Origin of the sequence: Neobacillus rhizosphaerae (genome assembly GCF_937468385.1) — a bacterium.
Taxonomy (GTDB): domain Bacteria; phylum Bacillota; class Bacilli; order Bacillales; family Cytobacillaceae; genus Neobacillus; species Neobacillus rhizosphaerae.
In genome coordinates this window covers 56,856-149,090 of record NZ_CALBWS010000007.1, presented here as the reverse complement: position 1 = coordinate 149,090, position 92,235 = coordinate 56,856, and the positions used below count along the sequence as shown (strand labels likewise).

At 38.9% G+C, this 92,235-nt stretch carries 87 protein-coding genes, 1 pseudogene and 3 riboswitches (1 of these 91 cut by a window edge); of the genes and pseudogenes, 63 read left to right on the top strand and 25 right to left on the bottom strand.

Features of this window, described 5'->3' with window-relative positions; all coding sequences use genetic code 11:
* Positions 1 to 475, top strand: a 475-nt coding sequence (locus M5A78_RS08300) for a DUF3231 family protein (RefSeq protein ID WP_248734815.1), incomplete at its 5' end; no start/stop codon positions are given.
* A 1,082-nt stretch (positions 476 to 1,557) separates the two neighbouring features.
* Complete coding sequence (locus M5A78_RS08295; protein ID WP_248734814.1) at positions 1,558 to 3,006, top strand: NAD(P)/FAD-dependent oxidoreductase; 1,449 nt, start codon at positions 1,558 to 1,560, stop codon at positions 3,004 to 3,006.
* Between the two features lie 62 nt (positions 3,007 to 3,068).
* Here the strand turns inward: M5A78_RS08295 and M5A78_RS08290 are convergent, their stop codons facing one another.
* On the bottom strand, positions 3,069 to 3,662 hold the full coding sequence (locus M5A78_RS08290) for a TetR/AcrR family transcriptional regulator (protein ID WP_248734813.1): 594 nt from the start codon (positions 3,660 to 3,662) through the stop codon (positions 3,069 to 3,071).
* 480 nt (positions 3,663 to 4,142) lie between these two features.
* Positions 4,143 to 4,339, top strand: a riboswitch (cobalamin riboswitch).
* A 159-nt stretch (positions 4,340 to 4,498) separates the two neighbouring features.
* Between M5A78_RS08290 and M5A78_RS08285 the strand changes: the two genes are divergently transcribed.
* The 8 genes from M5A78_RS08285 to M5A78_RS08250 all read left to right on the top strand — a co-directional run bounded on the left by M5A78_RS08285 (position 4,499) and on the right by M5A78_RS08250 (position 14,659).
* Positions 4,499 to 6,787: a ribonucleoside-diphosphate reductase subunit alpha gene (locus tag M5A78_RS08285; protein WP_248734812.1), complete on the top strand. Its 2,289-nt coding sequence runs from the start codon at positions 4,499 to 4,501 to the stop codon at positions 6,785 to 6,787.
* A gap of 164 nt (positions 6,788 to 6,951) precedes the next feature.
* Positions 6,952 to 7,992 carry a ribonucleotide-diphosphate reductase subunit beta gene (locus M5A78_RS08280; RefSeq protein ID WP_248734811.1) on the top strand — a complete coding sequence of 347 codons (1,041 nt, stop codon included), beginning with the start codon at positions 6,952 to 6,954 and terminating at the stop codon, positions 7,990 to 7,992.
* Entirely contained in the window at positions 7,992 to 8,441 is a 450-nt protein-coding gene (locus tag M5A78_RS08275) for a flavodoxin domain-containing protein (RefSeq protein WP_248734810.1), read from the top strand. The genes M5A78_RS08280 and M5A78_RS08275 overlap by 1 nt, the downstream gene beginning before the upstream one ends.
* Before the next feature lie 108 nt (positions 8,442 to 8,549).
* A complete protein-coding gene (locus M5A78_RS08270) occupies positions 8,550 to 10,445 on the top strand; it encodes an anaerobic ribonucleoside triphosphate reductase (protein WP_248734809.1) in 1,896 nt (631 codons plus the stop codon).
* Positions 10,442 to 10,924, top strand: a complete 483-nt coding sequence (gene nrdG, locus M5A78_RS08265) for an anaerobic ribonucleoside-triphosphate reductase activating protein (RefSeq protein WP_248734808.1) — start codon at positions 10,442 to 10,444, stop codon at positions 10,922 to 10,924. The genes M5A78_RS08270 and nrdG overlap by 4 nt, the downstream gene beginning before the upstream one ends.
* Before the next feature lie 681 nt (positions 10,925 to 11,605).
* Complete coding sequence (locus M5A78_RS08260) at positions 11,606 to 12,919, top strand: alkaline phosphatase (RefSeq protein WP_248734807.1); 1,314 nt, start codon at positions 11,606 to 11,608, stop codon at positions 12,917 to 12,919.
* Positions 12,920 to 13,323: 404 nt separating this feature from the next.
* Positions 13,324 to 13,785, top strand: coding sequence for a MarR family winged helix-turn-helix transcriptional regulator (locus M5A78_RS08255; RefSeq protein ID WP_248734806.1), 462 nt, complete (start codon positions 13,324 to 13,326; stop codon positions 13,783 to 13,785).
* The gene (locus M5A78_RS08250; RefSeq protein WP_248734805.1) at positions 13,778 to 14,659 is read left to right on the top strand and encodes a hypothetical protein; all 882 of its coding nucleotides are present in this window, start codon (positions 13,778 to 13,780) and stop codon (positions 14,657 to 14,659) included. The genes M5A78_RS08255 and M5A78_RS08250 overlap by 8 nt, the downstream gene beginning before the upstream one ends.
* Before the next feature lie 602 nt (positions 14,660 to 15,261).
* On the opposite strand, the gene M5A78_RS08245 is transcribed toward M5A78_RS08250, so the two are convergent.
* Complete coding sequence (locus tag M5A78_RS08245; protein WP_248734804.1) at positions 15,262 to 18,387, bottom strand: efflux RND transporter permease subunit; 3,126 nt, start codon at positions 18,385 to 18,387, stop codon at positions 15,262 to 15,264.
* Between the two features lie 442 nt (positions 18,388 to 18,829).
* Between M5A78_RS08245 and pssA the strand changes: the two genes are divergently transcribed.
* The 8 genes and pseudogenes from pssA (at position 18,830) to M5A78_RS08205 (ending at position 28,676) form a co-directional block, all read left to right on the top strand.
* Positions 18,830 to 19,321, top strand: a complete 492-nt coding sequence (pssA, locus tag M5A78_RS08240) for a CDP-diacylglycerol--serine O-phosphatidyltransferase (RefSeq protein WP_248734803.1) — start codon at positions 18,830 to 18,832, stop codon at positions 19,319 to 19,321.
* Positions 19,322 to 19,493: 172 nt separating this feature from the next.
* The gene (locus M5A78_RS08235) at positions 19,494 to 20,819 is read left to right on the top strand and encodes a DedA family protein (RefSeq protein WP_248734802.1); all 1,326 of its coding nucleotides are present in this window, start codon (positions 19,494 to 19,496) and stop codon (positions 20,817 to 20,819) included.
* A gap of 30 nt (positions 20,820 to 20,849) precedes the next feature.
* On the top strand, positions 20,850 to 21,566 hold the full coding sequence (locus tag M5A78_RS08230) for a response regulator transcription factor (protein ID WP_248734801.1): 717 nt from the start codon (positions 20,850 to 20,852) through the stop codon (positions 21,564 to 21,566).
* The gene (locus tag M5A78_RS08225) at positions 21,544 to 22,923 is read left to right on the top strand and encodes a sensor histidine kinase (protein WP_248734800.1); all 1,380 of its coding nucleotides are present in this window, start codon (positions 21,544 to 21,546) and stop codon (positions 22,921 to 22,923) included. Before M5A78_RS08230 ends, M5A78_RS08225 begins: the two co-directional genes overlap by 23 nt.
* A 521-nt stretch (positions 22,924 to 23,444) precedes the next feature.
* Positions 23,445 to 24,989: an ArnT family glycosyltransferase gene (locus M5A78_RS08220; protein WP_248734799.1), complete on the top strand. Its 1,545-nt coding sequence runs from the start codon at positions 23,445 to 23,447 to the stop codon at positions 24,987 to 24,989.
* Positions 24,990 to 25,373: 384 nt separating this feature from the next.
* Positions 25,374 to 26,170: pseudogene (locus M5A78_RS08215) on the top strand (COG4705 family protein).
* Between the two features lie 413 nt (positions 26,171 to 26,583).
* The gene (locus M5A78_RS08210) at positions 26,584 to 27,831 is read left to right on the top strand and encodes an MFS transporter (RefSeq protein WP_264760446.1); all 1,248 of its coding nucleotides are present in this window, start codon (positions 26,584 to 26,586) and stop codon (positions 27,829 to 27,831) included.
* A gap of 239 nt (positions 27,832 to 28,070) precedes the next feature.
* The gene (locus tag M5A78_RS08205) at positions 28,071 to 28,676 is read left to right on the top strand and encodes an undecaprenyl-diphosphatase (protein WP_248734798.1); all 606 of its coding nucleotides are present in this window, start codon (positions 28,071 to 28,073) and stop codon (positions 28,674 to 28,676) included.
* 47 nt (positions 28,677 to 28,723) lie between these two features.
* Here M5A78_RS08205 and arcC read toward each other — a convergent pair whose 3' ends face one another.
* The 9 genes from arcC to M5A78_RS08165 form a co-directional block, all read right to left on the bottom strand.
* Positions 28,724 to 29,686 carry a carbamate kinase gene (gene arcC, locus M5A78_RS08200; RefSeq protein ID WP_248734797.1) on the bottom strand — a complete coding sequence of 321 codons (963 nt, stop codon included), beginning with the start codon at positions 29,684 to 29,686 and terminating at the stop codon, positions 28,724 to 28,726.
* Between the two features lie 32 nt (positions 29,687 to 29,718).
* Positions 29,719 to 31,209, bottom strand: a complete 1,491-nt coding sequence (locus M5A78_RS08195; RefSeq protein WP_248734796.1) for a YfcC family protein — start codon at positions 31,207 to 31,209, stop codon at positions 29,719 to 29,721.
* Positions 31,210 to 31,238: 29 nt separating this feature from the next.
* Positions 31,239 to 32,594, bottom strand: coding sequence for a M20 family metallopeptidase (locus M5A78_RS08190; protein ID WP_248734795.1), 1,356 nt, complete (start codon positions 32,592 to 32,594; stop codon positions 31,239 to 31,241).
* A 230-nt stretch (positions 32,595 to 32,824) separates the two neighbouring features.
* Positions 32,825 to 33,835 (bottom strand): ornithine carbamoyltransferase, encoded by a 1,011-nt coding sequence (gene argF, locus M5A78_RS08185; protein ID WP_248734825.1) that lies wholly within the window; start codon positions 33,833 to 33,835, stop codon positions 32,825 to 32,827.
* A 25-nt stretch (positions 33,836 to 33,860) separates the two neighbouring features.
* The gene (gene arcA, locus M5A78_RS08180) at positions 33,861 to 35,147 is read right to left on the bottom strand and encodes an arginine deiminase (RefSeq protein WP_248734794.1); all 1,287 of its coding nucleotides are present in this window, start codon (positions 35,145 to 35,147) and stop codon (positions 33,861 to 33,863) included.
* Positions 35,148 to 35,446: 299 nt separating this feature from the next.
* A complete protein-coding gene (locus tag M5A78_RS08175) occupies positions 35,447 to 36,145 on the bottom strand; it encodes a Crp/Fnr family transcriptional regulator (RefSeq protein WP_248734793.1) in 699 nt (232 codons plus the stop codon).
* A gap of 34 nt (positions 36,146 to 36,179) precedes the next feature.
* Positions 36,180 to 36,632 (bottom strand): arginine repressor, encoded by a 453-nt coding sequence (gene argR / locus M5A78_RS08170; RefSeq protein ID WP_248734792.1) that lies wholly within the window; start codon positions 36,630 to 36,632, stop codon positions 36,180 to 36,182.
* Between the two features lie 185 nt (positions 36,633 to 36,817).
* Positions 36,818 to 36,949, bottom strand: a complete 132-nt coding sequence (locus M5A78_RS24705) for a hypothetical protein (RefSeq protein ID WP_264760445.1) — start codon at positions 36,947 to 36,949, stop codon at positions 36,818 to 36,820.
* Positions 36,927 to 37,253, bottom strand: coding sequence for a DUF192 domain-containing protein (locus tag M5A78_RS08165; RefSeq protein ID WP_248734791.1), 327 nt, complete (start codon positions 37,251 to 37,253; stop codon positions 36,927 to 36,929). The genes M5A78_RS24705 and M5A78_RS08165 overlap by 23 nt, the downstream gene beginning before the upstream one ends.
* Positions 37,254 to 37,493: 240 nt before the next feature.
* Between M5A78_RS08165 and M5A78_RS08160 the strand changes: the two genes are divergently transcribed.
* The 10 genes from M5A78_RS08160 to M5A78_RS08115 all read left to right on the top strand — a co-directional run bounded on the left by M5A78_RS08160 (position 37,494) and on the right by M5A78_RS08115 (position 45,095).
* Positions 37,494 to 37,667, top strand: a complete 174-nt coding sequence (locus M5A78_RS08160; protein WP_248734790.1) for a Flp family type IVb pilin — start codon at positions 37,494 to 37,496, stop codon at positions 37,665 to 37,667.
* A gap of 78 nt (positions 37,668 to 37,745) precedes the next feature.
* Positions 37,746 to 38,258, top strand: a complete 513-nt coding sequence (locus M5A78_RS08155; RefSeq protein ID WP_248734789.1) for an A24 family peptidase — start codon at positions 37,746 to 37,748, stop codon at positions 38,256 to 38,258.
* Complete coding sequence (locus M5A78_RS08150) at positions 38,255 to 38,620, top strand: TadE/TadG family type IV pilus assembly protein (protein WP_248734788.1); 366 nt, start codon at positions 38,255 to 38,257, stop codon at positions 38,618 to 38,620. The genes M5A78_RS08155 and M5A78_RS08150 overlap by 4 nt, the downstream gene beginning before the upstream one ends.
* Position 38,621: 1 nt before the next feature.
* Positions 38,622 to 39,530: a Tad domain-containing protein gene (locus M5A78_RS08145; RefSeq protein ID WP_248734787.1), complete on the top strand. Its 909-nt coding sequence runs from the start codon at positions 38,622 to 38,624 to the stop codon at positions 39,528 to 39,530.
* Between the two features lie 33 nt (positions 39,531 to 39,563).
* Positions 39,564 to 40,187, top strand: coding sequence for a Flp pilus assembly protein CpaB (gene cpaB, locus M5A78_RS08140; RefSeq protein WP_248734786.1), 624 nt, complete (start codon positions 39,564 to 39,566; stop codon positions 40,185 to 40,187).
* The gene (locus tag M5A78_RS08135; RefSeq protein ID WP_248734785.1) at positions 40,184 to 41,368 is read left to right on the top strand and encodes an AAA family ATPase; all 1,185 of its coding nucleotides are present in this window, start codon (positions 40,184 to 40,186) and stop codon (positions 41,366 to 41,368) included. Before cpaB ends, M5A78_RS08135 begins: the two co-directional genes overlap by 4 nt.
* A gap of 13 nt (positions 41,369 to 41,381) precedes the next feature.
* A complete protein-coding gene (locus M5A78_RS08130; protein WP_248734784.1) occupies positions 41,382 to 42,728 on the top strand; it encodes a CpaF family protein in 1,347 nt (448 codons plus the stop codon).
* Complete coding sequence (locus tag M5A78_RS08125; protein WP_248734783.1) at positions 42,725 to 43,687, top strand: type II secretion system F family protein; 963 nt, start codon at positions 42,725 to 42,727, stop codon at positions 43,685 to 43,687. The genes M5A78_RS08130 and M5A78_RS08125 overlap by 4 nt, the downstream gene beginning before the upstream one ends.
* A gap of 3 nt (positions 43,688 to 43,690) precedes the next feature.
* Complete coding sequence (locus M5A78_RS08120; protein WP_248734782.1) at positions 43,691 to 44,623, top strand: type II secretion system F family protein; 933 nt, start codon at positions 43,691 to 43,693, stop codon at positions 44,621 to 44,623.
* A 133-nt stretch (positions 44,624 to 44,756) separates the two neighbouring features.
* Complete coding sequence (locus M5A78_RS08115; protein WP_248734781.1) at positions 44,757 to 45,095, top strand: helix-turn-helix domain-containing protein; 339 nt, start codon at positions 44,757 to 44,759, stop codon at positions 45,093 to 45,095.
* 72 nt (positions 45,096 to 45,167) lie between these two features.
* Here M5A78_RS08115 and M5A78_RS08110 read toward each other — a convergent pair whose 3' ends face one another.
* Together M5A78_RS08110 and M5A78_RS08105 are read right to left on the bottom strand one after the other, a co-directional pair.
* A complete protein-coding gene (locus tag M5A78_RS08110) occupies positions 45,168 to 45,800 on the bottom strand; it encodes a DUF2085 domain-containing protein (RefSeq protein WP_248734780.1) in 633 nt (210 codons plus the stop codon).
* A gap of 67 nt (positions 45,801 to 45,867) precedes the next feature.
* On the bottom strand, positions 45,868 to 46,089 hold the full coding sequence (locus M5A78_RS08105) for a hypothetical protein (protein WP_248734779.1): 222 nt from the start codon (positions 46,087 to 46,089) through the stop codon (positions 45,868 to 45,870).
* A gap of 338 nt (positions 46,090 to 46,427) precedes the next feature.
* On the opposite strand from M5A78_RS08105, the gene M5A78_RS08100 reads away from it, so the two are divergent.
* The 5 genes from M5A78_RS08100 to M5A78_RS08080 all read left to right on the top strand — a co-directional run bounded on the left by M5A78_RS08100 (position 46,428) and on the right by M5A78_RS08080 (position 51,194).
* Positions 46,428 to 47,438 carry a polysaccharide deacetylase family protein gene (locus M5A78_RS08100; protein ID WP_248734778.1) on the top strand — a complete coding sequence of 337 codons (1,011 nt, stop codon included), beginning with the start codon at positions 46,428 to 46,430 and terminating at the stop codon, positions 47,436 to 47,438.
* Between the two features lie 94 nt (positions 47,439 to 47,532).
* Positions 47,533 to 48,534, top strand: coding sequence for an AI-2E family transporter (locus tag M5A78_RS08095; protein WP_248734824.1), 1,002 nt, complete (start codon positions 47,533 to 47,535; stop codon positions 48,532 to 48,534).
* Between the two features lie 263 nt (positions 48,535 to 48,797).
* Entirely contained in the window at positions 48,798 to 49,031 is a 234-nt protein-coding gene (locus M5A78_RS08090; protein ID WP_248734777.1) for a group-specific protein, read from the top strand.
* Between the two features lie 111 nt (positions 49,032 to 49,142).
* Entirely contained in the window at positions 49,143 to 50,117 is a 975-nt protein-coding gene (locus M5A78_RS08085) for a cation diffusion facilitator family transporter (protein ID WP_248734776.1), read from the top strand.
* 81 nt (positions 50,118 to 50,198) lie between these two features.
* Positions 50,199 to 51,194: a DUF3231 family protein gene (locus M5A78_RS08080; RefSeq protein WP_248734775.1), complete on the top strand. Its 996-nt coding sequence runs from the start codon at positions 50,199 to 50,201 to the stop codon at positions 51,192 to 51,194.
* Between the two features lie 34 nt (positions 51,195 to 51,228).
* On the opposite strand, the gene M5A78_RS08075 is transcribed toward M5A78_RS08080, so the two are convergent.
* Positions 51,229 to 51,741: an acyl-CoA thioesterase gene (locus M5A78_RS08075; RefSeq protein WP_248734774.1), complete on the bottom strand. Its 513-nt coding sequence runs from the start codon at positions 51,739 to 51,741 to the stop codon at positions 51,229 to 51,231.
* 223 nt (positions 51,742 to 51,964) lie between these two features.
* Here M5A78_RS08075 and M5A78_RS08070 point away from each other — a divergent pair, with 223 nt between their 5' ends.
* From M5A78_RS08070 to M5A78_RS08040, 7 genes are all read left to right on the top strand, one after another.
* Complete coding sequence (locus M5A78_RS08070) at positions 51,965 to 53,026, top strand: serine hydrolase domain-containing protein (protein ID WP_248734773.1); 1,062 nt, start codon at positions 51,965 to 51,967, stop codon at positions 53,024 to 53,026.
* 110 nt (positions 53,027 to 53,136) lie between these two features.
* Positions 53,137 to 53,958, top strand: coding sequence for an ammonia-dependent NAD(+) synthetase (gene nadE, locus M5A78_RS08065; RefSeq protein ID WP_248734772.1), 822 nt, complete (start codon positions 53,137 to 53,139; stop codon positions 53,956 to 53,958).
* A 213-nt stretch (positions 53,959 to 54,171) separates the two neighbouring features.
* Entirely contained in the window at positions 54,172 to 54,996 is an 825-nt protein-coding gene (locus M5A78_RS08060) for an amino acid ABC transporter substrate-binding protein (RefSeq protein WP_319942265.1), read from the top strand.
* Positions 54,983 to 55,681 (top strand): amino acid ABC transporter permease, encoded by a 699-nt coding sequence (locus M5A78_RS08055; RefSeq protein ID WP_248734771.1) that lies wholly within the window; start codon positions 54,983 to 54,985, stop codon positions 55,679 to 55,681. Before M5A78_RS08060 ends, M5A78_RS08055 begins: the two co-directional genes overlap by 14 nt.
* A gap of 53 nt (positions 55,682 to 55,734) precedes the next feature.
* Positions 55,735 to 56,469 carry an amino acid ABC transporter ATP-binding protein gene (locus M5A78_RS08050; RefSeq protein WP_248734770.1) on the top strand — a complete coding sequence of 245 codons (735 nt, stop codon included), beginning with the start codon at positions 55,735 to 55,737 and terminating at the stop codon, positions 56,467 to 56,469.
* 441 nt (positions 56,470 to 56,910) lie between these two features.
* Positions 56,911 to 57,456, top strand: a complete 546-nt coding sequence (locus tag M5A78_RS08045; protein ID WP_248734769.1) for an NfeD family protein — start codon at positions 56,911 to 56,913, stop codon at positions 57,454 to 57,456.
* Between the two features lie 15 nt (positions 57,457 to 57,471).
* Entirely contained in the window at positions 57,472 to 58,992 is a 1,521-nt protein-coding gene (locus M5A78_RS08040; protein ID WP_248734768.1) for a flotillin family protein, read from the top strand.
* A 44-nt stretch (positions 58,993 to 59,036) separates the two neighbouring features.
* Here the strand turns inward: M5A78_RS08040 and M5A78_RS08035 are convergent, their stop codons facing one another.
* Positions 59,037 to 60,398 (bottom strand): sensor histidine kinase, encoded by a 1,362-nt coding sequence (locus tag M5A78_RS08035; RefSeq protein ID WP_248734767.1) that lies wholly within the window; start codon positions 60,396 to 60,398, stop codon positions 59,037 to 59,039.
* A gap of 433 nt (positions 60,399 to 60,831) precedes the next feature.
* Here M5A78_RS08035 and M5A78_RS08030 point away from each other — a divergent pair, with 433 nt between their 5' ends.
* Both M5A78_RS08030 and M5A78_RS08025 read left to right on the top strand, forming a co-directional pair.
* Positions 60,832 to 61,542, top strand: coding sequence for a response regulator transcription factor (locus tag M5A78_RS08030; RefSeq protein ID WP_248734766.1), 711 nt, complete (start codon positions 60,832 to 60,834; stop codon positions 61,540 to 61,542).
* Entirely contained in the window at positions 61,520 to 62,893 is a 1,374-nt protein-coding gene (locus M5A78_RS08025) for an ATP-binding protein (RefSeq protein ID WP_248734765.1), read from the top strand. Before M5A78_RS08030 ends, M5A78_RS08025 begins: the two co-directional genes overlap by 23 nt.
* A 107-nt stretch (positions 62,894 to 63,000) precedes the next feature.
* Here the strand turns inward: M5A78_RS08025 and M5A78_RS08020 are convergent, their stop codons facing one another.
* The 5 genes from M5A78_RS08020 to M5A78_RS08000 all read right to left on the bottom strand — a co-directional run bounded on the left by M5A78_RS08020 (position 63,001) and on the right by M5A78_RS08000 (position 67,389).
* Positions 63,001 to 63,762 (bottom strand): (S)-benzoin forming benzil reductase, encoded by a 762-nt coding sequence (locus M5A78_RS08020; RefSeq protein ID WP_248734764.1) that lies wholly within the window; start codon positions 63,760 to 63,762, stop codon positions 63,001 to 63,003.
* 302 nt (positions 63,763 to 64,064) lie between these two features.
* Positions 64,065 to 64,808 (bottom strand): ABC transporter ATP-binding protein, encoded by a 744-nt coding sequence (locus M5A78_RS08015; protein ID WP_248734763.1) that lies wholly within the window; start codon positions 64,806 to 64,808, stop codon positions 64,065 to 64,067.
* Positions 64,805 to 65,503, bottom strand: a complete 699-nt coding sequence (locus M5A78_RS08010; protein ID WP_248734762.1) for an ABC transporter permease — start codon at positions 65,501 to 65,503, stop codon at positions 64,805 to 64,807. The genes M5A78_RS08015 and M5A78_RS08010 overlap by 4 nt, the downstream gene beginning before the upstream one ends.
* An 87-nt stretch (positions 65,504 to 65,590) precedes the next feature.
* The gene (locus tag M5A78_RS08005; protein ID WP_248734761.1) at positions 65,591 to 66,457 is read right to left on the bottom strand and encodes a substrate-binding domain-containing protein; all 867 of its coding nucleotides are present in this window, start codon (positions 66,455 to 66,457) and stop codon (positions 65,591 to 65,593) included.
* Entirely contained in the window at positions 66,451 to 67,389 is a 939-nt protein-coding gene (locus M5A78_RS08000) for a substrate-binding domain-containing protein (protein ID WP_248734760.1), read from the bottom strand. Before M5A78_RS08000 ends, M5A78_RS08005 begins: the two co-directional genes overlap by 7 nt.
* A gap of 293 nt (positions 67,390 to 67,682) precedes the next feature.
* Between M5A78_RS08000 and M5A78_RS07995 the strand changes: the two genes are divergently transcribed.
* Positions 67,683 to 68,345: an FMN-dependent NADH-azoreductase gene (locus M5A78_RS07995; RefSeq protein ID WP_248734759.1), complete on the top strand. Its 663-nt coding sequence runs from the start codon at positions 67,683 to 67,685 to the stop codon at positions 68,343 to 68,345.
* A gap of 146 nt (positions 68,346 to 68,491) precedes the next feature.
* On the opposite strand, the gene M5A78_RS07990 is transcribed toward M5A78_RS07995, so the two are convergent.
* Positions 68,492 to 69,274, bottom strand: coding sequence for an undecaprenyl-diphosphate phosphatase (locus M5A78_RS07990; RefSeq protein WP_248734758.1), 783 nt, complete (start codon positions 69,272 to 69,274; stop codon positions 68,492 to 68,494).
* Between the two features lie 367 nt (positions 69,275 to 69,641).
* Between M5A78_RS07990 and M5A78_RS07985 the strand changes: the two genes are divergently transcribed.
* Positions 69,642 to 70,403 (top strand): DUF4931 domain-containing protein, encoded by a 762-nt coding sequence (locus tag M5A78_RS07985; protein ID WP_248734757.1) that lies wholly within the window; start codon positions 69,642 to 69,644, stop codon positions 70,401 to 70,403.
* A gap of 119 nt (positions 70,404 to 70,522) precedes the next feature.
* Positions 70,523 to 71,692 carry an FtsW/RodA/SpoVE family cell cycle protein gene (locus M5A78_RS07980; RefSeq protein WP_248734756.1) on the top strand — a complete coding sequence of 390 codons (1,170 nt, stop codon included), beginning with the start codon at positions 70,523 to 70,525 and terminating at the stop codon, positions 71,690 to 71,692.
* A 255-nt stretch (positions 71,693 to 71,947) separates the two neighbouring features.
* On the opposite strand, the gene M5A78_RS07975 is transcribed toward M5A78_RS07980, so the two are convergent.
* A complete protein-coding gene (locus tag M5A78_RS07975; RefSeq protein WP_248734755.1) occupies positions 71,948 to 72,916 on the bottom strand; it encodes an ABC transporter substrate-binding protein in 969 nt (322 codons plus the stop codon).
* A gap of 241 nt (positions 72,917 to 73,157) precedes the next feature.
* Here M5A78_RS07975 and M5A78_RS07970 point away from each other — a divergent pair, with 241 nt between their 5' ends.
* The 4 genes from M5A78_RS07970 (at position 73,158) to fhuF (ending at position 76,905) form a co-directional block, all read left to right on the top strand.
* Complete coding sequence (locus M5A78_RS07970; RefSeq protein WP_248734754.1) at positions 73,158 to 74,162, top strand: FecCD family ABC transporter permease; 1,005 nt, start codon at positions 73,158 to 73,160, stop codon at positions 74,160 to 74,162.
* Positions 74,159 to 75,214 (top strand): FecCD family ABC transporter permease, encoded by a 1,056-nt coding sequence (locus M5A78_RS07965; RefSeq protein ID WP_248734753.1) that lies wholly within the window; start codon positions 74,159 to 74,161, stop codon positions 75,212 to 75,214. The genes M5A78_RS07970 and M5A78_RS07965 overlap by 4 nt, the downstream gene beginning before the upstream one ends.
* A gap of 79 nt (positions 75,215 to 75,293) precedes the next feature.
* The gene (locus M5A78_RS07960) at positions 75,294 to 76,112 is read left to right on the top strand and encodes an ABC transporter ATP-binding protein (protein WP_248734822.1); all 819 of its coding nucleotides are present in this window, start codon (positions 75,294 to 75,296) and stop codon (positions 76,110 to 76,112) included.
* Positions 76,105 to 76,905 (top strand): siderophore-iron reductase FhuF, encoded by an 801-nt coding sequence (gene fhuF, locus M5A78_RS07955; RefSeq protein WP_248734752.1) that lies wholly within the window; start codon positions 76,105 to 76,107, stop codon positions 76,903 to 76,905. The genes M5A78_RS07960 and fhuF overlap by 8 nt, the downstream gene beginning before the upstream one ends.
* 69 nt (positions 76,906 to 76,974) lie before the next feature.
* On the opposite strand, the gene M5A78_RS07950 is transcribed toward fhuF, so the two are convergent.
* The 3 genes from M5A78_RS07950 to M5A78_RS07940 all read right to left on the bottom strand — a co-directional run bounded on the left by M5A78_RS07950 (position 76,975) and on the right by M5A78_RS07940 (position 77,890).
* On the bottom strand, positions 76,975 to 77,313 hold the full coding sequence (locus M5A78_RS07950) for a spore coat protein (RefSeq protein ID WP_248734751.1): 339 nt from the start codon (positions 77,311 to 77,313) through the stop codon (positions 76,975 to 76,977).
* A 59-nt stretch (positions 77,314 to 77,372) separates the two neighbouring features.
* A complete protein-coding gene (locus M5A78_RS07945; RefSeq protein WP_248734750.1) occupies positions 77,373 to 77,651 on the bottom strand; it encodes a hypothetical protein in 279 nt (92 codons plus the stop codon).
* 104 nt (positions 77,652 to 77,755) lie between these two features.
* Complete coding sequence (locus M5A78_RS07940; protein ID WP_248734749.1) at positions 77,756 to 77,890, bottom strand: YuzL family protein; 135 nt, start codon at positions 77,888 to 77,890, stop codon at positions 77,756 to 77,758.
* A gap of 209 nt (positions 77,891 to 78,099) precedes the next feature.
* Between M5A78_RS07940 and M5A78_RS07935 the strand changes: the two genes are divergently transcribed.
* From M5A78_RS07935 to sufD, 14 genes are all read left to right on the top strand, one after another.
* Entirely contained in the window at positions 78,100 to 80,487 is a 2,388-nt protein-coding gene (locus tag M5A78_RS07935; protein ID WP_248734748.1) for a 3-hydroxyacyl-CoA dehydrogenase/enoyl-CoA hydratase family protein, read from the top strand.
* Between the two features lie 114 nt (positions 80,488 to 80,601).
* Entirely contained in the window at positions 80,602 to 81,777 is a 1,176-nt protein-coding gene (locus tag M5A78_RS07930; protein ID WP_248734747.1) for an acetyl-CoA C-acetyltransferase, read from the top strand.
* Positions 81,778 to 81,843: 66 nt separating this feature from the next.
* Positions 81,844 to 83,628, top strand: a complete 1,785-nt coding sequence (locus M5A78_RS07925) for an acyl-CoA dehydrogenase family protein (RefSeq protein WP_248734746.1) — start codon at positions 81,844 to 81,846, stop codon at positions 83,626 to 83,628.
* A gap of 198 nt (positions 83,629 to 83,826) precedes the next feature.
* Positions 83,827 to 84,183, top strand: coding sequence for an arsenate reductase family protein (locus M5A78_RS07920; protein ID WP_248734745.1), 357 nt, complete (start codon positions 83,827 to 83,829; stop codon positions 84,181 to 84,183).
* Between the two features lie 85 nt (positions 84,184 to 84,268).
* Complete coding sequence (gcvH, locus tag M5A78_RS07915) at positions 84,269 to 84,652, top strand: glycine cleavage system protein GcvH (RefSeq protein ID WP_248734744.1); 384 nt, start codon at positions 84,269 to 84,271, stop codon at positions 84,650 to 84,652.
* 238 nt (positions 84,653 to 84,890) lie between these two features.
* Positions 84,891 to 85,247, top strand: a complete 357-nt coding sequence (locus M5A78_RS07910) for a toprim domain-containing protein (protein WP_248734743.1) — start codon at positions 84,891 to 84,893, stop codon at positions 85,245 to 85,247.
* Between the two features lie 7 nt (positions 85,248 to 85,254).
* Complete coding sequence (locus tag M5A78_RS07905) at positions 85,255 to 85,563, top strand: thioredoxin family protein (protein WP_248734742.1); 309 nt, start codon at positions 85,255 to 85,257, stop codon at positions 85,561 to 85,563.
* A gap of 224 nt (positions 85,564 to 85,787) precedes the next feature.
* Complete coding sequence (locus M5A78_RS07900) at positions 85,788 to 86,144, top strand: SCP2 sterol-binding domain-containing protein (protein ID WP_248734741.1); 357 nt, start codon at positions 85,788 to 85,790, stop codon at positions 86,142 to 86,144.
* An 81-nt stretch (positions 86,145 to 86,225) separates the two neighbouring features.
* Positions 86,226 to 86,328, top strand: a riboswitch (SAM riboswitch).
* A 65-nt stretch (positions 86,329 to 86,393) separates the two neighbouring features.
* Positions 86,394 to 87,710 carry an O-acetylhomoserine aminocarboxypropyltransferase/cysteine synthase family protein gene (locus tag M5A78_RS07895; RefSeq protein WP_248734740.1) on the top strand — a complete coding sequence of 439 codons (1,317 nt, stop codon included), beginning with the start codon at positions 86,394 to 86,396 and terminating at the stop codon, positions 87,708 to 87,710.
* Positions 87,711 to 87,840: 130 nt separating this feature from the next.
* A riboswitch (SAM riboswitch) is annotated at positions 87,841 to 87,949 on the top strand.
* 162 nt (positions 87,950 to 88,111) lie between these two features.
* Positions 88,112 to 89,137 carry a methionine ABC transporter ATP-binding protein gene (locus tag M5A78_RS07890; protein WP_248734739.1) on the top strand — a complete coding sequence of 342 codons (1,026 nt, stop codon included), beginning with the start codon at positions 88,112 to 88,114 and terminating at the stop codon, positions 89,135 to 89,137.
* Positions 89,130 to 89,795 carry a methionine ABC transporter permease gene (locus M5A78_RS07885; RefSeq protein ID WP_248734738.1) on the top strand — a complete coding sequence of 222 codons (666 nt, stop codon included), beginning with the start codon at positions 89,130 to 89,132 and terminating at the stop codon, positions 89,793 to 89,795. The genes M5A78_RS07890 and M5A78_RS07885 overlap by 8 nt, the downstream gene beginning before the upstream one ends.
* Positions 89,796 to 89,811: 16 nt before the next feature.
* A complete protein-coding gene (locus M5A78_RS07880; protein WP_248734737.1) occupies positions 89,812 to 90,642 on the top strand; it encodes a MetQ/NlpA family ABC transporter substrate-binding protein in 831 nt (276 codons plus the stop codon).
* A gap of 391 nt (positions 90,643 to 91,033) precedes the next feature.
* Entirely contained in the window at positions 91,034 to 91,819 is a 786-nt protein-coding gene (sufC, locus tag M5A78_RS07875; protein WP_248734736.1) for a Fe-S cluster assembly ATPase SufC, read from the top strand.
* Between the two features lie 21 nt (positions 91,820 to 91,840).
* A protein-coding gene (gene sufD, locus M5A78_RS07870) for a Fe-S cluster assembly protein SufD (RefSeq protein ID WP_248734735.1) crosses the window boundary here: on the top strand, positions 91,841 to 92,235 show its 5' end (the start). It continues 916 nt past the right edge of the window; only the first 395 of its 1,311 coding nucleotides appear in the window; it begins with the start codon at positions 91,841 to 91,843; its stop codon lies beyond the right edge, outside the window.

Below are 92,235 nucleotides of genomic sequence, written 5' to 3'. Positions count from 1 at the left end.
GCATTATGGAGAAGTATTTGGTTTATGGAGCGCTTTATCAGTCGCGAAAGCTGCACTAGATGGATATCAAGTCTATACAAACCATACAGGTGATCAAGAATTAAAAGCGTTTTTAAAACAAGTAATTGAATCATCCATCAAACCTTCTATCAAAAATATAGAAGTAGTATTACTACAAAACGATATTGCAGTTCCACCTACACCAGCAGAACGACCTGAAGCTGATCTCGAACAGATTCCTGTTGGAGCAAGATTTCAAGATGCTCAAATAGCTTATATGGTAGCTGCCGATATTGCAGCTGGGATTATAGCATGCGGACAAGGTGCCAGTCAATCAATTCGTGAAGATGTTGGATTATTATTTGGTCAAATGGGTGCGAAAAAAGCAATAGATGGAGCAGCATTATTGCAAATCATGAAAGATAAAGGTTGGCTAGTTCCACCACCACTACATCATGAAACAAAACAACAATAAATAAAAACAAATGCTATAAAAACTAGAATCAAACAATTTTATTAATAGCCAAGTAAACTCTAATTAGTTTGAAAAATAAAAGGGTAGAAAAACAGATACAATATCTGCTTCTACCCCTTTTTGTTCATTTTCTTATGGAACTAACGGGGGCTTTAGTTCAATAAGAATATAAGTGATTTTAGGATTGAGACCATATTTAGTTATTCCATTAAAGGGCGCTATTGTTGAATAGCGAAAGGCTAATTTCTCAGTAAAACACTGGAAAATTAGCCCTTTTTATCTTCCAGAGTCCTTAACGTTGTAAATCCGCACTTCCTTGACGTTATCCCATTGGTAAATGCGTGGCAACAAGTGGTAAATATTGTGGCAATCGCCGGTAAAAAACATGACAGAAGTGGTACATTTTTATGGCCGTAATCAATATTAGATCACAGTTACTCATATTTTTGCCTAGAGTTTAAAACAGAACTAAATCTTTGCCAATAGTTCTGAAAAGTCCTTTATTTTTTAAAAAATAAAGGATTTTCTTTTTATTCTAGTTTAGATTTAATAAAAAATCCCCTTTGAAACTAGGTGTCTCAAGGGTTGGCAATGTTATGAGTAAATCGCTGGCAAAAATATGGTTCAAGTCACAGAAATTTTATGCTTTATTTTTTTTAGGAAATTTTATGCTTGATTACCGTAACTATATTAGACATTATATATATTTTACTGTGACTTAAACCATAAAAATGTCACATTTACATCCTTATCCTTTAAAATTAACATGACAATCTTATGCTTTAAATTGTCATTTGAGTTTTTGGAAGGCGTCGAAAGGATCAAAGAAAATTTTGCTGCAAGTAATGGTCTTTCTCGCATCTGACTAAATCACAATTCTTGTCTGTCAGACATAAGACAACCTGTGGTTCTGTTATTTTATGCAGGATCGCCTATAAACTTCCCCATATTTTGGTTATAAATATGTCAAAGAAGCGTATATTCGATTTAAAACAATATCTTTTATGGGTTGACATATAGTGGTAAATGTTTTATTCTTGTGTTGACTGATTTAATCAATCATAAAATAGGAGAGTTAGCTTATGGAAAACAATCTTCGAATGGGAAAAGCAATCGTTATCGGAGGCAGTATGGCAGGTTTGATGACTGCTCGTGTATTGGCGGATGTTTATGGAGAAGTGCTTGTTATTGATAAAGATAAATATCCGGAACATCCGGCTGACCGGGCTGGCGTACCTCACGGTTTCCATCCGCATCGATTCACAAATCGCGGCAAAATGATTACGGAAAATCTGTTTCCGGGTTACGAAGAGGAGTTGGCCGCGCTTGGCTCGCCTTCCTCGCTCAATAAGACAGCGCATATTGTGAATTCGTATGGGATCGTCAGCGGACCTTATATGCGCAATGATTATAAATTCAGCCGCGCCGTGCTTGAATGGGTCATCCGCGGACGCGTGAGCGCGAGTCCGAATGTGAGGTTTCTTCAAGGGCATGACGTACTTGAACTCATTGCAGCTCCAGACTGTTCAGCCATTACCGGAGTACGGGTCCGGGAGCGGAAAGTTGCTGGAGAAGAAAGTGTCCGGATGGCCGACCTGACCGTCGATGCCAGCGGCCGAACCTCCCGGCTGCCAGAGTGGCTGGAGAGCCTGGGGTACGAAGTGCCGAAGGCCGATCTGATGAAGACGGCCATTGGGTACAGCACTCGCCGCTATACATTGCCGCCTGCAATGCGACATCTGGCCGAAGAGTGGGATGTCGTCAACATTATGGGCCAGCCGGAGAACAACACCTATACAGGTGTCTTCTCCTTCATTGAGAATCAAGTCGCCGAACTGCTGCTGTACCGTCCCGGAGGGCAATTTCCTCCTACAGATGCGGAGGCGTTCGAACAAACGGTGGCCGGGCTGCCGTCTTCCCTGATCGCGGAAATCGTCAAGGATTTGGAACATGTCGGCAACCCGCGGGGCTTTCGTGTAGCGGAATTATACCGCCGCCATTATGAACAGGTTCACCATTGGCCTGCTGGCCTGCTCGTCCTTGGTGATGCTTACTGCATCTATGATCCGATTTTCGGTCAAGGGATGACGGTTGCGGCAATCGAAGCGGAAATACTGCAATCCTCTTTGCGGGAGCAGCTTAGCGATCCGAAGCCGCAGTTTGAAAAGCGGGTACTTAAACGAATGCAGCATGAAGCCATTACGCCTGCCTGGTGGCTGAACTGTGCGGCGGATTTACAGTGGGAGGGCGTTGAATATGAAGCCGGGTCAGAACCGCTTGAAGGGGTAGATTTTTGCCGGAAGGTGATGGATATGCTGCTTAAAGAGGGCACGGTGAATCGCAACTTCCAGCTTTACGGCATGTATTGGGGAGTAAACACATTGTCTGTTCCGCTTGGTGAGCTGTTCAATCCGCAAATGATCAGAGCGGTGCTGGAAGCATCGGACGAAGGAAAGGAAATCCTCGCCGAGCTGCTGGAGCAGCATCATCGGCCGCTTGAAGAAATACTGGAAAAGATCATTCCACGATAAGAGAAGCCGTACATTTCCGTAAAAATAAAGCACCTGCCGCCTGCAATGAGGTGATAGGTGCTTTATTTGCTGATCATCCTCATCAGCATTTCGATATCCGGGATGCGAAACTGCCGCTCATCCACCGATCCCACCATCATCACTCCGGTTAGTACCGTCAGGAAGCCGGCAATCAATTCTCCCGGATCCCCCGGTGCAATCGTCCCATCCCTTTGTCCCTCTTCGAACAAAGGCCGAAGGATGCTAACATAATCGTCCAACGTGTATTGGTTGATCAATATTCTCGCTTCTTCAGGCACGCCATCGGACGTTCTTGCCTGATAGATCAGCTGAAAAAACGGGGCTCCTTCCTCATCCATCATTTCTTCAACCAATTTTCTGATTTTATCATAAGCGGTTCCCGGAAGGGATGTAACGAACGACATGGCTTCCTGCGCACCCTCTATAGCACCTTTGACAAGCGTAACGAAAAGCTCTTCCTTGGATTTGAAATAATGGTACACTAGGCCATGGCTAATGCCTGCTTCCTTCACAATCATACTCATTTTGGTTCCGGCAACGCCGCGTCTGGAAAATACGCTTAAGGCAGCGGCCAAAATCTGTTCCCTGCGCTCATCACGGATCTGGATCAGCTGCTCTTCATTTAATGGTGCCACGCTGCACCCGCCCCCTTCGAGTTCATATCATTAACATTCCTTATATTGATCAAGTCAGTCAAAATTAAAAATACAGCATTTTATTTTTACAGTCAACCTATTTCTCACATTCTCGACCCAAAAAGAGACGCAGGAGGTGGATAAATTAAAGTGCAGATAAGAAAAAGTTTTAATAATATAGTCCCCTGTGTTTATTACAAGGTCATGGTATTGAAAACATTGATTTTCTAGGCCAAATTAAGAAGATGGTCCCAGTATTGAGCGGTGGTCATCTTCTTTAAATTCATTGAAATCTGTAATCGTGTTTCTGTAAAGTAGGGGTCGATTTATAGTTGGAAAGATAAATAGTATGAGAAGCTGAAAAAAAGAATAGGGTATGGAGGATTAATTAAACCTTGTAAAATAAAAATAAATCATTTACTATAATATGTAGTAATTACTACATATTGAATTTTATTACGAATTTCACAACTATATATAGTATCAGCCATGTAATAAGATGCGATTTTCGCTTAATAGGGAATTCGGTTGAAGCCGAAGCTGCCCCCGCAACTGTAAATGCTGACGAAATAAATAAACCACTGTATAAGACGGCTTAGTGTTAGGTGCTTATACGGGAAGGATTTAAAGTAGGATGAAGCATGAGTCAGGAGACCTGTCTTATTTTTATATGTTTCAACTTCTTCGGGGATTGAGAAGATGAAACGGCGGCTTCAAGAGGAATTTTAATATTTGTTATTTTCGATTATTCTTTTTGACCTTCGTTTCATCCGCTCAATGATTTGAGCGGATTTTTTTGTCTAAGAAAGCTTTTTTACGAACGGGAGGAAACAAACATGAATTCACCAGCACAAACAAATCATTCATATGTATTACAGGTCATTCAAGAGGTAGCAGAGAAATATGACTTAGATGCTAGGGAAATCAACGATCGCGTAGCACATATAAATGGAACAGAATTGGAAGCAAATGGGCAGGCGCTGATATATTCATTAAATAAGATTGCAATGGATCAGCCCAACTGGACATTTGTTGCTGCTCAGCTTTATTTGAATGAGTTATATGATTTTGCCGCTAAAAATAGGGGGTACGATCGGTCTCAAAAATACGGAGATTTCTACGCATTGATTAAAACATTAACTAAAAACGGAATCTATTCAACGGATTTAGTAAACTCTTATTCGAAACAAGAAATAGAAGAATTAGCTGCTGAAATAATTTCTGATCGGGATCATTTATTTACCTATATTGGATTATTCTTGTTTGCAGATCGATATCTTGCGAGAGATCATGAACGGAATGTATACGAGCTGCCACAAGAAAGATTTATGATTATTGCCATGCATTTAATGAAAGATGAAACGAGTACAAAACGATTAGAACTCGTAAAAGAATCCTATTGGGCATTGAGTCATTTGTACATGACAGTGGCAACACCGACATTGACGAATGCAGGGAAAAGCTTTGGTCAACTCTCATCTTGTTTTATTGATACAGTAGAGGATTCACTTGATGGAATTTACTTAAATAATTGGGATATTGCTAGATTAAGTAAAGATGGCGGTGGAATTGGGATTTATTATGGAAAAGTGCGTGCACTCGGTTCAGATATTAAGAAATTTAAAGGGAATTCTTCTGGCGTAGTGCCGTGGATACGATTAATTAATGATACAGCTGTTAGTGTGGATCAACTTGGACAGCGACAAGGTGCGATCGCAGTATATCTTGATATTTTTCATAAAGACATCATGAACGGCTTTCTCGATCTAAAAACAAATAATGGCGATGAGCGGCGGAAAGCACATGATATTTTTACCGGTGTCACCATACCAGATTTATTTATGGAAAAACTTCAGGAAGTGGATGAATCTGGGAGAAGCAGTGGCATGTGGCACACATTTTGTCCGCATGAAGTGAAACAAATAATGGGTTGGAAAGACGAGGAGGGGAATCCACTCGGACTTGAAGACTTTTATGATGAAGAAGATAAAAAATATTTCACAGAAAACTACCAAGAAGCTGTCAATCATCCACTGCTTCCACGCAAAACGTATCGTGCCATGGACATAATGTCACGGTTGATGATTGCCCAATTAGAAACGGGTACTCCTTATATGTTTTATCGGGATGAGGTGAATCGGCTAAATCCAAACAAACATGTAAGGGGAGAAGGTCGTACATCGATTTTTTGCAGTAATTTATGTACCGAAATTGCTCAAAATATGTCCCCTACAACAATCGTGAATGAAAGTGAAGATGAAGATGGCAACTTAATTATTGTTCGAAAGCCAGGTGACTTTGTGGTCTGTAATTTATCCTCTATTAATTTGGCAAAAGCAGTTCCAGCCAATGTACTTGAACGCTTAATACGAATTCAAGTGAGAATGTTGGATAATGTGATCGATTTAAATACGATACGTGTTGGACAAGCGGAGAAAACGAATAAAAAGTATCGAGCGGTAGGATTAGGTACATTTGGATGGCATCATCTTTTAGCGCTAGAAGGAATTCATTGGGAATCAGAAGAGGCCGTTCAATATGCCGACGAATTATATGAAGACATTGCCTACTATGCGATTCAATCTTCTATGGAATTAGCTGCAGAAAAAGGAGCTTACAGCCAATTTTTAGGTTCTGAATGGGAAACTGGTCAATATTTTGAAAGGAAAGGCTATTCCTCTGATCGTTGGAAACATTTAAGAAAAGAGATAGCACAAAAAGGGCTTCGCAATGGGTGGTTGCTGGCAGTAGCCCCTAACTCTTCAACAGCAAAAATCGGCGGTTCAACTGATGGCATTGATCCAATCTATTCTGTTGAATACGCAGAAGAAAAGAAAAACTTCAAATTTAAAGTAACGGCTCCTGATTTGAATCATATTACGTACAATTATTATCGTCGATCTAGACATGAATTGGATCAAATATGGAGTATAAAACAAAATGCAGCAAGACAACGACATGTCGATCAAGCTATCAGCTTCAACTTATATGTGAAGCACGATATTAAAGCAAAAGACTTATTACATCTTCATATGGAAGCATGGAAAAATGGCTTGAAAACGACCTATTATGTACGAAGTACTTCTCAGGCTGAGATTGAGGAATGTGAAGCCTGTCATAGCTGATCTTTTTTTGGATCATTTATTCAGGAGGCTATGTTTACAATTGTTTCAATAAAAATAGTCCTTTGGTGTATATAAGGCATGAGATGATTCACTTCATGAACAAACACTAAAGTCAAAATAGTGTAACGGTGACAAACGAAAAAACATGTAGGAGGGGATTTCTTATGAATCAAACTTTAACTAAAATGAAGCTGCTGAATCCAGAGTTTCCAAATAAATCAACAGGGATTATTAACGGAAAATCTTCTGGAATCTTAAATTGGAATGATATTGCCTATCCGCAAATGTATGATTTATATCAAACATTGTTGTCGAACTTTTGGAAAGCACAAGAGATTAATATGCAAGATGATATTAAGCAATGGGATTTTCTTAGTTCCGTAGAACAAGATGTTTTTTTGCGGGTTAATACCCAGCTAGCTTCATTAGATAGTTTGCAAACACCCATAATGAGTCAAGTAATGGATTATGTGACGGACTCAAGTTTTAAAGCAATATTTGCAGTTATTTCTCAGCAGGAAGCGGTTCATAACGAATCATATTCCTATATTTTAAGCTCGCTTGTTCCCTTACAAGAACAAAATGCCCGCTTTAATCAAGCAAAAGATGATCCAATTGTACAAAAACGGAACGCTCTCATTTTAGAAGCGTATGAAGCGTTTCATATGAATCCAACACCGCAAAATTTATTTAAACTCGCGGTTAATTCCATCAATTTAGAAGGTATTTATTTTTATTCGGGCTTTGCTTTCTTTTACAATCTAGCTCGTAGACAAAAAATGTTGAAAACAAGCACAATGATTAGTTATATCCAACGTGATGAAATGCAGCATGCGTACTTGATTTCCCAATTTATTCGCCTTATGTTGACGGAAAATCCTGAAATGAATTCAAAAGAGAATATTGATTATATATATGAAACCATAAGCAAGGCGGTAGAATTGGAAAAAGAATGGTCATATTATATCTTAAAAGATATAGAAGGAATTGATTTACTTGAATTTGAAGGATATGTTGAATACCTTGCCAATAAACGGTTTCGCCAGCTTGGACTGAAAAATCTTTATTCAGATCGAGAGAATCCAATGCCATGGATTCATGTTTTTAGTGACGAAATGTTAAATGAAACAAAATCAGACTTTTTTGAGCAAAAGTCGCGTAACTATTCAAAGGTGACGCAATCCAACGGATTTGATGAATTGTAATGAAAATAGCCATGGTCTATGCGTCTAGAACTGGGAATACCGAAGAACTTATCAAATGTCTTTACGAACGGTTTCTACCTCATTTTTCAAACATCGTTTTATATGAAGTGGATGAATTTGCACTTTCCCAACTATCAGAATACGATGCAATCGTCATCGGCACCTATACTTGGGGAGACGGAGAAATTCCGCCAGATATGTTTTTCTTATATGAAGCGTTTGAAAAGCAAAATGTAAAACATATGATAACAGGAGTGGTTGGGTCAGGAGATCGTTTTTACCCTCATTTTTGTGGAGCAGTTGATGAATTTAGAGATATGTTATATGTCCAAACAAATCTTGCGGTAACGTTAAAAATAGAACTTTTTCCACAAGAAAGTGACATGGAGCGCTGTAATCAATTTGTCGATTTCTTTATTAAACGGGTAAAAAGAAAAAGTTTGACATAGATTGCGTTCGATAAGAGCGTTTATTTTACTAGTTTTAATTGTTACTTGCAAAATGGTCTAAAAAATCCTTTACATAATAAATATCAATCAGAATAGGTAGTGAACAAAATGAACAAGCTATTTGAAAAATTTCAAGAAATAGTTGACAGCAGTAATCAAGATTTAATTCAGGAAAACGCCAATGTTGATGGCTTATCTCCGATGGGGATGATGAGCTTATTTGGCTCAACGAGCTCTAGAGCCTATACAGTCGAAAAATTATTATCAGAAGATGTCAAACAGGCTTATTTAGGCGGGTATATTCATATTCATGACATGGATTTTTACCCAACCGGAACCACCACTTGCACGCAGATTCCATTAGCTAAATTATTAAATGATGGATTTAATACAGGACATGGACATATGAGAGAGCCAAAATCCATTACAAGTGCGATGGCACTCACAAGTATTATCTTCCAAGCGAACCAAAACATGCAGCATGGCGGTCAATCTATACCTTGCTTTGACTATGATCTAGCTCCTTACGTTCAGAGATCATTTGAAAAGAAACAGAAATTAGTAAAAGGACTTTCAGTTGGCCTTTCTGAAGAAGAGATCGAAGAAAAAGCATGGGATCTAACAGATTATGAAGTCCTTCAAGCATGTGAAGCTTTAATTCATAACTGTAACAGTATGCATAGTCGTGGAGGCGGCCAAACTCCTTTTGTGTCTATAAATTTAGGAACAGATACATCAAAAGAAGGAAGAATAGTCACTAAGAATCTCCTTTTGGCTACTCAAAAAGGATTAGGAAATGGCGAAACACCTATCTTTCCAATCACTGTTTTTAAAATTAAAGAGGGCGTAAACTTTAATGAAGTCGATCCAAACTATGATTTGTATTTACTTTCATTAGAAACAACAGGCAAACGGTTATTTCCGAACTACGTGTTTATTGATGCACCTTTTAATCTACAATACTATGATGGTACACCTGAAAGTGAAATTGCCACGATGGGCTGTAGAACACGAGTAATTGGAAATGTAAATGGGAGAGAGACACCAGTAGGAAGAGGAAACCTTTCTTTTACAACTCTTAATTTACCGCTTATTGCGATTGAATCTACATCATTGGATGATTTTAAAGAGAAGCTAGAAGAATATACAGATATCTGCATTAAACAATTATACGAACGCTATCTCTATCAATCTGAAAAAACACCAGCCAACTTTAAGTTTTTGTATGGGCAAGGCATATGGTGGAATGGAGAAGCACTAGAACCTCATGAAAAATTAACCGAAATCCTTAAACAAGGGACTCTTTCGGTTGGATTCGTTGGATTGGCAGAAGCTTTAGTTCAATTAACAGGAAAACATCATGGTGAGAGCGATGAATCTTTCAAACTAGGATATGAAATCATTCGATTTTTACGTAAGAAAATGGATCAAGCTACAATAGATTCCGGATTAAATTACTCTTTACTGGCTACCCCTGCTGAATCTAATGCAGGAAAAGCATTAAGAACAACTAAAGCGAAACATGGAGTAATTAAAGGTGTTACAGATAGAGATTACTTCACAAACAGCTTCCATGTACCTGTTTACTATCCTATCAGTGCCATTAATAAAATCAAAATTGAGGCTCCTTTCCACGACCTAACTAATGCAGGACACATTACGTATGTTGAAGTAGATGGAGATCCAAGCCGTAATATTGATGCATTAGATACATTAGTTCGGGCTATGCAAAAATATGGGATTGGATACGGGAGTATTAATCATCCAGTGGATAGATGTATGGACTGCGGCTATCAAGGGATTATCGATAATGAATGTCCGAAATGTGGAAACCATGATGAATTCAACATTGAGCGTATCAGAAGAATTACAGGCTATTTAGTTGGCTCATTAAATAGATGGAATTCAAGTAAACGTAGCGAAGAACGGGATCGGGTTAAGCACCAACTATCGGGTGTCGAGTATCTCAAAAAGACCAATGTCCTTAGTGAGAAAACAAAATGAGAGTCTTAGACATCCTTCATGACTCTATTGTTGATGGTAAAGGTTTAAGAACAGTAATCTTTTTTGCAGGTTGTCCCCACCATTGCCATGGCTGTCACAATCCACAATCATGGAACTGTGAGAATGGAATGGAATGGACCGAAACGGAAATTTTTCAAGAAGTCATGCAAAATGAACTATCAAATGTAACGTTTAGTGGTGGTGAATCTTTTCTTCAAGCAAAGGAAATTACTCCACTCGCTCAAAAATTGAAACAAGAAGGAAAGAACATTTGGTGTTATACTGGCTATCTTTACGAGGAATTAATGCAAAATCCTGATCATGCTGCCCTGCTTAAACAAATTGACGTATTAGTGGATGGAAGGTTTGACTTAACAAAGCGAGACTTATCCCTATGCTTTAAAGGAAGTTCAAATCAAAGGATCATTAATGTAGCAAATAGTCTTGGACGAGGAGAGATTATAGAGGAACTCAGTTAGCTCTTTATGATATATTTGAAACCCGATTGCTTGAAAAGAAAGCGATCTGCATAAGAGGAAGGAAGGCTGTGGAAGATTTCTATGACACAGAGAAATAAAAACGGGCAAGTTTCTTCAATAAGATTGGATTAATAATCTTTCACAATTTGGTGTTTTCTTTAACAAGAACGTTCTTTTTGGAAAAACAATGTTATTTATCGGTCTTCAACAATCGGGCGCTTTAATGGAATAAAGTTCATAGAAATGATTAAACTTTTTAATAATAGAATGATTCAATTGAAAATACTTAGAGCATGTTTTGATCAATCTCTTTTTCAAAACAGGCTCTTTCTTTTTGTTCGTTTATCAAGGTTATTAGTATCAATTTGATCAAACAATATTCTAAAGCAACATTTATTTGATTTCATTGTAAAGGAATTGTAAATGTTTGTAATAAACCACAATGGGTAGTTTTTAATACCTTAGCATTAAACACCAGGTTTTAAGTGAGTGAATAAGGTAATTACTCACTTTTTAGTGAAATAAATAAGGGCAAATTACTAGATAAACGAATTTCTTGGTTTTTATATAAGTGAAAATTCCTAATTTTAAAAATTCACCTTACATTAACCCGACTTTAAAAGGTATTTAATAATAACGAATTATCATTCATTATGAACAATATAATTGGAGGGGAAAAACATGAAAAGAATTAAAAAGAATGTATTAACTATCGTAGCAATTTCTTCTATTGCATTAGGGATGGCCGCTGGGACCAACATACCTATCGAAACCGTTGAAGCTAATGGAAATGTAAATAATGGAAAAGTTAAAAATGTTATTTTTATGATTCCTGATGGTTATTCAGCCTCATACGCCACAAATTATCGTTGGTTTAAAGGTCAAGAGACTCTTATGGATTCTATGCTTGTTGGTATGCACCAATCCTATTCAGCTAACTCTGAAGTGACAGATTCAGCAGCGGCTGGAACAGCCTTTGCAACTGGTGTAAAAACGAACAACGGAATGATCAGCACCTCCCCTACAGGGAAAGAGTTAAAAACAATCCTTGAAAGGGCTGAGGAAGAAGGGAAATCGTCTGGTCTAGTAGCGACCTCAACGATTACTCATGCTACTCCAGCTGTTTTCGCATCACATGTAGCTTCTCGTGCTAATGAGGCTGATATTGCGCCACAGCTTCTCGAAAATGATGTAGACGTTATTCTTGGTGGCGGCAAGAAATATTTTCCTGATTCTCTTTTAAATCAAGCAAAAGAGCAGGGCTATGATTACTTTTCTAACAAAAATGACTTAAGTAATGCAGATAAGTCTAAAAAGTTGATTGGGTTATTTTCTGAAGACGGAATGGCACCAGAATTGGACCGCGATGCAACAAACCAGCCGAGCCTAAAAGAAATGACGAAATCTGCATTGGACGTTCTTAAAAAAGATAATGACGGTTTCTTCCTAATGGTTGAAGGCAGCCAAATAGATTGGGCCGGTCACGCTCACGACGCAGCTTGGGCAATGAAAGACGCTGAAGCATTTGAGCAAGCATTAGCTGAAGTGATTGATTTTGCCAAGAAGGATAAAAATACTCTAGTTGTTGTTGCTGGAGACCACGATACAGGCGGTATGTCTGTTGGAGGATATGGTCAGTACGACGCGAAAGTAGAGGTACTGCGAAACGTGACTGCAACTGGTGATTATATGGCAAGTAAATTGGATGCAACTCGCAGCAACATTAAAGATGTAGTTAAACAATATTCAACAATTGATTTAACGGAAACAGAGGTTCAAAAAATTAAATCAGCTCAAAAACCAAGTATGGCTATTAATGAGGTCATATCTGAACGTGCGCTTGTAGGGTGGACAAGCACTCAACATACTGGAGTAGATATCCCACTTTACGCATTTGGACCAGGTTCCGACTTATTCAGAGGCTTACACGAAAATACTGATATTCCCGGATTAATGGCAAAAGCTATGAAGATTAATTTTACACCAACAAAATAAATCCGCTTCATTTATAAGGGGGAGAAAAGATAATTGGTTCGACTAAAAAGTAGTAAAATAATTGTTTAACAAAACCGACAGGCCAAAGTGGAGTGTACTGAAAAAGCTACGCTTCATGAAAAAATTAAATAGCTAATGAAAAATCCCCTCCATAGTAGACTGATTAGTATGCTTTCTTTTATCTGTCTACTATAAGGGGATTGTGACCTAATTTTACTTGTATCTCGGTCATACTTCAACAAAGTTAAATCAAACACCTCTTATGGTTAACCTTAAGAGATGTTTGATGTGGTAAAAAGAAAATGAATGCATAAAAATGAGAAAAACATCTTGAATATAAGCAACATATTGTGTATTGTAAATATATGCAATATGTTGCTTATATTTGTAAGGAGGTTAATTATATGGGCCAACGAGAACAGGAACAGTTTATTTTTGCCAACATTTTTTTGCTTGCAAACAAACTACAATTAATTGGTGATTCATTAATGGAGGAGACTACTCTAAAGCAGTGGTTCCTTTTAATAATGATAAAAACCATGCAAAAGGAACAGCCATCTATTTCGGAAATATCGGATTTTACGGGTAATACTCGCCAAAATACTAAAAAAATGCTGGAGAATCTTGCAAGGAAAGGCTACGTAACAATAGAAAAATCAACTGTAGATAATAGGGCATTATGTGTGTCTTTAACTGAAAAGTGCTTTGAGTATTTTGTAGTTAATGAAAAATCTGGAAATGAGTTTTTGGACAAAGTTTTCAAAAATATTGATAAGGAAAAACTTACAATTGTAATTGAATTTTTCGAGCAATTATTTCAAAACATTGATAAGTTTAACGGAAGTAAGGAAGTTAAATATGATTAAGTCTGACAATAGAGCTCTGTATATATTAACTATAGCAATTATATTTTTCGCAATAGTTTCCTCAGCCATGGGTCTTTTTTATATGGATGGAGGTAGGCCGTATAATTTTGTAAATCAATATGGGGACACCATAAAAATATATGGGGACGGAATATATACTCACGACTCATACTCTAAAGCTCTCATATCTCGGGGGACAGACTTCACCATATTGTTTATTGCAATTCCGCTCTTAATTGCTTCTTTAGTGTACGATATTAAAAGAAAAACACTAAAAAGTAGAATGCTTTTAACATCTGTAATTTCGCTGTTCACTTATTATTCTACAAGTATATCCTTTGGAGTTACTTATAATAAACTTCATTTAATTTATATAGTTCTTTTTTCCGTGAGCTTTTTTTCTTTAATTATCGCCATGAGTAGTATTGATACGAAAACTGTGTCGAAATATGTTGAAGGAACATTCTCTTATAGAGGAATAAATATTCTTTTAATTCTTACTGGAATTTCACTTGTTGTTGCTTGGTTGCCTGATATTATAGGTTCATTGTTGAGTAACCGCTCCCTCGAATTAATTGAAGTGTATACAACCGAAATTACTTATATTTTAGATATGGGTATTATCAGTCCTGTTGCGTTTATTTGCTTTTACTTGTTGAAAAAAAAGGATGGAATGGGCTTTGTTCTTTTAGAAATGCTGCTAATAGTATGCATTCTTATTGGCATCATGCTCCCAATTCAAACAATATTTCAGTTACAAGGGGGGATACAAATACCCTTCCCTGTGCTCATAACAAAAGTGGGCATCTTTTGTCTATTGGCTTTTTATGCCTTGTTTTTTGAAATACGGCTTTTCAAAAGCATAAAAGCATAAAGAGTTTGAACATAGTCTGGAATGCGAATTATTCTTACACATACCATTAATTATTTATTTTGATGAATGATATGTAAGGTAGCGGATGTTAAAAATGTGTTAGCATCTAAATTTTAAATATATAAATTATCTTAGTGCTTTGATCAAACTTTTTTATAAAAATATAACTGAAGCTTATAACAAAAGAATCCATTTTGAGCAATCTTTTTTCAAAATGGATTCTTTTTATTTAGCGAAATAACGTGCATTTGCTTAATATTTTTATCAAACTTTATTTTAAATCAACATCAAACATGTTTCTACACGTAGGGGGCGAACAGTTTAGTTGACGGGATCAATGCCCCACGCACCCGTACGTCCTACCCTAGCTACTGATATAATAGATTCTATTAAAAAAGGTCAACCAGTAAAAACTGGCTAACCTTATATTACGAACGGGGAGTTGAAGAACGATTATCGATTTTACACTTTATTTTTTAGTCAATTCCTTGTTTAATTTGTTAAAGTAGCGAACCTAAATAAAAAAACAAGGCACTTAATTTAAATAAGTGCCTTGTTACATCAAAAACTACTTCTATGATTGAAATACCTTACAGTATTTATTAGCTCATACTTTTTTCTTTTGGTGTATTAATGTTTTTAATTTCTGCTTTTTTATGCAACCACTCGTAAATGATTGGGATGATAATAAAGCTGTTAATTGTTGATGTTATCATACCTCCAATTACTACAATACCGAGGGTTTGAGAAATAACCGTATCCGCATTATGTGAAAATGCAAGTGGTAACAATGTAAGGACTGTCGCTGCTGCTGTCATTAAGATTGGTCTAATCCTTGAAAGACTACCATTCAACACAGCTTCTTTAACAGGCATTCCCTCTTTTCGATTTCTTTCGATTTTGTCAATTAACACAATACCGTTTGTTACAACAATACCTGTAAGCATTAGAATCCCGATTAAGGCAGCCAAATTCCATTCGCCGTGGAATAGAATTAATGCTATTACGACACCACTTAAAGCAAGTGGGATACTTAAAAGTACTGATAATGGAGCTCTCCATCCTTTGAAAATTGTAGAAGTAATGAGTAAAACTAAAAGGATAGAAAATGCTACGGCAACGGACATATCGAAAATCATTTGTTTTACTTGTTCAGTGATTCCTCCCAATGAATAGGTTACATCTTTAGGAAGTTTCAAGCTGCTTAGAGCTTTATCTGCTTCGCCTGACACTTTGCTAATATCATTCGATGTAATCTGTGCTGTTACAAGAGAGAATGGTTGACCATCTCGTTCGCTAATCGTTGAAGCAGACTGGTCTTTTGTAATCTTTGCTAGTTGGTCAAAACGGACCATTTCACCATTGTTCCCATTAAACGTTTCAGCAGCAAGAGATGCTAAAACATCATCCGCAGAAGCATTTAACGTAATTGTAGAGTTTGCACCTGTTGCAATTTGATCTAGATATTGGTCCACAGGAAGGGCTTTATGATCAACTGTAATCGTTGCGTCCTTAGATGAAGACATGTAACGATTAACAACGGTCAGAATGTCAGCAACTTTAACCCCTTTATCTTGAATTGCTTTTTGGTCAAATGTAACTTTGTATTTTGGTGAACCATTCGTTAAATCTACTTTTCCATCGACACTTAGGTTTGCAATTTTTGATAAGTTCGTTCTTGCTTCTTGAGCTACTTGATCCAAAGTTGCTTGGTCAGAACCAGTAAACAGGATACGCATTTGTGAGTCATCACCAGAAATGTTCTGGCTTGTGACAGTATATATCACTTTTTTAGATAATGTCGGAAGCTGTTTTTGCAACTCTTGAATAACAGAGTCTGCATCCTTGTCGTTTTTCAAAACAACAGATAAATTGGCGACATTTGGATAGGTTATAAAACCTCCACCTTGGTCAAACACGTCATCACTTTGTGGTGTCATGTTGGAACCAAAATTGGATGAATACGCATCGACTTTTGGATTTTCTTTTAATGCTTTTTCGATTTTTTGAACTTCAGAATCTACCTGAACTAACGTGCTTCCTTTTGGCAATTCTGCTTTAATGGCAATTTGTCCAATTTTTCCACTTGGTAATAAACTTACTGGAAGAAAAGCAGAATAGATACCAGCAGCTAAGAAGACTAAGATAGAAACAATAATCATTGCTTTTTTATGTTTAAAAGCAGATTGCAAGATTGGTTTCATTTTTGAATCGAGTTTGACCGTTTGTTTTTCCCCGTTTCCACCCTTCCAACCCATAAAAGCAAGTGTAGGGATGACAAGCATCGCAACAAAGAATGAAATGATTAATGCAATTACGACTGACCAGGCAAATCCACTGTAAGATGCACTGATGACGCCGCCAACAAAGGCGATTGGAATATAAACTGCAATTGTTGTTAACGTAGAACCTAATATCGCAGGAATCATTTCTATTACAGATGATGCAAGAATGGAAATAAGAGGTTTATCTTTCGATTCTTCCCGTTTTCGATACATGTTGTCCAAGATAACAATGGAATCATCGACAATACGCCCCATCGCTACAATCAAACCAGAAACCGTTAAAATGTTTAACGTGATACCCATTGACTTTAAGAAAGCAGTTGTAGCTAACAATGAAATTGGCAGCGAAATCGCAATTAATAATGTACTTCTAACATTTCGGAAGAAGAAGAACACACAGATCATTGAGAATAAACATCCAAGTAGTCCTTCTCGAACTAATCCGAAAAGAGAACTGTTTAATTCTTTTTCTCGGTCAAGTAAAACTTGGAACGAAACATCTTTTGGATTTACCGTATCCAAGTGAAGGTGTGAAACACGGTCCTTTACTTGAGCTGCAACATCCGTGATATTTGCCGATGGTGTTTTGATTACATTTAAAGTAACACTTGGTGCTCCCTTTGTTCTGGAGACGGTTTTAACGTCATTTAAGGAATGTGTTATGGTACCAAATGCTGAAACAGGAATTACTTTTCCTTCCTTATTCTTAATCGTAGCGTTTTCCATGTCCTGTGGAGTCAATTGTATGCCATCAAAAGATACTGGTATTGACAATTGGTTGTTTACAATAGTCCCCTGTGGCATTGATGGAACAGCCAAAGCAAACGATTTATTCACATCATCCAATGTTAATCCGTTTTTCACTAGGTCTTTCATGCGGACAGTTAATACATATCCATCTTTTGCTCCCCCAATTGCGGATACATCCGCTACACCAGGAACAGATTTTAATTGTTTAACAATTTCTTGTGTTGCAGTGGAACGTAGTGTTTGTTCATCCAATTTTGAGCTGGTTAAACTGTACGTCAAAATTGGGAATGAACTTGTTGTTAATCGTGTTACAGAAGGTGAGCTTGTAATCGTTGACGGAAGGTCTGCATTTGCCAGGGCTTTGTTGACTTGATCTTCCGCTAGTTTCATGTCTGTATTCATCGGAAAATACAAACTCATAAATAATCCACCATCATAAGAAGTGGTTTCCACATTGGATAAACCATCGACTGTTTTGACGGCACTCGCCAGATTATCGGTCACTTGCTGTTTTACCTGAGCTGATTGATACCCAGGTACTCTCATGCTAAAGGAAAGAGTAGTATTGTTAATCCCAGGCAAATAATCTCGTTGCATTTGGAAAGCGGAAATACCTCCCCAAGCCAAGATGATCACAACACACACAATCATAAGAATGGCTCTTTGCATGGTTGCTTCTACTAATTTTTTCAATGCTTTACCTCCAAAAATCTTTTTATATAAATTAAACCCAAATAACCTTATAGTTTTCTGTGGTGAATTCAAGAATGGTACTGCAATCAAATTGGGCAATTCAAAGTATACAAAACGAACTTGTAAGTTCCCTGAATAAAACATTAAAAATTCATGAAGCTGCAAAATGAATATTTGGTCAGGAGCGTTTTTATTTTGAATCTTAAGGCAAGTGTTTTACTGAGTGGCTTATGTATTTAGTGCAGTGTGGGCGCAGGGATTATTTTTCCTTTGAATCTCCCGCTTTTTAAATTTGGTTAAAATCAATATCAAAAAATAAGAAATTTGTGCAGGGAGAACAAAATTTTTTTCATTCTATATCATGTCTTTTTAAGAATAGCGGAAGAATATATAGAAAATGCTACTTAAGTGCAGATGATTTGTCATCGTCAGGGGGTCTACCTTGTTCAATCAGATAGTAAAAGCTGTACCCAATTTATTTACGATTGGAAATTTATTGTGTGGTGTTCTTTCAATTACTTTTAATATGAGTGGCTTTTTAGAAGTAGCCTCCATTTTTATTTTCTTTTCGGCTGTTTTAGATCTTCTTGACGGAAGGGTAGCGAGAAAATTAAAAGTGAACAGTGAATTTGGCGTAGAATTGGATTCCTTAGCTGATATTGTTAGTTTCGGAGTTGCTCCAGCACTTTTATTTCATTCGTTATCAGCACCATCCATTTTAACTTCTTTGGCGTTTATCCTTTTCCCAACGATGGGGGCAATAAGATTAGCTAAGTTTAGTGTTAAACCAACCATTGGGTATTATAAAGGATTACCTATTCCAGCGGCTGGATTGCCATTGGCTGGTATGGGATTCTTTTTATATAGCAATGCATGGATTACCTTAATCCTCGCTCTGTTAATGGTAAGTCCAATTAAGGTTAAAAAACTTTAATTTTAATATCCATTGTAAAAAAGCTGGTAACCTTTTCGAAAAGGAATTAGCTTTTTTATTTTATCCATAACCTTTTTGTTCTCTTAAAACCAGATTAAGAATTCATTAATATGGAAAATGAATTCATTTATCGTGATACATTGTATTTAAAACTAAATTTGAATTGACTTTAGTGTTTCTTTTTATAAATATTGGAGGCATATTTATGTCACAATTAATCACTTTATTTGAACAGCACAGTTATCTGATTCTATTTACAGGAATCTTTATAGAGCTTTTGGCCGTACCTATTTCAGGCGAATTTTTAATGAGCTACGCTGGCTATTTTGTATTTCAGGGTAAAATGAATTACACTTTGGCTCTCCTGACAGTCTTTGTTTCGGGCGGTGCGGGAATTACTGCAACTTATTGGATAGGTAAGGTAGGAGGATACAAACTAATTGAAAAATACGGAAAATATATCCACTTGGGACCAGAAAGATATAAAAAAACTTCGGCTTGGTTTGAGCGTTCAGGAAGTAAATTGTTGGTTTTTGCTTATTTTATACCAGGGATTAGGCATTTCACTGGTTATATTTCGGGTATTTCAAGAATGCCTTTTCGAAAATTTATTATTCCTGCTTATACAGGTTCATTTTTATGGGGATTTTGTTTTATTACCCTAGGAAAAGTATTGGGACCTCGTTGGGAGGCCTTCCATCAAGCTGCTAGTAAATATTTCATTATATTTATTATTGTTTTTGTTATATTGTTGGCAGGTTTTTTGGCCTTTCGTTTTTTTAAGAATCAAATCAAGGACTTTTTTATTCGTTTCATACAACGATTGTTGAATCATCTAAAAACCATTAGAAAAATAGAGATCTTTCTTATTTTTCTCACTTTAGTGTTAATCGGTATGGTTACCTTGATGCTGGGAATGGCTCAAGACTATTTATATGATGAGTTTAGTCAATTTAATGAAATAGCTGAATATATGGTCAAGTCTGCTATTTATATGAGTTGGATGAAAGGGTTTTTAGTATTTCAACCTCCGTTTGCACTTGCTAGCATTATTGCGATAACCATCATTCGAATTTGGAAAAAGAGACGGAACAGGGTACTTGAATATCTTCTTCTTGGGGTTTCCTTAGCGGGTGCAAAACCCTTTCATGATGCCATAATTAAAACATTTTCATACCTTCAATCATTCGGGTTTGTAGGAAAATTTCATTCCGCAAATTTTCCTGATATAAATGCTACGATTATGATTATCGTTTACGGAACCTGCTTGTTTTTACTTGTCCGTCATTCGAAAAACAAGTATTTACCCATATTTGGTCCTTTATTTGGATTAATTTTATTAATAGGACTGGCGGTTGTAAATATTGCTTCTGCCTATACCCTTCCAAGTGATATTGTGGGTGGTTATGTATATGGCTCTGTATGGATATTTTTTAACTTCTTGTTGTTTGAAATGCTACGGCTTGTTTTGGAAAAGCATAAAGTTGAGAATGATTAATGCTTTAATGGTAGAAGGGGCGAATATGAAGTGAAAACACATATTTTAGTAATCGAAGATGAGACTCAAATTGCTCGTGTCTTAAAAGTGGAATTGGAGTATGAGGGTTTTGATGTAACGGTAGAACATGATGGTAGAGCAGGATTAGAAACCGCCTTACATTCCGAAATCGACTTAATTTTATTAGATGTTATGTTGCCTGGGTTAAGTGGAATCGAGGTACTAAGGAGATTTAGAAAGGAAAACAGTAATACACCTGTTATTCTTTTAACAGCTCGAAATACAACATTTGATAAAGTAGCGGGATTGGATCAGGGAGCTAATGACTATGTAACAAAACCTTATGAAATTGAAGAATTATTAGCGAGAATTCGTGCCTGTATTCGCAATATTCCTGAAAAAGCGGAATCAAAGGAAGAATTTTCCTTATTGGCAGTTGAGGACCTGATTATAAACACGGATGCAAGAGAAGTAAAAAGGAATGGAAAGGCCGTTTCTTTAACACCGAAGGAATACGACTTTTTGGTTTATTTAGTAATGAATAAAAATAAAGTAGTTACACGGGATAACATTATAATTAACGTTTGGGGATATGAGTACGAGGGTGACACCAATGTAATTGATGTCTTTATAAGACACTTAAGGAAAAAAATTGATGAAGGCTTTTCTTTCCCTCTAATTACTACCATTAGAGGGATTGGTTTTACCATAAAGGAGAAAACGGATGAAGATCACAACAAAAATTAATCTTTTAACAACTGTTTGGATGTTGTTCATAATGGTACTCATAAATACCGTTGTCTTTTTTTTATTTATGAAAACAACGGTAAATATGGAAGAGGCTGCCCTTTTTCAAAAGGCAGGAGATATTTTAAAAGACATCGATACAAATCAATCTTCTAGTTATGTTGAGGAGAATTTAAAGGATTATTTAACCGACCATTCATTTATCAGAATCATACAACCGAAAAACAAGGTAATTCATGAAGTAACGAATGATTTGAAACTCTCAAAAAAAATTAAAGGAAAATACACGAAGACAAAGCAGGCTCAAACACGTTTAATCTCGGCGGAAAACGGGGAAGAGCAAGTTTTGGTCGTTCGAATTCCGATTAATAATGGAAATCAAAGCAATGGGAGTTTGGAAATTGGGGAAAGGTTAATGGGTTTAGAAGCCAGAAAAGAGCTCCTTCGTGCAATTTTAGTATTTTGTACGTTATTAGCAGCTTTGTTGTCAATAATCGGTGGAAGATGGTTAGCAAATATGATTATGAGACCCATTTCCAATATGATAAAAACCATGGAAGAAATTGAAATGAGCGGTGTACCTAAAAAGATAAACATTCAAAATGAGACGAAAGATGAACTCCAAACAATGGCAAGTACATTTAATCGGATGATTGATAGGCTCCAAGAAAATTTGGAGAAGCAATCACAGTTTGTTTCTGATGCATCACACGAATTAAAGACGCCGTTAACCGTCATTAAGAGTTATGCAAATATTTTAAGAAGGCAGGGGTTAGAAAATAAAGAAATGGCTGACGAAGCCATTCAAGCCATTCATTCTGAGGCAACCAGAATTCAAAAAATGACCGAGACTTTTCTAGACTTAACAAACTTAGAGAAAGAGGATGTTTTAGATATTAATGAGGTAAACTTGGTATCTTTATGCGAAAGCATACTAAAACAACTCAAGGATGTATATAGGAGAGAAATTATATTACATTATGAAGAATCTCCTATTATCATAAAAGCAGATGAATTAAAGATAAAGCAGGTAATCATAATATTGCTAGATAATGCTATGAAATATAGTAATGAAAAAATTGAGGTCTTTTTAGAAAAGGATGAAAAACATGCAATTATTCATGTAAAAGATTATGGTATTGGAATCCCAGCGGAAGAAATAGAACATATTTTTGAACGATTTTACCGAGTAGATAAGGCAAGAAGCCGAAAAACTGGTGGTTCTGGTTTGGGACTACATATAGCGAAAAGTATTATGAAACTACACAAAGGTGAAATTAAAATAAAAAGCAAAGAAGGATCAGGGACGAAAGTAGAATTGTTTTTACCAATTAGTAATAGAAATATTGAAGATTAATGAGTTTTCATTCTTTTAGGTAATACAGTAGAAGGGAAGACTTCAGCTATCATGGAGGAATGAGTTAAGATTCTATTCAACGAGGTGCAACTCTGCATGTAGAAGAAGATGAGGAGCAGAGTTGCCATTAATCCAGGAATAGCAGATATCCAAAATACTACCTGATAACTGCCATTCCATAGAGTAAATATTTATGACTCTTACTCTCCCCAAGAGTTTTTCAATTGCAAATTGTTTGGGTATATAATCATCTGTACTACTGTCCTCGATTAGTAAAATATTCTTACTAACTCCTCCGAACTTTATTTTTCCATTTTGAATATGGCATACCTTATAACTAGCTCCCTTTTATAAGATGTAATAAATAACCATCTTCTGTAAAGCATGAAAATCTCTAGCAGAGGGACTCCTAATAATACAAACATGAGTATTAACAACATTAGATTATAGGTTTTGTTGTGCTAAGTAGATGCTCATTTTTTTCATGTTGTACAATTATTGACGGGCAGGAGCAAGGATGTATGTATAGTTCATATCGTAAATTTGAAATCCTATACCCCTATTTAATCCTCATTTTGCTAGCAATTGATTTTTATAACATTTTTTATCATTTAGGGAATTTTCCTATATCTAGCTGGGATGAGGCAAGGCACGGAGTTAGTGCCTATGAAATGTTAAAACAGAAAAACTTAGTTGTAAGTACCTACCGTTACAAAATCGATTATTGGAATTTAAAACCTCCATTTAGTTTTTGGGCTGTGATGGCTGGATATAAACTAGCTGGATTTAATGCGCTTGGACTGAGAATTCTATCAGGGATTAGTTCTATGCTCACAATCATCATGGTTGCTGCTTTCGTAAATAAAAGCTACGGAAAGCTTGCCGCAATCTTATCTACACTGGCATTGTCTACTAGTACACAATTTATTATCAATCACAGTGCAAGAACTGGAGATGCAGATGCCCTTTTCGTCTTTTTATTTACTGGGAGTATTCTGTCTTTGTTACTTTCTGAACAAAATGATAAATGGCTTTATTGTTCGGGAATTGCGTTTGCTTTTGCTTTCCTTACAAAAAGCTGGCATGCGGGCAGTATTGCCATCATCATCGGATTATATGTAATCATTACCGGTAAACTTAAAAGACTAACGAAATTTAACTGGATATTACTGATCTCGTGCATGATTATCCCCATTCTTTTATGGGCGGTTGCCAGATACCAATATGACGGTTTTGCATTCTTTAGGAAAATGATTGTATATGACTTGCTTCAAAGATCTTCTACCCCTATTGAAGGACATATTGGAGGTAAACTTTACTATGTACTAGTATTGATTAGGTTTTTCGGTTTATGGCTCGCTATCTTATTTGGACTGGCCTTCCTGTATACTTTTAAGGGCTTATCGACAAAAATATTAAAATCCGAGAATAAGTTCTACAAATTGGGGATATGTTTGTGGATTATTATTCTTTTTCTATTATTTACTTTTGCTAAAACAAAAATAAGATGGTATATTCTGCCCGTTTACACGCCATTGTCAATCATCATTGGTGTGCTTGCAAGTAATTTACTGATGATGCAAGGAAGATTACGCAAAAAAATAATGCTTATACTCTCTATTTTATTTGTTTCAAGCTATTACTATGGTCAAATTCATGCTTACTTACATAGACCGATTCCGAATTTACCTCTGAGTTTGCTTCAACAAGTTCATGGACTAGACGAAGTGAAAGGTTCTAGCATATTTTTGTATCGGCCAACCAACCCGCTACCATGGCAGCAAAATGAAGTTTTGACAGCGGAGTTATATGGAGATTTGCTGGTAGAAAACGGAGGCTTAAATGATTTTTTAAAAAAGAAGAGGGCACTGCTCTTAGTACAAAAAGGACTAGAAGCTAAACAACTGTTTGAAACAAATCAGTTAGAGATCTTAACCTCTAATAAGTGGGGGTACATAGTTCGAAAGCGGGAAAAAGATGGGATAACCTTTGAGAAGAATGACAAAATAAGAATAGAGGACCGTACGTTCGAAAGGGTTACACAATCTTTTTTGAAGAATAGATAATCTATTACTGCTTGTATAGGGAAGATTTACAGCCATGTTTCCAATTCAATATCAACCAACCAGAAGAAATGAGTTCTAATGAAATCATGGCTGTACAAGCTGTAAGAACTTCAACTCGTAACACATCATCAAAGTAACCAGATAACCTTAAAGTGTGTTTTTTATAGAAAATCTACTTTGAAACTTTTGACTTTAATCCGAGGCTTTAAAGTGAATACTAGAATTTCTGGACTGTTAAGATTAATTTAATAGAATATTTATATAATCTTTAGAACCATATCTTAAGATAAGAATGGATTTATTAACATTTTTTAAAAAACTTTTGGAATGAAAAAATCCTTTCGGAGACTTAATGACCATTTATACAAAAAGGTGATGAGGTTCATGACAAAAAACACTTCCACTTTACTTACAAACGAGGGTGCTACATCACTAGGTAGGATGATGTTAAGCAAGGTTCCAGAAGTAACGATATTTTTCTGGATTATCAAGATTATGGCCACTACAGTGGGTGAGACGTTTGCAGACTTCCTGTCTGATAATCTGAAGTGGGGCTTAACAAATACCACTATATTTATGACGGTTCTTTTGATCATTACATTATACTTTCAATTTCGGGCGAAAAAGTACGTACCAAGTATCTACTGGCTTGTTGTTGTGCTCATTAGCGTTGTTGGAACACTTATCACTGATAACTTGACAGACCATTTCGGTGTTCCTTTACAAACAACAACTATTATCTTCAGCATTTTGTTGATTATGACATTTGTCGCTTGGTTTGCGAGTGAGAAGACTCTATCTTCACAACCAAACGAGAAGCTTACTATTGGTTGACCATCTTGTTCACCTTCGCCTTAGGTACTGCAGCTGGAGATCTTATATCTGAGGGGCTTAACTTAGGTTATTTGCTTTCAGCTGTAATGTTCGCTACTGCAATTGCGGTGGTGACTATCGCTCATTATTATTTTAAATTGAATTCTGTGTGGGCATTTTGGATGGCCTACATATTAACCCGTCCTTTTGGAGCTTCTATTGGTGACTTCCTTTCACAGTCTCGCAAAGATGGCGGTCTAGGTCTGGGTACGACGGGAACGAGTGCAATCTTTCTCATAATCATCCTAATCTTGGTAACCTATCTAACCAAAACAAAAAGAGACGTCAGGAACTTGTCTGAGGAGTAAGCTAGGAACTGATTTCTAAAGGTACGCTATCTTAATATTTCTGGGTCCTAGGAATTTAAGCATGAACCCAGAACTGAGGAATTAACAGGGAAACAAGAGGAATTCGCAAAAAAGTTCACGGAATCCATACAATAGTCGGTGGAAATGGAAAGAAAATCCTTAAAAGAAAAAACTTGATTTAACATTCCCTATCATTTAGAATAAAATTACAAAAAACGGAAGGGTGACCTTGGAACAATGATCTTATAATCCTATTTCTTATGAAAAAAATACAATCTTTTTTTCTGGATAGGATTAGTCTGTACTTTTATACAAGTCGATAAGATCATGTTGTCCCCACTGTTAGGGATAGTTTGTTACTTTGAAATTGTATTGTACGCCTCCTGTTCAGAAATTTACAGGAGGTTTTTATATTGGAAAATAACCATACAGAAGTTACACCAACAGGAAATTTATTTCGCAACCGTGTTTTTTTAGCCATTATCATGTCCGGATTATTTTTACAGGTAGGTATTTGGGTCCGGAACTTTGCCGTTTTACTGTTTGTAATGGAACAGACCAACGGCGACGCATTTGCAGTCTCGATGATTTCGGTGGCAGAGTTTGCGCCAATCTTTATTTTTTCCTTTATCGGCGGAACCTTTGCCGACCGCTGGGCACCGAAAAAAACTATGGTCTGGTGCGACATTTTGAGCGCTTTATCGATATTTGTCGTGCTGATTACCTTGATATTTGGCACATGGAAGATAGTGTTTTTCGCTACGTTAATTTCCGCCATCTTGTCACAATTCTCCCAGCCTTCAGGGATGAAATTGTTTAAAATGCATTTGTCGGCAGACCAAGTGCAGGCGGCGATGTCTGTCTATCAAACCGTCTTTGCTGTGTTTATGGTTTTAGGCCCGATTATTGGAACGTTCGTCTTTCAATCGTTTGGGATTGACGTCTCGATTGCTGTTACGGGCATTGCCTTTTTACTTTCAGCTGGTGCACTTGCATTCCTGCCAAAGGATCGCCCAATGGAAGAAGCGGGTGAGTCAACATTGCTACAGGAAATGAAAAGTGGAATTAAGTATGTTCTAGGGAAGAAGGAACTAAGCCTATTGGGCCTATGCTTTATGGCTGCTGGGTTGGGAATTGGGTTCATTAACCCTTTATCGATTTTCCTTGTCACTGAACAATTAAACCTGCCTAAGGAAAACCTCCAATGGCTGTTGATGGTCAATGGTGTCGGGATGATCATTGGCGGGGCTGCAGCGATGATTTTTGCTAAAAATGTGCCGCCGCAAAGACTGCTTGTTTTTGGAATGCTCGTCAATGGATTGGGCATCGCTGTTATGGGATTATCGACTAATCTTTGGATTACCCTTATTGCTGAGTTTTTTAACGGTCTAATGATGCCTTGCATTCAAATCGGAATTAATACCTTGATTTTGCAAAAAACAGAGGAAGCGTTTATCGGCCGGGTGAACGGGATATTAAGTCCGCTTTTCGCCGGATCGATGGTTATAACGATGAGTGTGGCAGGTGTATTAAAGGAGAAATTTTCGTTAGTTACTACATTTGAAACATCGGCCGTATTGTTTATCATTGGCTTGCTATTCATTATGCCGATCTACAATCAGAAGCAGCAATCAAAACCGGAAATCCTCAATTCTAAATAGTAGAGCAGAGAAATCTATTTCTCTGCTTTTTCATGAGTGCCTGACACCATTGAATACGCAACTAAAGTCGCAGTTTAAAACTAGTTTAATGGTCTATTTCATTTTATCCACTAAGCAGGTATAGTTGTTTGTATTGCGATTTAAGAAAAATTTTAGAAATAGTTAAGCCTCAGTTAAGCCCTTCTGCCGATAATGAAGTAAGGTACTGGAAAAATGATTCAAGCAGGAGGTTACACCAATTGTCTATTTCACAAGTAAATATTGATATTTTTCGATCAATCAATGATTTAGGGAAAGAATATAATTTTTTAAATCCAATCGCCATTTTCATGGCAGATTATATGTTGTATGTTTTGGCTTTAGGTATGTTAGTCTATTGGTTTACTCGAACCAATAAAAATAGAATGATGGTTCTTCAGGGAGGGCTTGCGTTCATTCTTGCAGAAGTACTTGGAAAAATAGCAGGAACACTATATTACCATCACCAGCCATTTGCTGAGCTGCCCAACGTAAACAAGCTTATTGAACATAGTATCGATAATGCGTTTCCAAGTGACCACTCCATTCTGTTTTTTTCTATCTGTTTTTCGTTTTGGTTGGTACGAAGAAAAGAGGGATGGATGTGGCTTATCTTCGCATGCATTGTAGGTATCTCCCGTATTTGGGTGGGTGTTCACTACCCTGGGGATGTTCTGGCCGGAGCTCTTATCGGGATGGGGTCAGCACTATTTACCTACTGGCTGGTGCCGAAGCTCAGCTTCATCAAAACAGCCCTAGTCAAATATGAAAAAGTAGAGCAATCCTTGTTGCCAATAAGAGAAAAAACTGAAAATAAGAATTTTTAACCAATAAAAACCTCTTTGAACCTAAAATTCAAAGAGGTTTTATCATGTTAAGCAAGAACGCCTGCTCTATGTAAGCTGACGACCGTTCCTGCTTTTCCCTCGATAGCATTAAAGGCCTGATCTAATGAAGTAATAATCGTTTTACGATCAGGGCTTGTTTCAGCAAATTTGATAGCCGCCTCTACCTTAGGAAGCATGCTGCCGGCAGCAAAATGCCCACCTTCGATATAAACATTTAACTCCTCAATACTAACATCCGCTAATTTCTTCTGCGCTGGTTTGTTAAAATCAATATACACATTGTCGACAGCAGTGAGAATGATTAAGGCATCCGCATCAACAAGCTCAGCAAGCTTTTGCGAAGCAAAATCTTTATCAATAACCGCCTCGATGCCAAGTAAGCTATTTTCAGTTTCAATGACAGGAATCCCACCGCCGCCGACAGCAATGACGATGTTTCCTTGCTGGATGAGGGAATTAATGACCGAATGCTCGCGGATGCTAACAGGTTTTGGTGATGGAACAACCCGGCGCCAGCCGCGTCCAGCATCTTCCTTAAAGAATGTAGCTGTTTCCTCCATTATTTGCCGAGCTTCTTCTTCACTGTAAAAAGGTCCAATTGGCTTTGTTGGATTTAGAAACGCAGGGTCATTTTGATCCACAACAACGCGGGTCACAACGGTCACAACATTTTTCTTAATGCCGCGTTCCTTCAATACTTTATCCATGGCGTTTTGCATCCAGTAGCCAATCATTCCTTGGCTCATCGCACCGCAGGTATCAAGCGGCATTGCTGGATTTTTCACCGAATCAGCGGCAGCCTGCTGCAGTAATATATTCCCTACCTGCGGGCCATTACCATGTGAAATAATAATATCAATGCCTTTTTCAATAAAATCTACGAGCTGCCTTGCTGTTTTTTCAAGCGCAAGCTGCTGTGCTTCGGCCGTTGCATCTCCTGATTGAATGGCATTGCCACCTAAGGCAATCACTACTTTTCGTCTTTTCATAACGAGTCACCTCTTCTATTTTCAAAAGATTCTTAGCTTAACATTGCTGCCATGCTCATAATCACCATCACGATGATCGAAAGTGAAACAACTAATTTCCATACATGTTTAAGGTAGGTTCCGTATGGAATGCGGGCGATGGCAAGTGCCCCCATGATAACTGCACTTGTTGGAGTAACCAGATTCACGATCCCTGATGCACTTTGGTAAGCGGTAATCACTAAATCCCTGCCGATTCCAGCAAAGTCTGCTAAAGGTGCCATAATCGGCATCGAAAGCGTAGCTAGTCCTGATGTCGATGGAACTAGGAAGGATAATGGCAAGTAAAATAAGAAGGATAGATTGGTAAATAAGACGGAACCCATATTTTCTAACATTCCTTCTCCCCAGTGGAGTACAGTTGAGGTCATGCCGCCACCATCCATGACAACCGTGATACCACGCGAAATCCCAATGATGAGCGCGACGCCTAATAAATCACGCGCACCATTTACAAAGGTACTAGTAAACTCTGATTCTCTCATTTTGTAAATAAAGGCAATGATGATGGAAGAGGTTAAGAATAACATTGTTAGTTCACCGAACCACCAATCGCCGAGAGGCAACATGCCGCCTAATAATTTCCCGATGAACGGGATTTTTGCTACAGCTTTTGTCATATCTTCAAAAATAGTAATATTAAATTTATTTGCCCATGGAATAACTCCTAAAATCATCACGACGAAGGTTAAGCCAAACACCCAAAGGACAGCCTTATGACGCCCTGTAAATTTCACTTCATCTGTAGTTTGCGATAAAAAATGCTGTTCATTTTCTGCTTTCATATTAGCAATCATTGATTTAGAAGGGTCATCTTTTACTTTTTTGGCATAACGCATAACAAAGATAATCGTCACAATCAATGTCACAACGAGGATGATGAGACGAAGTCCGATTCCATCTCCAATGGAAACACCGGCAAATCCGGAGGCGATTCCTGTGGCAAATGGGTTCACCGTTGAACCTAAACAGCCAATCCCAGCACCGAGGGCGACAATCGATACAGCCGTTAACGCGTCATATCCTGCTGCAATCAATACAGGGATGAGGATCGGGTAGAAGGCGATTGTTTCTTCGGCCATCCCGTAGGTCGAGCCACCGATAGCAAAAAGGACCATTAGTATTGGGATCAGCCATTGCTCTCGGCCTTTTAATTTTCCAATGACACGGGCTATCCCGGCATCAATGGCACCCGTCTTCATGACAACGCCTAGGAACCCCCCGATAACAAGCACGAACAAGGCGATATCTTTTGCGTCAAAGAATCCATTGATTGGGGCATTTAATACTTCCCATAATCCTTGCGGGGTTTGTTTTTCTGGTGACAGCTGCTGATAGGATCCTGCAATAGGAATTTCTTGCTGTGTTGCTTTATCTACTTTTGTATCATAATGTCCACCTGGGATTACCCAGGTTAAGGCTGCAATCACGACAATAATCAAGAATAATAACGTATAAGCGGTAGGCATCTTCAACTTCTTCATAGGAATTCCCCCATAAAATTAGATATAATCTATCGGGTTAAATCATAAATTGTTTTCGCATAAATATGCATCGCCTTAAACATTTCAGCTAATTCAATGTGCTCATTTGGCTGATGCTCGGTCTTCGTTTGGTACGGAAAAACGGCTCCAAATGCTACAAAGTTGTCCATCGCTCTGGCGTAGGTAGCTCCACCCGATGAAATCGGCTCGGAAACGAGATCCCCTGTTACCTCTTGGTACACCTTCATTAACGTTTGAATTAAAAAATGATCTTTTGGCACATAGATGGATTTTAAATAATCGAATTCTTTGTATTCTAGGCCGTATTCCTTGGCGATTTGTGAGAGTGTATTGACAATCTCATGTTTATCAGCTGTCACAGGAATGCGAATATCAATCGATAATCTTTCGACTTCCTCATTTAACTCAATTTTTCCGACATTGAATTTCAATTTTCCTGATGCTTCATCTTCACACTCGCCAAAAATTTTCTCGGCAAACGGGTCTTCTTTGACCAAATCATTGACGAACTCGATGGTTTTAGAGGTATAACCAATTCGCTTCATTCCGATTAGCAGGCGATTTATCGCGTTGATTCCTTTTTCCGTTATCTGGGCATGTACCGCTTTTCCAAGGACAACCACTTCATCACGGGCTGTTTCATAAGCAAAACCCAACTCCTCTAAAGCGGTCTTTAATTCAGATTGCCTTTCACCGGCATATTTTGCGGTGTCAGGTACCGCATTAAAAGCATTGCCTGCTAGAAACCTTAGCTTTGTTTCGTTTTTTCCTTCTAATAGGAGCTGAAGTAGTCCTTTTTCGGCATAAACGAGCGGGAAGACGGAGTCCGGGGCAAAGCCCATGCTTGGGATTTCTTCGATTTCACAGTAGCGGTTCATGCAGCGCCACAGCGTTTCTTCGTCTGTGCCAAAAATAAACCGAATTCTTTTAGGAAAAGAAATTCCGAGATTCATTAACGCTTTGACGGCAAATAGGGCGGCGAGAGTCGGGCCTTTGTCATCCTGTGTTCCTCTACCGTACATTTTTCCGTCTTTTATCATTGCTAGAAAGGGAGGCGTTTCCCATTCTTCATTACTGCCTGCGGGAACAACATCAAGATGTCCAAGGACACCGATCATTTCGTCACCGGCACCGATTTCAGCATAACCGTAATAGCCTTCCGGATCATAATAGGTGCTGAAGCCGAGTTGCTTACAAATTTTTAGTGTCATTTTCAGGGCAAGGTCGATATTTTTACCAAAAGGGGTATCCCCCTCGGTTTCATTAATCACACTTGGGATTTCAACTAGCTTTGTTAACGCTTGATGAAAATCAGTTTCTATTTTTCGTAGCTCTGGAATTAAAGCTTCGGAGATGTTATCCATGATATTCCTCCAATCCTCAGTTTTTAAGCCATTTTTGTAAAAATAAAATGTTTTTCAACCTTATAGAATTCAGTTATCGGTGGAAAGTGGCACTCTAAATCGCCTTTCACTGATTTTTTCACGAATTCATGGACGATATCAGTGACTCCACCGGTCTATCAGCGAATCCAAATGAGAAGAAGGGAGGAGACGAGGCACTATGCTATCTCCGCTTCTCCCTCAGTAATCTGTTATTCTAAATGACCAAGTGTTGCAGCCATAACCGCTTTAATCGTGTGCATCCTATTTTCTGCTTGATCAAATACCTTTGAATGCTCGCTCCGGAATACTTCATCGGTTACTTCCATTTCAGCAAGGCCATGTTTGGCATAAATGTCCTTACCATAACTTGTCTCTTGGTCATGGAAAGCAGGGAGACAGTGTAGGAAGATCATCTTGTCGTTGCCTGTCTTTTTCACCATATCCATTGTGATTTGATAGGGTGATAGAAGGGCAATCCTTTCTGCAAACTTAGCTTCTTCACCCATGGATACCCAAACATCTGTATAAATGACGTCTGCACCGGCAACTCCTTCTTCGACATCAGCAGTAACCGTTACCCGCCCACCTGATTTTTCGGCTAGGCTTTGAGCGAGTTCGACGATTTCTGGAACAGGGAACAACGATTCAGGAGCACAGATACGAACATCCATCCCAACAAGGGCACCGCCAATGAGCAGACTATTGGCCACATTATTTCTACCATCGCCAACATAGACAAATTTAATTCCTTCCAAACGGCCAAAGGTTTCTTTCACCGTTAAGAAGTCAGCAAGTGTTTGCGTTGGATGCCATAAATCCGTCAATCCATTCCAAACCGGCACGCCTGAATGTGCTGCTAACATTTCTACTTTTTTGTGCTCAAAACCGCGGAATTCAATTCCGTCAAACATGCGGCCTAATACTTTTGCGGTATCCTCGATTGATTCTTTTTTACCGAGTTGAATGTCATCTTTTCCTAAATATTCAGGGTGTGCGCCTAGATCTATACAAGCAACAGTGAAGGCGCAGCGAGTGCGTGTCGAAGGTTTTTCAAAAAGTAACGCGATATTTTTGCCTTCAAGATGGCGGTGCGGAATGCCATGTTTTTTCTCATCCTTTAATTTCATTGCTAAATCAATAAGATAGACAAACTCTTCTTTTGAAAAATCTTTTTCGCAAAGAAAGCTCTTGCCATAAAATTTAGGTGCTGTGATTACCATTGTCATCTTTCTCCTTTTGATAAAATTATTTGTGTAAATCTTCACGAACAATTGGCATGCTCATGCAGCGAGGACCCCCACGGCCACGGGATAATTCCGAGCTTGAGATTTCAATTACCTCTATTCCGTTCTGACGCAATAATTCATTGGAAATATAGTTTCGGTCATAGGTGACAACGACTCCTGGTGCAATCGCTAATGTATTGGAACCATCATTCCATTGCTCACGAGAAGCAGCAATTTCATCGCCGCCGCCACAAGGAATTAACACAAGCTCGTCCAGATGTAAAACTTCTTTTAAAGCTTCCTGAAGATTGGTGCGGTGTGTGATGTTGACATGCTCATCATCGATACCTTTTTCAAGAATGTAGACATTCATATTGCCTTGTGGTCCTTGGATTTCAGGATGGATCGTAAATTTATCGTAATCTACCATTGTAAATACGGTATCAAGATGCATAAAGGCACGACATTTTGGAATTTCCACGGCCACTACTTTTTTAATCGTATCTTGTTTTTTGAATAGGTTTAGCGCCAGTTTTTCAATCGCACGGGCAGATGTCCGGGCGGAAACGCCAATTGCCACTACTTCATCACTAAGAATAAGTTCATCTCCGCCTTCAATTGAGAATCCAAAGTCACGGTCTAACCAGACAGGAACATCATGGCCGGCAAATCGCGGATGATGGTTAATGATGTATTGCATGAACAAGGATTCGCGCCTTCGTGCGGGTTCCCTCATCCTGTTAATCGATAGACCGTTTCCTATGCTTGCTGCCGGGTCTCGGGTAAAATATAGGTTTGGCATTGGATCCAAATAGAATGGATAGTGATCTTCCATTAATTCGTAAAGGTGAGATTTCTTCTCTGGTTCTATCTCTTTTTTAAGAATTCCGCTCATTACTTTGTCAACCATGTCAGCTGTAGAAAAAGATAAGAGATATTCTTTTAACACGTGGGCTGCTCCGTTGACATTTGCCTTGCTTTCTCGTAAAATATCATCAATAAATTGTTTTTTTATCTCTGGATTACTTAATGTTTCAACCACCAATTTTTCGAGGTATAGGACTTCTATGCCTCTATTTTTTAATGTCTCGGCGAAATAATCATGCTCTCGCTGGATAATCGGTAAATAAGGAATATCATCAAATAAAAGTCGCTGCAGAAATTCAGGCGTTAGATTTTCTACTTCTTTACCCGGCCGTTTTAGTAAAACCGTTCTTAAAGTACCGATTTCCGAGGTAACATGGATCGGGTGCTTTAATTTTTTTTGTGTTTCCCGCTGAGAAGTGATTTCTGCTATACTGCTCATTTCTTTTCCTCCTTTTTTTGAACAATCCTTGCTACACCCTCATTCTAAGTGATGTGAGTTCTTTCCTTTGTAATAGCGCTTACAAACAAAATGTAATAATCCTAACGTTTTTTTGTCGTTCATATAAATTCAGTTGTATAAATATGTATAATTTAATGCGAATCAGTCTTTTCAAAGGTAATAGCCTGAATAAACCTTGAATGTCATAATAAGTTCACAGATAAAGTTCTAAAATTAAGAAAATTATGGAGCTAAAGTAAAAGGCTGACCCGAAAACGGGGCCAGCCTCAATTATGTATTCATATTTCTTTAAAATAATCCGGTTGATGTATTCTCATTTTTTTGGATGTAACCGAGATAATCTTTTCTCTTTTTAACTGGTTAATAAGCAGACTAACCGTTTCCCTCGTTGTTCCAGAAAGCTTGGAAATGTGGGCAGCCGTAAGTGGACATGGGATAACAACCTCATTGTCATCCTTCACGCCGAGATCCTCCATTAAAAACTGAATCGAATGCAACACTCGTTCTTGGGCATGAGGAATGAGGATTCGTTGAACACGTTTCTGATGAAGGTCTAAAATATCTGATAGTTTAGTAATAATAGATAGTAACTGCTTTGGATTGGTTTTGAGTATCTCCTCTAAGATATGGGTTTGGACAAAGTACAAATGAACATCGGTAACGGCAATGGCCGTGTCGTGGTAAACCTTATCCTGAAAAATCCCGCCAGTGGGAAACATTTGATTTTTTTTAATAAAGTCTAAATAAAGCATACTGCCTTCTTCACTGCCACGTTCAAACATCACATACCCATCAAGCAAAAAAAAGAGTTTGTCGCGTGGGTCACCCTGCATAAACAGACATTGGTTCTTCTTGTAGCTGCGAAAATAAAAATAGGGAAGATATTTTTGCAATGTTTTTGCAGACAGGTAGGAAAATACATCGAATTGTTGTAAATCAGAAAGCACATCCATATTTATCACAGGTGAGTTGAGCATCGGAACCTCTCCTTTCGTGTGATCATTCTTGAACTTACTCTTGATATAAAGCTATTTGCTGCTTGATGCTGACAGCTTCTTCAGGGGAACGGCAAATAATTAAGCACGTATCGTTGCCGCAAATGGTTCCTGCTTTCCCACTTATCTCCATTGAATCCAAAAGAGCACCAAAAGCATGTGCATGTCCAGGTAGCGTCTTAATGATAACAAAGTAGTTAATGACCTCCATGCCGATAAGCGCATCTCTCAACTTATGCCTAAGCTTTTCAGAAATATAATGGTCCTGGTCGATTTTAAAACTATACTTCAGGCGGCCATCCTTGGAAGGGACCTTGATCAGCTTCAATTCGCGGATGTCTCTAGAGATGGTCGCCTGTGTTACTTGTAAGCCACTAGTATGAAGCCATTGCCCCAACTCTTCCTGCGTTTTTATCTCATGATCAGAGATAAGTCTTGAAATCATTTGCAATCTCATCTCTTTATTCATAGTCCATACTCACTTTCTTTAGATTTCCTCATCTACATCATATTGCCAAATACTCTCAATTGGTATGTACAAATGGTGAACATATTTTTAAAATAATAATTTGTTACTAATAATGAAAAAAGGGGTGAACACCAAAGTAATCCTTTGGAGTTCACCCCTTTTCCGTTTTTTTACATGTTATGATTTTATATAACTAGTGCGGATGCATAGGTTCCATATTTTGTTTTAACATCCCCGATTTCACCTGGTAATAATTCTTTAATAAACTTTGCTTGAATAACATTATTCCCTTTTTCAGCAATGAATAATACTTCCAATATGAATTCCAAACTGATTAATCGATCCTGCTGGAAGTTCTAGAGTGGAGTATGCAGACTTTACTGGTTTCGTCGCTCTCCAAGGCTGCAAATTATGATATACCTTTACAACCTCGTTTTGTTTGTTTAAAAGAACAACATCGATTGAGAAATTCATAAAAAACATATGCACTGAATTACATGGGATGATCCAAAGTCCCTCATTCTTAATTGGCTCCCTTCGAAACATCAACCCTTTTAATCGTGTAACAAAAGAATCTGCCATCTTAATTTCATAAGGAATAGTAATCGTTTTTTCCTTCATAAAAAAACTCCTTCCAACTATCTATTAATAGATTCATTATAATAAACAAAAAATTTTATATAAAGAACAAAAAACTAAGATAAAAGGAGTAAAATGGAGGAAAAAGGATAATAATACGTAAAAATCCGTTAAAACGAACAGAAATGAACGTTTTCAAATTTCATTGTTCGTTTTATATTTAATACAAGTTCTGAATAAAGAACGAAGCGAAAATAAAATAGTTTTGTAGGAGGAGAAAAAATGTTAGAAAAAATGAAGAATCTATTAGTTGAAGAAGAAGGACAAGGACTATCAGAATATGGATTAATTTTAGCTGGAGTTGTAGTAATTGCTGTTGCTGCAGTAGTAACATTAAGTGACTCACTAGAAACTTTATGGACAAAGATTAGTACTGCACTAAACTCCGCTCTTTAATTATTTGAATTCTTTGTATTAGGGGCCCTGCTTATTACAAGTAGGGCTTTCCTTCTATTAGACAAGAGAGGTAGAGGTATGATAAGTAACTTTGTACTCATAACAGCATTACTGATTTCATTAATAACAGATATTAAAAAGAGGAAAATATTAAACATAGTAACAATACCAGCAATTCTATTTGGATTTATTTATTATACAACTTATCAAGGTTTAGAAGGCTTTCTTTTTAGCGGGAAGGGCTTTTTACTGGGATTATCGCTTTTGCTGATTCCTTATTTATTAGGAGGAATGGGGGCTGGTGATGTTAAGCTTATGGCGGCAATCGGTGCTTTAATGGGAACGAGTTTTGTTTTATATTCATTTGTTTATATAGCTCTAATTGGGGGATTAATCTCTGTTGTCTTGATTATGAAAAAAAATGGAATCAAAAATTCCTTAAGATTGTACTTTTTTCAAATTATTTTCTTAAGGGGCAATTTCGGAACTATATTAATTAATAAAGATAAAAGTTCAAGCATATCATTTCCTTACGGAGTAGCAATTGTTGCAGGTACATTATGTACTTTTGTTTGGGGGAGTTTTTTATGAAATCGGAAAAAGGACAATCCTTGGTTGAGTTTGCACTTATCGTTCCGGTACTAGTATTCCTTCTACTTGGAATAATGGACTTTGCACGGATTTTCCATGCCTATTTAACAATTGACCATGCGGGAAGAGAAGCGGCCCGGGCAGCAAGTATAGGTAAAGATGCAGCTACAATTACAAATATAGCTGTGGATCAAGGAGCGAGTATAGGTCTAAAAACTACAAATGTAACTGTTTCTACCGGATCATCAGGAACGAATGCAAAAATAACGATTCATTATCCAATAACTTTTCTTACACCAATGATAGGTAACATAGTAGGTCCATTAAATTTGAAAGATACCACGGTTATGAGGGTTGAATAATATGAAAAAATTAATTGTGAAATTTCGTGATGAAAGTGGTGGAGTATTAGCATACGTTGCCATATTTATGGTGGTATTACTTGGTTTTACAGCTGTAGTAATTGATGGTGGGAGATTATTTACGGAGAAAAGCAAACTGCAAAAGGCTTTAGATTCTTCAGTTCTAGCAGGTGCGCAAGGGTTACGTACCAGTGAAGCCAGGGCCAGAGAAATTGCAAAAGATGTTTCTGAAAAAAATGGTTTTAAAGTATCCGAGAGTGAACTTACCTTTACAAGTAATTCAATAAAAGCGACTAAACAAGTAAGCGTTCCTATGACTTTTGCAAAAGTAATTGGGATAAATAACACAACAATTAGCGCAACAGCAAAAGCAAAAATAGCTCCGTTGTCAAAAGCGAGTGGGATTGCTCCTATTGTAATCGAAAAAAGTAAAATTCCAAATGATACCGTATTGAATTGTGGAGAAACAAATCCAGGGACACTTACAGGCAACTGTGGATATCTTAAATCTAGTGGCAATCTTAGAGATGCATTTGAAAATGGAGCGACCTACGAAGCTGGGAAAACAGCTTTTACAGACCCTGGGGGAAGTGTTGGTCAGGTAAGGGATGCTATTGAATATTTAATAGATAGTGATGCCAATAAGCCTCATTGTCAAAGTGCGAGCACTGCAGATAATCAATGTAAAAGAGTTATAACTGTAGCCGTCATTGAAGAATGGAAAGATATTAATGGTAAGGAAGTAACTGGTAAAAGCGAAGTGAAAATTATTGAATTTGCAGCTTATTGGATTGAAAAGTATGAAAACAAAACGCTATATGGACAATTTATTCGTATGACTTCACCTGGGGAAATCGGTAACGGTACAGGATCTGAATATAGCTTATACGGCGTCAAGCTTGTTGAGTAAACGCATGTTTTGATGGAAATGTTGGAGGGAACTATGAATACAAAAAAAATCTGGATTATTTCATTAATATTGGGATTGGTGGTAGCAGGTTTTGCCTACATAACTATTTTTGCAAAAGAAAAACCTTCCACCCCTGCAAGTGCGACGATTACCGAGAACAATGCAAAAACTAAGAATAAAAAGTCTCCTGAGGAAATCGAAAAAGAGAAACAGGCTGAAAAAGAAAAAGCACTTGTAAGAGAGTTCATCAATCCAATTGTCGATCTCAGCAAAGGGAAACGGGCTATTTCGCTTAGAGTTAATTTAGAGCAAGGTGTTTCTGGGTATATTGCCCCGAATTCGTTGGTTGATGTGATTGCTTATGAAACGACGAAAGAGGATAAGACTGGAAAAGAGTATAAATCTGCGGTAATTGTTCTTGAAAAAGTGAAGGTGCTAACCTCAGGTAAATCATCTGACAACAAAGAAGCGGCACTTCTCTATGAAACAGTTACATTAGAAGTTACGCCGGAAGAAGGAGTCATGCTTGGTCTCGCATCCAAAGATAAAGATGGGTTCTACCTAATGCTTAGAAATTCAGATGATAAAGAAACCGGAAAAGCTGGGTTAAAGCAAACAAGAGAGGTAATCAAAGAGGGGGCTGCTGAGAAGAAATGAACATAAACTGGGTTTATTTTTCAGATACGAATTTTCCTCCCGGAGAAATTAAAAATTATTTAGAAAAACAGCAATTTCATTTAACTTCAACGAATGAGATTAACAGGTTGCACTCTCTATTACCTGGGAATAATCAGACGGTGTTATTTTTAAAAGCGCATACGCTGTTTAACGTCTATAATCTGTGCCAAGAAATCTCCGCGCTTTATCCACAGGTTTATATTGTATTAATTGTTGCTGATAACATGGAAAATTTAAAAAAGGCGATGCTGATGGGGGCATCTGATACTCTACGATCTTCTTATCATCTTGAAGAGCTTTCTGAAGCTGTTGCTCATGCGAAGAAATTCATGCAGCACCGGGCAAGTATGGAACATAATGTTCTCAATCGAGTTAAAGAGAATAGTAGGGTTATTGCCGTTACTAGTCCAAAGGGCGGTGTGGGCAGGACGCTGTTAACGGTTAACCTCGCAGTGGCATTCGCCAGAATGGGGAAGAAGGTCGCTGTTATTGATGGTAATCTCCAATTTGGCGAAGTGGCTATCTACTATAATATGAAACCAAAGAGAACGATTTATGAGTGGGTAAAGGAAGGATATGGGCACGCCAATTATTCCATCAGCCAATATATGACCCTTGTTGATGGAGAAGTATCTGTTCTTGCCGCTCCGCCCCGCCCGGAATTCTTTGAAGGCATATCAGAAAAACATATCAAAGAGGCAATCGAAGAGGCTAAGAAATTATTTGACATTGTCTTAATTGATATGCAGGTATATCTATCTGAGATTCATCTGCGATTCCTGGATTTGGCAGATGAGATTTTGCTACTCACAGTTAATGAAATATCAGTCCTTAGGTTAAGCCAGCTCTATCTAGAAACTTTAGAGTCTATTAAGTTAAAGGATAAAGTAAAACTAATTTTGAACCGACAAATAAAAAGCCAAGAACTTGATCAAAAAAAAATCGAGGAAATTCTTGGAGTAGATGTCTATTGCACCTTGCCAGAACAAGCAAATGTGGCATCATCCTCCATCAAAGCAGGGCAGCCATTTATGCTCTCGAACTCACGGAGCCATCTCGGGAAGGCAGTTTGGAAGCTATCTGAGAAGCTTTTTGTTCAAAAAAGTGAAGAGACAACGGAGATGAAGAAAGATAAAAAATGGTTTCAGGTAGGAAAGTGAGGCGGGGAGGAAAATGTCATTATTTAAACGCTATATAGAAGGAGCAACGGATACTCCCACCAACGATATACAAGAGTTCCCTGTTCCGAAAAAGTCTCAGGAATTTTGGAATCTTGAAGCCGAGCTTCACAATCACTTATTAGAAGAATTGAAAAAATATCCAGGACAGAACAAAGAAGCGGAAAAAAGCAAAATAGAGGAATTGGGAGCAGCGTTTTTTGACCAAGAGGGCAGGAGGCTTACGTTTGAAGAAAAGCAAGAAATCTTGCATTACGTAAAGGATGAGCTTCTGGCCTATGGGCCGATTACCCCATTGCTAGAAAACCCATTAATAAGTGAGGTCATGGTCAATAATTATGATGAAGTTTATTATGAGAAAAATGGTAAGATTTATCGGAGTAATGTGAATTTTATTGATAACCAGCATGTTATGCGTGTCATCGAGCGAATCGTCTCACCAATAGGTCGTCGTATTGATGAAAGCTCACCAATGGTGGATGCCCGTCTGCCAGATGGCTCACGTGTGAATGCCATCATTCCTCCACTTGCATTAAAAGGACCGTGTTTAACGATTCGTAAATTCTCCGAAACCCCGTTTTCGATAAAAGATTTAATTCATTTTGGAACCTTAACTAACGATATGGCGGAATTTCTTGAGATTTGTGTTAAATCCAGACTCAATATCTTTATTAGCGGGGGAACAGGTTCAGGAAAAACCTCTACGTTAAATGTATTATCATCGTTCATTCCAAATGAAGATCGGATTGTTACGATTGAGGATGCTGCCGAGCTTAAGCTTAATCAGGAACATATCATTGCGCTTGAATCACGGCCGCCGAATATCGAAGGAAAAGGGCAAATTACGATACGAGATTTAGTGCGGAACGCTCTCCGGATGCGTCCTGATCGAATTGTTGTCGGGGAGGTTCGTGGCTCCGAGGCATTGGATATGCTCCAAGCCATGAATACTGGACACGACGGAGGTTTAAGTACCGGACATGCTAACTCTCCTCGAGATATTCTTTCCCGGTTGGAAACAATGGTGTTAATGGCAGGCTTCGAGCTTCCAGTAAAGGCAATCCGCGAGCAAATCGCCAATGCTATCGATTTAATTGTTCACCAAGCAAGGATGAAGGATGGAACGAGAAAAATCACTTATATAACTGAAGTGTTAGGCTTAGAAGGTGAAACAATCGTTCTCCAGGATCTTTATGTCTATAAAGAAACAGGCTTTTCTCATGATGGACGAATTGACGGAAGATTTACGAGTACAGGTATTCGTCCAAAGTTCTCTGAGTTGCTTGAAGTGAATGGATACAAATTGCCGGCTTCATGGTTTGTTGGAGAGTGGTTAAAATGAAAATAGTGATTGAATTGCTCATTTTATTTAGTGTCGTTAGTGTTTTGAGTTTTTTCTTTTTAAGTGGATATTCCCATAAGAGAAGGATGAATAACCGGATTAAAGAATTTTTACCGTCTCCGCATTTGGAGGAAGCGGCAAATGAGCAAGAAGAAAGACCTTCTTTTTTTAAGCGTTTTTTCCTGTCCGTTGCCACTATTTTTAAAAATGTGCAATTTAGTGAAAGTACGGAGAAAATATTGTTAGAGGCTAGAAGTAATTTAAAGCCAGAGGAGTTCTTTGCCCTTAGAATTCTAGCCGCTGCAGGTAGTGGAATCATTACGGCCTTAATCGGACAGCCTTGGTATATTATTACAATTGTCATCATCATTGGATTCATCTTACCGAAAAATTTTATGAAACGAAAAAGAAGAATTCGGTTAGCAAGGGTTAACGATCAGTTGATTGAAGTATTGGGAACGATGGCCAATTCGATGAGGGCAGGCTTCAGCTTCATGCAAGCGATGCAGCTTGTCGGGAAGGAAATACCCGACCCGCTTGGACCAGAATTTGAACGTGTTGTTCGACAGGCAGGTTTGGGGGTGTCTGTCGATGATGTTTTTGAAGAATTAGTTGAACGCTTGCCGAATAAAGAGCTGGATGTAGTCGTACAAGCGATCCTTGCCCAAAGGAAAAGTGGCGGAAATTTAGCTGAACTTCTGGAGACAATGGAAGAAACCATCAGAGGCAGGGTGAGAATTTTAGGAGAATTGAAAACTTTGACAGCACAAGGAAGGATGTCAACTTGGATTATTACCTTGCTACCAGTCGCTTTAGCTTTATATTTAGCACTGGTAGACTGGGAATATTTCTCTCCTATGTTTCAGCACCCATTAGGATGGATGATGATTTTTGTAGGGGTCACCTCGAATATTATTGGCTGGGTATTAATCCGAAAAATCATCCGAATTGAGGTGTAAAAAATGCTGGATTGGATATTAATATTTTTGTTAGCTGGGTTTTTGACTTACTTGTTTGCGGGAATTATGTTAACCGTTTTTAAACGGCAAATTGCCTTCAATGATCGGGTAAATATGTATTTTGCTGAACCACTGAAAAAACAAAAAGAGGATCCTTTAAATGAAGGTAATGAAAGAGGATTAAAGAAGGTTATCGATTTTTACTGGAATAAAGGAACCGATGCGTTAAATAAACGGGTTTCGAAGGTGGAAAGAAAAAGGTTAGACACACTGCTACGTGATGCAGGCTACCCTTTTAAGTCAGCAATTGACTTCAGGCTGTTCCAAATTGTTCTAAGCATTGGATTTAGCGTGCCAATCTTTCTGCTTATTTTGCCTGCGTCAGATAACAAAATGTTAACCTGGGTGATGATTTTTACGATGGCGTTATTGGGTTTCCGACTTCCAGTGTTTTATCTTGGAAAAAAGAAAACAGCAAGAATAAAAGCGATTAACGTATCAATGCCGGACTTTTTTGATACCGTCAACCTTTTGCTTGAGGCCGGGATGGGACTAGATTTGGCGTTAGCAGAGGTTTCGCAAAAAATTAAAGGTCCTCTTGCCGATGAGTTTATTCAAACATTAGAGGATATGAAGCTTGGTAAATCGAGAAGAGAGGCCTTTTATGATTTGCGGAAGCGTGTTCCTTCAGATTCGTTTCAAAGTATCATCACCTCGCTAATTCAGGCAGACCAGCTTGGAATTGGGATGGCAAAGGTGTTGGGCAATCTGACAGTCCGAGTTCGTGAACAGCGTCGTGAGGCTGCAAGGGAGCAGGCGATGAAGGCACCGGTGAAAATGCTGTTTCCAATGGTATTCTTTATCTTTCCCTCGTTATTTATTGTTATTTTAGGTCCCTTGGTGATTCTGTTGGTTACAAAGGGGCTTGGTGGTTAAATAACAGTACAATAATTATTCTTGATTTTTTAGGAGATGAATATTTAATAATTTTGAGTCACAATGGATAGTGGATTGTCGGTACTGAAATTTCATTTGGTAACAGATGTGTCTGAACAAAAGGAGAGATACGATGGATGGTAATAAACTTAAAAGGTCGCGGACTGAAAAAGGGTATTCATTAACAAGGTTAAGTGAGTTGACAGGTATTTCGAAGTCATATTTAAGTTTAATTGAAAGGGATATTCAAACGAATCCCAGTTTAGACATATTAGAAAAAATAGCAAAATCATTAAATGTGGATGTCGAATATTTTGTTAAAAGTGAAAAAAGAGACTCTAATCTGTCATTTAATGAGAAACATCCAGTAAAGAGTATTATAAAATTTGAAATCGAGTTATCTGAGCAGCAACTAAACCCTCATAAGTTAAAACAAATAAAAGATTTAATAAATGCCATTAATACAGACTAATAAATTTTTTTAAGAGATCAGTTTGCTTAACGAAAATTGTTCTCTTTTTTTTTCTTGGAAAGAACAGCCTACTCATGAAATTACTAAGCTGTGTAGCAAGGAAAGGAAAGAAAGAAACGCTAAACCGCCAAAAATGGATAAGGCCGACTTCAAACGGGTGTTGCGAACCTGCGAGAATAGAAACGAACTACACAAGCTAAACCAGACAATCAGAGTCAAAATAATTAAACTATCAATAATCCAATAAGAGAGCTTTCCCCAATAAATTATTCCAGCTAATATACTGCTTTGAAGTAGCGGCACCATCACATCCTTGCTATGCTTCACAGCTGGCTCGCTCATATTCTCGAGAGCCTTATCTGAAAGCAGCGGATAAAGAAAATAAGGAAGTACAAAACCAAAGCAGATGCCGGTTATCAATCTCCTCACATTCGTACTTTCAAACCAATGTGCATAGGAGCCTAATCCGTCAATCATCAACGGTACCATACATAATAGAAGAAAGAAGCTTATTTTTATCGAAGGGATTGTAAGTTTTGACCTTCGTTTAAACAGATGTAGATAAGCCAGCGTTGAGAAAATACCGATATAGATGCCTGTATCCCTGGCACAAACGGAAAGTGTATTGCCTGATGCCTGGAGTGATCGTTCCTCTATTTGGTGGCAAATTGCTCTTCCGAAGAAATGTAATATTCCTTGTATCAACAATGATCACTCCTATTAGAAATAACCCAATCCTGGTGTAATGAGTTGGGTTATTCTTCGTTTCTAATTAATACCCCGACAAAAACGCTGGCCCAATCGAAAACACCGAAGCAGCAAACCAGCAGATACAGCTTAGAACAATAGAGACAATACCAACAATTAAACAGGTTTTCCCGATTGCTTTCTTTTCTAGATCCTGATCATTCATCCAAATAATTCCCAAAATAATTCCAACAACAGGAATAAAAAATGATACAATGTAAAGCAGAGCTTTTAGCCCACCTGACACGAAATCACCTCCATCGCGAATAATCAGAAGAATCCAACCTTATCGGAAAATCTTGTTCAATGATATGTATGTCAGTGTCGTACAAAATTTGCCTGTCTCTCTTTTGTAAATTTATGATTATATTTCACCCGTTATTTCCATTTTTAAGTTATTATGGATATTAGAGATACTCATGAAAAAAGCTAAATATAGAATGGACGACATTCTTAGCTATATTTCTACTATCCTCACTAATTTTTTAATAGAATTGTAATATTTTTAATAGAATAGAAACATTTCGTGCGAAGTTTCGTCTATAATAAAGTAAGAAAAAAAACCATCAAAGAGGGATAGGAATCATGGGGTATCTTAAAGGCGGTTGGAGAAGAGGAACATTAATTGTCATTATTGCGATTGGGTTCTTGTTTGCAGGGATATTTGTAAGTAATTATTTTCAAGCAAAAGCTGTAGGCGAATCTAGTAATCACCCAAAAAATGAACATATTAATCGGGCGATTGCTAAAGGTCCAGCACCAGAATCGATTGTAAGCAACACAAAGGATGCAATGTTTGAAAAAGAATGGATTCAAAAGCAACAAGATAAAGAGATAATTTGGAGAAATAAGCAAGACCAAGTGCCAGAAACTACTACTCCTGAGACTGAAGTGGCACAACCTGTCACAAAGGAAACAGGAACTCCTCAAACACCGACAAAGGAATCCAATGCAACTCAGCCAGAGCAAAATAATACACCACCAGAGGGAAACCATAAGACAGTTTATTTAACATTTGATGATGGCCCCGCAACATTTTCCGGTGAAATCATTGCACTTCTAGAAAAATACCATTACAAGGCAACATTCTTTATGATTGACGGGAATATCAGGAGTTATCCTAATTCGGTAAAATTGATGGTTTCAAGCGGAGAGACGGTTGGCCTTCATAGCGTATCACATAATGTGAAAAAGTTTTATGCATCTGCCGATTCTGTTATCTCGGAATTAACCCAAAACCGGAATACATTAAAGGAAATCTCTGGTATCGATTCTTATATCATGAGAACCCCATACGGCAGCATTCCGCATATGTCTGCGGAATATCGCAAAGCAGTTAATGATAATGGGTATTTAATGTGGGATTGGAATATTGACAGTAAAGACTGGTATTATAAAGATGCACGGTATGTCAATAGCGTCATTGAGCAGTTAAATCGAATGGCCAACCATAATGGACCAATCGTCATCCTTTTACACGAAAGAAAGGAAACACTTGCCCACTTGCCTGCGTTGCTTGACTATTTAAGTAAACAGGGCTTTGAATGTAAAGCCATCGACAGCTCCATGACACCTTACCAATTTAGTGTAAGATAGCTTTTAAAAGGACAAAATACGTGCCGATTTGATATAATAAATCTACGATTAACAGATGATTCACAGTAAAAATGATGGGGTTCGATAATTGCCAATGATAAATAAACTTTTGCACAGCAGTAGTTTCAAGAGAATATCCATTTTTGTCGTCATTGCACTCGCTATTTATGCGATGAAAAGCATGATTAATTTAATTTTATTGACGTTCATTTTTGCCTTTTTAATGGACCGGTTAGTCCAATTCATTGAAGGTAAAATACCTCTGAACCGTAAGCTCATTGTCGTCATTTCCTATGCATGTATTGTTGGACTGCTTTCATATGGCTTGATTATGTATTTGCCGATGATTGTCGGTGAAATTACCGCTTTGATAAAGCAACTGACTACTTTTTATACAGCAAAGCATGATAATGCTGTGTTAAATTATATCGTTAAACGAATTGAAGAAATAAAAATTTCCAGTTATTTAGAACAAGGTTTTACCTTTTTATTAAAATATTTTACCGATATTAGTAAAATTGGGCTGCAAACATTATTAGCCCTGTTACTAAGTCTGTTCTTCTTGTTGGAAAAACCACGTTTAATTGAATTCACGAAGAAATTTAAAACGAGTAAAGTTGCTTCAATTTATGTTGAAATTGAATTCTTTGCCAAAAAATTCGTCAGCACGTTTGGTAAAGTGATTGAGGCACAATTAATAATTGCTGTTGTGAACTGTGTTTTAACAACGATTTCCTTGTGGATACTGAACTTCCCACAGCTGGGCGGTTTATCGATTATGATTTTCATTTTGGGACTGATTCCTGTTGCCGGTGTGATTATTTCCTTAATACCACTGGTGATTATCGCCTATAGTATTGGTGGAATGATAAAGGTTCTGTATATCGCGATTGCGATTGCCATCATTCATGGAATCGAGGCATATATTTTAAACCCAAATCTGATGAGTTCTAAAACAAATTTGCCTGTGTTTTATACGTTTATTGTGTTGATTTTCTCTGAGCATTTCTTTGGTGTCTGGGGGCTAATTATTGGGATTCCAGTATTTGTTTTCTTATTGGATGTCTTAGAGGTAACAGAGAGTAAAAAGGTTTAACCAAAAAGCCCATTTAGGGCTTTTTGTAATATAAAAATTGATAACATTGGACTTCGAGAAATGTCCAGCTCCAGGCGCCATCGGCTAGTGTACTTCGCTCTTCTCCTACGATAAGTCAACATCGGTTCGCTCCGCTCACCGTGTTTCCTTTATCTCAGTCGAAGCGCTCCAGTCCATACGCCGATAGGCGGGCGCCTTGCGCTTTTCTTATTTTAGCTGAAATCTGTTATGCTATCGGTATACATAGACAAGGAGGAGTATCCATGAGCGAATGTAAGATTAATCATTCACAGGAAGATGTTAAAAGTAAATATGAATCGCAGACAGCCTTTTTTCCAGAGGAAATGAAGCCATTATTTGATCAGTTTTTTGCCAAAGAGCATACACAGGAAATCTTAAATGAAGTCTTTCATTTATTGAAAAAATATGATTTGGCCACTGAGGAAGAAAAAAGTGAACGAACAAACCGGTTAAATATGGTGCTGAATAACCTGTAAATAGACCAGACCCCCGACTCTCAGGCACGGGGGTTTATCTTATTTTTAAGAAATAGGGTAGTTTAGAAAATATCAATGACTGCTTATTTTAATAACAGAAAAGAGGATACGATGGGAGAAATACTACGGCTTTTAAAACGCGGCAATAAATCGGCGATGCTCGCCGCAATTATTAATTCGATTATTTCAATTATTAAAGGTGTGGCCTTTATGTATACAGGCAATGTCGCCATGTTTGCGGAAACGATGCACAGTCTTGGCGATGCAGCAAATCAGTTTTTTGTGTTTGTCGGTTCTGCCTTAAGTAAAAAGGCACCGACGGAAAAATTCCCAAATGGGTTTGGCCGCTTAGTTAACCTTGTTCTTTTAGGGGCTGTGTTAATCGTCGGTATTATGGCGTTTGAAACGATTCGTGAAGGCTGGCATCATGTTGTCCATCCGACCGCATCCGACGGTTTTATCATCAATATCCTTGTATTAGGGATTTCCACGATCCTTGAATCCTTAGTGCTTTTTAAAGCAATGAAAGAAATATTGCATGATCTCGAAATAGAGGCAAGCGGCCCTAATGTGTTTGTTAAAAGCTTTGCTAATCTAGGAAGAGCGAAACCGGCAACGAAGCTTGTCTTCATGGAAGACCTCGTGGCAACGATTGGCGGTTTGGTAGCGATTATTGCCGTGGTTATTTCCTATTTCACGAAGTTCCATCAACTAGAAGGAATCGCCTCGATACTGATTGGTGCCATGATGTTTTTTGTCGTTGGCAAGGTCTTTTTGGACAATGCCGCAGGAGTTATTGGACAAGCTGATGAAGAAATGGAAGATAAGATTGGTGCTCTTGTTATGGCCGATCCAGATGTTTTGGATATTCAAGGAATTACCGTAATTAAAGAGGGTGAGGACCTGCATGTTGAAGTGGAGATTGAGGTAGATCCTAAAATGACAGTAGCAGCGGCCGATGATATTAAAGACCGATTAGAGGAAAAAATATTGGCAGAAAAAGGCGTCGTCGATGTCACGATTGAGTTTGATGAAGAAGATGGTGTAATGACTTGGCGGCCCAGTAATGAATCAACTAAGGAATAGGTAAGGTCTTGGGAAGGACGAATAAAAAAGCTTGTCGATTGGGAATCTATTCGTAAAGTACTTTTTTAGGAGGACTGCAAAATGGGTGGGCATAGCATAAGGTTAACCAGTTCGGAAATCGGCGGATTATGGGCTGCCTACCTTCAGGAGAATATGGCTGTTTGTTTATTAACCTATTTCCTGCATCACAATCAAGATGAACAAATAAAGGGAATTTTGCAGAAAGCCTATGAGATATCTAAAGGACATGTTGCCCAGATTACGAGTATTTTTAAGGATGAGGGTATCCCTATACCCGATGGGTTCTCGGAAAAAGACTTAAATTTGACAGCACCGCCATTATTTTATGATATGTTTGGTTTAAGCTTTGTCTACTCTATGAGCAGAATGGGCATGGTTAACACTAGTTTTATTACAGTGAATACAGCCCGTAAAGATGTGATGGATTTTTTTGTGACGATGCTCCAACAAACGACGATGTTATATCAGCAAGCAACAACCTTAATGCTTGAGAAGGGAGTCTATGACCGGCCGCCATTGATTCCCTATCCGGATCAAGTTGAGTATGTTGAAAAACCATCCTATATTAGTGGATTTTGGAAAAAAAGACCGTTAAATGTAGCTGAAATTACGGAAGTCTTTTTTAACACTGAGCGGAATTATTTTTCAATCTTACTATGTATGGGCTTACTTCAAGTAGTCAAGGATAAAGAAATTCATGATTATATCGCTGAAGGTAAGAAAATTTCTGAAAAACAAATTAACACCTTTAATGATATCCTTATGAGGGAGGAGCTGTTAGGGAACGTGTGTGTCAGTTTGGATGTAACGGATTCAACGGTCTCACCGTTTTCAAATCGGCTTATTGTTACATTGTTCCACTCCTTGAACAGCATTGATGTTACTTTAATAGGACATGCGTTGTCATTGTCAATGCGAACGGATTTAGCTGTTTATTATGAAAAGTACATCCTTGAAATTTTACTTTATTCCGCCAAGGGCTTTGAGATGATGGTGGAGCGCGGTTGGATGCTAAAGCCACCGCATGCTCCAGATAGAAGAAAACTTCAGAATTAATAGGGAAAGGTTCGCTAATTCAGCGAACCTTTTCTTATTCCCATGGTTTACTCGTGGTAAAATAACTCGCCAATTCTTTACTGTTTTTCCTGTGCTGTTTCCGCTTTTCGGCCCGTTCGTGTCCAGTTTCATAAAGCTTTTTTTCCTCTTCCGTTTCCGGAATAATCTTAGGGACTGCAGTAGGTTTCCCATTGTCATCTAGGGCAACAAAGGTCAAAAAAGCAGTTGCAGCAATTTTTCGATCACCAGAAATGAGATTTTCGGCAATAATTTTTACAAACACTTCTATGGAAGAGGTGCCGGTCCAAGTAACGAAGGATTCGAAACAGACGGAATCCTTTGGTGTAATCGGGCTAAGAAAATCAACCGAGTCAGTCGATGCGGTGACACACTCCCTCCGGCAATGCCTGGTCGCCGAAATAGAGGCAAGCATGTCAACATCACTCATCAGCTTTCCGCCAAACAATGTATGATGGTTATTGACATCGTTAGGAAAAATCCTGCTGGTTCTCACTACTCTTGATTCATTACAAGTTTTTGCTTCCATCAAAATCCCTCCAACAATCTGTTACTCATTTGTGGTTCATATTAAAAATATAATCAAACTTGATACAGTGATAAATCTCCATTATTAATGATATCATAACTAGTTTACCGGAAAATAAAACGAAAATTCTCTTTGAAGCAACGAAGATGGAGTAAATCACTGTTTATTCATCCATAATAAACCCATGAATCGCCAAATGGAATAGAGGAAGATGGGATTAGCTGTGAAATATAAAATATTATTGTGGTTTACTTCTATTTTCATCGGTACGGCAGGCTGCCAAAACCATGTACATTTACTACAACCCAACCATGATGTTTCCGCTTATTATGAAAATAAACAGGAGGAAACAAATTTTCAACGAAAGATAAGAGCCTATTTAAATTCAAACCATATTAATGGCAGTGTAGCTATTGTAAAGGAGAAGGAAATAATTTTTCATGAGGGTGTGGGATTTGCAGATTTTAACCAACGAATCGAAAATCAACCAGGAACCGCCCATCCTATTGCATCCATTACGAAGTTGATCGTCGCTGCTAGTATTATGCAGCTTCAGGATAAACGGAAATTAACGATTCAAGATTCTGTTGCAACTTATATTCCAGACTTTCCAAATGGGAAGAAGATAAAAATCATCCATTTATTAAACCACACGTCTGGAATCCAAGCACCCCTTTGGCAGACAGGAAACAAGAAACCAGTAGAAATAGTGCAGAAGTTGGCTACAAAAACGATTAGATTTCCAGCGGGGACACAATGGAATTATAATGACATCAATTATTTGGTCCTAGGGTTTATTGTCGAAAAGGTTTCGGGGGTACCACTGCATGAATATATTCAAAAGAATATATTTAATAAGGCCTCGATGCGACATTCGGGTTTTATTACCGAGGAGCAAGCGGACTCACATTATTCAACAGGCTATCTAAAGATCGGAAATCAATTGATTCCGGCTATGCAATTGAAGACTGATGTGCTTTTTGGGTGTGGCGATATTTATGCTACTGTCCTTGATTTGTGCTCTTTCGATCAGGCGTTAATGAATGGAAAACTTGTTTCCCAAGATAGTTTAAAGGAAATGCTGACTCCAGGGCCAAAGTCAAAGTATGGTTTAGGCCTCTATGTGGCAAATGACAAAGTTTATAGCCGTGGTATCGTAGGCGGCTGGGAATCATTTCATGTCTATTTTAAAAATAAAACCACCATGGCGATTCTCTTGAATGTTCGTGACAAAAGAGTAAATATCCATCAGGTTTCGAAGGATCTTTATAAGATGATTATGTGATACTTCAGTCAGAGGTCATCCTACCCGTTAATACGTGATAAATTTTAGTGAATGACAGACATTTATGATACAGTACAGATATCAATGATTATAGTTGGGAGGCCCATGGGATGAGTTTACAAGTACAGATTATGAAAGAATTACATGTCACACCAAACATCAACCCGAAAGAGGAAATCCGTAAGCGGATTGACTTTTTGAAAAATTATTTGTTGAAAACAAAGGCAAAGGGGTATGTGTTAGGAATCAGCGGTGGTCAGGATTCCACTCTCGCCGGACGGTTGGTGCAGCTTGCTGTTGAGGAGCTGAGGAGTGAGGGAAACGAGGCTTTGTTTATTGCCGTTCGTCTTCCCTATGGAGTTCAACAGGATGAGGAAGATGCCAAAAGAGCTTTGGACTTTATCCGTGCTGACCGGGAATTGGTTTTTAATATCAAGGCAGCTGTTGATGAAGTACAAATGGAATATAATTCAAGCATCCAGGTCGACAGTTTAAGCGATTATCAAAAAGGAAATGTGAAGGCTAGAATGAGAATGATCGCCCAATATGCCGTCGGTGGCATGGAAGGGCTGCTTGTGGTCGGTACAGATCATGCAGCAGAAGCAGTTACAGGATTTTATACAAAGTATGGTGACGGAGGGGCAGATCTCCTTCCATTAACAGGCCTGACCAAAAGGCAGGGGAAAGCCTTGTTAAAGGTGCTTGGTGCAGAGGAATCTCTCTATTTAAAGGTGCCGACTGCAGACCTGCTCGACCATAAACCAGGCCAGGCCGATGAAACCGAATTGGGTATTACCTATGATGAACTGGACGATTATCTTGAAGGAATGTCTGTTTCCCAAGAGGTCTCCGAGAAAATTGAAAAGCGGTATCTCATCACCGAACATAAACGTCAGCTTCCCGCAACGCTGTTTGATAAATGGTGGAAATAATGTTGGAACGTGGAGGAATTGCCAAGCCAGGGAAAAAGCGTAGAATCCAACAATATTAAACATTATCTGCTGAACCTATCAGGATACTCTGATAGGTTTTTATTTATATAAATGGGTAAAATAATTTTAATTCTATTTTCTTTGACAGAAAAGAAGGGATGTAATATGATTATTAAATCCAAGAAAATCAATAGGAATTAGGAGGTTTAAAGAGTGAAAAAATTATCTGTCATGTTTGCACTTTTATTGAGCTTTATGTTAATTCTTTCAGCTTGTGGCACTAGCGGTGACAAAGCCACTAACGATAACAAGAAATCCGTAACCAATCAGTCTGCAGATTTATTGAAAACTGTAAAAGCCGATGGAAAGATATTAATTGGAACAGAAGGTACATATGCTCCGTTTACATTCCATGATGCCAGCGGAAAACTAACTGGCTTTGATGTCGAGATTGCCGAAGAGGTTGCGAAGCGTTTAGGGGTGAAAGCTGAATTCAAGGAAACGCAATGGGATTCTTTGTTTGCCGGACTTGATGCGAATCGTTTTGATATGATTGCTAACCAGGTGGGAATTCGTCCAGACCGACAAGAAAAGTACGATTTCTCTGATCCATATATCACTTCAGCAGGCGTCCTTATCACACTTAAGGACAACGATAAAGTAAAAGCATTTGAAGACATCAAAGGCTTAAAATCCGCTCAATCACTGACAAGTAATTATGCTGATATGGCAAAAAAGTATGGCGCTAATCTTGTTGGTGTAGACGGATTTACCCAAGCAGTCGATCTGATCACTACTAAGCGTGTTGATGTAACAATCAACGATAAAATTGCCTTTTTAGATTACAAAAAGCACAAGCCAGATGCCCCAGTTAAGATTGTGGCAACAGAAGCTGATGCTTCACACAGTGGCTTTATGTTTAGAAAAAACAGTGCGACCCTTGTGGATGCTGTTAACAAAGCGTTAAAAGATATGATTGATGATGGTACCTACAAAAAAATCTCTGAGAAATGGTTTGGTGAAGATGTACTTAAATAGTATTTTTGCTGACCCGGAAAGAACAGCTAGATTAGTTGATATTGCCAAAACTTCCCTCCAGCCGCTGCTGGAGGGGGCTGTTATGAATACAATTCCATTATCGATTATTTCGTTTATTATTGGCTTGATTTTAGCTGTCCTGACAGCAATCGCCAGGATTTCGCAGGTGAAATTCTTTCAAATCATCGCTAGAATCTATGTATCAGCTATTCGTGGAACGCCATTATTAGTGCAGTTATTTATCATTTTTTATGGGCTTCCGAATATCGGCCTTACCATTGATCCATTTATTTCTGCTGTGATTGGTTTTTCCCTAAGCGTTGGAGCGTATGCCTCCGAAATTATCAGGGCTGCGATTCTTTCCATCCCGAAAGGACAATGGGAAGCGGGCTACTCGATTGGAATGTCTTATACCCAAGCGTTAAAAAGAATCATCCTACCGCAAGCTGCACGAGTGTCGCTTCCGCCATTATCTAATTCATTTATTAGTCTTGTTAAAGATACCTCCCTTGCATCCGTCGTCCTGGTAACAGAAATGTTTCGCCGCGCCCAGGAAATTACGGCAGCAAACTATGAATTTTTGTTGGTCTATTCCGAAGCGGCACTCATTTATTGGGTCATTTGCTTTTTCCTATCCGTGATTCAAGGGTTTTTGGAAAAAAGGCTGGAACGTTATGTGTCTTAATAGCCCAACAAGATGGGTTATGCCCCGTTAATATGGGAAAAAGGAGTTATTCAATGATTTCAATAAAAGGTTTATATAAACAATTTGGCCAATTAGAGGTATTAAAAGGAATTGACCTTCAGGTTGAAAAAGGGAATGTTGTTGTTGTCATTGGTCCATCCGGATCTGGAAAGACCACGATGCTCCGCTGTTTGAATGTACTGGAAACGCCTACGAAAGGTGTCATTCTAATTGAAGGTCAAAGCCTGGATTTTTCTAAAGCCGTCCCGAAGAGGTCCGTCGCATCATTTCGCCGTTTGACCGGAATGGTTTTTCAAAACTATAATCTTTTTCCTCATAAAACTGCCATTGAGAACGTCATGGAAGGACCGGTGATCGTGAAAGGTGTAGATAAAGAGGTCGCTCGGAAAAGAGCTAAAGTGTTGCTGGAAAAAGTTGGCCTTGGAGACAAAGTGTCTTACTATCCTGCCCAGCTTTCAGGCGGGCAGCAGCAGCGTGTCGGGATTGCCAGGGCGCTAGCGATGGAACCAGAGGTCATGTTGTTTGACGAGCCGACGTCAGCCCTCGACCCCGAGCTTGTTGGCGAGGTATTAAAAGTAATGAAGGACCTCGCTCAAGAAGGGATGACGATGATTGTAGTTACCCATGAGATGCGCTTTGCCCGCGAAGTAGCAGATGAAGTCATATTCATGGACGGTGGCGTCATCGTCGAAAGAAATAAACCTGAAGAGATTTTTACTAATCCAATAGAGGAACGAACTAGAAAGTTTTTGAATATGATTCAGTAAGGTGTTGTAGCTCAAAAGCTATGGCACTTTTTTTGTTGAAGGGAAATAAGAAGTTAGCCCGTTGAAGAAAGGGTATTCCATTGACCGAAAAAGGAAAAAAGGAGCCCGAGCGGTAAAAGGAATAGTGTTCCATTGACCGAAAAAAGAAAAAAGAAGCTCGAGGGGTAAAAGGAATAGCGTTCCATTGACCATAAAAGACAAAAATGGCATCTCGACTAGCATTTCTCGAAATTTGTCGAAGATTGTTAGGTGTTCTTAATTGGAAGAAAATGATAAAATATATCTAGAAAGTGAAACCTATTTCATTTTTATCCGTATAATCTAACATACATAACACAGAGGAAGGGAAGGATGCATCATGCTTGAATTTTACTGAAATCTTAAACCCACAATTCACTTTCCTTTTTATGTGACAATAATCAAAAATAAGGATTGATGCGCATGGAACCTTTTAGCATTCCTTTAGAAACGATTTATTTGTACGGGTTAATCATTTCGGGTGTTTTAACCGTTTTGTATGTGTTGTTCGCCGATGTCTTTCATTTTCATGGAGCCGGAGACGGAGGATTGCATTTTCTAAACCCAGTCTTAATTTTTGCCTTCGTGACCGTCATGTCTGCAAGCGGCTTCCTATTTGAAAGACTATCATCACTGCATTATTTACTCATTTTGGGCATCTCGGCAGGTGCTGCTTTTATTCTAGTAACCTTATTAAATGTTTTTGTTCTCGTACCGTTATCGTCTGCAGAGGAATCCCTTGTCTATAAAGAATCAGATTTGCAAGGCCGGGTTGGGACCGTGATCACGGCGATACCAGCCAATGGTTTTGGCGAAGTGATGATTGATAGTACGAGTGGCAGAATTGCCAAACCAGCTTCAAGCTTTGATGGTGATGAGATTCCAAATGGCGCAGATGTACTCGTGGTTCAGGTGAAAAATGGCGTACTGGAAGTAACGGTCCACCATCAATTAGAGAGTTTTATCTAGAGGGGGTAATAAGAAATGGATTTTAACATTATTTGGATCATTATCGGGATTGTTGTACTTATTCTAATTGTTTTAATCGGCGTCTTTGTCACCAAGTACAGAACGGCCGGACCGGACGAGGCACTGATTGTAACGGGAAGTTTTCTTGGTAACGGCAGTGTCCATGTAGATGAATCTGGAAATAAAATCAAAATCATCCGCGGCGGCGGTAGCTTTATTTTACCGGTATTCCAACAGGCTAAGCCGCTAAGCTTGCTATCTAGTAAACTAGAAGTTACCACACCTGAAGTTTACACGGAGCAGGGTGTACCCGTCATGGCTGATGGTGTCGCAATTATTAAAATTGGCAGCTCGATTAGTGAAATTGCGACAGCTGCTGAACAATTTCTTGGAAAGCCAAAAGAAGATCGTGAGAGTGAAGCAAGAGAAGTTCTTGAGGGTCATTTACGATCGATTCTTGGCTCGATGACTGTTGAAGAAATTTATAAAAATCGTGATAAATTTTCTCAAGAGGTTCAAAGGGTTGCCTCACAAGATCTTGCGAAAATGGGCTTGGTAATTGTATCCTTTACGATTAAAGATGTTCGTGACAAAAATGGTTACCTTGATTCACTTGGTAAACCTCGAATTGCTCAAGTTAGAAGAGATGCCGATATTGCCACTGCTGAGGCAGAAAAAGAAACGCGGATCAAAAAGGCCGAGGCTGCAAAAGAAGCGAAGCGTTCAGAATTAGAAAGGGCAACAGAAATTGCCGAAGCGGAGAAAGTCAATCAGTTGAAAGTCGCTGAGTTCCGCCGTGAACAGGATATCGCAAAAGCAAAAGCTGACCAAGCCTACGATCTTGAAAGTGCCCGTTCGAAGCAGGATGTAATGGAACAAGAAATGCAAATCAAGATTATTGAAAGACAAAAACAAATTGAATTAGAAGAAAAAGAAATTCTTCGTCGTGAACGCCAATACGATTCTGAAGTGAAGAAAAAAGCCGATGCTGACCGTTATTCCGTTGAGCAATCCGCGGCTGCCAACAAGGCAAGGGAAATGGCTGAAGCGGAAGCTAATAAGTACCGGATTGAAGCTATGGCAAAGGCGGAAGCAGAGCGAATTCGCCTCGATGGTCTTGCAAAAGCGGAAGCACAAAAGGCACAGGGTTCATCAGAAGCAGAAATTATTCGCTTAAAAGGTTTGGCAGAAGCAGAAGCGAAGGAAAAAATCGCTGAAGCGTTCGAGCAATTTGGTCAAGCGGCTATCTTGGACATGGTTATCAAAATGCTTCCTGAATATGCGAAGCAAGTGGCAGCCCCATTATCCAATATTGATAAAATCACCGTTGTCGATACGGGCGGCGGTTCTGGAGAAAATGGCGGTGCTAATAAGATTACCAGTTATGCAACTAATCTAATGGCCAGCCTTCAAGAATCATTAAAGGCTTCAAGTGGTCTTGATGTGAAAGAGCTAATCGAAAACTACTCTGGTAAATCTAACGTAAGAAGAAGCATTGAGGAACTAACAGAAGAGGTTAAAAAGAAAGACGAATAAGCACATAAAAATCCTTATCGGCATACGATAAGGATTTTTTTACGTTATAAAACAATCTCAAAGGTTGTTCCAGCATATTTGCTACTGGTTACTGCAACCGTCCCTCCATGTGACTCAACCAATTGTTTTACAATTGCCAGTCCCAGTCCTGTACCTCCAAGTGAACGTGCTCGGGATTTATCGACACGGTAAAACCGCTCAAAAATCCGTGGTAGATCTTCTTCGGGAATGCCCCGCCCTTGGTCGATCACTTTAATGTGCGTTTTTCCACTTTCTTCACTAACAATGAGGCTTATTTTTGTAAACGGCTCCGAATATTTACGCGCATTATCGAGCAGATTGAGGATTACCTGCTCAAACCGGATAGGGTCTATTTGTGCATAGAGACCGGCCGAGCACTCAAGAAAAAGCTCCAAATGATGTTCTTTCAGTGCCGGTGAAACCTTTTCAACAATTGACTGGAAATAGGGCTGTAAATGAACTTCTTCTTTTTCAATCGAAAAAGTATTTTCATCCATTTTGGCAAGATTGAATAATTCCTTCACGAGTTTTGAAAGTTTGACAGATTCTTCAAAAATAATCCCTAAATAAGTATCCTTGTCCGCATCGCTTGTATCCTGGCGCCGAGCAATGTCTGCATAACCCTTTATATAAGTTAGCGGTGTCCGAAGCTCGTGGGAAATGCTTGCTAGGAACTCATTCCGTTCATTTTTTAAAATATCTAAATCACTTGCGAGCACCCTAATCGATTCACCAAGTCCACCTATTTCGTCCTTTCCGAGTTTCGGTAAGGACACAGACAGCTCGCCTTTACTGATTCGTTTCGTTGCTTCACTTATCTGAATGAGCGGGTGGGTAACAACCCTTGTCAAAAAAGTAATGATAATCATCATAAATAATAGCGAAAGCACACCCGCAAGCAGAAAATGCTGGTTAAGTTCGGAAATCAAATTCTTGATTTTTAACGTATTTTGAAACATGTAGATATAGCCGTTAACCTTGTTGTCTATTACTACAGGGCTGATCGATGAGATATAAGTGGCTTTTTTCCAGTCATCCTCTAAGATTAAGCCTGCATGCGGTACATTCTTTGGCGTTGATTTCATGATCTTTTTCATTTCATCTGTAACCTTATTAGACGACATATAAATCGTTCCATTTGGGTTTGTGAGAATGACCTGCGAATCCGTCCGTGCTTCCATCATGGCAATATGCTTAATTGTTTCTTCATGAAAGGAAACCTGGAGAACCTCGCGGTGGTTATTTCCCCGAGTCTGAAGAGCGGACAACTCGTCATGAACACGGGAATGAATAATATTATTATGCAAAAAAAACATCGAAATAGATTCTAATAGAAAGATAGCAACAAAGAAAAGTAGGCCAATTTTAAAAGAAATTTTATTCATTGATTTCAGCACCTCACTATTTAGAATACTACATGTTTAGTTGTGAGGAATCCTTATTTTGTAGCCATTTTTTAAAAAATAAAAAAAAATGGAAGTTAGCACTCTAGTCGCTGAGCTTGTGCTGGCCAATTTTCTAAGTTCAATTTTATTAATTCCTAAAAAAAAAGTGGGCGCCCCGCCGAACGGGACACCCTTACTATATAAAAAAGAGAGGTTAAATTTGGGATGAGAATTATGGTTGATAACCATGTACTTCATCAAAGAGTTGATAGCTTTACCCTTGGGGGTCCTTTAAGCTTTCTCCTCTATCCTAACTACAGTTATATCTTATCGAGAAAGATTGAAGATGTTATGAAGAAGTTGTGGTGAATTTGTGAAGTTACAAAAATCACAGACCCAAGATGATATAGTAAAGATATGGGGAGTGATAATAATGAAAATATTATTAGTTGACGATGAACGTAGAATAATAGAAGTTCTCGAAGCTTACCTTGAGAGAGAAGGCTATGAAATTCATAGCGCCGATAATGGAATTGACGCCTTGAAAAAGGCTAAAACAATAAATCCTGACCTCATTATCTTAGACTTAATGCTTCCTGATATTTCTGGTGAAGAGGTTTGCCGCTTAGTGAGAAAAGAGTCAGATGTTCCTATAATTATGCTGACCGCAAAATCAGCTGAGGATGATCGCATCAACGGAATTGTTATGGGAGCAGATGACTATTTATCCAAGCCATTCAGCCCCCGGGAAGTGGTCGTTCGTGTTCAAGCAATTTTAAGACGAGTGAAAAAGTCTGAAAAGGTTGAACGTCTTGAATTCAATGGAAGAAAACTAGCGATTGATCTAATCAAAAAGGAAGTAACTGTAAACGGAGATTCCGTTACCTTGACTCCGATTGAATATAAACTATTAACCAATATGGCAGTGAATCCCGGCCGCGTATACAGCCGGATGGATTTATTAGAGAAAATTCAGGACGAAGGCATGTTTTATGAAGGCTACGAACGCAGTGTTGATACACATATCAAAAACCTTCGAAAAAAGATCGAATCAGATTCACGGCAGCCGGACTTTATCGTGACCGTTTTTGGGATGGGCTATAAATTTGGAGGGGTACTAGATGCTGCAAACGCTTCGGTCTAAGATTCTATTTTATTTAGTGCTTATCTCGATGATTGGGATATTAATCGTCAGCTTTTTTATCCAATATGGCTTTGAAGAGAGTTTTAATAGCTATTTGGACCGCAACCGCGAAAAAAAGATTGATCGAGTGATTACGGAAATTGAAAAGGATTATAAAAAAAATGGCCATTTTACCACCGATCCGGTGTCTGGGTTGCTCCACGAGCATGCGATGACTGATCAGCTTTATTTTCAATTGTATGATCGGTTTGGTCAATTGCAAATGGATTCTTCCAACATTCGCGGAATGTTAAATAGCTTAGGGTTAACGGAACCGGCACCAATCGGAGAAGAGTGGCACTCTAGAACTTATACGATAAAAGTCAATAATGCGATTATCGGAAAGCTCGTGGCTCTCTACCCGAAAGGCTTAATTGACGATGAATACACATTTATTCAAACAATCCAATTGTACATCTATGCGGCGGTATGCTTGACGATTGTACTCGCCATTATATTTAGTATGCTTTTTTCAAAAAAATTAACATTTGGTTTGAAAAAGCTTTCCTTTGCGGCAGGTGAGCTGCAGCAGCATAACCTTGATATTCGGATTCCGTTGTCGGGCCTGCCTACCGAGGTAAAGCAGATTGCTATCTCCTTCAATAACTTGGCGGAGTCACTTGCGAAGGAAGAAATGCTTCGGAAACAATTTACTGGTGATCTTGCCCATGAACTGAGGACACCACTTGCCACATTAAGAAGTCAAATCGAAGCCTTTCAGGACGGGATTTGGGAGCCGACCCCGCAGCGCCTGCAGACGAGTCATGAAGAGCTAATGCGCTTAGTAAGGCTCGTCAATGAATTAGAAAAACTACTTGCAGCGGAAAATCCGCAAATTAGACTGGAAAAAATTGAGCTAGAAGCAGGAAGTGTGCTGGCAGCTTTATGGGAAATTTTTATGCCATTGTTTAAGGAAAAGGGGGTCGGGCTTTATATTGAAGAACCGCAGCAGGAGGAAATGTTTGAGGCGGACAAGGACCGCTTAATGCAAATCCTGTCAAACGTCTTAAATAATGCGCTGAAATATACGCCGGAAGGAAAAAATGTCACGATTTCGGTACAAACAGAAATGGAGGGCTATGTCGGCTTTAAGATTCAAGATGAAGGTTCAGGAATGAATGAGGACGATATCCCGCATATCTTCGAACGCTTCTACCGCGGTGACAAATCACGCGACCGCAAAACAGGTGGCGTTGGCATTGGACTCTCGATTGTAAAGGCGTTGATGGATGCCCATAAAGGAGTCATCAAGGTGAAAAGCAGGTTGAATAAGGGGACAAGTATTACCTTATGGTTTCCGCAGGAGGACTAGCAAAAGGATGGATCGCAATCCTATTTTTCATAGGGGAGTAACAAAGAGGATAGGAAGGGTTTTACAGAAATGGGGTGCCAATCATCTTGATAGGCGCCCCATTTCTCTCACTCTCCTACTAATTCCTTAACATTATAAACTTTGCCACTTTCAACATTACCGCTAATAACTAAGTCTACTAGTGCATTAGCCACCACATCTGCCTGCAACAACATATTATTTTCCTTAAATTCTTTAAACCTTTCTAGTTCCTTAAACGCATTCTTTGATGAAGACCTAATTGTTTCCTGCATATTTGTATCCATAATGCCGGGGCTAAAGGCAATAATTTTATTATCCGTTTTCATTTCCGCTTGCTCTAATGCGGCCGTTTGTGTGAACATATTTAACCCAGCCTTTGAGCTGCAATACACACTCCAGCCTTCAATCGAGCGGATTGCTGCACCTGAGGTTACATTAATAACTTGGACCTTTGTGTTGGTCAACTGTGCTTTACTAAAAAATAAATTAGTGATGAGGATTGGTGCAATTAAATTTACTTGAATGTTTCGAATGGTTGGAGTTTGATCTAAATTGCCAACCGTTTGGATTGGTTCAATCACACCTGCGTTATTAAATAGAAGAATTTCCTTTGGATCCTTTTGAAAAAGACAGTGAGCTATATCCATAAATACTTCCTGGACCTCTTTTTCTAATGAAAGATTACAGGAAAAATGGTTATAGTACAGGCCTTTTTCTAATGCCATCCTTTTGATTTCTTCATTTTCTGTCCGGGATACGGAAACAATCGCAATTTGTTCATGGATGAGTCGTTTCGCAATGGCTTCACCTAAACCTTTTGATGCACCGGTAATAATTGCATACTTCATGAAAATCCCCCTACGAGCCAGTATAATGATCAAAATATATATCTTATCACCTATTTTATTCTTCAAGGAAATTTTAATCAATTCATAAAAAAACTACCATGAGTTTCAACTCCCAACCCATGCATGGAAATGAATGGATGATGAGTTGTACACCAACATAATTAAGGCGGTGTGAACAGAGATTAGCTTCACGCCTCCAAAATAGTAATGAATTTGTTTACTCAGACTAGATATACTGATACATTATTGCGGCGCTCCGCCCCTTATCCACAAAAAAAGAGCAGCTCCGAAAGGAACTGCCTTCAACGTGCAAGGGGATAGAATTTCTTCCACTCATTTAGGAAGGATGAAGTGGAAGAATTAGGATGTTCTAGGACCCGAGGGGTGGGTCCGGATTGTTTTACTTCACCATTCACGATAATCGCAAGTCGATTCGTGAGGTAATTAATCTCCATTAAATCATGGCTGACATACACAGCCGTGGTTTGGGCCGTTTCAATAATGCCCTTGAAATCTTCCATTAATTTAATTTTAGTCGGAAAGTCTAAAGCTGAAAATGGTTCATCGAGAAAAAGGATTTCTGGCTCAACAATCATTGCCCGCGCTAAGTTGACTCGTTGAGCCTCACCGCCGGATAAGTAAAGCGCATTTTTTTTCGCCAAATGGCTGATTCCAAACAGCTCCATCCAATACTCCACTTTTTCATTAATGACAGCTTTTGAAATCTTTCTTAAGGTTAAGCCAATCGCGATATTGTGAAACACAGTTCCATCTAACAGTAAGGATTGCTGCAGGGCAATTGAAAACTTCCTCCGTAACTCAATCGGTGCATTCCCGATAGGAATGACCTGCCCAAGGTAGAGGATTTCACCACTCGTTTGCTGCTCTAGAAACGATACCACCTTAAGTAGAGTGCTTTTGCCGGCACCGTTAGGTCCCATAATTCCGAGAAATTCTCCAGCGTTGATCTGGAATTCAGGAATATCAAGAATCGTTTTATTTTGGGCTTTAAAAGTGATATTCTTCAGCTGAATTAACGGGTTCATGATATTCGCTTCCTTTGCTGTAAAAATGTTAACGCAGCCGTAATTAACAGGGCAACGGATAATAAAATAAACGAAAGGGCTAAGGCAATGTCAAAGTTTCCTTTTGAAACTTCCATCACAATCGTCGTTGTTAAGATGCGGGTGTCACCCAGAATATTTCCGCCGACCATCATCGCGGCCCCAACCTCGGCAATGACCCTGCCAAAGCCAGCCATAATTGCAGCCAAAATCGCAATTTTTAATTGCTTAATTAGGATTATAAATGTCTGAAACTTTGTTGCTCCAAGTGCTTTAATTTGCAGGAGCATTTTATCGCTGATTTGCTGAAATGCCGTGCAGGTTAGGCTTGTGACGATTGGCAGGCTTACTAAAATTTGGGCCATCACAATCGCTGTCGGCGAATAGAGCAAGGAAAGGTCACCTAACGGACCGGAGCGCCATAACAGCATCGTAATCCAAAGCCCGGCAACAACAGGCGGCAAGCCCATACCGATATTAATAAATAATAATAGTATTCTGCGACCCTTAAATCTAGTTAAACCAAGAAAAATTCCAAACGGCAATCCTATTAGAGTACTAATCAGAATGGAAATAAGACAGACTTTAAGTGTTAGCCAGGTAATTGCATAAACTTCCTGATCACCGGAAAGAATCATTTCTATCGCTTTTTTTAGTCCATCAATGAGCAGTTCCATCAATAATGCCTCCAGGATTCCCTTAAGAAGTATGGATAGGAAGGAGGACTCAGCTATAGAGAATGGGTCCCCTTTCCTTGTCAAAAATTATTCAGTGTACTTATAGAATAATGATTGACCGTATTCTTTCTTACCAAAGCTTTCAATTACATCTTGAGTTTTGCTATTTACCATAAATTCTACAAATTTTTCGGCATCTTTGCTATTAATCTTGTCATGTTTTTCAGGATTTACTTGCATAACATGATAGATATTCATTAAATCTTTGCCGCCTTCAACTACGATTTGTAGAGTGTCTAAATTTTTCTCTTGTGCCAGCCATGTAGCACGGTCTGTTAACACATAACCTTTTTTCTCAGCTGCAACCTGCAATGTTTGCCCCATTCCTTGTCCAGTTGATACATACCAATCACCGGCAGGCTTGATGTTATCAGCCGTCCAAATACCAAGTTCTTTTTTATGTGTACCAGAGTCGTCACCGCGGGAAACAAAAGTAGCTTTGCTGTCTGCCAATTTTTTGAACGCTGCTTTAATGTCATCGCCGCTGACACCTGCTGGATTATCCTTCGGTCCAACTAAAATAAAGTCATTATACATTACACGTTTGTAGTTAATCGCATCGCCTGCATCGACAACCGCTTTTTCAGATGCTGGAGCATGAACAAGAAGGACATCTGCTTCCCCTTTTGTTCCCATTTCTAATGCTTGTCCTGTGCCTACTGCAATCGTTTTTACTTTTACATTATTTTCTTTTTCAAACATCGGGATTAGCACATCCAGCAAGCCGCTGTCCTGTGTACTTGTCGTTGTGGCAAGGATCATTTCCGTTGGGGCTGCTTTAGGTGCTGGCTTTTTCTCTTTTGCCACTGCGTCTTTTGTCTCTGTGTTCCCACATGCTGATAATATTAGTAGCATAAAAGCAAATAGGACTGCAAAATAGCGTTTTCTTAACATGTTGTTTCCTCCGTTTTACTAGTTTGATAGGTGATTTTTCCTAATTCTGAAATGGAATATCCCTCCAAATCAGTTAAGCTATTTTTAAAGTTGTTCGACTGTAAGTAGTGGATCAACTTTGTTAAGCTTTGCTTGTTTTCATCGGTAAAACGAAAAACAAGGTCAAAATTTTCTTTGGCCACTGGAATGAAATCAAGTCCTAAGTGGCTGGCAGCAGACTGAATCCCAAAGGTAACATCAGCCATGCCTCTGCTTATGTAGGAAGCTGCTGACAAATGGTTCCATTCTTCGCTTCCGTAACCGTTAATTTTACTCGGATCAATTCCATAGCTTAAAAGCTTTGAGTCGAGTAAGAATCTTGTGCCCGCCCCCTTTTGGCGGTTAATAAATTGAACATCTTTCCTAGTAAGATCATGAAAGTCTTCGATTTTTTTCGGATTGCCTTTGGCAACGATAAAACCTTGTTCTCTTGCGGCCAATCTTAGTACCAAAATCGATTCGTAAACAAAAAGCTGATGGATAAAAGGCAGATTATATTCTTGTGATGTTGGATCTAATAGATGAATGGCGGCGATATCGCATTGACCGCGGTACAGCATCATTAAACCTTCTAAACTCCCGATGTAGGAAGGCTGGATTTGTAGATTTAATGTATTTGTCGCTTGTTTTATGAAATGCTCAACAAGAAAGTCATGGCTGCCTGATAGTCGAATCGATAGAGACGGAATAATAGGAATTGGTTCAGACAAATGTTTCTTTGCTGGAGCTTTTGTGTTTTCCTTATATCTTTCAAGCTCTGCGTGCTCAATCCGCATTTTATTGCCAATTTTAAAGGCCTGCAACTCACCTCTTTTTATCAGCTCATAAACAGTATGTTTTGAGATTTGAAAAAGTTGCGCCACTTCATCGGGTGTATAAGCCTTTTCTTCCATAAGTAAGTAAACCTCCTTTTTTCCAATTTTAAAATGAATATGTTAAAGAGCAAGTGACTTTTGTTAAGTTTCGTTAAGTTTCATTATGTTTTGTTTAGAAATGTCACCAATTGTTCAAAAAATCTTGGATATGGAACCTTATTAACGGAGGAGTATTTTAAAAAAAGAATCATCGATTGTATGAAATTCACAATTTTTTCATAAATTTTACTCATTGTTCAATGGTGAGCAAGGAAGTTTGTTGTAATATAATAGGAGAGGAAAAAAATTGTGATTAAAGGGAAGGGATGTACATGTCAAAGCTTATTTATATAACGGTCAATCCAAAACCTGATAAGAAACTTTCAAGAGGAATGCAGATCGGGGAAGTATTTTTAGAAGAGTTCAAAAAAGAACAACCGGATGTTGAAATTGAGCACATGCACTTATATGATATGGATATCCCGGAAATCGATATGGACCTATTATACGCTCGGGCAAAATTATCCTTTATGGGTTATACAAAAGAGCAGCTTTCTGAAGCAGAGCGAACAAAGCTTGAAAAAATGCATGCGCTAGCTGACCGCTTTATCGCTGCTGATTACTATGTATTTGTCACACCAATATGGAATCTTGGAGCACCAGCTATTTTAAAATCCTTTATGGATTGCCTATTTATTGCCGAAAAGACCTTTACGAACACAGAAAGTGGTCCAAAAGGACTTCTTACCGGCAGGAAGGCCATCCATATTCAAACACGTGGCGGCATTTATTCCACTGGTCCAATGGTTGAATTCGAATCCGGTGATCGTTATTTAAGAAAAGCACTTGAGTTTCTTGGCTTTGACCTTTTGGATACTGTTTTTGCCGAAGGAATGGATCATTTTCCAAAAATGGTGCCAGAAATCATGGAAAAGGCGAAAGAAAAAGCAGCAGAAGCAGCAAGAGAAATGGCGAAAGAAATTGTTACTGCATAATATAAAGCGACTCGATCTCTCGGGTCGCTTTTTTCATCTAAATACTACTCCTATTTGCGAAAAATCATTTTAGTTGCGAATTAGAGTAATTGATTTGCAAAAAGCGCACTCTTAATTGCATTTCAGTTTTCCCATAACAGTACTCGCTAAAATTTACCTGTAAATTGGAAAAACAATACGAGTAATCCTAATGCCCACACATAAATCGCAAATGGTTTTAATGAATGCTTTCTTAAGTAACCAATCATCCACTTCACCGCAATATAGCCAAAAATGGCTGACGAGACGATTCCAACAAGTAAGGCAGATAAGGATATTTCTTCTCCAGCTCCCCCCAATAAATCCTTCGTTTGCAGAACAATCGCTCCCGCAATTGCTGGTGTGGATAACAGAAATGAAAAGTAGGCAGCCGTTTCTCGGTCTAATTTTCGCCATAGGGCAGCTACGATTGTCATCCCAGAACGAGAAATCGCTGGCATAATTGCCACCGCTTGAAACGTACCGATGATCAATGCATCCTTATAGCTAATATCGTCCATTTTCTTAAAGCCATTTTTCACGGAATCGGCGAGCCAGAGGAATAACCCTGTAATTAAAAACTCCCAGCCAATCGTAACCCCCGTCTTCGAAATTTCTTCAATATAATCTTTAAAAGCCAGTCCAAAAATGACCGCAGGGATCGTCCCGACGATTAATAATAAGGTTAATTTACTAAATGGATTTTTGATAATTTTAATAAATTCATCCTTATAAAAAACAAGGACAGCCAACAATGTGCCGACATGAAGCATTGTATCTAGCAAAAGCCCTGCTTCCTGAAGGCCAAATAAGTTTCTTCCTAAAAAAAGATGTCCTGTACTTGAGATTGGCAAAAATTCCGTTAACCCTTGAATAATACCGAGAATAAGTGCTTCTAATTTTGTTAACATAGTTTCCCTCTCATTCCTAAATTACTCACAAGCCTGTACATTAAACATATGCCAAAATTACCGTTATCATGAAATTATTCTTTATTTTAGGATTAATTTACCAGAATGGTCAATGAAAATATCAGTAACAAAACAAAATAAGTGCAAAAGCTCTGTGATCTCCCATAAAATAGAAATATAGTATATATTGAAAAGGGGCGGAGCGCCGCAAAAATGAATCATTATATTGAATTTGAGTGAAAAATATACATTTTTTTACTTTGAATAAGTGCACACCGCCTTTATGGGCAGGGATCGTTCTCTGAATCATTTTCCATAGTATATGGTGGCGTGGAACGCCGTATCAGTTTTGAGAGGGGGAACTAGTTTGGAAAATAAATATCTACATTTTAATACTTCCATTGGTGTCAAGAAGCCAGAAAATATTCACAACAAGGACCAAGCCTGCCCTTTTTGTTTTAGGGAACAGCTTACCGACCTCATCGCAGTGGATGGCTCAATTATTCTTTTGAAAAATAAATATCCAGTTTTGGAGAATGCCTATCAAACGGTTTTAATAGAAACGGATGATTGCCATGCTGAATTATCGACTTACACGAAAGCACATTTACATAAATTAATCAGGTTCGGGATTAAGCATTGGCTTGATATGGAGGAAACCGGTGATTATCAATCGGTGATTTTTTTCAAAAATCATGGTCCGTTGTCAGGTGGGACGCTTGCCCATCCGCACATGCAGATTATTGGCTTACATGATATTGATTATAAAGAAAAGGTAAGCCAAGAAATGTTTGAAGGAATGGTAATCGACGAGTCGACAGAGGCCCGATTTACACTTTCGACTAAGCCTCGTGTTGGTTTTTATGAGTTTAATATCGAGATGGGAGATTCAAGTTATCAGGAACTGTTTTCGGAGTATCTGCAAACAGCTGTTCATTATATCCTGAATCATTTTCCATTCAAGGCTACAAGTTATAATGTATTTTTTCATCATTTTAATAGGAAGATTTACGCAAAAGTCGTCCCGCGGTTTGTGACGACCCCGTTATATATTGGATACGGTCTTCCACAGGTGCCGAATAACTTGGATTGGATGGCTAGTGAAGTGAAGCGAATTTATTTTAGCTGAAAAAAATTCACTTCAGTGTTTGTAAATAAAACCATTCACAGTTTAGAAGTTGTGATTTATCCTAATTAAAAATATAATGAATGAATGTACTAGTTCTTTTTTAAGGTGGAGACTCAAAATTGACTTCAAATAAAAACACAACTTCTAAACTGGATTATAGTCTTGTTCTTATACTATTACTTTTGTTTTTGGCCAGCTGTGCAGCAATTTATAGTGCGCAATCAAGCGGGCAATACGATAGAAACTTTTTAGTTATGCAAATTGCATGGTATGTCGTCGGCTGCATAATCATTGGCGTTGTTATGACCTTAGATTCTGATCAGTTACGAAAGCTTACCTGGTATGCGTATGGGTTTGGGATTGTTCTTCTTATCCTCTTAATCCTTGCACCGGAATCGATTGCTCCAAGAATTAATGGCTCAAAAAACTGGTTTCAAATACGTGGGATAGGTACTATCCAGCCATCCGAGTTTGTCAAAGTATTCATGATATTAGCCCTGGCATGGGTCATAGAAAATCATCATCTTAAAAATGTCGTAAAAACGATTCAATCTGACTTATGGCTGTTAATTAAGATGGGAATGGTAACAATGCTTCCGTTATTGCTCATCATCAAGGAGGACTTGGGAACAGGGCTTGTCTTTTTAGCCATTTTATTAGGGATGATCTTTATTTCGGGTATTACCTGGAAATTACTTGTGCCCATTTTTTCAGTTGGTATTGTTCTTGTTGGTACGATTTTTTATTTTGTTTTATGGAATCCAGCCGTTCTTGAAAAGTATCTCGGGGTGCAGCAATATCAATTCGGCCGGATATATTCATGGCTTGATCCTTATAATTATCAAAGTTCGACCGGCTATCAGCTGACAAAATCTATGCTAGCGATCGGCTCAGGACAGACAAGCGGAAAAGGACTTGGAAACCGCGAAGTCTATTTGCCTGAAAGTCAAACGGATTTTATTTTTAGTGTTGTTGGCGAGGAATATGGTTTTATTGGAGCCAGTGTGTTAATCAGTTTGTTTTTCTTGCTGATTTACCATATTACAAAGGTTGGAATGGAAACAAAGAATAATTTTTACACCTATATATGTGTCGGTGTCATCAGTATGATTACCTTCCACGTTTTTCAAAATATCGGGATGACGATTGGCGTCTTGCCGATAACCGGTATTCCGCTGCCATTTATCAGCTACGGCGGAAGTGCATTAATGGGGAATATGATGGCGCTTGGCCTGATTTTTTCAATCCGCTACCATTATAAAAAATATATGTTTTCGACAACGGCATAAATTTACAAAAAGAGCGGCTCAGGCTTGCTCTTTTTTTATTGGTTGGAAAAGGGTTTTGGCGGAAATGTTGAGGAAGTTGGCGGAATCGAAAATCGGCGGAATAAAATGTCGGTTTGGCGGAATTCCAGCTCAAATCGGCGGAATCCCAGCTGAATTAAGCTCAATCCCCTTTATAAATTCACCCGATAAATAAAAACTGGCCAAACTAACAACAAGGACCGCCCAACAAGTAAAGGCGGTCCCACAACTCTATTCTTATTTTTTCAAAAAGATTTTTTCAATATCATCCAGCATGAGGTTGGCTGCAAGCACGCCACCAGCTGTATTCCAAATTGTATCATTAACCTTGTGGACTTCACCTTTCTTAGCTACTTCCAGGTTCTTGAATAGAGGGTCTGCAATCCATTCCTTTTCCAATTCAGAACTTTTTCCATCCCCAGTTTCGTATGTGAAATAGAAGAGGATATCACCATCCATGGCAGGAATCCGTTCTTTCGTAACGTTTCTTTCTGCAAAATCATCCACATTTTGACTTTCTGGACGAGCGAAGCCAAGATCATTTAAAATGACTCCTGAGAAAGTATCCTTATGATAGATACGAACCTCTCCAGCCATAAAACGAACCATAGAAACCTTCATATTTTTTTTGTCGCCAAGTTTTTCTTTGATGTTAGCAATGCGAGATTCATAGGTTTGTAATACTTCATTACCTTTTTCTTCTTTATTAAGGGCTTTTGCATATAATTTGAAGTTCTCTTTCCAGTCACCACGAAGTGTTTCCGCAAACACTGTCGGAGCAATTGCACTTAATTGGTCATAAATTTTTTCTTGACGCATTTTATTGCCAATAATGAGATCTGGCTTTAGTGCAGCAATGGCTTCCACGTTTACTTCACTTTCGACACCGACTACTTTTACGTCCTTCATTTTATCAGCAATGTGATCATACCATGGGTTTCCAGTGAATGATTGAACGGCACCAACAGGAGTTACGCCCATCGCTAGAAGGGCTTCAGTTCCTTCGTTTGTTAAGATAACAACCCTTTTTGGGGTTCCTTTAATCTTAGTGGTGCCCATTGCGTGTTCAACTGTGTATGTTTTTTCATCCGTTGTTTTTGGATCATTTTTCTTTTCTGTTGTCTTCTCTTCAGCTCCACCGCAAGCAGCCAATAATATAATTGCCATGACAGAGAAAAGGGATAGGAATGTTTTTATAGCTTTCATGTAGTATGTATCCTCCTTAATGGTTGCAAATGATAATCATTTTCAATGACAGTCTTATCATAAAATGAATGAAGGGAGGATGTCAACTGTTAATTGAAAATGATTTTCATAATCATTTACAAAAATGTGAACAGCATTCTAATGTAATTGAAAATGACTCTCATATTCATTGACAATCATTATCAATTAGAGATAGACTGAAATTAATACTACTATAAAGAAGTTAGAAAGGTTCCATAAGATGCTTTTAAAAAATACACAATCAAAATGGGTAGGATTGGTCGCTGCCATTTTGCTAATGGTGCTGCTTATGTGTGCCAGTGTTATTTATGGCTACACCAACACAAGTTGGCGAACTGCTATCGATTCCTTTACAAATAATAATGGCTCAAACGAACATATTATTATCCAAACTGTTAGATTACCAAGAGCGTTAATCGCTTCAGCAGTTGGAGCAAGCCTAGCAATAGCTGGAGCTCTTATGCAAACATTAACGAAAAACCCACTGGCATCGCCTGGAATCTTTGGAATTAATGCCGGAGCGGGTTTTGCGGTGGTTGCGGCAATTACCTTATTTTCGGTGAATGATTTGCAAGCCTTCAATGGTCTGGCCTTCTTAGGGGCAGCAGTAGCGGCTATCAGTGTTTATGCCATCGGCTCTTTTGGAAGAGAAGGGTTAACCCCGATGAAGCTGACATTAGCTGGTGCAGCCATGGCGGCGATGTTTTCTTCTTTTACCCAAGGATTACTTGTTGTAAATGAAGCGGCACTAGAGCAGGTTTTGTTTTGGCTCGCAGGGTCTGTCCAAGGACGAAAATTGGAGACACTGCAAAATGTTTTACCTTACATAGGTATAGGCTGGATTGGCTCCATTCTTATCGCGGGAAAAATGAATATCCTTTCCATGGGGGAGGATGTAGCAAAAGGACTTGGCTTAAACACTGGACTAGTAAAAATCACTGTCGGCGTACTTGTGATTTTATTAGCTGGCGGTTCTGTAGCAGTGGCCGGGCCGATTGGCTTTGTTGGCATCGTTGTCCCCCACATTACGAGATCAATCATTGGGATTGATCATCGCTGGGTCATTCCGTTATCCGGTGTGTTAGGTGCAATCCTGCTCCTTGCTGCAGATATCGGTGCAAGATATATTTTAATGCCATCAGAGGTACCTGTCGGGGTCATGACGGCCATCATTGGCACTCCATTCTTTATCTACATTGCAAGAAGGGGGTTCAATGGAAGATGAATAATTATAAAAATGTCCGTCTTTTTAATGGTAAAATGTCCTTTTTAATCGATCGAAAAGCAACAATTATTTTTACCATTCTTCTCCTCATTACATTTATCGTTTTTGTGGTTAGCACAGGGATTGGAGAAATGAAAATTAACCCTTTTACTGTTATAAAGGTGTTTTTCGGCGGCGGTCCGGAAATGGAATCACTCATTATAAAATCGTTTCGATTGCCAAGAATCATTGTCGCCTTAATGGTCGGGATTTCTTTAGCCGTAGCTGGTGGGATACTACAGGGGATGATTCGCAATCCGCTCGCCTCACCCGATGTCCTCGGGATTACCGGGGGTGCAGCGGTTGCTGTTGTTGCTTTTTTAGCTTTATTTAGTGATAAAAATAATGCCTTAACCGTCAGCATTGGATGGTTACCATTAGCCGCTTTTGTAGGGGCTGGTGTTGTCGCCTTTTTAGTTTATTTCCTTGCTTGGAAAAATGGTGTGTCTCCGATAAGGCTCGTTTTAATCGGAATTGGCATTTCAACGTTGATGCAAGCCTTAACGACCTTAATGATGATTATGGGGCCGATTTATCAGGCGAGTCAGGCAAATATTTGGATTACTGGGACCGTGTACGGCTCTAATTGGAAAAACGTTGCGACATTGGTGCCGTGGACCGTCATTTTCCTAATTCTTGCCTTAATTGCGGCAAGAACGATTAATATTCAAGAGCTCGGCGATGAGGTTGCCACTGGTTTAGGCAGCAAGGTCCAAAAACAACGGTTTCTTTTATTAATGATCAGTACCGCCTTGATTGGAAGCTCGGTCGCTTTTGCAGGGGGGATAGGTTTCGTAGGATTAATGGCCCCGCATATGGCGAGAAGGTTAGTTGGCTCCTCGTTTGGAGCACTTCTTCCTACATCGGCCTTACTTGGAGGAATCCTGGTCATGGTTGCTGATTTAATTGGTAGGACGATGTTTTCACCGTTAGAAGTACCTGCCGGAGTATTTACTGCCGGAATCGGTGCACCATACTTTATTTACTTACTTTTCAAAACGAGAAATGCATAGAAAAGCGGAAGCTTCCTTTGCGCGAAGTAATCTAGTCGCTGGTTGCTGGAGCTAGACAAGAAAAGGAGCTGGCAAGATGATGAATGCGATTGAAACGAAGAATTTATCCCTTTCCTATGGGGAAACGCTCATAATAAATGAGTTAGATTTGAAAATTCCAAAAGGTGAGATTAGCGTTTTTATTGGTGGAAATGGTTGCGGAAAATCAACGCTTCTTCGTTCGATCGCCCGTCTCATGAAGCCAAAGTCCGGGGCCATTTTGCTTGAAGGAAAAGCGATTGCCAAGCTTTCGACAAAGGAAATCGCAAAAAAGATGGCGATTTTGCCGCAGTCACCAACTGCACCAGAAGGTTTAACCGTCCTCCAGCTTGTCAAACAAGGACGGTATCCTCACCAATCATGGTTAAAGCAATGGTCAGAGGAAGATGAGGAAAAGGTCAATGATGCCCTTAAGGCAACTCGGTTGGAGGAATTAAAAGAAAGAACAGTTGATTCCCTTTCAGGAGGACAAAGACAGCGTGCCTGGATTGCGATGACCTTGGCACAGGATACTGAAATAATTCTGCTCGATGAGCCAACCACTTATTTAGATATGACCCATCAAATTGAAATTCTCGATTTGCTCTTTGAATTAAATGAAAAAAAGAAGAGGACGGTTGTCATGGTGCTCCACGATCTCAACCTTGCCTGCCGCTATGCTCATAATGTGGTTGCGATAAAAGACCAGAAGGTGTATGCCCAAGGAAAACCTGAGCACGTCATCAACTGCAGCCTCGTCAAAAATGTATTTGGCATGGATTGTGAGGTAACAATGGATCCTTTATTTGGGACACCACTGTGCATTCCATATGGAAAGGGCAGATGTATTTTAGATAAGGCAGTAGCGATGAATGGCTAACAAGATGACGGATCAAGAGCTCCTTCAATTGAAAAAATATCGGTTCAATAGCCGTTTGGAACATTCATTTAGTGCCGCTGAGCTATTAGATGAATCATCCCTTAATGGCTTCCTTAAAGATTTAGCTCTAGCAATCGGTGCTCCTTCTGAAAAGATAGCGGCTTCGATGCTTATTAAAAGGTATGCCTTTTTCGCGGTGATGTCCCTTTATGCGCTGACCGTTTGGAATAAAAAAATCAATCTATCGTTAGATAATGTAAAAATGGAACCCGCTGAACAAGGAAAGAATTGGCTCCCTGCCATTTCTCTAACGGATTTAACTGTAGTGGACTGGGATGGGGAGGATCGACCTGAATGGCGGAAAAGTGTTTTCAACGACCTTTTTGCCAATAACATTTATCCGATAATCACAAAGCTAGAAAAAACAGTCGGTATTTCAAGGTTAATCCTATGGGAAAATATCTCTGTATATTTATTCTGGCTGTATGAAACTGAATTAAATGATATCGAAAATGATAACGTTGCTAGTGACTTTCATTATTTAATTTTTGAAGCAGAGGGACAAGTATTTGGCCGTTACAACGAGAATCCATTGCAAAAATACTACGGTGAAAAGACGTATGTAAAAGAAAGGGATGCGGAGTTAAGAGTAAGAAAAACTTGTTGCTTTTCTTATCAGTTACCAGCAGGCAAGCGCTGCAAAACTTGCCCATGTACACATTTAGCCATGGATGGAAGGTGTCAGGATGGAGAAAATATTTGTGGCACAAATCCCAAAAAGAATCTAGTCTAATATAGAGTTAACAGAGCACGAAATGATTCACAAAACCGGAGGAATCCTGAAATCCTCCGGTTTTTCCCATTATTGTAGTGTTCCGCCGTTTGGAAATTGGTTTGTATACCCTTGGAACTGCTGATATGCTTGCTGCAGCTTTTGCTGTTCGGCAGCCTCAAACGAGTACCAGCCTTTTTCAAACATCAGATCAAAGAGATCACGTTGGCATTGCTGGGTCTCCGTGAAAATTTGCATGATGTCCTGATAGAGCCCTTGGTGGCTAGCTTCGTGCAACGCCATGCTGTAAGAGGTGGTCATATATTTTTCTGTTGTCAGTAAATCATTAATGAAATCGCGCTCGTTCATTTGCGGCGTCTTGGGTACCTGGGTTTCAGGGTTTTGAATCTTCTGTTGGTTTTGGTTCATCGTTACAGTTCCTCCTTCATTGTCTTGCTCCAGCGTTAAGGCGCTTCCGCTTTCCGCTTTTATTGCATATTATTCAAGGGCTGCTGTTGGTTCGCATGCTGTTCTAAGTGATGAAGCAGCTGCTGGTAATGACGCTGGTGCATTTGACCGCATTTTTCTGCTTCTGACTTCAACTCGGGATCTTGACACTGTTGGGCGAAGAAGTGTGCTTTCTTGGAAGATAATAAATTCCAGGACATCATGTCAGTTAAATAAAGAGAATCCTTTGTTGTAATCACACCCGGTGGCTGCTGCATTTTCATTTGTTGATTTTGCATATTCATATTTTGCTGCTGCATAATTACCCTCCTGTTTTATGTGAACTATTTACGGTTATATGGTTTCACAATAAGGCATTTTTATACAACCATAAAGACAGGCTGAAATGCTCAGCCTGTTGTCACTACTTCTTTTTGAATTGATTATTCTGGCTGTTTTGTTTGTCATCCTCGGCCGCTTCGTATCCTGGGCCGGCATTGCCCTTCACACTGGCGGCACTTACACCTGCTTTTGAAGGATTCTTTTTCGTTCTCGCCATCGTTATCACCTCAAGTAATAGGATACCCAGCGCAGAAAATTTAAATAGCTAAAAATAAATGTTCAAAAAAATTTCAATTTTCCACGTTTATCGATTGCACAAATTTTCAAAATATTTTATAGTAAATAGTAGCAGAACTCATTCAAATGTGAAATTTTTTTGACAAAAAAATGAATGAGTATTCATTCAAAGTGTTGAAGGGGGAGACAATGTTGAACCAATTGATTAAAAAAGCAGCGGTACTGGGATCCGGAGTAATGGGCTCAGGAATTGCAGCCCATCTAGCAAACATCGGTATTCCAACATTATTATTGGATATTGTGCCACGAGAATTAACGAAAGAAGAAGAAGCTAAAGGACTGACATTAGCAGATAAACAGGTACGCAATCGTATCAGTGCTGCAAACATTCAAAAATTATTGAAACAAAAGCCGGCACCACTGGCAGTTAAAAAAAATATTGCGCTAATTGAAGCAGGAAATCTTGAAGATGATTTAATCCAGCTGAAAGATGTTGATTGGGTTATCGAAGTGGTTGTAGAAAACCTCAACGTTAAAAGACAAGTTTTTGAAAAAGTCGACCAATACCGCAAGCCTGGCAGCATTATCAGCTCCAACACCTCTGGAATTTCAGTAGAGGCAATGGTAGAAGGGCGTTCAGATGATTTTAAAAAACACTTCCTGGGAACCCACTTCTTTAACCCGCCACGCTATCTGAAATTGCTAGAAGTGATTCCGACTCAATACACTGCTCCGGAAGTCCTCTCGTTTATGAAAACCTTTGGTGAGGATATTTTAGGAAAAGGCGTTGTTCAGGCAAAGGACACACCAAACTTTATTGCTAACCGAATTGGCACATATGGCCTCCTTGTTACTGTTCAAGAAATGCTAAAGGGCGGCTTTAGCGTTGGTGAAGTTGATTCGATCACGGGTCCATTAATTGGCCGGGCCAAAAGCGCCACCTTCCGCACACTTGATGTCGTAGGGTTGGATACGTTTTATCACGTTGCCAATAATGTTTATGAAAAAGTCGAAGGCAAGGAAAAGGAAGTTTTCCAAGTACCGGATTTTATGAGGAAGATGCTTGATAATGGCTGGCTTGGAAGTAAATCAGGACAAGGATTCTTTTTGAAAAAAGGCAAAGAAATTCTTGAACTTGATCCGACGACATTAGAATATGGTCCTCGCAAAAAGCTGTCAACTCCTTCTGTCGAGCTTAGCAAGCAGGAAAAAGGCACAGCGAACAAATTGAAAGCGCTTGTATACGCGAGTGATCGTGCCGGGCAATTTTTATGGACTACTTTATCGGCTTCTCTTGTATACTCTGCACAGCTGTTAGAAGAAATTGCAGATGATATTGTCGCAATTGACCGCGCAATGAAATGGGGCTTTGGTTGGGATATGGGTCCATTTGAAGCATGGGATGCCATCGGCGTTGAAAAATCCGTGCAAAAGATCAAAGAAGCTGGCGGAGAAGTTCCAGCTTGGGTAACTGACATGCTTGAAAAAGGCGCTACCTCTTTCTATAAGGAAGAAAACGGCGGACTTTTCTACTATGATAACGGTGAATATAAACAAGTTGAGTTCAATCCAAAGGTTATTGATCTTAAAAAAATAAAAAAACAAAAGGGTGTTATTAAAAAGAACAGCGGGGCAAGCTTAATTGATTTAGACGATGGGGTCGCGCTCTTGGAATTCCATTCTCCTAATAATGCGATTGGCGTCGATATTGTGCAAATGATTAACTTTGCGGTCGATGAAGTCGAGAAAAACTATAAAGGTCTTGTTATTGGTAACCAAGGGAAAAACTTCTGTGTTGGTGCGAACTTAGCGATGATGCTGATGGCCGTTCAAGATGATGATATTTATGAGCTTGATATGCTTGTCCGTCAGCTTCATAGTGCTCTGTTGAAAGTGAAATATAGCTCTAAGCCAGTAGTTGCAGCCCCATTTGGGATGACGCTTGGGGGCGGTGCAGAGGTTTGTCTTCCAGCGGCACACATTCAAGCATCAGCAGAAACCTACATGGGTCTTGTTGAAGTGGGAGTGGGCTTACTTCCTGGCGGCGGCGGGAACAAAGAGCTTTATATGAAGCACTTAGAAAATCTTCCAAATGGAGTTCAATTTGACCTCCAAAATGTTGCCAATAAAGTGTTTGAATCAATTGCAACAGCAAAAGTATCTACATCTGCTGAAGAGGCACGCGAGAATAATTTCATAGACAATGCCGATGGAATCAGTATCAATGGCGACCATCTTCTCTATGATGCCAAACAAGCTGTGCTTGCCTTACATGAAACAGGCTATAAGCCAAGAGTACGCAAAAAGGTTCCGGTGGTTGGTGAAACTGGATATGCGACATTACTGCTTGGTGCAGAAGCAATGCGTCTATCTGGATATATCTCTGAGCATGATTTAAAAATTGCCAAGAAAATTGCTAATGTTATTTCCGGCGGCAAAGTGCCATTTGGAACTGAAGTAGATGAGCAATATTTATTAGATTTAGAAAGAGAAGCCTTTCTAAGTCTAATCGGAGAACCAAAAACACAGCAGCGGATGCAGCATATGCTTGTAAAAGGCAAACCGCTAAGAAACTAAATAAATAGATTGGTAGGGCTATTAAGTCCTTGGTATTGCAATAGATTTTTAAGAAAAGCGGAAGCGTCCCTGGGCGCTAGAGCCAGACAATTTGAAAGAAAGTGAGGGAACGAAATGAGAGAAGCGGTAATCGTAGCCGGTGCAAGAACCCCGGTTGGTAAGGCAAAGAAAGGAACGCTTGCCCATGTTCGCCCTGATGATTTGGGAGCATTGGTGGTAAAAGAAACATTAAAGCGTGCCGGAAATTATGAAGGAAATATTGATGATTTAATCATTGGTTGTGCGATGCCGGAAGCAGAACAAGGAAATAATATGGCCCGTAATATTGGAGCATTGGCAGGACTCCCTTACACCGTCCCTGCCATTACAGTGAACCGTTTCTGTTCCTCTGGATTACAGGCAATTGCTTATGCGGCACAATCGATCATGCTTGGCCACACAGATACAGCTATCGCTGGTGGTGCCGAATCGATGAGTATGATTCCGATGATGGGGCATGTCGTTCGTCCAAATATTAAACTAGCTGAAACAGCACCGCAATATTATATGGGAATGGGCCATACAGCTGAACAAGTAGCGATGAAATATGGCATTTCCCGTGAGGATCAAGACTCTTTTGCAGTAAGAAGTCATCAGCGTGCCGCTAAGGCGATAGCAGAAGGCAAATTTGTTGATGAAATTGTTCCAGTTGATGTGACAATCCGTTCGATTGGAAATGACAATAAACTTGTTGAAAAAACGATTCAATTTTCACAGGATGAAGGCGTTCGACCTGATACAAACCTGCAAACATTAGCGAAGCTCCGCCCGGCTTTCTCGGTGTCAGGCACCGTAACGGCTGGGAATGCTTCACAAACAAGTGATGGGGCGGCCGCTTTGATGGTGATGGACCGTGAAAAGGCAGAATCACTCGGTCTTAAGCCCTTAGCAAAATTCAGATCGTTTGCTGTTGGTGGTGTACCACCGGAAATTATGGGTGTCGGGCCAGTTGTCGCGATTCCAAAAGCCGTAAAGCTTGCTGGTCTTGAACTATCAGATATTAACCTATTCGAATTGAATGAAGCATTTGCTTCTCAATCGCTTCAAGTTATTCGCGAACTTGGACTAAATGAAGAAATTGTCAACGTAAATGGTGGTGCAATTGCCCTTGGTCACCCGCTTGGCTGTACGGGTGCAAAGTTAACATTGAGCCTTATCCATGAATTGCAGCGCAGAAATGAGCAATTTGGTGTTGTAACGATGTGTATCGGCGGTGGAATGGGTGCTGCAGGCGTATTTGAATTACTTTAATTAACATCCAGGTGGCAGAATTTTAACCCCCTTATGCAAGTAAAAAAAGATTAGGAGGAAATTTCCATGACAAACGAAACAAAAAAGTTCATTAAAGGCGGAAGCTTTTTAATCGAAGATATTTCTTATCAAGATATGTTAACACCTGAAGATTTTACCGAAGAGCATTTAATGATTGCCAAGACAGCTGAAGACTTCGTTGAAAAAGAAGTTCTTCCACAGCTCGAACATATAGAAAACCACGAATTTGGTCGTACCGTAAAGCTTCTTAAAAAAGCGGGTGAGCTTGGACTTTTAGCAGCTGATGTACCTGAAGAATTCGAAGGTTTAGCCTTAGATAAAATTACTTCCTCGCTGCTTACTGAAAAAATGTCAAAGGCTGGCGGTTTCTCGCTTTCTCACGGTGCTCATGTCGGTATCGGTTCCCTGCCAATTGTTTTATTCGGTAATGATGAGCAAAAGAAAAAGTATTTGCCTGCACTGGCCTCAGGTGAAATGCTTGCTGCTTATGCATTAACAGAGCCTGGCTCAGGTTCCGATGCCCTTGGCGCGAGAACGACAGCAAAATTAAATACAGAAGGTACGCATTATATCCTAAACGGTGAAAAGCAATGGATCACCAATGCCGGTTTTGCTGATGTATTTGTTGTTTATGCAAAGGTAGATGGCGAGCACTTTACAGCCTTCATCGTGGAAAGAGAGTTCCCGGGTGTATCAACTGGTGCCGAAGAAAAGAAAATGGGGATTAAGAGTTCTTCCACACGCACGCTCATTTTAGAGGATGTTCCTGTTCCAGTAGGGAACTTATTAGGTGAATTTGGTCGCGGGCACGTAATTGCTTTCAACATCTTAAACATTGGCCGTTATAAATTAGCAGTCGGTGGTGTCGGCGGTTCCAAGGCCGCTTTTGAAATGACCGTTAAATATGCAAATGGACGTCAACAATTTAAGACACCAATTTCTCAATTCAATTTAACAAAAGAAAAATTTGGAACGATGGCTTCAAAAATTTATGCGGCAGAAAGCTCCGTCTATCGTACGGTAGGTTTGTATGAAGAGAACCAAGGTAAGCTTTCGGCTGAGGAACAAAAAGACATTAAATTAGTAGCTAATTCCATTGCTGAATACGCTATCGAGTGTTCCGTCAATAAATTCTTCGCCAGTGAAGTATTAGATTACGTGGTCGACGAAGGCGTCCAAATTCATGGCGGCTACGGGTTTATGCAGGAATATCCAATTGAAAGAGCCTACCGCGACTCTCGTATTAATCGGATCTTTGAAGGGACGAACGAAATCAACCGTCTCTTGGTTCCAGGTACCTTCTTGAAAAAAGCGTTCAAAGGCGAGCTTCCATTGTTCCAAAAAGCGATGGCGCTTCAAGAGGAATTAATGATGTTAATGCCAGAAGAGCCTGGTGATGAGCCGTTAGCACAAGAAAAACATCTTCTGAAAAATGCGAAAAAAATTGGTTTATTAGCGGCTGGATTAGCAGCACAAAAATATGGCAAAGCACTTGAAAAAGAGCAAGAGGTCCTTGCTAACATCGCAGATATCGCCTCTAATGTATACGCAATGGAATCCGTTGTATTACGTACAGAAAAGGCGATGGCAAAAGAAGGCTTAGAAAAGAGCAAACAAAAGCTTCTTTACACGCAAATCTTCTGTCAGGAAGCCTTCAATAAACTTGAACAGGATGCAAAAGAAACATTAGTCGCGGTTGAACAAGGGGATACCCTCCGGATGATGTTGTCGTCACTTCGCAAATTTACGCGCCACACACCAATCAATGTAATTGCAAAAAAACGCGAAGCAGCGGATGTAATAATCGAAGCGGAACGTTATATCGTTTAATGAATTAGAAGTCCCTTCTTTATGGAGGGGACTTTTATTATTTTTGTAAAATAATTATCGTATGGATGCAGGATTTTTACGAAATTAGTCGAATTTATTTTGTGAAAGCGTATTATTTTTTGCGCTAGAAAAAAATTATGGTAATATTCAAGTGATACAATTAACGTTATTGATTTAATGGTAGGGGCGGTGAAACGGATGTCTCTGACATTTTACTGGTATCCGAAATGTGGAACATGTCGAAATGCGAAGAAATGGCTGGATGCTCATCATCTTTCCTATGAGGAAGTACATATTGTTGATAATCCCCCATTGCGTGCTGAATTGCTGGGGCTTTATCAAAAAAGCGGTTTGGATTTGAAGAAGTTTTTTAATACGAGTGGTTTAAAATACCGCGAATTAGGGATAAAAGATAAAATGAAGTCTGCTTCTGAGGATGAACTGCTTGATATACTTGCATCTGATGGCATGTTAATCAAAAGGCCGATTTTAACTGATGGAGAACACGTCACGGTGGGCTTTAAACCAGAAGAGTACGAGAAAATGTGGCTGTGAGTCGGATTTTCAACTCATTTACTAGCGGAAATCGAATTATTTCGATGATAGATTATAGAAAAAAACAATGGAGGGATTTTAGCTAATGAGTACACCAAAAGAATTACGTTTTTCTGAAGAACATGAATGGGTAAAGGTTGAAGGAGAAAGAGTGCGCGTCGGTATCACTGATTTTGCACAGCACGAATTAGGCGATATCGTTTTCGTTGAGCTTCCAGAAGTCGGCGATGAAATATCTGCTGATGAACCATTTGGCAGTGTTGAATCTGTTAAAACAGTTTCTGAGCTTTATGCACCAGTCAGTGGCAAGGTTGTAGAAGTGAACGAGGATTTAGGCGACAGCCCTGAATTTGTTAACGAATCACCATATGAAAAGGCTTGGATGATTGTGGTTGAACTTTCCGATAGCAGTGAGTTAGACAAGCTAATGACTGCAGAACAATATGAAGAAATGACTAAGGAAGACTAATAATCATAGGAAGGCACCTGAAGAAGGTGCTTTTTCTCTTATATTTCCACTTTTTCTTCTACTAAAATTGGGAAATCTATAATCAAATGTAAAGAAGGTAACGAGTGATCACATCAATGTGCAAATACCTATTTTTAACATAACAATAATGATATAGTTAACATACTAAGAAGAATGCACACGTAATCAATATTTTAGAATATGTTAACATAAACAACTTCTATTACAGGTGATGGATATGAATGATTCGTATGTTGACAAAGTTCTTATTGTTGAAGGGAAGTCAGATAAAAATAAGGTAAAAATAGTAGTGAAGGAACCAGTAGAAATCATTTGTACAAATGGAACCATCAGTATGACAAAATTAGATGAATGGATTGACTTCCTCGAAGACAAGGATATCTATATTCTTGTTGATGCAGATAAAGCGGGCGAGAAGCTTCGCAAGCAATTTAAGCGAGAATTTCCACAAGCTGAACATATATATATTGATCGAATGTATCGAGAGGTTGCTACCGCTCCCTTGCATCACTTGGCTACCGTTCTATTGGGAGCAAATATTGATGTGCATACAGAGTATTTAGAAATGGGATAGTTGTCTTATGAATGAATGGAATCAACGTGAATTTTCTGCCTTCCTTGATAAGAAAGGAACTGGACTGATTTATTTTTATACCCCATTATGCGGTACTTGTCAGCTAGCTTCGAAAATGCTTTTAGTGATTGCTGAGCTGGTAGTCGTGGAAATGGGTAAAATGAACTTAAATTTCCATCCGGAGCTTGCAAAAGATTTGGCGATTGAAAGTGTACCATGCCTACTGTTTGTGCAAGATGGCAGTGTGAAAGAAACGCTTTACGCTTTTCATTCAGTCCCGTTCTTGCTGGAAAAAATAAAAGAATATTTGAATTAAACAGGTGCTTTGTGGCAACTGTTTTTTTTTTTTTGCCGATAGGAGAGTATAACCTTCTATCAGGCATAAGTGCAACTACGCCTCTGTTCCTAGAAATTCGACATAGTTCTCAGGAAAGCTTGGAAAAACCCTACCAAAGCGAATTAATTGTCGAGCAATAATGAAAGGATTCCACAACTCGCTACTGAATATTATATATATGAAAGTTGACCGGAGTGGTGGATATGATTGAAACCGTTAAAACCTTTCTCGAAAATATCAAAGAGCAGGGGCACGTCCAGCTATTATTATTCCAAGGAGACTTACGAGTGACACTAAATTGTAAGCAGCAAACCATTCATTTAGTGATAAAAAATGGCGGGATTTTTATCCTCCAGGGGTCAGAGGAATCGCAGACGAAATATGAAATCAGTGGAAATTTAACCGCAATGGAACAGCTGCTAGCAGGGAAGGAAAGGTTAAGGGTTCTTGAGAAGAATAGACAGGTAAAGGTGTCAGCGCCGTTACGGGTCAAGTTATTGCTCGAATCGATTTTCTTTTTAACAAAGACAGAGAAACCTGAGCTTGCAAAAATAATTTAATCAAAGGTATTGACTCGGAATTAATCTTCCTGTAATGTATTGTTTAAATATTCTATCAATAAAAAACAATTAAATAAAGCATTCTTATCTAGAGTGGCGGAGGGACTGGCCCTTTGAAGCCCGGCAACCGGTTAATAACACGGTGCTAAATCCAGCAGAGTAATTTTACTCTGGGAGATAAGGAGAGAGACCCCCTCTTCTTATGAAGCGGGGGTTTTGTTTATTACATTGTTAAAAGGAGCGAGAGGAATGGGAGAAAATCAAAAGAAGTATCGTTTTGAAACATTGAGTGTTCATGGTGGGGTGTCTCCAGATCCGGTGACTGGTGCTCGTGCTGTTCCTATTTATCAAAACAATGCCTATCAATTTAAAAACACTGAGCATGCGGCAAACCTATTTGGATTAAAAGAACCTGGTTATATATACACACGGATACACAATCCAACCACCACTGTTTTTGAAGAAAGAGTTGCGCTATTGGAAGGCGGCGTCGGAGCACTCGCGGTTGCAAGCGGCATGGCCGCGATTACGCTAGCGATATTAAACCTTGCCGAAGCAGGCGATGAAATTGTTTCCGCCTCGAATCTCTATGGTGGAACCTATAATTTATTTGCTATTACTCTTCCGAAGTATGGAATTAAAGTGAAATTTGTCGATGCCGACAATCCTGAGAATTTCCGCACGGCAATCACAGAAAAGACAAAAGCGGTCTTTGCTGAAACAATCGGTAATCCCAGCTTACGCGTCCTCGATATAGAAAAAGTAGCGAATATTGCCCATGAGTCCGGGGTACCGTTAATTATTGACAATACTTTTGCCACACCATTTCTTTGCAGACCAATAGAGCACGGTGCAGACATTGTCATTCACTCGGCGACCAAATGGCTCTTAGGTAATGGCACAACAACAGGCGGGATCATTGTCGATGGCGGGAAATTTGATTGGAATTCACCGAAGTTCCCTGGCTTCACGACTCCAGATGCAAGCTACCATGATCTTGTTTATGCCGAGGCTCTAGGTGCAGTTGCCTATATTATCAAAGCACGGGTTCAGTTACTACGTGACTTAGGACCAGCTTTAAGTCCACAAAATTCGTTCCAGTTTGTACTTGGACTTGAAACCCTTCATGTTCGAATGAAGGAGCATGTGGCCAATACAGGCAAGGTTGTGGAATATTTAGTAAATCATCCTGCCGTTGAGTGGGTTTCCTATCCAGGGCAATCATCCCATCCTGATTATGAATTATCCAAAAAGTATTTACCGAAAGGCGCAGGCTCGGTGGTTATTTTTGGTATTAAGGGTGGAAAAGAAGCAGGTGCAAAACTGATTGATTCGATTACATTATGGGCCCACGTTGCCAACGTTGGAGATGCAAAAAGCTTAATCATTCACCCGGCAAGTACAACTCATCAGCAATTGGATGCGGAAGGTCTCAAATTGGCAGGAGTATCTGAGGATTTAATTCGCCTGTCCATCGGCATTGAGAATGTCGAAGATTTAATTGAAGATCTCGAATCAGCCATTGAGGCAGCAACCGGATTGGCTTCATTGAAAGCAAATGCCTAATAGTCAAGAATTTATTTTCCAAAAATAAAGAAATTTACATTGACACCTCTTTTTATCCATGATACGATAGCTTTTGTATTATCGTTACTTATATAATTTAATGTGTTAATTGAATATAGAATGCTGTTAACTCTTATCAAGAGAGGTGGAGGGATGTGCCCGATGAAGCCCGGCAACCGTCAATATTTATATTGAAATGGTGCCAATTCACACAAAGCGATTGCTTTGGGAGATGGGAGAAAGGATTATATTTATGATGCCTTTCTGCCTGTGCAGAGAGGCTTTTTATTTTTTCAAAATAGAATCTTTTCTATAAAACAGTCAAAGTCTATATTTAATAGTATTTCACACCAATATCTTTCAGAATTTTAGGTGAATCGGATAAGAAGCAGGTGATTTAGGTGATTTCAATAAAAAATGTCCGCAAAATTTTTCCTTCCAAACAGGGTGAATTAAAAGCTGTTGATGATGTGAACCTTGAAGTACAAGGAGGAGAAATTTTCGGAGTAATTGGTTACAGTGGTGCTGGGAAAAGCACCTTGATTCGCATGTTGAATGGACTGGAACTGCCAACGGATGGAAGTGTCACCGTGGCCGGACGGGTTATTTCGAAGATTAAGGGAGCTGAACTTCGGGAGGCACGTCAAGAAATCAGCATGATATTCCAGCATTTTAACTTGCTGTGGTCAAGGACAGTTAGCGAAAATATTGCGTTCCCCTTAGAGATTGCTGGTGTAAACGGAACGCAAAGAAAGAACAGGGTCGCTGAGCTCATTAAACTAGTTGGTCTTGAAGGCAGAGAAAATGCCTATCCATCCCAACTAAGTGGCGGACAAAAACAGCGGGTTGGGATTGCTAGGGCACTAGCGAATAATCCAAAAGTATTGCTTTGTGATGAAGCGACCTCAGCACTCGATCCGCAAACGACAGATTCCATCTTGGAATTATTAGTCGATATCAATAAACGGCTCGGTTTGACAATTGTTTTAATTACCCATGAAATGCATGTTATTCGTAAAATCTGCCACCGGGTGGCAGTGATGGAAAGTGGTCGAGTAGTTGAGCTTGGTTCCGTGTTAGATGTATTTAAAAATCCACAAGAGCCAATTACAAAAAGGTTTGTCCAACAGGTAACAGAACCGGAAGAAACGAAAGAAACAATTAAACATCTACTGGAACTTTATCCGTCTGGACAAGTGGTTCAGCTCTCGTTCATTGGAGAAGCAGCAGAACAGCCATTAATCACAAACATCATCAAGGATTTCAATGTTGTTGTAAATATTCTTCAAGGAAAAATATCACACACGCAAAACGGATCCTACGGAACATTATTTATCCACTTGGATGGGCTATCTAGCGAAATACAGAAAGCCATCGATTATATTCACTCACAGCAAGTAGGCGTGGAGGTGATCAGTAATGGCTAACTTTATGGAAATGGTAAATTGGGAACAATTAATAGAAGCAACACGTGAAACCATTTATATGACGTCTATTTCAGTGTTTGCAACATTTATTTTAGGATTATTTCTTGGTCTGCTGTTGTTTTTAACAGATAAAGGTAATATCTGGGCTAATCGGACTGTTAATGTTATTATTGCTGGTTTTGTTAATATTTTCAGATCCATCCCCTTTATTATCTTAATTGTTTTATTAATTCCTTTTACAAAATTATTGCTTGGGACAATGCTCGGTGCAAATGCGGCGCTACCAGCCCTAATTATTGGAGCAGCTCCTTTTTATGCACGAATGGTAGAAATAGCCCTTAGGGAAATCGATAAAGGTGTTATTGAGGCATCGCAATCGATGGGTGCAACACATGTTCATATCATTTTTAAAGTATTAATACCGGAATCTTTGCCAGCATTGATTTCAGGGGTTACCGTCACAGCCATTTCTCTAGTCAGCTTTACAGCAATGGCCGGAGTCATTGGGGCTGGCGGACTTGGACATTTTGCCTACCTTGAAGGTTTTCAACGCAATCGACCTATTGTCACCTTAGTTGCAACGATTGCGATTTTAATTTTAGTTTTTATCATCCAATTTGTTGGAGATTATTTTACAAAGAAAACAGATAAACGATAACAGGAGGGGTTAATTAATGAAAAAAGTATTTAGTTTGATTGTAATTGCACTATTAGCATTTGCTCTAACAGCGTGCGGCGGTGCTAAAAACGATACGGCAGGAAAAGATGGTAACAAGAAATTAGTTGTTGGTGCATCTTCTGTACCGCATGCGGAAGTGCTAGAGGCGGCAAAACCTCTATTAAAGAAAAAAGGCATTGATCTAGAAGTAAAAGTTTTTCAAGATTATATCCTACCAAACGTAGCGTTAAGGGATAAAGAACTCGATGCAAATTATTTTCAAACACCAGGGTATTTAGAACTGCAAATGAAAGAAAATAAGGATTTTGATTTTGTGAGTGTTGGTGAAATTCATAAGGAACCAATCGGAATTTATTCTAAAAAATATAAAAGTTTAAAAGACCTTCCAAAAGGTGCAAAAATTATTATGAGTGATTCACTAAGTGACCATGGACGTATTTTACCTATTTTTGAAAAAGAAGGTTTAATTAAGCTTAAAAAAGGCGTTGGCGCAAATGCGAGAGTTGAGGATATTGTCGAAAATCCAAAAAAACTTGATTTCTCAACATTAATTGAAGCAAAATTATTAGCATCTTCCTTCGACAGCGGTGAAGGTGATGCGGTTGTCATTAATACGAACTACGCATTAGAAGGCGGTATTGACATCGGAAAATATGGTATTGCATTTGAAGGCAGTGATGTTGTACCGGCAAACCTTGTTGTCGTTCGTTCTAAGGACAAAGACAAAGAAACTATCAAAACACTTGTCGAAGTTCTTCATTCAAAAGAAATTCAAGACTTCATTCTTGAAAAATACAAAGGTGCCGTGGTGCCGGTTTCTAAGTAATATATAAATAGGAAGAAAGACAAAAGCCAGTGAATAATTCACTGGCTTTTCCTCTTTCTATTGAGGCAGGTGACTACATACATGAATCCTGCTAATTGGGTGAAAATAGAATGGGTTTAACAATTTTATTCAGTTGGAAATGTCCGAAAAATGAGGTATGATTTTTATCGGTTGTATTTCACCTAATAGATTATTATCAGAATTTTCTCTAAAAAAATACTCTCATTCTCATTTACAGCTTGGTTAATGAAAATAGCAACACTGTTTTTACTGTTTTAGAGTTGCTAATACATTTCATTTGTTATAAGATTGGAATGAGAATAAAATGAGAATAGAAATGGAGACCAAAGCGGTCTACAGGATACAAAACTTTCTTTTCGGAGGTATAGATATGGCTGGATCAACTTTAACGATCAAAGATTTACATGTAGAAATTGATGGGAAAGAAATTTTAAAAGGTGTAAACCTTGAAATAAAGGGTGGGGAAATCCACGCAATCATGGGTCCAAATGGTACTGGTAAATCCACGTTATCCTCAGCAATCATGGGGCACCCAAAATATGAAGTAACTAGTGGAAACATTACGTTAGACGGACAAAATGTCCTTGAAATGGAAGTAGATGAGCGCGCTCGTGCAGGTCTATTCTTAGCGATGCAATATCCAAGTGAAATTAACGGCGTAACGAATGCTGATTTTTTACGTTCAGCCATCAATAGCCGCCTTGGCGAAGGAAATGAGATTTCCCTAATGAAATTTATCCGTCAAATGGACAAACAAATGGAATTCCTAGAAATGGATCTCGATATGGCACAACGCTATTTAAACGAAGGTTTCTCAGGCGGGGAGAAAAAACGCAATGAAATTTTGCAATTAATGATGTTACAACCAAAAATTGCAATCTTGGATGAAATCGACTCCGGATTAGACATCGATGCCCTCAAGGTTGTTTCAAAGGGAATCAATGAAATGCGCGGCGAAGAGTTTGGCTGCCTAGTGATCACCCATTATCAACGTCTTTTAAACTATATCACTCCTGACTATGTGCACGTTATGATGCAAGGTCGTATTGTGAAATCAGGCGGACCAGAACTGGCACAACGCTTAGAAGCAGAAGGATATGACTGGATCAAGCAAGAGCTCGGAATTGAAGATGAAACAGTTGGGCAAGAAGCGTAAGAGAGTGTTAGGAGGATTAAAATGACAATAGAAACAAAATTACCATTTGATAAGGGGTTTGTCAGTTCTTTTTCAAAAGAAATGAACGAGCCTGCATGGTTTGAAGAGTTTCGTCTAAAGGCATTAAATGATTTAGATCAATTGCCAATGCCTAGACCTGATAAAACGAAAATCGATAAATGGAATTTCACGCAATTCAATCAACATACCGTTAAAAGCGATGTCTATCCATCACTTGCTGACCTGCCGGAAGAAGTAAAGGAATTAGTTGATCTGGATGCTAAAAATAAGAATTTGTATATTCAACGAAATCAAACTCCTGCTTATTTAGCTTTATCAGAAGACTTAAAAAGCAAAGGTGTTATTTTTACCGATATTTTTACAGCAGCACGGGAACATGGCGAACAGTTGAAAAA

Excerpts from the sequence above, each read along its gene's own strand:
- M5A78_RS08295 (WP_248734814.1), top strand. The coding sequence starts at position 1,558 with ATGGAAAACAATCTTCGAATGGGAAAAGCAATCGTTATCGGAGGCAGT.
- M5A78_RS08285 (WP_248734812.1), top strand. The coding sequence starts at position 4,499 with ATGAATTCACCAGCACAAACAAATCATTCATATGTATTACAGGTCATT.
- M5A78_RS08280 (WP_248734811.1), top strand. The coding sequence starts at position 6,952 with ATGAATCAAACTTTAACTAAAATGAAGCTGCTGAATCCAGAGTTTCCA.
- M5A78_RS08275 (WP_248734810.1), top strand. The coding sequence starts at position 7,992 with ATGAAAATAGCCATGGTCTATGCGTCTAGAACTGGGAATACCGAAGAA.
- M5A78_RS08270 (WP_248734809.1), top strand. The coding sequence starts at position 8,550 with ATGAACAAGCTATTTGAAAAATTTCAAGAAATAGTTGACAGCAGTAAT.
- nrdG (WP_248734808.1), top strand. The coding sequence starts at position 10,442 with ATGAGAGTCTTAGACATCCTTCATGACTCTATTGTTGATGGTAAAGGT.
- M5A78_RS08260 (WP_248734807.1), top strand. The coding sequence starts at position 11,606 with ATGAAAAGAATTAAAAAGAATGTATTAACTATCGTAGCAATTTCTTCT.
- M5A78_RS08255 (WP_248734806.1), top strand. The coding sequence starts at position 13,324 with ATGGGCCAACGAGAACAGGAACAGTTTATTTTTGCCAACATTTTTTTG.
- M5A78_RS08250 (WP_248734805.1), top strand. The coding sequence starts at position 13,778 with ATGATTAAGTCTGACAATAGAGCTCTGTATATATTAACTATAGCAATT.
- M5A78_RS08225 (WP_248734800.1), top strand. The coding sequence starts at position 21,544 with ATGAAGATCACAACAAAAATTAATCTTTTAACAACTGTTTGGATGTTG.
- M5A78_RS08220 (WP_248734799.1), top strand. The coding sequence starts at position 23,445 with ATGTATAGTTCATATCGTAAATTTGAAATCCTATACCCCTATTTAATC.
- arcC (WP_248734797.1), bottom strand. The coding sequence starts at position 29,686 with ATGAAAAGACGAAAAGTAGTGATTGCCTTAGGTGGCAATGCCATTCAA.
- M5A78_RS08195 (WP_248734796.1), bottom strand. The coding sequence starts at position 31,209 with ATGAAGAAGTTGAAGATGCCTACCGCTTATACGTTATTATTCTTGATT.
- M5A78_RS08190 (WP_248734795.1), bottom strand. The coding sequence starts at position 32,594 with ATGGATAACATCTCCGAAGCTTTAATTCCAGAGCTACGAAAAATAGAA.
- argF (WP_248734825.1), bottom strand. The coding sequence starts at position 33,835 with ATGGTAATCACAGCACCTAAATTTTATGGCAAGAGCTTTCTTTGCGAA.
- arcA (WP_248734794.1), bottom strand. The coding sequence starts at position 35,147 with ATGAGCAGTATAGCAGAAATCACTTCTCAGCGGGAAACACAAAAAAAA.
- M5A78_RS08175 (WP_248734793.1), bottom strand. The coding sequence starts at position 36,145 with ATGCTCAACTCACCTGTGATAAATATGGATGTGCTTTCTGATTTACAA.
- argR (WP_248734792.1), bottom strand. The coding sequence starts at position 36,632 with ATGAATAAAGAGATGAGATTGCAAATGATTTCAAGACTTATCTCTGAT.
- M5A78_RS08165 (WP_248734791.1), bottom strand. The coding sequence starts at position 37,253 with ATGAAGGAAAAAACGATTACTATTCCTTATGAAATTAAGATGGCAGAT.
- M5A78_RS08160 (WP_248734790.1), top strand. The coding sequence starts at position 37,494 with ATGTTAGAAAAAATGAAGAATCTATTAGTTGAAGAAGAAGGACAAGGA.
- M5A78_RS08155 (WP_248734789.1), top strand. The coding sequence starts at position 37,746 with ATGATAAGTAACTTTGTACTCATAACAGCATTACTGATTTCATTAATA.
- M5A78_RS08150 (WP_248734788.1), top strand. The coding sequence starts at position 38,255 with ATGAAATCGGAAAAAGGACAATCCTTGGTTGAGTTTGCACTTATCGTT.
- M5A78_RS08145 (WP_248734787.1), top strand. The coding sequence starts at position 38,622 with ATGAAAAAATTAATTGTGAAATTTCGTGATGAAAGTGGTGGAGTATTA.
- cpaB (WP_248734786.1), top strand. The coding sequence starts at position 39,564 with ATGAATACAAAAAAAATCTGGATTATTTCATTAATATTGGGATTGGTG.
- M5A78_RS08135 (WP_248734785.1), top strand. The coding sequence starts at position 40,184 with ATGAACATAAACTGGGTTTATTTTTCAGATACGAATTTTCCTCCCGGA.
- M5A78_RS08130 (WP_248734784.1), top strand. The coding sequence starts at position 41,382 with ATGTCATTATTTAAACGCTATATAGAAGGAGCAACGGATACTCCCACC.
- M5A78_RS08125 (WP_248734783.1), top strand. The coding sequence starts at position 42,725 with ATGAAAATAGTGATTGAATTGCTCATTTTATTTAGTGTCGTTAGTGTT.
- M5A78_RS08120 (WP_248734782.1), top strand. The coding sequence starts at position 43,691 with ATGCTGGATTGGATATTAATATTTTTGTTAGCTGGGTTTTTGACTTAC.
- M5A78_RS08115 (WP_248734781.1), top strand. The coding sequence starts at position 44,757 with ATGGATGGTAATAAACTTAAAAGGTCGCGGACTGAAAAAGGGTATTCA.
- M5A78_RS08100 (WP_248734778.1), top strand. The coding sequence starts at position 46,428 with ATGGGGTATCTTAAAGGCGGTTGGAGAAGAGGAACATTAATTGTCATT.
- M5A78_RS08095 (WP_248734824.1), top strand. The coding sequence starts at position 47,533 with ATGATAAATAAACTTTTGCACAGCAGTAGTTTCAAGAGAATATCCATT.
- M5A78_RS08090 (WP_248734777.1), top strand. The coding sequence starts at position 48,798 with ATGAGCGAATGTAAGATTAATCATTCACAGGAAGATGTTAAAAGTAAA.
- M5A78_RS08085 (WP_248734776.1), top strand. The coding sequence starts at position 49,143 with ATGGGAGAAATACTACGGCTTTTAAAACGCGGCAATAAATCGGCGATG.
- M5A78_RS08080 (WP_248734775.1), top strand. The coding sequence starts at position 50,199 with ATGGGTGGGCATAGCATAAGGTTAACCAGTTCGGAAATCGGCGGATTA.
- M5A78_RS08075 (WP_248734774.1), bottom strand. The coding sequence starts at position 51,741 with ATGGAAGCAAAAACTTGTAATGAATCAAGAGTAGTGAGAACCAGCAGG.
- nadE (WP_248734772.1), top strand. The coding sequence starts at position 53,137 with ATGAGTTTACAAGTACAGATTATGAAAGAATTACATGTCACACCAAAC.
- M5A78_RS08055 (WP_248734771.1), top strand. The coding sequence starts at position 54,983 with ATGTACTTAAATAGTATTTTTGCTGACCCGGAAAGAACAGCTAGATTA.
- M5A78_RS08050 (WP_248734770.1), top strand. The coding sequence starts at position 55,735 with ATGATTTCAATAAAAGGTTTATATAAACAATTTGGCCAATTAGAGGTA.
- M5A78_RS08045 (WP_248734769.1), top strand. The coding sequence starts at position 56,911 with ATGGAACCTTTTAGCATTCCTTTAGAAACGATTTATTTGTACGGGTTA.
- M5A78_RS08040 (WP_248734768.1), top strand. The coding sequence starts at position 57,472 with ATGGATTTTAACATTATTTGGATCATTATCGGGATTGTTGTACTTATT.
- M5A78_RS08035 (WP_248734767.1), bottom strand. The coding sequence starts at position 60,398 with ATGAATAAAATTTCTTTTAAAATTGGCCTACTTTTCTTTGTTGCTATC.
- M5A78_RS08030 (WP_248734766.1), top strand. The coding sequence starts at position 60,832 with ATGAAAATATTATTAGTTGACGATGAACGTAGAATAATAGAAGTTCTC.
- M5A78_RS08025 (WP_248734765.1), top strand. The coding sequence starts at position 61,520 with ATGCTGCAAACGCTTCGGTCTAAGATTCTATTTTATTTAGTGCTTATC.
- M5A78_RS08020 (WP_248734764.1), bottom strand. The coding sequence starts at position 63,762 with ATGAAGTATGCAATTATTACCGGTGCATCAAAAGGTTTAGGTGAAGCC.
- M5A78_RS08015 (WP_248734763.1), bottom strand. The coding sequence starts at position 64,808 with ATGAACCCGTTAATTCAGCTGAAGAATATCACTTTTAAAGCCCAAAAT.
- M5A78_RS08010 (WP_248734762.1), bottom strand. The coding sequence starts at position 65,503 with ATGGAACTGCTCATTGATGGACTAAAAAAAGCGATAGAAATGATTCTT.
- M5A78_RS08005 (WP_248734761.1), bottom strand. The coding sequence starts at position 66,457 with ATGTTAAGAAAACGCTATTTTGCAGTCCTATTTGCTTTTATGCTACTA.
- M5A78_RS08000 (WP_248734760.1), bottom strand. The coding sequence starts at position 67,389 with ATGGAAGAAAAGGCTTATACACCCGATGAAGTGGCGCAACTTTTTCAA.
- M5A78_RS07995 (WP_248734759.1), top strand. The coding sequence starts at position 67,683 with ATGTCAAAGCTTATTTATATAACGGTCAATCCAAAACCTGATAAGAAA.
- M5A78_RS07990 (WP_248734758.1), bottom strand. The coding sequence starts at position 69,274 with ATGTTAACAAAATTAGAAGCACTTATTCTCGGTATTATTCAAGGGTTA.
- M5A78_RS07975 (WP_248734755.1), bottom strand. The coding sequence starts at position 72,916 with ATGAAAGCTATAAAAACATTCCTATCCCTTTTCTCTGTCATGGCAATT.
- M5A78_RS07970 (WP_248734754.1), top strand. The coding sequence starts at position 73,158 with ATGCTTTTAAAAAATACACAATCAAAATGGGTAGGATTGGTCGCTGCC.
- M5A78_RS07965 (WP_248734753.1), top strand. The coding sequence starts at position 74,159 with ATGAATAATTATAAAAATGTCCGTCTTTTTAATGGTAAAATGTCCTTT.
- M5A78_RS07960 (WP_248734822.1), top strand. The coding sequence starts at position 75,294 with ATGAATGCGATTGAAACGAAGAATTTATCCCTTTCCTATGGGGAAACG.
- fhuF (WP_248734752.1), top strand. The coding sequence starts at position 76,105 with ATGGCTAACAAGATGACGGATCAAGAGCTCCTTCAATTGAAAAAATAT.
- M5A78_RS07950 (WP_248734751.1), bottom strand. The coding sequence starts at position 77,313 with ATGAACCAAAACCAACAGAAGATTCAAAACCCTGAAACCCAGGTACCC.
- M5A78_RS07945 (WP_248734750.1), bottom strand. The coding sequence starts at position 77,651 with ATGCAGCAGCAAAATATGAATATGCAAAATCAACAAATGAAAATGCAG.
- M5A78_RS07940 (WP_248734749.1), bottom strand. The coding sequence starts at position 77,890 with ATGGCGAGAACGAAAAAGAATCCTTCAAAAGCAGGTGTAAGTGCCGCC.
- M5A78_RS07935 (WP_248734748.1), top strand. The coding sequence starts at position 78,100 with ATGTTGAACCAATTGATTAAAAAAGCAGCGGTACTGGGATCCGGAGTA.
- M5A78_RS07930 (WP_248734747.1), top strand. The coding sequence starts at position 80,602 with ATGAGAGAAGCGGTAATCGTAGCCGGTGCAAGAACCCCGGTTGGTAAG.
- M5A78_RS07925 (WP_248734746.1), top strand. The coding sequence starts at position 81,844 with ATGACAAACGAAACAAAAAAGTTCATTAAAGGCGGAAGCTTTTTAATC.
- M5A78_RS07920 (WP_248734745.1), top strand. The coding sequence starts at position 83,827 with ATGTCTCTGACATTTTACTGGTATCCGAAATGTGGAACATGTCGAAAT.
- gcvH (WP_248734744.1), top strand. The coding sequence starts at position 84,269 with ATGAGTACACCAAAAGAATTACGTTTTTCTGAAGAACATGAATGGGTA.
- M5A78_RS07910 (WP_248734743.1), top strand. The coding sequence starts at position 84,891 with ATGAATGATTCGTATGTTGACAAAGTTCTTATTGTTGAAGGGAAGTCA.
- M5A78_RS07905 (WP_248734742.1), top strand. The coding sequence starts at position 85,255 with ATGAATGAATGGAATCAACGTGAATTTTCTGCCTTCCTTGATAAGAAA.
- M5A78_RS07900 (WP_248734741.1), top strand. The coding sequence starts at position 85,788 with ATGATTGAAACCGTTAAAACCTTTCTCGAAAATATCAAAGAGCAGGGG.
- M5A78_RS07895 (WP_248734740.1), top strand. The coding sequence starts at position 86,394 with ATGGGAGAAAATCAAAAGAAGTATCGTTTTGAAACATTGAGTGTTCAT.
- M5A78_RS07885 (WP_248734738.1), top strand. The coding sequence starts at position 89,130 with ATGGCTAACTTTATGGAAATGGTAAATTGGGAACAATTAATAGAAGCA.
- M5A78_RS07880 (WP_248734737.1), top strand. The coding sequence starts at position 89,812 with ATGAAAAAAGTATTTAGTTTGATTGTAATTGCACTATTAGCATTTGCT.
- sufC (WP_248734736.1), top strand. The coding sequence starts at position 91,034 with ATGGCTGGATCAACTTTAACGATCAAAGATTTACATGTAGAAATTGAT.